Raw genomic sequence first — 111,584 nt, 5'->3', positions numbered from 1 at the left:
GCAGGCCGTCGAGCAGCACGTCGAGCAGCACCGCCCGGTCGGCGGGAGAGCCGAGGCGGACGGCGTGCTCGATACCGCAGACGAGGTGCTCGAGGTGGTCGATCGTGAGGTCGGGGCGGACGGCGCCCGCGGCGCGCGCCGCCGCGAGCACGGCCGCGAAGGACTCGAAGATCTCGCGCTTGGCCGCGCGGACGGACTCGGCCTCGTCCTCCGGCGAGAGCAGCACCGCCTGGAGTCCGCCGTCGGACAGCTGGAGGTCGAGCGCCTCGCGGAGATAGACGGCGAGGGCCGCGCCGGGGTCGGGCAGCGCGGCGGCGCGACGCGAGACGGCGAGCATCGCGTCGAGGGTGTCGGCGGAGAGGGCCTCGACGAGCGCGTGCACGGTCGGGAAGTGCCGGTAGACGGTGGCGACGCCGACCCCGGCCTCGCGGGCGACCTCGTTCAGCCGCAGCGTTCCGCGGTCGTGGGTCCGCGCGACCTCGAGGATGCGCGCGCGGCTCCGCGCCGCATCGGATCGGAGGACTGCCATGCGCCCCATCCTACGCAAGCGGATCACCCATCCGTTTCGTGCTAGCGTCCGATGCGGATAGATCATCCGCTTTCGAGAGACGAGGACCGCATGACGAGCGAGCAGCCGACCTGGGACACCGCACGACTCCCCGACCGGACCGGGCGCACCGTCGTCGTGACCGGCGCGACCGCGGGCATCGGCTACTTCGCCGCCGAGCAGCTGGCCGGCGCAGGCGCGGACGTCGTCCTGGCGTCGCGCTCGGAGGGCAAGCTCCGGCGAGCGGCGGACACCCTCCGCGGCGCGGTCCCCGGCGCTCGGGTGCGGACCGTCGTGCTCGAGCTCGGCTCCTCCGCCTCCGTCGACCGGGCCGCCGCGGAGCTCGCCGCGCTGCCGCGCCTGGACGGCGTCCTGCTCAACGGCGGCGCGATGAGCATGGACCCGCGCGCGGTCACCGAGGACGGGCTGCCGCTCCTGCTCGGCACGCACGTCGCCGCCAACGCGCGACTGGTCGCGCGGCTGCTGCCCGCGCTGGCGGGCACCGCGGCCGAGCACGGCGGCCGGAGCCGGATCGTGCACACCTCGACGGGGTTCGTGCAGCAGTTCCCGATGCGCGTCGACGACCTGCGCCGGGTCCCCCGAGTGGGCATCAGCGCCTACACGAAGGCCAAGACGGCGACCGAGGTCTGGGCCTTCGAGCTCGACCGCCGGCTGCGGGCCGCGGGCGTCCCGGTCGCCTCGATCGTCACGCGGCCGGGGGTGGGCGTCGACGCGAAGACCCCGGAGCGGCAGGGGATCCGCGACGCCACGACGCCCTACCAGCGCAATCCGTACACGCCGTGGGCGCAGGGCAAGGACACCGCCGCGTGGTCCGCCGTCCGGGCGCTCACCGATCCGCAGCTGCAGGGCGGCGAGTACGTCTCCCCGCGGGGCCGCCTGCGGGGCGCGCCCGTGCTCGTCGCGCCGCCGGCGCGGACCGCCGCTCCCCCGGCGGACGCGGCGGACCGGCTCTGGCGCCAGGTCGAGCAGCTCGCGGGGGTCGGCGTCGATCTCTGAAGCGTGACCCGCGGTCAGCCCTCGAGCCAGTCGAGGGCCGCCGCGAGCAGCCGCACGTGCCCGGCCGAGGAGTACGACGCGGCATCGTGGCCGAGCGCGTCGTAGACGGTGCGGCCGCCGCCCTCGCGCTCGAGCGCCCAGGCGATCGGGTGCCGCTCGCCGTCGTGCTCGTGCGTCGCGAGGATCCGGGCGGCGGGCGCGACCTCGAGCCAGGAGTAGCGCTCGTCCTGCACGTCGAAGTCGCCGAGACCCGCGGTGATCGGATGCGCGCCGGCCGCGATCGCGATGCGGGCCGGCCCGTAGTCCGGGTGCATGGTCGTGCCGCGGATCCAGCGGCCGCCGAGGAGCGCCGCCCACTCCGGCGAGTCCCCGAAGCTCGTGGAGCTGACGTGGATCCCGAGCACCGGGACCGCCGACCGGTCGAGCAGGGCGAGCGCCGCCGCGCCCTCGGGGAGCGGGCTCGCGCCGCCGTCGCGCGGCTGGCCGACGTCGACGACGAGCAGGTCCGGGAGCGGCGTTCGCCCGGCCGCGAGGTCGGCGAGCGCCTGGTCGACGTCGCCGCGGACCTCGACCTCGTGCCCGCGCGCCGAGAGCAGCGCAGCAAGGGCCGCCGCGGTCTCCGCGAAGGGGTGCCAGGGATCGGAGTAGCGGCCGTCGCCGCGGAGGAGCAGGGCGGTCAGGGGAGCTCCCTCTCCGAGGTCAGCCGTCGAGGTGTGCGATGACGTGACAGAGCACTTGGACATGAGCAGGAGCTCCGGGGCTCACCTTCTCGGCGATCGCGTCGAAGCGCCAACCGGACGAGGCGAGCTCGTCTATCTCACCGCACAGCCAATCAGGCACCCAGCCGATCGGAACTCCTCGACGCGAGACGACCCGGTACGCCTCGGGATTGACCGCGTTGCCGCCGTCGGGATCGAGCATCAGGCGCTCGCCGGTCGTCAGCGCATCGACCGAGACCGGGTGCTCGGGCTGGTGACGGACGCCCGAGACGAAGAAGCGACTGACGAAGGTGCGCGCGCCGCGTGACGGCTTCTCAACGATGTGGAACGTGTCGGTCACCCGCGATGCTCCGGTCCGCACCAGGATCTCGACGGGAAGGTCGGGCGACTCCAGCTCGAGGGCGAGCCAGCCGAGGTAGTCGTCGTAAGAGGTGCGAGCGGGAGACATGATCCGGTTGGCGAAGAACGGCGGCATCGACGACGAGGAGTAGTCGTCCTCGAGTCGAGGGAACTCGTCGAGAGGAAAGAAGTCGGGATCCGACCTCGCCTGGTCGGCGTAACGGAAGCGGAAGCCGTCTGTCGAGACGGAGAGGACACCGACCTTCGAGAACCGTCGAGTGGACGGATTGCGCCAGATGAGCAGGAGCTCGCGTCCGGCGCGCTCGACCGCGACCCCGCGGTGCTCAGTGAGCAAGGTCATCGAGCAACCTCCTTCGATTCGTCACGAGCAACTCTTCTGTGAAGCTAGCGCACGTGACCGACATGAGCGCGGGAGGCACAGCTGCGATCACCGCGCTGACATGATCCGCACGTACCGAGGCAAGTCGTTCGACCCAGAACTCCCTCGCCGAGGGAGATGCCGAAGCGAGCCCCTGTCGCGCCAGATCCGTGAGACGAGGGCGTCCTGCGAAGTGAGGGCTGCGTCCGCGCCGAAGCCAAGTCTCGAACACCGCGCGCTCGGCGAGGCAGGAGAGCCGCTTCACCTCCGATTCCTGGAACCCGAGCGAATTGCCGTGGTCGTAGGACGGGGAGAGACGCCGGTGCGGCCTGCCGCTGATGACGTGGTGACGGTCCTGCCCGGCGATCCAGGCGTCGAAGAGCAGGTAGCCCGCCCACACGTCGAACCCGGAGAGCGCGGCCGGTCCGGTGAAGCCGGGCGGAGCGGCCACCCCGTCGAGTGCTCTCCGCACTGCCTCGACGGTGTACCGCTCGTTCTCGCGGGTCCCGGACGAGACGTAGTGCCGGTCGGATTCTCTGAGAAGGCTGTTGCCGTGCTCGAGCCGCTGACTGAGATCGGTCTCCACGACCGAGCGGGACATGATGCCCCTGCGTCCGGCTACCCGCGCAGGGCGCACCTCCGCGCAGGGGATCGACAGCTCTCTTCCGAGGTGGAAGGACACCCACTCGGCCCAATCCTCGCCGCGCGTGACACCGCCACTGTCCCGCGCGAACTTGAACAGCCAGAGCTCTCCGTCGGAGACCAGCCAGAACTTCTCCTTCGTCCCCAGCGGTTCATCGTCGGATCGCCCGTCCACGGACCGCTCGATGTCGATCGACTCCCACTCAACAGCCACCCCGCGAAGGTAGCGCTGCCGGACGGCTCCGACTGAGCTGGCGCGAGAGAAGCACTCGCGGGCGAGGCGCCCCGGCGTCAGAACGAAGGGACGCGGGCGATCCAGCCCGTCTTTTCCTCGAGGGCGCGGGTCACCGCCAGCAGCTGGGCCTCGCGGCCGTGGCGCCCCACGACCTGGACGCCGACGGGGAGGCCGTCGGGGGTGAAGCCGGCGGAGGTGACGACGACGGGGTGGGCGGTCAGCGTCAGGCGGTTGGCGAGCATCTGCCAGGTGAAGTAGCGGTCGAAGTCGTGGCCGTCCACGGACGGCACCCACTCGAGCTCCGCGGGTGGCGCGACGACGGGGGTCGCCGGCAGGATCAGCACGTCGTGCGTCTCGAGGACGCGGGCGGTGTCGCGGAAGAGGCGGGTGCGGCGCTCGTAGGCGTCGGCGAGCTGCGTCGCCGACATCGCTCGGCCCTGCTCGACGTTGCGGACGTAGTCGGGGCGGAAGCCGGTGGCGCCCGCGTCGACGGCGTGCCGGCCGCCGAGGAAGAACTCGAAGGTCTCGATGGTCTCCCAGGCCTCGTCGGCGCCCGCGAAGTCGGGCTCGTCGGCCTCGACGACGGCACCGAGTCCGGACAGCTGCGCGGCGAACGCGGCGTGCACGGCGCGCACGTCGGGGTCGATCGGCAGCCCGCCGGCGTCGGCGCTCCAGGCGATCCGCAGGCCGTCGACCGCGACCGGGCGCGCCGCGTGCACGGGCAGCGACGACAGCGGCCAGACGCTCTTCTCGACCGAGAGCGCGTCGAGGAAGAGGGCGGCGTCGGCGGAGTCGCGGGCCATCGGGCCGGTGACGCCGTGCGGGGTCCAGGCGTTGCCGGTCCGTCCGCTCGCCACGCGGCCGGGGCTCGGCCGCACGCCGACGACGTTGCAGAACGCGGCCGGGTAGCGCAGGCTGCCGCCGCTGTCGGAGCCGTCGGCGATCGGCAGCATCCGCGCGGCGAGGGCGGCGGCCGCGCCTCCGCTCGACCCGCCGGCGTGCCGCGAGAGGTCCCACGGGTTCACGGTGGTGCCGAAGACCGGGTTGAAGGTGAGCACCCCCTGGCCCATCTCGGGGGTGTTGGTCTTGCCGATGATCAGGGCGCCGGACTCGCGGAGCAGCGTGGCGAGCACGCTGTCGTGCGCGGCGGGCGCGGCGTCGGCGAAGGCGGCGGAGCCGTTCGTCGTCGGGAAGCCGGCGACGTCCATCAGGTCCTTCACCGCGGTCGGCAGGCCGTGCAGCGGAGGCAGCGCCTCGCCGGCCGCGAGCGCCTCGGCGGTGCGCCGGTCGGCGGCCTCGGCGGCGGCGAGCGAGACCGAGTCGGGCTGCTGCGAGACGACGGCGCGGATCGCGGGGTTCCGCTCCTCGATCCGCTCCAGGTGCGCGCGCATCACCTCGACGGCCGAGACCTCGCGGGAGGCGACGGCCGCGGCGAGCGCGACGGCCGAGCTGTCGGCGAGGTGCGGAGCCAGCCCTGCGCTCGTCAGCCCCGCCATCAGCGGCCGCCCTCGTGCCCGTGCTGCTGCTCGGCGTGCTCGTGCCCCGCGTGGGCGTCGGACGCGCTGTCCGTGTGGCACGCGTGCGCATCACCGGAGCCCCCCGGCGCGCAGTGCGCCGACTCCGACGCCGGCACGTCGAGCGACGGATTCCGGTCGAAGAAGCCGTCCGGCTCGAGCCGCAGGCTGATCCGGTCGACGGGCATGATCGGCCACTGCTCCGGCCGCGGGAAGTGGTGCACGCCGAGGACCGGCCAGAGCACGAGGCGCTCGTTCTCGAGCGAGCGGTCGGCCTGCTGCCAGACGTGCACGCCGTCGTCGCCGAGCTCGCCCTGGTTGGGGTACTCGCCGGCGATGAACCGCTGCTCCGGGTCGAAGGCGCTCGCCCAGAGGTGCTGCCCGACGAAGGGAGCCTTCCGCTCGACGACGCTGCCCGGGCGGGCGTAGAGCTGCGCGGTGTTCTGCAGCGCGAGGCGGTAGGCGGTCGCCTCGCCGTAGCGGTTCTGCGCCGACTCGCTCTCGATCCGCCAGTGCAGCGCGCGCGACGGGTCGGCGCGGCGGGCGGCCACCGCCTCCGAGGCGAGCGGCGTCTCGACGGCGAGGCAGGCGTTGCCGTAGGGGTTGGTCGTCTCGTCGGGGTCGGCCTCGGCGTGCACCTCGACCAGGCGGTTGAGCGGGCCGTCGATCGCGGTGTCGAGGCGGACGGCGAAGTAGTGCTGGTGGATCGGCGCCTGCACGTTCGGCGCGACCATCCGCCCCGAGCGCGGCGACTCGCCGTCGGCGATGCCGCTCACCGACATCAATCCGGTCAGCTTCACCTCGAGCTCGACTGAGCCGTCCTGGTACAGCGACCAGTAGAAGCCGTAGTCGTAGTTCGCGACGGTCGCGAAGCTGGAGATCACCAGGCGGCGGCTGCGGCGCACCTCGGCGCTGCCGGTGCGGGTGTTGACGTGCTTCCAGAGGATCGAGTCGTCCTCCTCGTGCAGGCAGATGCCGTTGACGATGGTCTGCGGCTCGCCGTGGCCGTCGAGGTAGTCGACGTCGAAGTAGCGGATCTCGCCGAGGCAGTCGCAGCCCAGCTCGAGGCTCGCGGTGAGCGGGCCGGCGCCGTACTCGCCCCAGTCGAAGAAGTTCTTGCGGTAGGCGGTCGGGTCGCTGTCGAGGTACGGCACATACATCTCGTTGACGGCGGCGCGCGCCAGCACCGGTCGCTCGACGTCGCCGTCGCGGTAGGTCAGCTCGTGCAGCACGAGGCCCTCGCGGTGACTGAAGCCGACCCGGAACGACCAGTTCTGCCACTCGACCCGGTGCCCCTCGATCGCGAAGCCCGGGCCGTCGGCCTGGACGATGTCAAGCTTCGACACCTCGCGGTCGGGGCCCCAGGTACCGGCGGTGTAGACGCCGGTCTCGCTCGCCATCGGGATCACGCCGTGGTCCTCGATCCGGATCACCTCGAGCGTGTCGAGGTCGAGGATCGGCACCAGGCCGGCGACCGGGCGGGCGTAGCCGTTGTCCTCGGGGAACTCGCGGTACCAGACCGTGCCCCAGCTGAGCCGGCGGTCGGCGAGGTCGTCGGGGACGAAGCCGGTGATCGACTCCGGGTCGACCCAGACCAGCGAGGTGTCGGTGATGCCGCGGAGGGCGAGCGCCTCCGTGAGCAGGGGCGAGTTGCGGGCCGCCTGGGCGATCAGGCGCGCCTCGTCGCTGGAGACGCCGGGGCGGCGGTGGTCGACGTCGGTCCAGACCTCGACGATCGCGGGGCTGTCGGGGCCGGCGGTCCAGCCGCGCACCTCCCAGGCGGCGCGGGCGTCCGGGTCGAGCACGACCAGGCGGACCGGGCGCGCTCCGCCGGGCGCGATGCCGCGGGCCTTCTCCTCGTCGAGGCTGATGCCCCAGAAGCGCGGGCGGGCGCCGATGCGGTCGCTCGCGCGGACGGCGGCGACGAAGGACGCGATCTCGGCGGCGGCGAGCGGGTCGAGCACGTGCGAGTGAGTGGTGAGGGTGCTGGTGGAGCTCATGGCGGTCCTTCGGTTGGAAGCGTCAGGGGTGCAGAAGAAGGGGGGCGTTCAGCGGGAGGAGAAGAGGAGCGGAGTGACGGGGCCGGTCCGTCGAGGCGGGCGCGGTTCCCGGCCGCGACGGTCGACAGCGGTCAGCCCGCCCCCGCGACGATCGCGCGGCCGTCGGCCCGCGGATCGCTGGCGGCATCCAGCCACCCGTCGCGGTGCAACCGCACGAGCTGCACGTGCCCGGCCTCGTCGATCGGTCCGGCGGCTTCAGCGACCGGCAGCCCCAGATCACGCGCCGCTGCGACGGCCTCGGGGACCCCCGGCTCCGCCACGAGCGTCAGCTCCTCGTGCCCGAGATCCCGCGCCCCGACGACGAAGCGCGGCCGCTCGAGCACGGCTTCCGGATCCGTGGCGGGATCGAGCAGCTCGCGGACGAGCTGCGCGAGGATCCACGGCTGGGCGCTGCCGCCCTGGCAGCCGAGGCCGAGCACGAGGTCCCCGCTCTCGGCGATGACCGGCAGCAGGGTGTGCGGCGGGCGCAGGCCCGGGCCGACCCGGCCGGGGTGGGCGGGGTCGGTGCTGAAGGCGGAGCCGCGGTTGTGCAGGACGATGCCGGTGCCGGGGTCGAGGATCCCCGAGCCGAAGAGCTGGTAGACGCTCTGGATCAGGGTGACGACGGTGCCGTCGGTGTCGGCCGCGGTGACCGCGACCGTGTCGCCGAGCGCGCGGCCGGCCCGCGGCAGGGAGCCGCGGGAGAGGGAGCGGGGGTCGAGCATGGCGGCGACGTCGATCGCTCCACCGCGCGGGTCACCGAGCGCGGACTGCCGCACGAGCGCCGCGTCGCGGACCGCCTCGACGAACTGCGCCGTGTCGCCGGAGAGCGCCTCGGGCAGGACGCCGAGCAGCACCACGCCCTGGCTCGGCGGCGGAGCCACCCACCAGCGCACGCCGCCCTCGCGGGAGGCGGCCGGCTCGACCAGCTCGGCCTCGTGCGCCGCGAAGTCGGCGGGGGTGTGCGCGCCGCCGAGGGCGGCCAGGCGCGCGGCGAGGGAGTCGGCGATCCGGCCGCGGTAGAACGCTCCGGGGTCATCGACGAGCTCGGTCAGCGAGGCGGCGAGCGCGGGCTGCACCAGCAGGTCGCCCTCGCCGAGGAGCCCGCCGTCGCCGTCGCCGAAGACGCCGCGCATGCCCTCGTCGGCGAGCAGCTCGTCGCGGCGCAGGGCGATCGCGCGGCCGAGCCCCGCGGAGATCGGGAAGCCCTCGGCGGCGAGCGTCGCGGCCCGGCGGAGCGGGGTGTCGAGGCCGAGGCGACCGCCGAGACCGGCGATCGCCTGCCAGCCGGCGACGGCTCCGGGGATGGTGACGGTCTGCGGGCCCTGCCGCGGCATCCGCTCCGCGCGGGCGAGCGCCGCGACGTCGATGCCGGCGGGCGCCGCTCCGGCGGAGACCACCGCGACGACGTCCTCGCCGGGGCGGCGGACCAGCGCGATCAGGTCGCCGCCGAGCCCGCACTGGTGCGGGTAGACAACCGTGAGCGCGGTCGCGGCGGCGAGGGCGGCGTCGATCGCGTCGCCGCCGTCGGCGATCGCGCGGGCGGCGGCGTCGAGCGCGGCGGGGTGCGGCGCCGCGACGGCGACGCGGGCGGGAGGAGGGGAGGAGGTCATGCGGTCACCGTCCGGTCCGGGCTGAGGAATGCGAGGTCGGGGCGGGCGACGCCGTCGACGAGGTCGGCGAGCGCCTCGCCGATCGCGGGGCCGAACTTGAAGCCGTGGCCGGAGCAGGCCGCGGCGACCAGCACCTCGGGCCGGCCGGGCAGCGCGCCGACGACGAAGCGCTTGTCGGGGGTCATCGTGTAGAGGCAGGCGACGGCCTCGCCGCCGGCCGTGTCGATCCCGGGCACGAAGCGCTGCAGCAGGCTCTCGAGGTGCGCGACCTCGGCCTCGGTCGGCGGGGTGACGGGCACGGCCGGATCCCACACGGGCCCCGCGTCGACGCCGATCTTGGCGCCGGAACCGGCCGCCTCGGGCAGGCCGAAGACGAGCCCGTCCGGCAGATCGACGGAGAAGCAGCCGAGCGCCGGCGGCTGCGCGACGCTCTGCCCGGCCGGGACGGTGAGGGTGAGGATCCGCTGCACCTCGAAGAAGCCGGCGGTCTCGGGCAGCAGCCGCTCGACCCAGGCGCCACCGGAGACGACGAGCCGGCGCGCGCGCAGCTCTCCGGCGGAGGTGCGGACGGTGACGACGCCGGCGCTGTCGTCGACGCTCCAGTCGAGCACCTCCTCGTCGAAGCGCAGCTCCGCGCCTGCGGCGGTCGCGGCGGACTGCGCGAAGGCGAGCGCACGGGCGGCCTCGACGACGCCGGCGTCCGGATCGTGGACGACCCCGTAGTCGGCGGGCGGACTGAAGGACGTGTCGGGCCGCTGGACCGGCCGACTGCGCCCGCCCTGCAGCGCCGCCTCGCCGCGGTGCGCGTAGAGGCCGCTGGTGGGGTGAACGAACGGCGTGCCGGCGGCGGCGGACCAGCGGTCCCAGCCGCGGAAGGCGCGGTCGACCAGGTCGTTCCAGACCGGGCTCGGGTACGCGCGGCGGATCATCCGAGTGGCGCCGTGCGAGGAGCCGCGCACGTGGCCGGGGCCGAACTGCTCGATCCCGACGACGTCGCGCCCGCGCACGGCGAGCTCGTAGGCGGTGGCGGAGCCGTGGATGCCGAGGCCGACGACGATCGCGTCGTGAACGGTGTCGTCGGAGACCGTCACGAGGTCACTCCGGCGACCGCCGTCAGCAGCGCCTCGACGTCCGACTCGTCCGTGTACACGTGCGGCGACACCCGGACGACGCTGGCGAGGCCGCGCGCACCGAGGTCCCACTGCGCGTGCGAGGCGGGCACCGCGAGCGAGTCGACGGCCGCCTCGCGCAGCCGTGCCGAGACGGTCTTGCCGGGGACGCCGTCGACGGTGAACGTGACGATCCCGGAGGGCGACGCGGGCGGATCCGCCACGGTGACGCCGTCGATCGCGGACAGCTCGGTGCGCAGCCGGGCGCCGAGCGCCACCAGGTGCGCCTCGGTCGCCGCCGTGCCGCGCTCGTGCGCCTCGCGCAGGGCCTCGCCGAGTCCGAGCCGGAGGGCCACCGACGACTCCCAGGTCTCGAGGGCTCGCGCCGTTCCGTCCATCGTCCACTCCTGCTCGCTCGTCCACAGCGAGCCTCGCACGTCGGGCGCCCAGGCCCCGATGCCGTCGAGCAGGCCGCGGCGGAGGTAGACCAGCCCGGTCCCGCGCGGCCCGCGGAGGAACTTGCGCCCGGTCGTGACGAGGGCGTCGCAGCCGATCGCGCGCACGTCGATGTCGAGCTGCCCGACCGACTGGGTCGCGTCGAGCACCGTGATCGCGCCGTAGCGGCGGGCCAGCGCGCCGATCGCGGCGACCGGCTCGACGAGTCCGGAGGAGGTGGGGACGTGCACGGCGCTGATCACGGTGCGGCCGCTCGCGGTGGCGAGGGCGCTCTCGAGCGCCTCGACGTCGAGGCCGCCGCTGGAGTCGTTGGGAAGGAGGGTCAGCCGGACGCCGTCGTAGCGCTCGAGCGCGAGCAGCCGCAGCGCCTGGCTGACGTAGCTCGAGCGCGGGGCGAGCACGGTGTCGCCGGGGCCGAGGCGGAGGGCGTCGAAGATCGCGCGGAGGCCGCTGGTCGCGCTGTCGAAGAAGGCGATCTCGTCGGCGTCGGCGCCGAGCAGCGCGGCGGCGGTGGCGTAGGCGGCGTCGACCCGCTCGACGACGGCGTTCGCGGCCTCGTAGCCGCCGATCCGCTGCTCGAGTCGGAGGTGCGCGATGACGGTCTCGAGGACGGAGTCGCTCATCAGGCCCGCGCCGGCCGCGTTGAAGTAGTGCCGGCCGGCGGTTCCGGCCGTGCGAGCGCGCTCGGCGGCCACATCGATGGACGTCCGGGCGGGGGCGCCACCGGTGAGGCCGATCGTCATCTGCAGGTCCCTTCTCGCGGTCGCCGTACCGCCGACCCCTTAATGGATCCCATCGTACGCAGGTTGTATCCATTCTGGCTACCGCCGGATACGCTGGCGGCATGAGCCACCCCGCCGTTGAGCACTCCGCCGAGCAGCACTCCCCCGAGCAGCGCTCCCGCGAGCTCGGCCTCGCGATCCCCGACTACCTCGACCCGCCCTACGGCGGCCGCTACGGCGGCAGCACCCTGCGGGCGTTCCACCGCACCGGCGACCTGCTCGAACTCAGCGGCATCACCCCCGAGTCCCGCGACGGCGCCCTGCTGCACCCCGGCGCGGTCGGCGTCGACATCACCCTCGAGCAGGCACGGGAGGCGGCCCGCTACACCGCCGTCAACGCGCTCGGCATGATCCGCGCGGCCCTCGGCTCGCTCGACGAGGTCGTCGCCCTCTCGCGCGGCCTCTGCTTCGTGCTCTGCCCGCCCGGCTTCGAGCGCCTCAACGAGGTCTCGAACGCCGCGAGCGACCTCCTCCTCGACGTCTTCGGCCCCGACGCCGGCCGCATGGGCCGCGCCTCCATCGGCGCCACCGCCCTCTCCCGCAGCGCCTGCTTCGAGCTCTGGCTCAGCCTGGAGTGCCGGCCCCGCTGACGCCCGCCTCCGGCCGAGGCGTCCTCGAACGGTCGAGACGTCCAGGAGCAGCGGGACGCCTCGACCGTTCGAGGACGCCTCGGCGGCGCACTCCAGGTCCATGCTGATCGAGTAGGCCGCGCAGCGGACTGCTCGACCAGCATGGGGCGGCCACCTCCGGTTGCTCGATCAGCATGCGGGGCCCCAGGCCCGCTCGCCGAACCGCCTGCGACCCCGCCCGCCGGGGGCCGCAGGCGGCCGCCCTAAGCTCGAGGCGTCGGTGGTCGGTGCAGCCCAGCAGGAGGACGAGACGTGGACGTTGTTCTCGGAGTCGACGTCGGCACGTCCAGCACGAAGGCGATCCTCGTCGGCCTCGACGGCCGGGTGGTCGCCGAGGCGGCCCGCGCGCACGTCGTCGACCGGCCGCGGCAGGGCTGGGTCGAGATGGACTCGGGCGTCTGGTGGTCCGAGTTCCGCAGCCTCGCCGCCGAGCTCATCGCCGCCGCGCCGCACGGGGTCGTCGTCGCGGTCGGCGTCAGCGGCATGGGCCCGTGCGTGCTCCTCACCGACGCGGCCGGCGACGAGCTCCGCCCCGCGATCCTCTACGGCGTCGACACCCGCAGCGTCGGCATGCTCGACGAGGTGACCGCGCTGCTCGGCGGCGAGGAGGCGATGCGCGCCCGCACCGGCTCCGGGCTCTCGGCGCAGGCCGCGGGCGTCAAGCTCGCCTGGGTCGCCCGCCACGAGCCGGAGCTCTGGCGCCGCGCCGTCCGCTTCACCATGCCCTCCTCGCGGATCGTCGAGCTGCTCACCGGCGAGTACGTGCTCGACCACCACTCCGCCAGCCAGTGCACCCCGCTCTACGACGTCGCCCGCGAGGAGTGGATCGACGAGTGGGCCGCCCTCCTCGCCCCCGGCCTCGCGCTCCCCCGCCTCGGCTGGCCCGGCGAGACCGCCGGCCGCATCACTCCCGAGGCCGCCGCCGCGACCGGGCTGCCGGCCGGCGTGCCGGTGGTCTTCGGCACCATCGACGCCTGGGCCGAGAGCCTCAGCGCCGGGCGCCGCCGACCCGGCCGGGTGTTCCTCCAGTACGGCACGACCATGTTCCTGGTCGCGCCGATGGCCGCCCCGACCCCGCTCGGCGGGATGTGGACGACCGTCGGCGCCGCCCCGGGCGAGCCGACCGCGGCCGGCGGCATGGCCACCTCGGGCGCCGTGACCGACTGGCTGCGCCGGCTGACCGGCGCCACCTGGACCGAGCTGCTCGACGAGGCCGCGCGGTCCGGACCGGGCGCCGGAGGACTGCTCGTGCTGCCCTACTTCGCCGGCGAGCGCTCGCCGTTCGCCGACTCCGACGCCCGCGGCGTGATCGCCGGGCTCGGCGTCGGCTCCACCCGCGGCGACCTCTACCGCGCGGTCCTCGAGGCGACGGCCTTCGCCGTCCGGCACCACCTCGAGGTGCTCCGCGAGCACGGCGTGCGGGTCGAGGCGCTGGTCGGCGCGGGCGGCGGGGTCGCCGCCGAGCTCTGGCCGCAGATCGTCAGCGACGTCTGCGGCCTGGAGCAGGTGATCCCGACGGTCTCGGTCGGCGCGGCGTACGGCTCGGCCGTGCTCGCGGCGGGCCTGGTCACCGAGGTCGACATCGAGGAGTGGAACCCCGCGGCGACGACCCTCGTGCCCGACCCGGCCGTCGCCGCGCTCTACGACGAGCTGTACGCCGACTTCCGCCGGCTCTACCCCGAGACCCGCGCCACCGTGCACCGCCTGGCGCAGCGGAGCCGCGGAACCGACCGCTAAGCCTGAGCGTCCACGCCCTTCGGCGCGCTCCCGTCGTACCCGCAGATCGCCGCGACCTTGCCCGCCGACGCACTCGACGGATCGAACTCGTAGCCGAGCCACTCCCGCGCCATCCGCCGCGCCACCTCCAGCCCGACCACGCGCTGCCCCAGGCAGAGGACCTGCGCGTTGTTCGACAGCACCGACCGCTCCACCGAGTAGGAGTCGTGCGCCGTTACCGCGCGCACCCCCGGCACCTTGTTCGCCGCGATCGCGACGCCCAGGCCCGTGCCGCAGACCAGGATCGCGCGGTCCGCGGACCCGTCGGCGATCATCCGCGCGGCCGTGACCGCGATGTCCGGATAGTCGGTGTGACTCTCGGAGTCGACGCCGACGTCGGTCACCAGCGAGACGCGGTCGTCCTTCATCAGGTCGGACTTCAGCGCCTCCTTGTAGTCGTAGCCCGCGTCGTCCGATCCGACGACGACCCGATAGGTGGTGGTCATGCTGCTCCTCCTTCTATGGTGGCGTGCGCTTCTGTGGTGGCCCCCGCACCGGCGCGCTCCGCGAGGACGTCGCCGACCGCGGTCAGGATCATCCCCATCGACGTCGCGCCCGCGTCCGGTGTGCCCAGGCTCTTCTCGGCCAGGGGGCGTGCGCGGCCGACCTTCGGCCGCAGGTCCGCGGTCGCCGCGGCGCACTCGACGGCGACGCCCGCCGCCTCCCGCCACGCCTCGACGAGCGACGAGCCGCCCGCCACCCGCTCGCGCAGCACGCGCGCGAACGGCACCAGCGCGTCGAGCATCGTCTTGTCGCCCTCGCTCGCGCGCCCGAGATCGACGATCGACTCCGCGAAGGCGTCGACGCCGGCCACGACGTCCGCCGCCCGGTACTCCTCTCGCCCGTCGGTGAGCGATGCGCCGAGCGCCTCGAGCGCCGCGCCCCAGAGCACCCCGGAGGTGCCGCCGGCCTGCTCCGCCCAGGACTGCCCCGCGCGGGACAGCAGCCAGGCGCCGCCCGCGCGCTCCTCGATCCGGTCGAGGCGCCGGGTCGCCGCGCCGATGCCCTTGAGCATCCCGCGGCCGTGGTCGCCGTCGCCCGCGACCGCGTCGATCCGCCCGAGGGTCTCCTCCTCGCGCTGCAGCAGCTCGTGCATCCGGGCGAGGGCCGCGCGCACGATCTCGCCGAGCGCCACGGCCGCATCGGTGGCGGAAGGAGCGGACTCCTCCTCGCCCGCCGCCGCGTCCTCGCCCGAGGGCGCCAGCAGCGCCGCCACCGGCGCCGCGACCCGGCGGTAGGCCGGCGTGTAGGCGTCGGCCCGCCAGTAGCGCTCGAGCTCGTCGTCGAGCCACTGCAGCGTCAGCGAGACGCCGCCCATGTCGAGGCTGGTGACCAGCTCGCCGACCTCGGGCTCGACGGTCCGCAGACCTGCCTCCTCCAGCCGGCGCGCGACGTGGCGCCAGAGCAGGAAGAGCTCCTCGTACTTCGTGGTGCCGAGCCCGTTGAGGATCGGGGCGACGCGCGTCGTGCCGCCCTCCGCCCCGGCACCCTCGGGGAGGTCCGCCAGCAGCCGGTCGACGAACAGGTCGGCCAGCTCCGCCGCGCGCAGCAGCTCGATGTCCTGGATGCCGGGCTCGCCGTGGATCCCGAGCCCGAGACCCAGGTGCCCCTCGGGCACGCTGAACAGCGGCTCGGCGGCACCGGGCATCGTGCAGCCCGAGAACGCGACGCCGAGCGTGCGGGTCGCCGCGTTGCTCGCGTTCCCGACCCGCTCGACCTCGTCGAGGGACAGCCCCTCGGCCGCGGCCGCTCCCATCGCCTTGAACACCGGGAAGTCGCCCGCGATCCCGCGGCGCTTCCCGATCTCCTCCGCCGAGGCGATGTCGTCCGTGACGACGACGATCCGGGTGTCGATCCCCTCCTTGCGCAGCCGCTCGGCCGCGATGCCGAAGTTCATCGTGTCGCCGGCGTAGTTGCCGAAGCTGAACACCACTCCGCGACCCTGATCGGCCGCCTTCGCCACCGAGTACGCCTGCGCCGCCGAGGGCGAGGTGAAGATGTTGCCCACCACGGCCCCGGTCGCGAGGCCCGGCCCGACCGTGCCGCTGAACGCCGGGTAGTGCCCGGAGCCGCCGCCGATGACGACCGCCACCTGCGGCTCGGCGCCCGCGGTGCGGTGCGCGACCACTCCGCCGGGCACGCCGCGCAGGCGGTCCGCGTAGAGGGAGAGGAAGCCGGCGAGCTGGTCCTCGGCGAACTCGTCGGGGTCGTCGTAGATCGTCGTCATGCCGTCAGCTCCGGGCGTCGGCCGCGACGACCGCCTCGGTCAGCGACGGGACGATCGAGACCTTGACCGAGCCGCCCTGGCTGTCGGCGACGAGGTCGAGCGCCTCCTGGAACTGCTCGAGCGGGAACTGGTGCGTGCAGATCTCGTCCATCGGCAGGATCCCGCTCTCGAGCAGCTTGATCGCGGCGGGCCAGCAGTTCGGGCCGAGGTGGGCGCCGAGGACGTTGAGCTCCTTGTCGTCGCTGATGATCGACCAGTCGACCGACGCGTTCGAGCCGAAGACGGAGTACTCGACGTAGGTGCCGAGCTTGCGCAGGATGTTGAGGCCCTGCGAGACCGCGGACGGATGCCCGGTGGCCTCGATGTAGACGTCGGCGCCGTAGCCGCCGGTGAGCTCCTTGACGACGGCGACCGCGTCCTGCTTCGTGATGTTGATGACCAGGTCGGCGCCGGCCTTGGTGGCGAGCGCGAGCTTCTCGTCGCTCATGTCGAGCGCGATGACCATCTTCGGGTTCTTCTGGCGGGTGCCCGCGATCGCGCCGAGGCCGATCGGGCCGGCGCCCGCGATGACGACGACGTCGTCGAACTGGATGCTGCCGCGCTCGACCGCGTGCATGGCGCAGGACAGCGGCTCGCTGAACGCGGCGACCTGCGGGGCGAGGTCGCGGCTGACGGGGTGGGTGAGCGCGCGGGTCGGGACCAGCACGTACTCGGCCATCGCGCCGTCGAAGCCCTTGAAGCCGAACATGTCGTGCGGTCCGCACATCCAGTACGCGCCCATCAGGCAGTAGCGGCACTCCCAGCACGGCACGATCTGCTCGCAGGCGATGCGGTCGCCCAGCGCGACGCCGCGCTTGGCGAGCGCCGCGTCGTCGCCGGCCACGACGGTGCCGACGAACTCGTGGCCCGCGATCCGGTCGCGCTCGGCCCAGGCGGGGCGGTTCTCGTCGCCCCAGAACTTGGCGGCGCCGTGGTAGCACTTCAGGTCGCTCGCGCAGACACCGACCGCGTCGACGCGCAGCAGCAGCTCGCCGGCGGCGGGGACCGGCACGGGCACGGTCTCGAGGCGGTAGTCCTCCGGGCCGTGCACGACGACGGCGCGCATGGACTCGGGCACGTCGGAGCCGCCGGACTGCCGCGACTGCGGGGCCGTCTGCGGGGAAGGAGTGGTGATGGTCATGGGGAGCCTCCGAGGGGTTCGCGGGGCCGCTTCGTCGCGGCCTTCCCGAACCTACCCCGTCCGGAACACTTGTCAAGAACAGAATTTCTGTTCTCCGCGGGGCGTGGCCGATCCGCCGCCAATTCCGTCGCAGCCCTTGCGGAAATTCTGTGTTGAACATAATTTCTTCTCCGGAGGCGGTTCGCCCACCTCCCGCAGCGACGGAGCCGCCCCCGGGGGACGCCGTCGCCACGACCACCACCGGCACTCCCCGACCAGCGAACGGACACCGCGATGACGCGTGCACTCCCTCCCACCACGAGCAGGCCCCCGATCGGCGCCTCCCGGAAGCGCCTGATCCTCGCCGCGGTCGTCGTGGTCGTCCTCGCCGCGATGGCGTTCAGCACCAAGGTCGTCGGCGCCGACTCCGACCTGGGCGCCGGACCCGCCGAGTTCTCGGCCGAGTCCTGGGCCGCCGAGAACTTCCCCGTGATACAGGAGGGCATCGCCGACCGCGCGGTCGACGCCGCCACCCTCGCCACCGCGATCGCCGCCGACAGCGCGGGCGCCGCGACCGAGTACGGCCTCCCCGGCGGCACCGGCCCCGAGTTCTCCACCACCTTCACCGGCACGGTCGGCGCCGGCCAGAACGGCATCTACCCCGTGACCGTCGAGGGTGTCCCCGGCGACGTCCTGATCCGCGTGCAGACCGGCCCCGCGATCAACGGCACCGACCTCCGCGACGCCACCGGCACCGTCGAGTTCGGCCAGTTCACCAACCAGATCGACTACCAGGACGCGGCGAGCGCCCTCAACGAGCAGCTGAAGACGACCGTGCTCGGCGCGGTCGACACCACCGCGCTCGAGGGGAAGACGATCCAGGTCACCGGCGCGTTCCAGCTGATCAACCCGGCCGGCTGGCTCGTCACGCCGTCCGAGCTGGTGGTCCAGTGAGCACCGCCGCGCCCCCGGTCGCCGGCATCGGCGAGGTCGTCCTCGAGGCCGTCGACGTGGTCAAGACCTACGGCGCCACCCGCGCGCTCAAGGGCGTCGGCTTCTCGGTGCACCGCGGGCAGGTCACCACGCTCTTCGGCGAGAACGGCGCCGGCAAGTCGACGCTGATGAAGATCCTGTCCGGCGTCGAGCAGCCCACCTCGGGCGAGATCGTGCTGAACGGCACCGCGGTCGCCTTCGAGGACACCGTCGACGCCCGCGAGCACGGCGTCTCGATCATCCACCAGGAGCTGAGCCTCGCCCCGAACCTCTCGGTGCGCGACAACATCTTCCTCGGCCGCGAGATCACCGGCCCCTCCGGCGTCGACTACGCCGAGGAGGCGCGCCAGGCCCGAGCGGTGCTGGAGGAGCTCGGCGAGGACATCGATCCGCTGACCCTCGTCGCCGACCTGCGGCTCGGTCAGCAGCAGCTGATCGAGATCGCCCGCGCCCTCTCCGTCGACGCGCGGATCCTGATCATGGACGAGCCGACCAGCGCCCTCAGCGCCGCCGAGGTCGAGGTGCTCTTCACCGTCATCCACGACCTCACCGCCCGCGGCGTCTCCATCGTCTACATCTCGCACCACCTGGAGGAGGCGCTGGAGATCACCGACCACGCCGTCGTCCTCCGCGACGGCTCGGTCACCGCGACCGCCGTCGCCGCCGACATCGACCTCGCCTGGGTCGTCCGCGCGATGGTCGGCGAGGGCTTCGACCTCGGCTCGCCGCCCACCGGCTACCCGTTCGGCGACGTCGCCCTCTCGGTGCGCGGCGTGAGCGTCGCGGATCCGTCGATCCCCGGCCGCGACGTGGTCGACCGCATCGACCTCGACGTCCGCGAGGGCGAGATCGTCTGCCTCTACGGGCTGATGGGCGCCGGCCGCACCGAGCTGCTCGAGGCGATCGCCGGCCGCACCGCCGTCACCGCCGGCACGATCTCGAAGAGCGGCCGCGACCTGGCCGGGATGTCGATCGCCGAGCGGATCGGCGCAGGCCTCGGCCTCGTCCCCGAGGACCGCCAGCGCGACGGCCTGGTGCAGACCATGACCGTCGGCCGGAACCTCTCGCTCGCGAGCATCGGCTCCTTCGTGAAGGGGCTGTTCCTCTCCCCCCGCCGCGAGGTCGACCTCGTCACCGACTCGATCCGCACGGTGCACGTGAAGACGGCGGGCGGCGAGGCGATGATCGGCTCGCTCTCCGGCGGCAACCAGCAGAAGGTCGTCATCGGCAAGATGCTGGCCACGCAGCCGGACGTGATCCTGCTCGACGAGCCCAGCCGCGGCATCGACATCGGCGCCAAGGCCGAGGTCTTCCGGCTGCTCTCCGAGCGCGCCCGCGACGGCCTGGCCGTCGTCTACACGACCTCCGAGGTCGGCGAGTGCCTCAGCATCGCCCACCGCATCATCGTGCTGAGCCGAGGCCGGATCGCGGCCGAGTTCGGCTCGGACGTCTCCAAAGAAGACATCATGGCCGCCTCCGGTGAGGCCGTGATCTCGTGACCACTACGGAACGGAAGCCCTCAATGACCTCCACCGCGACCGGGCAGCGACGCCCCGCGCTCTTCAAGGACGGTTTCGACCTCGGCCGCCTGCTGCTGCAGGGGCGCGCGTTCTTCGCGCTGATCGCGATCATCGTCGTGTTCTCGATCCTCTCGCCCAACTACTTCACCGTCGGCAACATCCTCACGATGTCCTCGCACGTGGCGGTCTACGCGATCCTCGCGATCGGCATGCTGCTGGTCATCCTCAACGGCGGCATCGACCTCTCGGTCGGCTCGACGCTGGGCTTCTCGGGAGTGATCGCCGGCTTCCTGATGCAGGGCGTGCCGATCGGCGGGAGCACCCTCTACCCCGCGCTCTGGGTCGTGGTCGTGCTCTCCTGCGGGGCCGGCGCGCTGATCGGCCTGATCAACGGGATCCTGGTCGCCCGGTTCAAGGTCGCCCCGTTCGTCGCGACCCTCGGCATGCTCTACGTCGTCCGCGGCGTCGGGCTGCTGATGACCGACGGCCTCACCTACAACGACCTCGCGGGGCAGCCCGAGCTCGGCAACACCGGTTTCGACTGGCTCGGCTTCAACCGCCTGCTCGGCCTGCCGATCGGCGTCGTGATCATGATCGTCGTCGCGATCGTGGTCAGCCTCCTGCTCAACCGCACGGTCTTCGGCCGCTGGCTCTACGCCTCGGGCGGCAACGAGCGCGCCTCGGAGCTCTCCGGCGTGCCGGTGAAGCGGGTCAAGGTCCGCGTCTACGTGCTCTCGGGGCTGTTCGCCTCGATCGCCGGCCTCATCCTCTCCTCCGAGCTCACCAGCGCCAGCCCCACCGCCGGCAGCTCCTACGAGCTCACCGCGATCGCCGCCGTCGTCATCGGCGGCGCGGCGCTCACCGGCGGAGTCGGCACCGTCCGCGGCACGCTGCTCGGCGCGTTCGTCATCGGCTTCCTCTCCGACGGCCTCGTCATCATCGGCGTCTCGTCGTACTGGCAGACCGTCTTCACCGGCGCGGTGATCGTCTTCGCGGTCCTGCTGAACGCGGTGCAGTACCGCGGGAAGCCGCGCAAGGGCGGCGGCTCCGGCCCGCGGCCCGCTGTTGACACGGGCGCTCCGGCGCCCGTCCCCCAGACATCGGGCGCCCCGGCCGCCTAGGCCGGCCTCCCGAGAGAAGACCTCGGTCGGCCACCGCCGATCGGACCACAGTGAAAGGAACAGACCAATGAACCGCAAGCTGGCAACGGTGCTCGCCGCGGGCGCGGGGCTCACCCTCGTCCTGTCCGGATGCTCCTCCGACGCGGGGACCGCGGGAGAGGCCGCCGACACCCCCGGCGCCTCCGAGGGCGGCCTCATCTCGATCATCGTCAACGACCCGGCCAACCCCTACTGGCAGACCGAGGGCGACGTCGCGTCGGCCGAGGCCGAGGCGCTCGGCTACACGGCCAACGTGGGCGCCTCGAAGGGCGACACGAACACCGAGAGCACCCTGATCGACACCGCGATCACCAACAAGTCGGTCGCGATCATCCTCGACCCGGCCAACGCCTCCGGCTCGGTCGGCGCGGTCAAGAAGGCCGACGCGGCGGGCATCCCGGTGATCCTGGTGAACGCCGAGATCAACGAGACCGGCCTCGCGAAGGCCCAGCTCGTCTCCAACAACGCCCAGGGCGCGGCCCTCGGCGCGCAGCAGTGGGTCGCCGACGTCGGCGACACCGCGAATTACGCGGAGCTGTTCGGATCCCCCTCGGACAACAACGCGCAGACCCGCTCCAACGGCTACGCGACCGTGATCTCGCAGTACCCCGGCCTTGTCGAGGTCGCGAACCAGGTCGGCAACTGGAACCGGACCGAGGGCCACGACAAGATGCAGTCGATCCTGCAGGCCAACCCGGACGTCACCGGTGTCATCTCCGGCAACGACGAGATGGCGCTCGGCGCGATCGCGGCGCTCAAGGAGGCCGGCAAGCTCGAGCAGGTCAAGGTCGGCGGCTTCGACGGCTCGCCCGACGCGGTCGACGCCATCAAGGCCGGCGAGCTGCAGTACACCGTGCTCCAGCCCGTCGCGACCTTCGCCAAGGAGGCCGTCCAGCAGGCCGACTCCTACCTCCGCACCGGCGAGACCGGCGCCTCGGAGGAGAAGCAGGCCTTCGACTGCATCCTCATCACGAAGGACAACGTCGACAAGATGACCGCCCCCTTCACCCTCTCCGAGTAGCCCGCCCCGCCCCTCTCCCCTCTCCGCGAGATGCCACTTGTGAGCGCCTTCCACGGCGTGTCGCGCTCACAAGTGGCATCTCGCGGAGGGGGAGGGGACCTGCACGACGCCGAGGAAGAGGGCACAATGACGCACGTGACTCCGCCGCCCAGCGCCCCCCGGCGCGCCGAGACCGTCAGGTTCCCCCTCGACGTCGTCTACCAGGCGGCGCGGATGTACTACCTCGAGGACGCGACGCAGGTCGAGATCGCCGCGCGACTCGACGTCTCGCGTCCCACGGTCAGCCGCCTCATCGCCGAGGCCCGGCGCCTGGGCCTCGTGCAGATCAGCGTGATCGACCCCTTCGTCGACGAGAACACCGGCCTCGCCGACGCCCTCCGCGAGGCACTGGGCCTGAACGCCGTGCACCTCGCCCCGGTGACGCACGCCTCCACCCTCGGCCGCGACCTGGCTGTCCCGGTCGCCGCCGCCCTCGCGGACATGCAGCTCGGCGTCGGCGACGCCCTGCTGATGTCCCTCGGCCGCACCGTGCACGACCTGGTGAGCTCGCGCCTGCTGCCCCCGCTGCCCGGCGTGACGATCGTCCCCGCCGTCGGCGGCCAGGCCGAGCCGCAGTCCTGGTTCCAGACCAACGAGATCACCCGGATGGCCGCCGCGGCCACCGGCGCCCGCTCCAGCTTCCTCTTCGCGCAGGCCCTGCCCAGCCCCGCGATGCGCTCCGGCCTCGAGGCCGACCCCGAGTTCCTCCAGGTGATGGACCTGTGGAGCAGCGCCAAGGGCGCCCTGCTCGGCATCGGCGCCCCGACCGCCACCCGCCACGAGCTCTCCGCCGGCCTGCCCAGCGACCGGCACCTCTTCGACGAGGCCGCCGGCGACGTCTGCCTCAACTTCTTCCGCGCCGACGGCTCGGCCGTCGAGTTCCCCGGCAGCGAGCGCATGGTCCGCGTCTCCCGCGCGGACCTCGCCGCCCTCCCCCACGCCGTCGGGGTCGCCGTCGGCGTCGACAAGGCCCCGAGCATCCTCGGCGCGGTGCGCGGCTCGCTGATCAACGCCCTCGTGACGGACGCGGTGACGGCCCGCGCGGTCCTCGCGGCGGTCTGACGCGGGGCGGCACCGGGGCGTCCGCCGCGCTGACGACGGCGGGTCTCGAGACGCCGCTCCGCGGCTCCTCGACCAGCATGCTCGCCGCGGGCGAGTGGACGCAGGACGGGCTCCGGCGGAACCGCAGAGCCCCGTCCGGGTCCACTCGTGCGGACCCGCACCTTCGACTGGACGCGGAAAGGGCTCTGCTCAGGGCGCAAGGCCCGTAGCGGGTCCGTTCGCGGAATCATGCTGATCGAGTAGCGCGCACAGCGCGCGTATCGAGCGGAGGGGGCGCCTCCGGCGCCAGCGCAGGGCGGGGAAGAGGCCATGCGGTGGTGGGTCTCGATACGCCCCTGCGGGGCTACTCGACCAGCATGATCGCCACCGCCCGCACACGTGCGGCAGCACCGCGTCCATGCTGATCGAGTAGCGCGCGCAGCGCGCGTATCGAGATCCACCACCGCATGGAGACGTCGGTCTCGATATGCCGCTCCGCGGCTACTCGACCAGCATGACGGCGCGCCCGCTCGACCACCGCGACCGGACGATCAGAGCGCCTCGCTCCGCGCGCTCCCCGGCGCCGCCGCCGCGAGGACGGCCGGCTCGGCCGGTTGCGCCGGCTCGATCGACAGCACCATGTCGCGGCCGAGGGTGGGGGCGAGCAGCGGCACCCCGCGCTCCGCCGGGTGCCCTGCTGGGGAACCCCTGACGTCGCGCGCCCGTCCTAGCGTGGTGGACATGGAGCACCCCCGGCCCGCCGCCCCGGAACAGCGCGACAAGGACCAGCACGCGTCCCCCCGGCGCACCCTGTTCCTCGCGTCGCTCGGCTTCTTCCTGATCACCCTCGACATCCTCATCGTCAACGTCGCCCTCACCCGCATCAGCGACGACCTCGGCGGCGGCACCACCGGGCAGCAGTGGATCATCGACGGCTACACGCTCCTGTTCGCCTCGCTGCTGCTCTTCGCCGGCAACCTCGCCGACCGCATCGGCGCGAAGCGCGCCCTCGGCACCGGGATCGCCCTGTTCCTGCTGTCGTCGATCGCCTGCGCCCTCGCCCCCACCGTCGGAGCGCTGATCGCCGCCCGGTTCGTGCAGGGCGCCGCGGCCGCCGCGATGCTGCCCTCCTCGATGGCGCTGATCCGCGAGGCGTTCCCCGACGCCCGCGAGCGCGGCCGCGCCCTCGGGATCTGGGCCGTCGGCGGCGCGGTCGCCGGCGCCGTCGGCCCGCTCCTCGGCGGCCTGCTGACCACGATCGACTGGCGGCTCGTCTTCCTCATCAACATCCCGGTCTGCGCGGTCATGCTCGTCCTGCTCCGCTGGGTGGCCCCCTCGCCCACCACCTCGCCACCGTTCGACCGGGCCGGCCAGGCCCTCTCCCTCGCCGGTCTCGGGGCACTGATGTACGGGCTGATCGAGGGCGGCGCGATCGGCTTCGACGACCCGCTCGTCCTCGGCTGCCTCGCCCTCGCCGTCGCCGCGCTGTCCGGCTTCCTGCTCGTGCAGCAGCGCGTGCGCCACCCGATGATGCCGCCCGACCTGTTCCGCGGCCGGAACATGCGCCTCGCCCTCCTCGTCGGCTTCGCCTTCATGGTCGGCAACTTCGGCTCCGTGTTCGTCGTCAGCCTCTACCTCCAGCAGCACCTCGGCCTCACCCCGCTGCTCGCCGGTCTCGCCTTCCTGCCCTCCGCCGCCTTCGCCGTCGTCGGCAACATCGTCAGCGGCCGTCTCGCCAACCGCTTCGGACCGCGCCTGCCGATCGTCGGCGGGCTCGCCGTGATGGCGGCCGGGCTCCTCGGACTCCTCGCCGCCGCACCGCTCGGCTCGCCGCTCCTCGTCAGCGGGTTGCTCGTGCTCACCGGCGCCGGCGGCTCCGTCGCCATGCCGCCGGCGACCGCCGTCGTCCTCGCCAGCGTCCCGCCGCACCGCGCGAGCACCGCCAGCGCCGTCTTCAACACCTTCCGCCAGGTCGGCGGCGCCGTCGCCATCGCCGTCTTCGGCGCCCTCCTCGCCGGGAGCGACTTCGTCGACGGCATGCGGACCAGCATGCTGATCGCCGCCGCCGTCCTGCTCGTCGCGGCGACGGCGGCGGCCTTCCTCAGAACGGGCGAACGGAGCGCCTAGCCCGCCCGCCCGCCTCCGGTCACCGTCCTCAGCAGGGCGGGTCTGCAGACCCCTGTCCTGACGCCGGTCGATCTCGATACGCCCGCTCCGCGGGCTACTCGATCAGCATGAAGGGGCCCGCCGCATGGGCTCCGCATCCCATGCCGCTCGAGGCCACCCGCAGGAAGGAGCGCGCCGCGCGTCAGTGCGCCGCGTCGTACGCGGCCTGCACGTCCGAGGGCACCCGGCCGGAGCGCGGGACCTCGTAGCCGTGCCGCCGCGCCCAGTGCCGGATCGCGGCGAGCATCTCGGGGCTCTTCCGCCCGGCGCTCGCGGCGATCGGCGTCACGCGGGAGCGGGCCGGCGCCTCGGAGAGCGGCCGGGCGGCGTCCACGAACGGCGCGAGCGCGCGGTGCAGGTGCCCGATGTTCGCCGCCGACAGGTCGATCTCGTACGCGTCGTCCCCGACCGAGAAGGACACCGTCCCGCCGCGACCGGCGGCGATGGGCGCACCGGTGAGATCGTCCACGAGCACAACCTGGGAGACCACGGGATCCGACGACCTTTCCTCGAGCGACAGCGCGCCGCCGATCGGAGGCACGCGCACGTCCATCGAACCAGATGCGGCGGGGCAGGGCGGTGCGGTCCTCTCCGGATCAGGTCGAGCTGCCGCCGATCCGGGTCCACGTCGCGGTGCGGCCGGCCCCGTCGGACCGGACGACGCCCGCAATGCGGAGTTGGTCGAGGGCGAGGCGGATGGTCTGATCGCTGACGCCGGGTAGGGCGGTGCGGACGTCGGCGATGCGGAACGTCGGGGCGGCGTGATTCGTGACGTAGTCGCGGACGCGGTCCTGCTTGTTCCCGGAGGAGCGGTTCGCGGCAGTGACCGCGGCGAACCGCTCGTAGGAGTCGTTCAGGACGGCGACGAAGTAGCGCAGCCACGGCCAGGGGTCGTGCCGACCGGAGTGCCAATCGTGTGTGGAGGCGAGAAGTCCGGCGTAGTAGGCATCGGCGGTTCGGGCGATGCGGTCCTCGAACGAGACGTACCGGGTGACGTCGTAGCCGACGTCCTGCAGGAGGGCGTTCGTGACGGCCCTGCTGATCCGGCCGTTGCCGTCGAGGAAGGGGTGGATGGTGAGCACGTCGAGGACGAACAAGCCGATCAGCAGGACCGGGTGGTGCCGACCAGCAGCGATCGCTCCGCTATAGCGGGCGATGAGCTCATCGAGGTAGTACGGCGCCTCGGACGGTGCGACGGGCGTGAAGCGTGTCGTGGTGCTCCCGTCCGGGTGGCGATCGACGACGAGGTTCGCGGTGGCCTTGAACCCACCGCCTGGCACGTCCGTGTAGCGGAACAGCAGGCGGTGCAGGTGCAGCAGCAGGCCGATGTTCAGTGGGCGCCACGACTCCTGGTACAGGTAGTCGAGCGCTTCGCGGTATCCGGCTAGCTCCTGCTCGCTGCGGTCCCGCAGACCGTGGACGTCTCCGGAGAGGATGGCGGCGGCTCGAGCCTTGTCCGCCACGACGACGCCTTCGATCGCGGACGAGGCTTCGATGCTGGCTACCCGGGCTCGCTCGGCCAGCGACGTGAGCAATGCGGGAAGCTTGTCGCGGAACAGCGCCTCACTCCCCCGACCCGTGTCGACGACCCGTAGCGATGCGACGATGTCGAAGGGCACCGATCCGATGAAGACGTCGAGGTCCTCGAACGATCTCATCATGCTCCAAAAATCCGCTAAACCTACTAATACGTGCCACAGATTAGGTCCTTTAGCCGTTTCCTGTGCGATTCGCGCCGCGCGCTGGCGCACAGCCCAGCGCGAGAGTCGGGCCGTCCTGCGCCCGCTGACGGACACGGCCGCTTCCGGCATACGCCGATTCCGCGGCGACGCCGACACCGCAGCGACGACCGTGCGCTGAGCCTCGGCAGGTGACGGAGGCGAGCGCGTTCACTCGCCACTGGTGTGGACGGTCGCCTCGTCGTCGCAGGTCGCCGTCATCGCCGCGACCACCGCGGGGTCGTCCTGCGCGAGGGAGTCGCCGCTGCTCGTGACGGCGCCGTTGGTCGCGGTGCGCCCGTCGGGGGAGAGCTCCACCGCCGTCGAGGTGATCGAGTAGCGGCCGTCCGCGTCCCGCGCGGCGAGGACGCCCGAGATCGAGTGGTACCCGTCGGCATCCGCCGTGCCGCAGGTGACGCCCGTGCCGGCGTCGCCGAACCCGGCGAGGGCGAACCGGTACGGCTCACCGTCGACGCCGAGCGGCGTCACGAAGGCGCAGTCCGTGAAGGCGAAGAGCGCGGCGGTCCTGCCGTCGCTGAGCACGGTCGCCGCGAGCGTCGGGCTCACTCCGACCGTCCAGCCGCGGTGCATCGCCGGGCCCGCCAGCGTGTCCTGCTGCAGGAAGGTCGCGCCCGAGGCGGTGCGGATCCCGTAGGAGAATCCGCCGGCCTCGTCGTAGAACTCCTGGTCCGCACGTCCGTCGCCGTCGACGTCGCCGATCTCCGCCGTCGCGACGCCCGCCGGCACGGGGATGTCGTTCGGGGTGCAGCCGGCAGAGGACACCGGCGGCGCGGACGACGGTGCCGACGACGGCGCCGACGCGGTGGGACTCGCCGGGGCGGACGTCTCCGGCGCGGCGGACGGCGAGGGCGCCGTCGAGGCCTGCGTCTCCTGAGCCGTCCCCGTCGAGCAGCCCGTCAGGCCGGCGAGTCCGCCGATCACCGCGACGGAGAGCACGAGCAGACGGGGCCTGAACCGACCGATCTTCCTGCTTGCCGAGTGGACCACGATGACCTCCTCGATCACGATAGAACAGCCGCGCCGCAGGCGCCTCCCCCGCGGTTCCCCCGGGCTCCCGGCGCCGGCTCACCGTCCCGGCAGGGCGTCGAGCGCCTGGGACCGCGCGGCGAGGAGCTCGGCGTAGGTGCCGTCCCGCTCCGCCCAGCGCAGCCGCTGGGCGGCCCGGACGACGATCTCGTCCGGGGCCGGCTCCCGCGTGAGGAGCTCGACGACCTCGTCGAGGTAGTCGTCGAGGGGCAGGGCCGCCGGGTTGACCCGCTCCTGGCCCGCCGTCGCGACGGCCGGCGGGACGAGCTCGGTCACGCGGACGCCCGTGCCGGCGAGCTGCGCCCGCAGCGCCTCCGTGTACGCGTGGACGCCCGCCTTCGACGCGCCGTAGGAGGGCATCAACGGGAAGGGGAGGAAGGCGATGCCCGAGGAGACGGTGACGATGTCGCCGCCGCCCCGGCCGAGGATGTGCGGCGTGAACGCGTCGACGGCGCGGATCGTGCCGAGCAGGTTCACGGCGATGGTCGTCTCCGCGGCGGCGAAGTGGGCGGGGTCGCGGAGGTCCTCCTGCAGCAGCACCCCCGACATGGTGATCACCACGTCGAGGTCGGGGTGCGCCTGCAGGACCTCGTCCCTGGCCCGGGTCACGGAGTCGGCGTCGGTGACGTCGATCCGGACGGTCTCGAGGTCGTGCACCCGGCCGGTGTCGCGTCCGCCGACCATGACGGTGCTGCCGGCGGCGGCGAAGCGGCGGGCGAGGGCGAGGCCGATGCCCGAGGTGCCGCCGATGACGAGGACGGTGCGGTCGGTGATGTCCATGGGTCTCCTCCTGGTGGGAACGGGGTCGACTCGATGGTGAGCGCCGCCGTCGGAGGCAGCCAGGTCCCCGCGGATCCGGGGAGTGACAGGGCCCCTGTCCCGGCGCGGACGGATGGGTATCGTCGGCCGCATGGATCCCGACGCACCGGCGAACGCCCTCGGCGAGTACCTGCAGGCCCGGCGCGCCCTCGTCGCTCCGGAGCGGGTCGGCCTGCCCTCGGGGACGCGTCGGCGGGTGCCGGGCCTGCGCCGGGAGGAGGTCGCCCTCCTCGCCGGCATCAGCGCCGACTACTACGTGCGGCTCGAGCGAGGCCGCGACGACAACCCCTCCGCGCAGGTGCTCGAGGCCCTCGCCCGCGTCCTGCAGCTGGACGACGTCGAGACCGCCTGGCTGCGCGACCTCGCCACCCCGACGCCGCGCGTGCGGCGCGCGCGGCCGGCCGAGCGAGTCCCCGACCGGCTGCACCACCTCCTCGCCGCTCTCGACGTCCCCGCGTTCGTCGAGGGCCGGTACTTCGACGTCCTCGCCTCGAACAGGGCGGCTGTGTCTCTGTCGCCGCGACTCGGGCCCGGCCACAACCGCCTGCGGTCGCTGCTGCTCGACCCGGAGGAGCGCCGGTTCCACCGCGACTGGGAGGAGGCGGTCGAGTCGTTCGTCGGCGTGGCCCGGCAGACCCTCGGCCATGACGCGAGCGACCCCCGCGCGGTCGAGCTCGTCGGCGAGCTCTCCCTGGCCAGCGCCCGCTTCCGCACCCTCTGGGCCCGGCACGACGTCCGCGTCCTCACCGGCGGCACCGCGACGATCGACCACCCCCGGGTCGGACCCCTCGACCTGCACCGCGAGAAGCTGCCGGTCGACGGGCTCGTCCTGGTGATCTACTACCCCGACGAGCACGGCGACAGCGCGGAGAGGCTCCGGCTGCTCTCGGCGTGGGACGGGACCGCGCCGGAGTCGGCGGTCGAGGAGCGGGGGTGACGAGCCGGCCGACGGTCAGGAGGGCGGCGTCGGCAGGAGGCCCGCCTGCTGCTGGAAGGTGAGGTCGTCCTCGAGGTGCCAGTCCTCGACGATCCGTCCGCTCGCGCCGACGTGCTGGATGTCGATCGCGCCGAACTCGATCGGCTGGCCCTCGCCTTGGACTCCGCCGGAGACGCCGGTGAAGTGGCCCGTGAAGGTCAGGCGTGCGGTGAAGGTGTCACCCGTGACGTAGAGGTCGTCGAGCGAGCACGCGAGGTCGGGCACCGCTGCGCGGAACTGCTCCGAGGCGGCGAGCGGGCCGTCGGGTCCCTGGGGTCGCCCCTCGGGGAGAGTGCGGTCGAGGAAGGAGTCGTCGACGGCGAGCTCCAGCCAGGTCGCGTCGCCCGTGTTCCAGAAGGCGTAGAGCTGCTGTGCGCGGAGGACGACGGGCCGGCTCGCCTCCACGCTCGAGCCTCCCAGATGCACGGTGCCGGGTTGCGCGAGCCCGTCGTCGTGGCTGACCGCCGCCGCCGGATCCGCCGGACCGCCCGTCGCCGTGCAGCCGGCGGTGGCGAGGACGACGGCCAGGCCCACGGCGAACAGGGGTGCGCGGCGGTTCACGCGAGCCGCCCGCCGCCGTCGACGTGCAGCGTCGTCCCGGTGACGAAGGTGTTGTCCATCGCGAAGCGCACCGCCGAGACGATGTCGTCGACCGAGCCGATCCTGCGAGCGGGGTTGGCCGCCGCCGTGTCGGCGAACATCGCCGACTTCGCGTCGTCACCCAGGGCGTCCCAGGCGCCGGAGTCGATGATCCCCGGCGAGATCGCGACGGCGCGGACCGGGGCGAGCTCGACCGCGAGCGCTTCGACGAGGAAGGACACGGCGCCGTTGGTCGTCGCCATCACCGCGAGCCCCGCCGACGGCTTCCAGGCCGCGACACCGGAGAAGAAGAGGAAGCCGCCACCCGGTCGGATCGAGGAGGCGAGGTGCTTGGCGAGCAGGATCGGCCCGATGACCTTCGCGTCGAACGCCGTCGCGACGGCGTCCCGCTCCAGCCCGCGAATCGGGCCGTTGGCGTGCGCCGCCGCGAAGGACACCACGAAGTCGAGCGGTCCGAGATCGGCGGCTGCCGCGATGCTCGCCTCGTCCGCGAGGTCGATCCGGATCGAGCGGAGCCGATCGCCGTCCTCCCTCGCACCGGCGCCGAGGGTCTCCGGACGGCGGGCGCCGACGATCACCTCGTCGCCGTGGTCGAGCAGCGCGCGCACGAGAGCGCGGGCGATGCCCGACCCCCCACCGACGACGAGCACGCGGTTCTTCTTCTCATTCATGACGGACTCCCTACCGGGAGCCGGTGTGGCTCCCTCCCTCGAGACAACCGGAGAGCGGAGGCGCGCAGTCCATAACCGCCACTCGAAACACAGGGGGCAGGCATAGGATCCGTCTATGCCCAGTCTCCGAGCCCTCGAGGTGCTCGTGGTGCTGGCGCGGGCCGGCTCCATCGGTGCGACGGCCCGAGCACTCCACCTCTCGCAGCCCGCGGTGTCGCACCAGGTGGCGTCCCTCGAGCGCGAGGTCGGCGTGCCCCTCGTGGACCGGAGCGCCGCCGGCGCGACACTCACCCGGTACGGACGCGCGTTCGTCGAGCACGCACGGGTCGCCGTCGACGCCGCCGAGCGCGCGGTATCGGCCGCTCGCTCGGCCGACGCGGCGCAGCCGATCCGGCTCGCCGTCGCCGAGAGCTTCACGCTGCCCTTCCTCGTCCCCGTGGTCACTCGCTGGAACGCCGACGGTCGCACGCCACTGCAGCTGGTCGAGACGACCAGCGCCTCCGCGTCGATCGAGGACCTGCGCACCGGCCTGCTCGATCTCGTCGTCGTCCCCGGGCCGGCGACGCTCGACGGCCTGCACGTCGAACGGCTGGGAATCGAGGAGATCGTCGTCGTCGGACGCACCGCCGGGGACACGCACGGACGCCGGCTCCCGATCGCCGAGCTCGGCGACGAGGCCGGCCTGATCGGGGTGGACGCGTCGAACGGCTACAGCGCGTGGCTGACCGAGCGGCTCGCCGGTGCCGGCGTCGTCGTGTCGCATCGGCTGCGGACCCGGTCCGTGCAGCAGGCCGCCGCCCTCGCCTCCGCGGGCTTCGGCGTCGCCGCCGTGCCGCGCAGCGCCCTCGCGCCCGGCACCCAAGCCGTCGGACTGCACCCTCCGCTCGAGCGCACCGTCCTCGCGATCACCCGGACCTCCCCCGACGCGTCCGTCGGCGCCCTCGTCGCCGCCCTGCGCGGCAGAGTCGCCTCCGCCACCCTCGCGCGGAGCTGACTCCCCCTCGGGGGCGTCCTCCCACTGCTGGGCGGCTGACGCGACGGGGCGGATCGACGGAGTGCGACGCGGCCTCGCGCGTGTCCCGAGAGCCGCCCCTTCAGCGGGCATCTCATCGGGCGGGTCTTACGGGACAGCGGCACCCGCGCGGCGCGCAGTGCTGTCAGTTCTCGAGGTCCTCTGCACAAGCCCGCAAGGTCCTCTGCACGACGCTTCGGGCGGCCCGTCGTCAAGGGCGGCACACGGCGGCGCGTGACGGCGTTCTCATGCCGCTGCACTCTGGAGGGCGAGAGATCTGATGTCAGCTGGCGAACGTGCGCCCGTAGACCGCCACGTCCAGTCGTTCGTCTCCTAGCGGCAACGCAGAGGCGAGGACGCCTTCACAAGTGAACCCGAGCCGCTCAGCAACGCGCGAGCTGCGCGCGTTCTCCACCGCCGTCCGAATCTCAACTCGACGGATCCCTCGGCGTGGGACCTCTGTCAGCAATGCAACGCAGGCACGAGTCACGGCGCCGCGTCCCTCGGCCGCCGCGTCGATCCAGTACCCGAGTTCCGCTGTCTGCGTGTAGGCGCTCGTCGAGGGCCGCAGACCTCCCGCCTTCGCCGCTCGCGAGAGCGGGCCGACAGTGACCTCGAACGCGATCGGCCACCGAATGATGATCGGGACGGCCGGCGCGGACGATCGACCTCCTGATTCACCTTGGAGTCGGGGCAGCCTGGACGTACCGTGGAAGCGCCGCGCCCCGGTCCCTGGCGTCGGAACACCACTGTTCCGCGACCATTGGGGACTCCGACGTGAAGACTGTTCTCTGGACCGGAGGATCCGTCGTCCTCGACGACGACACGGCCGAAGCTGTTCTCGAGTACTCCTCCGCGCTCGCTCGTCTTCGACTGGTGGGCACTGTGATGATCGCGGATCCGGCGCCGGAGAAGAGCGTCGGGCTGGTCATGCTCCCGGTGGGAATGGACACCCCTCTGACGGTTCGGGACGACCCGACGATCTGAGAGCGCGTCGCCGCATCCCCTGCGGTCTGGCTGACCGAGCGTCGCGAGAGTGTCAACCGACCAGGCGTAATCCGACACCGATCGGATAATCGAGATGTGTCTCGAAGTACCCCGGCATCGTTGGTCAAAGGTCAGCACGTCCGCCTCGTCCGCTATCTGAACACGCCAGACGGCTGGACCTATGAAGTCGTGCATGGTCAGCTCGAGCAGCGCACGACGTCGGGCTGGCACGTCTGGGTGGTCGACGAGTTGCGCGAACTCCCCGAGACGGAGTGGTCCCTCTACCGCCCCTGACGGCGTCTCCGCGAAGTGCCGGCTGAGGACCTCGCGGTGGGGCGACCGCCTGACACGCGCCACTGCGCTCCGCCATCGGTCCGACGTCCGTCAACCCTCCTGCGGCGCTCGCCCGACGCGCGGTGTCATGACGCATGAGCAGAACCGCCCTCGATCCCGACGCCCTCGCCCAGGTCCTTCGCGATGAGCGCGCCGACTACCGGGCGCTGCTGACGGAGTGGGTGTCGATCCCGTCGGTCGCGGGCATGCCCGAGCACGCGGGCGATCTGCGGCGGTCGGCCCAGTGGCTGGTGCGCGCGTGCCGAGAGGTGGGCTTCCCGGAGGCGGAGATCCTGCCGACCGGGGAGTCGTTCGCGGTGCGGGCGCGGTGGGCTGCCGCGGATCCCGAGGCGCCGACCGTCCTCGTCTACAGCCATCACGACGTGCGGGCGGCGAAGGCCGAGCAGTGGAGCGTCACCTCCCCGTTCCAGCCGGTCCTGCGCGACGGCCGCCTCTACGGCCGCGGCGCGTCGGATGCGAAGGGGCAGGCGCTCGCGCACGTGCGGTCGGTGGCGGCACTGCTGGCCGCGACGGGCCTCGAGGCGCCCGCGGTGACCCTGGTGCTGCTCTTCGAGGGCGAGGAGGAGCTCGGCTCACCGGGCCTGAGCGCCCTTCTGACCGAGCACTACACGGACGTGCGGCCCGATGTGGTCGTCTTCTCCGACACTCTGCAGTGGCGGGCCGGGGAGCCGGCGATGTGCACGAGTGTCCGCGGCATGCTGCCGGTGCACGTCGAGGTGCGGGGAACGCTGCACGACGTGCACAGCGGCGCCGTCTCCGGCGCGGCACCGAACGCCGCACTCGCCCTGGCCGACGTCCTCGCGCGGCTCCACGACGCCGAGGGGCGCATCGCCCTGCCCGGGTTCTCCGACACGATCCCGGAGATCACCGAGCAGCGGCGGGCCGAGCTCGCCGCCCTGACCTACTCCGAGGCGGACTGGCTGCGCCGGTCGCACACCCGGGTCGTCGGCGGCGAGCCGGGCTACTCCGTCCTCGAACGGCTCTGGGAGCGGCCCGCTCTCGAGGTCGTCGGCCTGCTCGCCGGCGACCCGACCGGCATGCCGCGGGCCGTCATCCCGTCCGGCGCGACCGCGGACATCAGCATCCGCACGGTGCCGGGGCAGTCGGTGCACGAGGCGGGCGAGCAGCTGCGCGCCTTCGTCCGCGACGCCCTCGCTTCGGGACTGGACGTCGAGGTGAGCGTCTCGGACAGCACCGCCCAGGAGGGGTACCGCACGCCGTGGACCTGGTGCAGCGACGCCCTCGAGCGGGCCATGCGCCGCGGCTACGGCGTGACGGAGGTGAAGCGGATGGGGAACGCGGGCGGCGGCCCCGCAGAGCTGCTCGCCCGCCGATTCGAGGCACCCGTCCTCTTCTTCGGCACCGGCCTGCCCGAGGACAACTGGCACGACAGCGACGAGAGCGCCGACCTCGACGAGCTCCTGCTCGCCGTCGGCGTCCTCGCCCACCTCTGGGTCGAGCTCGCCGACCGACCCGCCGCCGAGGAGACACCGTGACCACCCGCGCCCGGACCTTCGGCGTCGAGGAGGAGTACCTCCTCGTCGACTCCACGACGTTCCTTCCCGCACCGATCGCTCCCGCACTGCTGCGCGCCGCGCGCGTCTCGTGGAGCGGAACGCTCACGGCGGAGCTGAAGGCCGAGCAGATCGAGGCGGTCGGCCGGCCGCAGCGCTCGCACGCCGATCTCCTCGCCGGCGTGCTCGAGGGACGCTGCGCCGCCGACGACGCGGCACGGTCCGCCGGAGGCCGCGCCGTCGCGCTGGCGACCAGTCCGGCCGCCTTCACCCCGCACCTCTCCGAGGACGAGCGCTACGGCCGCATCGCGGAGCACTTCGGCCTCACCGCCCGGCAGCAGTTCACCTGCGGGCTCCACGTGCACGTCGGCATCGACTCCCCCGAGGAGGGCATCGCCGTCCTCAATCGCATCCGCGGCTGGCTGCCGGCGCTCCTGGCGCTCAGCGCGAACTCCCCGCTCGACCGCGGAGCCGACACCGGCTACCAGAGCTGGCGCTACCAGTCCTGGGGACGCTGGCCCACCGCCGGACCCGCGGACCTCTGGCAGGACGTGGCGCACTACCGGCGCGTCGTCACCGCGCTCACCTCCTCCGGCGCCCTCCTGGACGAGGGGATGCTCTACTTCGACGCGCGGCTCTCCCGCACCCACCCGACCGTCGAGGTGCGGATCTCCGACGTCCCGCTCCACGCGCAGGACGCGGCGCTCGTCGCCGTCCTCGTTCGAGCGCTCGTCGAGACCGCCGCCCGCGACGCCCGCGCAGGAGTTCCGCCGCTGCCGATCCCCACCCCGGTCCTCGCCGCGTCGTCCTGGCTCGCGAGCCGTTTCGGCATGACCGGAGACCTGATCGACCCGGTCAGCGGCTGCCCCGTCCCCGCACGCATGATGCTGGCCCGCCTGCTCCATCACGTCCGGGACGCCCTCGAGGAGGCCGGCGACAGCGATACGGCGTCCTCGGCCGTCGAGCGGATCCTCCACCGAGGTACCGGGGCCCAGCGGCAGCGGGAGATCTGGCGCAGCAGCGGCGACCCAGGCGCCGTGATCGCCGACGCCGCGCGACTCACCCGTGGCGACAGCATCGTGGCGTCGGCCAGAAGCAGGTCGTGAAGCAGTGATCGCCCCGTCGTGGTCTGCCCGAGACGAGCGCACTTCGCAACCCTCTTGAGGACCTCGTGACGGTCGAGGAAATCTGGTGGCATGAGGAAGCTGCACTACTCAAGCGGAAATCTGCTCGTCGGGGATCTCACCTGCAAGGCGGTCCTGCGCTACGCCAGAGCCCTCGCCGACGTCGGGAAATCGGACGTCATCTCCGTCCCGGTCCTCACCGAGGGTGGTGGCCGCGCCTACGCGCATCTGCTGATCGGTCCGGCGAGCCAGCTGTGGTCCGTGCCGATCGACAGCAGCGAGGTCGAGGAACCCGACGACGCGGAGGCGATCGCGCACATCGAGCAGGAGACGCGCCGCATGCAGCCCGCGCGGCCCTCCTGGAACGACGAGATGACCGACATCCCGCCCCTCGACTTCCTGGACTACGCCGACACCGCGGACCTGGAAGCGGCTCAGCAGGACCCCCTCGGCTGAGCTGCCGAGTGAGTGACGGCCCGAGGGCGCTCAAGAGCGGAGTGAGACTCGTCGATCGGCGTTGAGCTCCGGTCATGGCATTCCCCTGATTGTCGCATGTCAGGGTCGGTCCTACTCGACGGCGGGGCGGTCCAGGTTCTGGTCATCGAAATCGTTGGTGATGATCGTCAGCGCCGTGAACGGTGTGATCAGGATGAGCGCGGTGTTCGCGCGGCCCTCGCCGTAATTGACTGTCAGCCATTGCGGTGCGGGAGCCGCGAGCGCAGCGTCCACCTCAGCCTGGAACTCCTCCACAGTGCGGTTGCTCACCGTGAAGACGGTGCCGTCGTAGAGGATGTCGACGCGCTTCACAGGAGCGCCTCCCCGCCAGCGCTACGGACGGACTCGTCCGGCTCCGGGACGATGTAGAGACCGCCTGCGGAGTTCGCGAGAGTGGTCAGCTCGCCGATCCAGGTGGGATTGATGCGGGGCATGCGTCCGCCGAAGTACTTGTAGCGCAGCGCGTGGGAAGGATGGAGCCAGATCGCGCTGCGGCCATCGCCCATGCTGTGATCATCGCGCCAGCTCAGCAGGAACGACTCGTTGCGCCGCAGCTTCGCGGTGATCACGATCTGCAGATGAGCGAGAATGCGATCCTCGAAGTCGATCTCGACCGTTCCGTCGTAGTGCAGCTTCCCCATCGGCGTCTCCAGCCCAGTCATCAGGCTGGCAGGCGCGCCACCCCACCGCATTCTCTCTCCCCGTCCAGTCACCATTTCGGGGGAAAGAAACTGACTCGAACTGCTGATATGCGCCCGCGCGCTATCAGAGGTGATGTCGCGCAGACCATCGGCGAGCAACAGTAGATCATCGAGCGCTCCCGTCACCCGGCCAGAGTCGAACGTCCGAAAGGACCGTGGAGGAGACAGGCGGAGCGGCTAGGGCCTCATCGGGGTGATGAAGCAGCGCGGGCTGACGATGAGGAGCGACCGGTCTCGCTCCGCGCCAGCACCATCGGGGACGCTATCGGCGGCGACCCCAAGTGCTGCGTCGCAACGCGACACCTCTGGAGCCAGAACCCATCAGTCGCACCCGACGCTCCGAAGATCGACCGCATGTCCTGATGCCGACAGGGCGGTGTTCGACCCGATCGCACGCCGCCCTGCATGCAGAGATCGGCATCGCCCTGGTCATGCCCTCCCTCAGGCATGGCGCCGGCCCGCACCGGCAGCTAGGAGAACTCGCCGACGTCCCGATGACCGTCCGTGAGGGATCCCCATACGGACGCAGGCCGCGCAACGAGCAGAGATACTCTTCCCGCATGTCGTCCCCGTCCATGCCCCACGAAAGCGTCGATGCTGCCGAGGATCGATTGCTGGAGGCGATGCGCGCAAGTGACGTCGATGCGCTTGGTCGACTGCTCGCACCCGAGCTGATCTTCACGACACCCGAAGGCTCGACCATCAGCCGGGACGAAGATCTCGGAGCACATTCGTCGGGCACGACGAAGTTCGAGTCGATTGCTGAAATCAGTCGCAGCACGCTGGCCGTTGCCGGCGGCGCCCAGACCAGGTCCGTCGTGGACGTCGTTGTGATCGACCACGGCACACGGATTGAGGCTCGGCTCCACTACGTCCGCGAATGGCAACGAATCGCCGGGCGCTGGATGGTCGTCTCCGGAAGCGCAACACTCGCACCGGCACCGAACGCCTGATCGTTCCGCTGAAGGATTCCCTTACGGAACGCCGGCACCACGGTCCGACCGTGGCGCCTTCTCAGACGATCGACTGCTCCCATGATGACTGCGTGGAAGTGGTGTACCTTCATCGCCTGACCGATTCTCATCGGAGTGGTCGACCCGTCTCACCGGCGGCGTCGATCCGGGGCTGAAAACCTCCGGCGTCCTCGAAGCCCGGAGGTCCTCCCCTGTCAGTGTCCCCACGAAGCGCCACCGTCGACGTCGACGCGTCCCCCTTCGTCGTCGTGGTCAGCGCAGAAGCGCACCCGAGCGACGCCGGGTCGGAACGGTTCGGCCCGGTCACCTCGCCGGAAGCACTAGCGCGTCCGAGGACGGGGTACGGCGGAGCGATCCGGCTGGCGCAGGGCCGCGTGCTCGGCCCGCCCCCCTCCCCCGGCACCGAGCTCCTCCTGGGGCTGCTCTTCTGGCGCAGCCGCCGCGACGCCGAGGAGTTCGCCGCGGAGCTGAGCCGCACGCGATCGACGTGGGTCGTGGACGAGGGGATCTACCGGTTCACCCTCTCGGTGACGGCGAGCCCGGACGACCCGACCCCCGTCGATCCTGTGCGCAGTGAGTCGACGCCGGCCCACGAGATCATCCGACTGGCGCCCGTCAGGGGCAAGCAGGCGTGGATGGCCGAGTACAACGAGAGCGAGACGCGGGACCACATCAGGAACCTCGACGGCTTCGTCTCGACGAGCTTCCTCCGCGATCTCCGGAGCGATCGGATCATCGAGTACGTGCAGTGGCGCTCGGCCGACGATCTGACAGCGGCGTTCGGGGACGAGCGATTCACCGAGCACATGAGCGTGAACAGCCACTACTCCGACGGCGAGGCCTTCCTCTTCGGAGAACGGTCGACCGATGCGGCACCCGCCGACGGACCGTCCGACGGCTCGTCCATCCCCTCCGAAACCGACGGCCCTGCCGTCGCTCGGAGCGACGAGGCCCGACCGTGACTCGACTCGAGACCGTGCACGAGATCGTCGGGCCCTGGTCGCTCGCCACCACCCAGCGGTTCTGGGAGGGCTTCACTCCCAACCGGCTCGCGTCGCAGCCGCAGGCCACGGGCATCCGCACCGCCCTCCTCTGCGATGCCGACTGGCAGCGGGTGGACGTCGTAGTCACCCAGGACGGCTCGTCCGCCCGCATCGAGGTCGAGGGCCCGGGCGATCTGGACGCCGCGACCGAGCAGGTCCGTCGGCTGCTGTCCATCGACATCGATGGGCGAGGCTGGCCCGACGTTGCGGCGCGCGACCAGGTCATCGCGGACGCGCAGGCTCGGCTCCCCGGGTTCCGGCCGTGCGGCTTCTTCTCGCCCTACGAAGCGGCCGTCTGGACGGTCCTGTCGCGCCGGCTGCAGATCCGGCAGGCGGCGGCGGTCAGGACACGTCTCGCGCAGCAGCTCGGCGACGACGGAGCCTTCCCGTCTCCGGCCGTCCTGCGTGCGGCGTCCCTCGACCTGCCCGACCGCAAGGCGGAGTACCTGCACGCGATCGCCGAGGCCGCCCTCGACGGACAGCTCTCCGGCTCCCACCTGCGCTCACTCCAGCCGGCCGAGGCGTTCGTCCAGGTGCAGAGCATCCTGGGGATGGGGCCGTTCTCGGCCGAGCTCGTCGTGATCCGCGGCGCGAACTTCCCCGACGTGCTTCCGCGCAACGAGGGCAAGCTGAGCGACGAAGTCGCGAAGCGCTACGGCGACGACCGCTCGATCGACGAGATCTCCGAGACGTGGAAGCCGTTCCGCTCCTGGGCAGCGGTGCACCTGCGCGCACTGCGGGCACTCGCGGAATAGACGAGCGACTCCCGTCACTCATACCACGACGCCGTAGACGGCAGCACATGCCGATTCAGCGTCCCGCTGATCGATCCACTTACGGGACGCGCTCAACACCGGCGGAAAGCTGAGTGCTGCCCGTGTCGGACCATCGCTCTGGATTCGGATCAAGAGATGGAGGGGCCGATCTCGTCAGATGCATTCCCGTTTCCGGTCGCGCTCTCGCGATTGGGCGACGGTGAGAGTCGCGAGTCTCAGAACACTCGCGCGATCAGGTGGCTGCTGGCTCAGGACGCTGATCCGATCGTTCTCGTGACACCGCGTCGCGACTTCACCGGAGAAACTTTGAGCGCCCTCGTCGCTCGCGCTGACGTGTCGCACCTCACCTGGCGCGACTTCTCGCCTTCGTCACTCCGGGACCGGAGAGTCGTGTACGCATCGCGATCGCGCCCACGCTCACTCCCGCGACCCGGTAGACGATCCCCCTACGGGACGTCGTCCCGCTCAGTACCGACAGGCTTGGCCCGTCGAAAGCGGATGTCATGCTCAGCACATGACGGAGCCTGCTGACATGGTGCGCGAGGACTGGGGCCAGGATGGGACCGCGATGGTCCCGCAGAGCGCGGTCATCAGGAGATGGCTCGGCGACGCGCCCTACCTCTTCGCGGTCGAGCGCGCTGAAGCCCTCCAAAAGGGTCGGAGAACGGGGCACCAGGAGGTGGTCAGCTTCACTGCGCCTGAGGAGCCCCATCCCGTCGTCGTCTCGATCGACAGCATCCGAGGGTCCCTCGGAGAGGACTCTGTGCTCGCGCATCCGATCACGGTGGTGCATCGGCGTCCTCCTGTCGGAGTCCTCTGACCGTCCTCCACGGACCGAAGACTGAGGTGCGCTGCCGCATTCGTCCGGGCGGCCCGAGCTAGGCTCCTCGCCGTGCTCATCGATCTGGAACCCGGCGATTCGCGGTGGGCTGCCGCTCTCCCTGTCCTCCGCGAGCTGCGCCCGCACCTCACCGAAGAGCTGCTCGAGCAGGTGCAGCGGGAGGGTGCTCCGCAGGGCCTGCGCTTCTCCGCTCTGTTCGAGGACGGCGACTGCGTGGCGGTCGCCGGCTGGCGGGTCGTGGTGAACACCAGCGCGATCAGGAAGCTCTTCGTCGACGACCTCTCAACCGCTGCGGGGGGACGCTCGCGCGGCCACGGTGCTGCCCTCCTCGCGGCTCTGACCGAGCGCGGCCGCGAGCTGGGCTGCACGAGCATCGAGCTCGACTCCGGTGTGCAGCGGCACGCGGCCCACCGCTTCTACCTCCGCGAGCGGATGGACATCACCGCGCACCACTTCTCGCGGCGTCTCGACTAGCCCGGCGCATCAGGTCGGTCGGTCTCCGTTCGGCGGGCAGCCCCTCAGCCTGCTCCCTCGACGGTCAGGGCCGGAAGACCGCCCGCACGCACCCGTCGGTCTTCTCCTTGAACATGGCGTAGCCGGCGGGGCCGTCCTTGAGCGGCATCACGTGCGTGGCGAGGTGCTCGGTGACGATCTCGTCCCGCGCCATCCTCTCGAGGAGCATCGGGATGTACCGGTGCCCGTGCTGCTGAGCGGATCGGAGCGTGAGGCCCTTGTTCATCACCGCTCCCAGGGGGAACTTGTCGACGAAACCGCCGAAGACGCCCAGCACGAAGAGGCTTCCGCCCTTGCGCGCAGCGAAGATCGCCTCGCGGACGGCGGTGGGCCTGTCCGTCTGCAGCCGCAGCTGCTGCTTCAGCTGGTCGTAGGCGAAGTCGGGTCCGTCGCGGTGCGCCTCCATGCCGACCGCCTCGATGCACACGTCGGGGCCGCGTCCGCCCGTCAGCTCGCGGAGCTCGGCCGTCACCTCGCTGGTCTCGTAGTTCATGGTCTCCGCGCCGATGACCTGCTCGACCTGGGCCAGCCGCTCCTGGAAGCGGTCGATCACGATGACGCGCTCGGCGCCGAGCAGCAGCGACGCGCGCGCCGCCATCTGCCCGACACCGCCGGCGCCCCAGACCGCGACGGTGTCTCCGGGCCGGACCCCGCCGAGGTCCGCTCCCATCCATCCGGTCGGAGCGGCGTCGGAGGCGAAGAGCGCCCGCTCGTCGCTGATCCCCTCGGGAACGGCGAAGGCGCCCTGGTCGGCGTACGGCACGCGGATGTACTCGGCGTGGCTGCCGGCCCACCCGCCCAGCGCGTGGGAGTAGCCGTAGCAGCCGCCGGGCGCCTGGCCCCAGAGCATCTCGGGGATCCCCGCGTTGGGGTTGCCGTTGTCGCACAGGGAGTAGAGCTCGTTGCGGCAGTACCAGCACCTCCCGCAGCTGATGAACGAGCAGACCACGACGCGGTCGCCGACCCGGTGCTTCTTCACGGCCGATCCGACCTCGACGATCTCGCCGATGAACTCGTGCCCGAGCACGTCGCCCGCTCGCATGGTCGGGACGTACCCGCCGAGGAGGTGGAGATCCGAGCCGCAGCTCGTGCTCAGGGTCACTTTGACGATCGCGTCCTGAGCATTGAGGATCCCGGGATCCTCGACGGTCTCGACCGAGAGCTCGTTCACTCCGGTCCAGCACAGAGCCTTCACAGCACACCTCCGCCTTTCGCCTCGTCCTCTGCCTTGTCGACCGCGCCACCGAGCAGCGTGCGCGGTCGTTCTCCGTGCGGTCTCGGGGTCGCCCGCAGGACCTCGCCCGTCTCGAAGATCTGCTTGGCGTCGCGCAGAGCCTCACGCAGCGCCTTCTCCAGATCGTCGTCCGCCCCGGCATCGGCGCCCTCGCGGACCCGGGCGTGCACCTCGAAGCCCTTGTCGCCGGGGGCCGGATCGATCCGGATCTCGAGCGACTCCGCCAGACGCGCCAGCGGCTCGGGATACCCGCCGCTCTCGAAGTCCCGGGCCTCGCCCAGGACGGTGACCGCCTTCCACCCTTCCGGGTGCGCCCCGTCCCCGTCGGACTCCCGTTCCTTCTTCACGAGGGAGCGGGCGACGAGGCCCACCGCGACCCCTGCGATGCCGACTCCGACAGCCGCAGCCGCTCTTCCAGCCATGATCACGCCGCCTTTCCCGGCTTGAGGACGATTTTGGTCCACCCGTCGTCGCGGTTGTCGAAGTGCTCGTAGGCGTCCGGTGCCTGCTCGAGCGGCAGCTCGTGACTGACGAGGAACGACGGCGTCGCCTTTCCAGCGGCGATCAGGTCGCGGAGCCGGCGGTTGTACTTCTTGACGGGCGCCTGCCCGGTCCCCATGGTCTGGCCCTTGAACCAGTGCAAGCCGATGTCGAAGGCGATCCGCCCCTCCTTCGCGAGCTCGTCGGAACCACCGGGGTCCTGCGGCACGAAGACGCCGACGGTGCCGATCCGCCCGGTGAAGCGCACCGACTGGACCAGGCGCTTCAGCGTGAGGTTCGGCTGCTCGTCGCCGCCGGGGTCGTGCGCCTGATAGCCGACGCACTCGCAGCCGTTGTCGGCGCCGAGCCCCATCGTGTGCTCGAGCACGGCCTCCACGGGATCGACCTTCGAGTCGTCGATGGCGATCGCGCCGAGGGACTCCGCCAGTCGGAGTCGATCCGGATGCCGATCCACGACCATGACCTTGCTCGCACCCTTGACGGTGGCGGACAGCGCGGCCATCAGGCCGACGGGGCCGGCACCGTAGATCACGGTCTGGTCCCCGGCTTCACCCCCGCCATCTCCGTCGCGTGATAGCCGGTCGGGAAGATGTCGGCGAGCATCACGTAGTCGGCGGCCTTCTCCTCCGCGTCCTCTCCCAGGCGGAGGCAGTTGAAGTCGCCCCAGGGCACCCGCAGCAGCTCGGCCTGGCCGCCGGCCCACGGTCCCATGTCGGCGAATCCGTAGGCCGCACCGGCCCACTCGGGGACGGGCTGAGCGGTGAGGCAGTAGTTGGTCAGCCCGCGCTCGCAGTTCTTGCAGTGCCCGCACGCCACGTTGAACGGCAGGACGACGTGATCCCCCACCGCGACCTTGTCGACGCCGTCGCCGACCTCGATCACCTCGCCCATGTTCTCGTGACCGAACCACCGCCCGGTCTCGAAGCTGGTGCGCCCCTCGTACATGTGCAGGTCGGACCCGCAGATGTTCGTGGTCGTGATGCGCACCAGCACGTCGGTGGAGCGCTCGATCCACGCATCCGGGACGTCTCTCACCGCGACTGTGCGCGGCCCCTCGTAGACGACTGCTCTCATGCTCGTTCCTCCCGTGCGCGACGTGCTCTCGAACGTTCCGCGGCCCGGTCGACCGCGCGACACGCCCATGTCACGCCCTGCGGAGAGGGAGCGCCATCGGCAGACCTGCCGATGCGGTCTGCCGTCGAGGGGGTCCCCGTGAAGGGGCTCCTGGTGGTACCCCAGTAGCAACGGTCTTCGGACAATCCCTTCGCTTCCCCTGCCCCCGGTCCTGAGGTGGTCGAGTCCCGTGTCACGCACTGCTGCGCTCCAGCTCGCCGAGACGGCCGCGCGCCCCGGCCCGGTCCGCGAGCGGGCGCAGGCGATGCTGGACGAGCTGCACCAGCACATCCCCTTCGACGGCGCGTGGCTGGCACTGGCCGAGCCGAACGGCACGGGGTACCGCTCGGTCGCGAGCACCGACCTCGACGAGTCCTGCGTCCGCTACCTCAGCGGCCCGCAGATGGCGCACGACATCGAGAGGACCGGCGCCGATCGCGAACGGCCTCCCCTCAGCCTGTCGGACGTGCCCTACTCGCCGAGGGACCTGCAGACCTGGGCGGAGTGCCTGCTCCCCGCGGGATTCCACGAGACCCTGTCCGTCGCCCTGTTCGAGGACGGGGGCCGGCACGTGGGCTTCATGACGGTGCTGTTCCGGAGCGCGGAACCGCCGTCGCCGGCGGTCCGCCGACGCCTCGCTCGACTCGTGCCGACGCTCACCTCGGGCATCGACCCCGTCCGCTCGCTCGCCGCGTCGGCCTCGGTCGTCGGCGGAGCCGGAGCAGGCGTGGTCCTCCTCGCTGACCACGGCGTCGCCTCGCTTCCGGGTCTCTCCGCGGACGAGCTGCTCACCGCCGATTCGGCTCTGATCGACGCCGCGAGGGACGCCCTCGCCGAGGGGCGGAACTACGCCTCGTTCCTCTGGCCCCGCGGACGCCGGAAGTCGCCGGACGGCTATGTGCGGGTGACGGTGCTGGCCTGCGAGAGAGAACTGGCCGCAGTGACCCGCGGAGTCGTCGTGCTCTCCCCCGCGACACGCCTGCGGGGCCTGACACCTCGGGAGCTCGAGGTGCTGGGCCACGTGATCGAGGGGTGCTCCAATCTCGAGATCGCCCGGGCGCTGAGAGTCGCTCCCCGCACGGTCGCCGCTCACCTCGAGCACATCCTGGTCAAGCTGGACGCCACGTCGCGCACGCTCGCGGCCGTCCGCGCCGAGCGCGCCGGCCTCTACGTCCCCCTCTCGCGAGCCCGGGCCGGCTGAGTCCGGACCGGGTGAGTCCGGACCGGGTGAGCTCCGCGCGGGGCATCACCGCGCTGCGCGACCGGACGACGAACCTCCGTTCGGAAAGGAACCGTCATGTCCCACCTGTCCGTCAAGGCCGGTGTCGCCGCACTCGTCGGCGCAGTCGTCGCGGCGCTCGCCGCGCTCCTCGGTGTCCCCGATCTGTCGCCCCTGCTCGGCTGGGCGATCGCCGCGGCGGTGTTCCTCGTCTGGGCCTGGTCGACGGCGTGGCCGGCCGGCCCCGAGCGCAACCGCGACCTCGCCCGCCACGAGGACCGGTCCCGGAAGCTGGTCGACTCGCTCATCATCGCCGCCACCTTCCTCAGCCTCGTCCTCGTGGTCGTCGCGCTCCTCCGCAGCCAGCAGAAGGACCCCGTCGGATCCGCGGCCGCGATCCTCGCGGTCGTCGGGGTCGTCGCGGCCTGGGCGCTCATCAACACCGTCTACGCCTTCAAATACGCGCGCATGTACTACCTCGACGACCGCCACCGCTTCGACTTCGACCAGGACGAGGACCCGTCCTACAGCGACTTCGCCTACACAGCCTTCTCGATCGGCATGGCGTACAGCGCGAGCAACATCACCCAGTCCTCCACCCCCTCACGGCGCATCGCCCTGGCCCACGCTCTGCTGTCCTACTTCTTCGGCACCTTCGTCGTCGCCGTCGCCATCAACCTGATCACCGGCCTCAGCCAGGGAGGGTGAGGAGCGCGGCAGTGCTTTTCGGGGGGACGACCCGCGGTGCGGGGGGGGGGGGGGCACGTCCTCGACCCGGTGATCGGAAGGCCCGGGTGGTACCACGACCGCGTCAGCCGGTCTCCGCGGGTCCGCCCCGACCGGGCGCCGCGTCGGCCGCGAGGGGGCGGCCCGCCCGCTCCTCGAGCAGCGCGGCGGCGAGGAGCTCGCCGTCCACGTCGCCGAAGGAGGCGAGGGCCTCCCGGTGCAGGCGGGTGACGAGCGCGATCGTCTCGTGCGGCGTCCCCGCCTCCTCCGCGAGGCGCAGCACCGTCTCCAGCTCCTCGACCACGCGGCCGAGCGGGAAGTCGGGCATGCGGTCGCCGGCGAGGAGCGCCGGCCCGTGCCGCTCGAGGAAGGCGCTCGCGCCGGGACTCTCCAGCAGCGCGCCACGCAGAGCGGACGGCTCCCAGCCCAGCGCTCGGCCCAGCAGGAGCACCTCGGTGACGGCGATCACCTGGCCGAACCAGAGGGTGTTGGCGACCAGTTTCGCGACGTGCGCGAGCGCGGGTTCCGACTGCGCGACGGGCGTCGCAGCGTCGTGCCCCAGCGCTACGAGCACGTCCGTCACCTCGTGCACCGCGGCGGTGTCCCCGCCGAGATAGAAGCCGAGCGTCCCCGCCGCGGCGTCCGCCGGCCCGCCCCGCAGCGGAGCCGCGACCGCGCCGATCCCCCGCCGCTCAGCCTCCGCCACCAGCGTCGCGACGCTCCGCGGGTCGTTGCTGGTGAAGTCGAGCCAGACGCCGCCCGGAGCCAGCCCGCCGAGCGCGCCGCCCGCGCCGAGCAGGGCCTCCCGGCACTCGATCGGCCCCGGCAGCACGGTGATCAGCGTGTCCGAGCGGGCGGCCAGCGCGGCACCGTCCGGCGCCGTCGGCAGCCGATCGGCCCGCGCCCGCTGCAGCGCCTCCTCGTCGACGTCCGACACCGTCACGTCGAAGCCGTGTTCCCGCAGGCGCCGCGCGACGGGCGCTCCCATCCGGCCGTACCCGAGGATGCCGATGCGTCTGCTCATGGCCCCAGCATGGCCGGACCCTCCTCCGCGGCGGTGGAACGACGGCAGCCCGGGCGGTCAATCCCCTTCTGGCGGCCGGAGGGCACTGCCTAGCGTCGAAGAGCGGGCGTCGGACGAGGCTCGCACCGACTGCTCCTGGAAAGGTACGACCCGCATGTTCTTCCACCGTCAAGAACTCCAGTTCAAGTCCACTCCCTCCAAGCCCGACGCCGTCTTCGCCCGCCGGTTCCAGGAGGTGCTCGGCGGCCAGTACGGCGAGATCACCGTCGCCATGCAGTACGGCTTCCAGGCCTGGAACGCCCATGAGCCGGGCAAGTACCGCGACCTGCTCTTCGGCATCGGCGCGGAGGAGTTCGGCCACGTCGAGATGATCGCGGTCATGATCGCCCAGCTGCTCGAGAAGGCCCCCGTCGAGCAGTCCGAGGACGCCATCCGCAAGGACCCGGTCCTCGGCGCGGTCATCGGCGGCACCGACGTCCAGGCTGCGATCGTCGCCGGCGCGGGCGTGCGCCCGGTCGACAGCAACGGCAACCCGTGGCAGGGCTCGTACATCACGGCGAGCGGCAACCTCCTCGCCGACTTCACCGCGAACGCGAACGCCGAGATGCAGGGCCGCCTGCAGGTGGCGCGGCTGTACCACATGACCGACGACCACGGCGTGCGGGACCTGCTCTCGTTCCTCCTGGCGCGCGACACCATGCACCAGAACCAGTGGATCGCCGCGGCCGCCGAGCTGCGCGCCGAGGGCGTGGAGGACCTGCCGGTGCCCTCGAACTTCCCGCTGTCGAAGGAGGAGCGCTCGGTGTCGTACGAGTACATCAACTTCTCGGACGGCGCCGCCGCCGCCGAGGGCAGCTGGGCCTCCGGACCCACGCCCGACGGCAAGGGCGAGTTCAGCTACCGCACGGCGAGCCCCGACGACGGCGTGCCGATGCCCCCGCCCACCCAGCCGGACGAGCGCTTCTACGGCACCACGCCGAAGCCGAACATCGTCGAGAAGGCCGTCGGAGCCGTCAAGGACGCCGTGACCGGCAAGTAGCTCCCCGCCTCGCCGACCTCCGGGCGCGGTACCGACCCGCGGTGCCGCGCCCGCCAGGGCGCCAGGGTGCTCCCGGCTCGGAGGAGGCTCGACCCCCGGGCGGGAGCCGTCTCTTTGGGCCGCTGCTCAGGCGGGCGGAGTCCGGTCGAGCTCGGCCTCGGCCAGGACGACCAGGCCCCGGTCGCTGTGCGAGGTCTCCAGCATCGCGAGGACCCAGGCCTTGTCGACGGCGGGCGGCCTGCTATCACGCGGTCTGGGACGGGTCGGCAGTGACCCGCCCGGACGCGTGCCGCCGCGTCCGAGCATCGCCTCCGCCGCGGAGGCCGTGATGTCCCCCTGCTGATCGAGTAGCCCGCGCAGCGGGCGTATCGAGATCCACCACCGTCAGCACATCAGTCTGCAGACCCGCCCCGCTGATGACGGCGGGTCTCGATACGCCGCCGCAAGCGGCTACTCGACCAGCATGATGCGGCGCCACCGCGTCCTCTCCCTCACCACCCGGATGCGAAGCAGCTGCGCCTGACGGTCTCGGGAGGGGTCGCGACAGTCAGCTGGAACTGATGACCGCGGCTCAGCGAGCCTGCACCATGGCATCGTGCGCCCGTCGTGATCTCACGTAGCGGGCGCACAGTCGTGTTCCCAGGATCAGACTCACCACCCCGCCGACGAACGTCGCTGCGACCAGGGCCGTCCAGGTCGTCATGCTGGAGCTCGGAGTGAGAGTGAACCAGTAGAAGAGCCCGGTGCCACCGCCGACGACTGCAGCAGCGGCCAGCGGTGCGAGGACAGCGACCTTCTTCTCCGCGAGAGTCCACGACGAGCAGAGCAGCAGTGCTACGACTCCGATCAGCCACCCCGCGCCGGGGATCAGCAGCCAGCCGAACGCGTACAACAACGAGCTCGCAACAGCGAACCACGGGCGATCGAAGACGAGTCCACTGCTGCTGGACGACCCGCCGGCCGCCGAAGCGATGCGCGCAGGGGTCCCGAGCTCGGCGATGCGCTCTCGCGCAGCGTCGTCATCGAGGCCTTCGAGCTCCTCCGCGATCCCCCCGTAGATCTCCTCGCGGAGGTCGGCGCGCACACCCGAGAGCGCGACCTTCAACTCTTCGAGGTAGCGATCGGCCACGCGCGAGGTGGATGCAGTCATGGGGTTCCCCTTCCGATCGTCTGGTTCACCTGACTGACGAACGACGGCCACTCCGCTCTGAAACGGCCGAGTTCGATCTTTCCCACGTCAGTCAGTGAGTAGTACTTCCGCGCGGGGCCTTGATCGCTCGGCACGACGACCGCGGCGATGGACCCCCGGTCCCGCAACCGCCCCAGAAGCGGATACAGCGTCCCGATGCTCCCGATGACCCCCACCTCCTGCAGCCGTGTCGACAGCTCCCACCCGTACATCGGCACGGTGTCCAGGAGCCCGAGGATGCAGAACTCAGCAACGCCCTTCCGAAGCTGCGCCCCGACACCTTCTATCATGCGTCACAGGCTACTCGCTCCGTCGGCCCGAGTCGCCGGATGCCGCGTCGACCGCCTCACTGGAAAGCACCGTCCGCCGACTCCCCCGCCGGCGACGGGCCAGGCGATCGCGGCGATGGCCCCTCAGCCCTCAGTCCGCAGCGGAACCCGGAGGAGTGGTCACGAGCAGGTAGCGCGCCGGGCTCTCGGCGTCCGCCGGCACCGACCAGCGGTGCGGGCGCGTCGTCTCGATCGTGATCGACTCGCCGGCCGACACTGCGTGAGACGCTCCGTCGGCGTAGGTCAGCACGGCGGTGCCCTCGGTGACGAAGACGAACTCCTCGCCCCGGTGCACGAAGTCGACGTCGTCGGACTGCCCCGGCTGCGCGGTGAAGAGGTACGCCTCCGTCCGCCGGCCCGGGCCGCCCGCCACCAGCCGAGCACGCGGGGCGTGCGGCGCGTCGCTCGCGCGCAGGTGCGCCTCCGGTGTCGTGTCGTCGGAGGAGGCGATCACCGGCACCAGCTCGGCCGGCGGCACGTCGAACGCCGCGGCCAGCGCGTAGAGGGTGGAGAGACTCGGCAGCAGGCGGCCGTTCTCGAGCTTCGAGAGGAACGGCTGCGAGACCCCGGCCTCGGCCGCGAGCGCGCGCATCGAGAGTCCGCGCGCGGTGCGCAGGGCGCGGACGAGCAGGCCGATCTCGGAGGCGAGGGCCGGTGCCTCCACGGCGTCGTCGCTCATCGGTCCTCCGGGTGGCGCGGTGGTGCGGTCTTGCCGAGCGTGATAACTCCTGGTTATCATCAGCTCGTTGATAACGCCAGGTTATCAGCCCTCCGATCGGGAGCATCCGATCGCCATCGAAGGGCCGCACCGTGACCAAGCAGATCTTCCTCGGCGCGTTCGAGGAGTTCACGCCGAACTTCATCAGCAACGCCTGGCACCACCCGCGCGGCGACACCCGCGACTTCGCCACTCTCGAGTACTGGCAGGACCTCGCCCGGAAGCTCGAGGACGCCGGCTTCGACTTCCTCTTCCTCGCCGAGGCGCTGGGCTACCCGATGAGCGGCGACGACGTTCCGGAGGTGGTGATCCGCGAGGCCGTGCAGGTCCCCGTGCACGATCCGCTCGTCCTCGTCAGCGGTCTCGCGGCGACCGTCGACCGCCTCGGCTTCGTGGTCACCGCCTCCACCACGGCGCAGCGGCCCTACCTCAACGCCCGCACCTTCACGACGCTCGATCATCTGACGAAGGGCCGCATCGCCTGGAACATCGTCACCTCCGACAACCAGGTCGCGCTCACCAAGCTCCTGGGGCACGACGGAGTCACGCCCCACGACGAGCGCTACCGCCGCGCCACCGAGTTCGTCGAGCTGTGCCTGAAGCTCTGGGAGGGCGCCTGGGAGGACGACGCGGTCGTCTACGACAAGGCCACCCGGACCTACGCCGACCCCGCCAAGGTGCACCGCATCACCCACGAGGGCGAGTACTTCCGCTACGACGGCTACTTCCCGGCGATCCCGTCCGTGCAGCGCACCCCGCTGCTGCTGCAGGCGGGCACCTCCTCCGCCGGTCGCGCCTTCGCCGGCCGGTACGGCGAGTGCGTCTTCATCCAGGACCGCGACCTCGGCAAGGTCGCCGCCACGGTCGCCGACCTGCGGGCGAGGGCCGAGGCCAACGGCCGCGACCCGCGGCACATCACGGTCATCCCCTCCGTCTCGATCATCGTCGGAGACACGGAGGAGGAGGCGTCGCGGCTGCGCGCCGAGCTCGACGCGACCCCCTCGCGCGAGGCGGCCGCCGCGCTCTTCATGGGGTGGAGCGGAGTGGACCTGATGTCGTTCCCGCTCGACGCGACCCTCGCCGAGGTGACGACCGAGGTCGGGCAGACCATGCTGGCGATGTTCCAGCAGCCCGAGTACAGCCCGACCGTCGCCGAGATCCTCGACGTGATCACGTCCTCGATCGGAGGGATGCGCGTCACCGGCACCGCGGAGTCCGTCGCCGACCAGCTGCAGGAGATCGTCGATCGGACCGACGTCGACGGCTTCCTGATCGAGTACACCTACGGCTCGTGGGAGACCTACCGCGACTTCGCCGAGCAGGTGATGCCGCTGCTGCGCGAGCGCGGCATGCTGCCCGAGACGCCCCGCTCCGGATCGATGCGCGAGCGGATCCTCGGACGCGGCGTGCCGACGCTGCCCGCCGGGCACCCCGGCTCCGCCTTCCGGGCGGGCGCGGCGCGCTGACCCGCCGTTCATGCCGATCGAGCAGCCCGCGGTGCGGGCGTAGGCGGCTACTCGACCAGCATGGGGCGCAGCGCGATCGCGCGCATCGGACGAGGGCCGTCCATGCTGATCGAGTAGCCCGCGCAGCGGGCGTATCGAGATCCACCACCGTCAGAACCTGAGCCTGCAGACCCGCCCCGCTGGTGACGGCGGGTCTCGATACGCCGCCGCAGGCGGCTACTCGACCAGCATGCTCGCGGCGCTGCTGCGAACTCGACCGCACCGCAGCCATGCCGATCGAGTAGCGCTACGGAGCAGGTGGTGCTGTGGCAGCTGTTCAGTGCTCCGGTTCGTAGGGTCGAGCGCATGGAACCGTCTCGACAGCTCCCCGCCATCGGCGCTCCGGCCGCCCGTGCGCTCGCGGAAGCGGGCGTGCAGGACGTGGACGACCTGCGGCGGGTGGGCCTCGACCACCTCGCGACCCTCCACGGAGTGGGGCCCAGGGCCCTCCGACTCCTCCGGCAGACCCTCGACGCCGCCGACGACGACGTCCGGTGAGGGGTGCTCCCCCGCCCCGCCCACTCCCGCGGTCAGCCGCCGGTGAGCTGCGACACGCGGCCGCGGGAGACGCCGAGGATCGCCGCGGAGTCCGTCACGGAGAATCCCGCTTCCCGCAGCCGACGTGCCGCGACACGCGCACGAGCGGCGGCGGCGATGGACGCCTGCGCCGCCTGCTCGGTCGCTCGTCGCGCCTCGACGATCTCGGCGCCGAGAGGGCCGATCTCCGGGACGACCGTCACGCCCCACTCGCCGTGGTCGACGCTCGGATCGACGGTGTCGAGGTAGTCGCGCACCTGCCGGACGGCCTTGTCGAGCGTGGCGACCTGGGTCGCGGCCTCGCCGTCGATCCACAGCTCCCAGCCGTGCTCCCAGTGATGCGCGGTGACCGTGATGCTCATCGCTCGTCCTCCTTCGCCGCCTCGATGGCGTTCAACGCCTTGCGCACGAGCCCCGGCGAGACGTCCCGGGTCTCGATAATTTACCCCGTCTAAATCGGCAATGTCTAGCCCGGGTAGACACGAATGAAGATGCGGATCACTCGCGGTCGAGCCACTCCGTGATCGCGCCGACGACGCTGTCGAGATCGGACTCGAGCAGGAAGTGGCCGCCGTCGACGAGCTCGACGCGGGCGTGAGGGGCGTCGCGCACGAAGGCCTGGGCGCCGGCCGCGGCGAAGATCTCGTCGTTCCGTCCCCAGACGGCGAGGACCGGGACCCGCGACGTGCGGAGCCAGGCCTGCACGGCGGGGTACAGCTCGCGGTTGGTGGCGTAGTCGCGGAAGAGGGCCAGCTGCACGTCGTCCTGCCCGGGGCGGGCGAGGAGCGCGAGATCGTGCTCCCAGGCGTCCGGGTCGACGGTGCTGGGGTCCGGGACCCCGTGGGTGTACTGCCACTCGACGGCCTCGCGGCCGAGGGCAGGACGGAGGGCGTCGCGCGTCGCGTCGGTCCGCTCGGCGGCGTCGGCCCAGATCGGGTCCCAGAAGCCGGGGACGAAGCCCTCCTCGTAGGCGTTGCCGTTCTGCGAGATCACGCCGGCGACCGCGGCGGGGTCGGCGAGGGCGAGGCGCCAGCCGACGGGTGCGCCGTAGTCCTGGACGTAGATCGTGTACCGGGACACCCCGATGGTCTCGAGGAAGCGGCGGGTCACCTCGGTGAGGGACGCGAAGGTGTAGTCGAAGTCGTCGACGGAGGGCGCGGACGAGCGTCCGAACCCGATGTGGTCCGGCGCGATGACGCGGTAGCGCCCCGCGACGGCCGGAATCAGGTGGCGGAACATGTGCGAGCTGCTCGGGTAGCCGTGCAGCAGCAGGAGGACCGGGGCGTCGACGGGTCCGGCCTCCCGCCAGAACACGTCGAGCCCTCCGACGGAGACGGTGCGGTGGTGGACAGTGACCATGACTAACCCTTTCAAGTGGTTTTACTGGTTAGCAGGACGCTAGCATGGGCCGGACGAGCCGCACGGCGCGGGAGAGCGGGGAGCGATGGACCGGGACGAGGAGCTGCTCCTGGCGGTGCTGAACAGCGCGCCGGTGGTCGACGGCCAGCCGACGGACGACCTGGGTGATGCCTCCGGGCGGGAGCTCGCGCGACGATGGGGCGGGGCCGGCACCGGGCCCGAGCTCGAGCGGCTGCGGCGTGCCCGCGATGCGCTCCAGGCGGTCGTGCGCTCGGGCGCGCACGCCGCCGTGGCGGAGCTTTCGGGCCTGGTCGCGGACGCCGTGAGCACTCCGCGCGTCACCGGCGAGGGCGTCGTGTGGGAGCTGAGCGCGCCCGAGGCGGACCGCCTCGCGGTGGAGGCGGTCCTCGCGTGGTCGACCGTGAGCGCCCGGTTCCCGGGGCGGCTCCGCGCCTGCGCGAACGACGAGTGCAACCTCTTCCTCCTCGACCGCAGCCGGCCCGGCACCGCGAGGTGGTGCTCGATGGCGACGTGCGGCAACCGGATGAAGGCCCGCGCGCACGCGAACCGGTCGAGGGACTGACGGCGCCCGTCCGCGGAGGATCTCCGATCCGCATGTCGCCGACCGGAGAGTGGTGCCACCACCTCGTCTCGCGTTCCTCGGATCCTGCGCCCGGGCCCCGCTTCGCTCTACCCTTCGACGATGACACCTCCGACTCCGCCGGCCCGCCCTCGCAACACCGTCGGACTGGTCGCCTTCGTTCTCGCGATCGTGCAGACCCTGACGCAGATCCTGCTCGCGGGGCTCACCACCGCGGTGCCGGTGCTCGCCTTCGAGAAAGGGATCGACGCGACGAGCATCGCGGCCCTGTTCGTCGGCATCGGCCTCGGCCAGCTGCTCCTCGCCGCCGCCACCACCGTGCTCGCCGTCGTCGGCGTGCTGCGGACGGGCCTCCCCCGCGCTCTCGCCTGGGTCGCTCTGGGCGTCGGTGCGCACGGCGTCCTCGTCGGTCTGGCGACCCTGGTCCTCCCCCCGCTGGTCGGCCTCGTCCTGCAGTGATCTCGGCGCGGTCGACGCGCGGCGAGGATCCAGGAGCAGGAGCGGGCCGCCCGCCGGCCGTCCGGCCGTCCGCTTCCGGACATGGCCGCAAGAGGGCATTGCCCCCGCGGCCGGCACCTGCCACGGTCGCAGAGCGACCGACGACGGTCCACCGCCTCGAACGACCGGAGTGCACTGATGAGCGAATCCCTCTCGACCGACGACAGCACGAGCGAGATGACGCCCGAGGTGCTGGCCGCGTTCAGCGACGCCTGGAGCCGTCACGACCTCGAGGAGCTGATGAGCCACGTCACCGACGACTGCGTCTACGGCGCGTCCGTCGGTCCCGAGCCCGGCCGCACCTGGTCCGGCAAGGAGCAGGTCCGCGAGGGCTTCGCGCTCATGCTCGCCTTCGACACCGGGCAGGAGCGGCACGAGGAGGGCGAGCCCCTCATCTCCGGGACCCGCGGTGCCGCGACCTGGTCCTTCACCGGAACCGCTCCGGACGGCACGCCCTTGGTCACGCGCGGCTGCGACATCTACGAGTTCCGCGGCGGCAAGATCGCCCGCAAGGACGCGTTCCGGAAGGTCTACCAGGCCGAGTGACGACTGCGGGACGGAGCCGGGAGCCGGCTGAGGAACCGGGTGAGCGGGCGCCCGGCGCTCGGCTGCGCGCCGCCTCGATCCGGGCGCTCCTCGGCTCGTTCCTCGCGGTGCTGCCGTTCTCGATCGGCAGGCTGATCGACGCGGCGGGCGGGACGGGTGCGACACCGCTGGCCGCCGACCTGGGCTTCTCGCTGATCGCCGTCGGCGGGCTCGTCGTCGTCGCCGCCCTCGCGAGCATCCCGGTCGCCGTGCTCAGCTACCTCCTCGAGCGCGTGGTCGAGCGGGTGTGGCTCAGCCGGGGCGGCCGACTCGCCGCCGGTGCCGTCGCCGCCGCGCTGGTCGGCGGTGGGGCGGGGCTGGCGCTCGGCGGACTGATCGCCCCGATGTGGCGGCCGGTGGGGCGGGCGCTGGTGTTCACCGGACCCTGGGCCGCGGCGGCAGCGCTGCTGTTCCTGATCGCGTCGACCGTGCGACGCCCACGGCGCGGGACCCGCAGCAGCTGACAGGTTCTGCTGCTCCCCCTGGTCTTGACTCTGACGCAGCGTCAACCCGTACCGTCGCTCTCATCGCCGCCGGACATCTCCGGAGGGGCGGGGACGGAGGACGCGGTGGCGCAGGAGTGGTCGGCACAGGAGTGGTCGGTGCACGAGTGGTCGGTGCACGAGGTGGCGCGGCTGGCCGGGACGACCAGCCGGACGCTGCGGCACTACGGAGCCGTGGGGCTGCTGCCGCCGAGCCGGCTGGGCGCGAACGGGTACCGCTACTACGACGCCGCCGCGCTCGTGACGCTGCAGCGGATCCTGCTGCTGCGCGACCTCGGTCTCGGGCTGGCCGAGATCGGGCGGATCCTCCGCCGCGACACCGAGCCGGTGACCGCTCTCGAGCGGCACCTCGACGTGCTGCGGGAGGAGCGCGAGCGGCTCGACCGCCGCATCCGGGCGGTCACCGGGACGATCACGACGCTGAGGGAAGGGAACGGGCCGATGGCCGAGGAGATGTTCGACGGGTTCGACCACGCGGAGCACCGCGAGGAGGTGGAGCGCCGCTGGGGCGCGCCGGCCTACGCCGACGGCGACCGCTGGTGGCGCTCGATGGGCACCGAGGAGCGGGAGGCGTGGCGCCGCAGGCAGGCGGACCTCGCCGGCGCCTGGACCGCCGCGGCGGCGAGCGGGACGGACCCGGAGAGCGAGGACGCGCTCGCGCTCGCCGAGCGGCACCGCGCCTGGCTGGCCGAGGTGCCGGGCACGCCCCGCGACGCGACCGGCGGGCCGAGTGACGAGTACCTGCTCGGGCTCGGCGAGATGTACGTCGCCGACGAGCGCTTCGCCGCGCACTACGGCGGAGTCGCCGGCGCCCGGTTCGTGCGCGACGCGCTGCGGGCGCTGGTCGAGCGGAGGAGCTGACCCGACGGCGCGTCCGGCGCCGCACCTCCGGCTCGCGGAATCCCCTCCGGCTCGCCGTTCGGCGCGCATCCCACGGGCCCAGGCCCGTTCCGCCTCCACGACGGGTCCTCGATGCGCGCCACGGCCTTGGCAGGACGACGGCCTCCGAGTTGGATGGGGGGATGCTGACCCTCCTCCCGCCGGCCTCGGAGCCCTGGACGATCACGGGCCTGGGCCGCACCGACGACGGTCCGCTCGACGAGGTGCTGATCGCTGTCGACCGGGGAACGCCGGAGCACCGCTTCACGATCCGCACGATGCGGCGCACCGGCACCCGGCTGGGACCTCAGGGCTCCGTCCACGGGACGGTGACGGACTCGATCGCGACCGCGAGCCTGGCCGTCGGCTGCCTGCTCCTGGACGTGCTGCCCACCGACCTGCCGACCCACGAGGCGCGCGCCGCGATGAGGGAGACGGAGGAACGAGCCCAGGCTCTCGCCCGCGATCGTGCCCGCTGGGACGTCACCGCGCTCCTCCTCGACGGCATCGACTACGCACTGTTCACCCGCAGCATCCCCGAGGGGAGCGTCGCCCACGCCGACCTCGGCTGGGCCACCGTCGCGATGTGGAGCCGCGGACCTCTCCACGAGGGCCCCTTCCGGCTGGCGGACGTCGAGCCGAGTGACGACCTCGGCGTCCACTGACCGATCCTCCGCGCAGGAGGACGGGCGACTCGCGATGGGGGATGATCGCCAGGAGCCGCCGCAGAGCTGAACGCACGACGAGAGCACTGGTGTCCCGCCACTCCGAAGTCCCTTTCACGACTGGCCGCCCACAGGAACCGCAGAGCTGTAACCTCCTGGCAGCCCGGGACGTTGAGTCTCGGGAAGTGAACCCGAGACCCGTCCGGAACGGACGTGGCGCTCGGGTTTCGCGCGTTCAGGGCGCGATGTCGACCACCGCGCTGATCATCGGCTGGGCGCGCCGCCGCCAGTCACCGCCGGCCGCTGCCACCACCTCGGGCACGTGGTTCGCCCTCCGGCACGTTCAGAAGAATCTCGCGGCCCCGATGAACGCCGGCGCCCCTCCGCCAGTACACCTCTGCGAGTCGCCGATCGCCGGCGACCGAGAGTCTCAAGGAGTACCCGATGAACAGGACGTTCAAGGTCGGCATCACCGCTGTCGCCGTCGCGAGTGTGATGGCCGTGGCCCCCGTGCTGGCCGGTGCGAGCAGTGTCGCTCCCGCGGTCGCGACCAGCGATTCCAGCAGCGCGCTCGTCAGCGCCGCCCGCTCGGTGGCGGCCAAGCTGCGCGTCGTCGGTCTCGCCGACGGCGGCACTTCGCTCGTGCAGTTCAACCCCACCAAGCCCGGAACGGTCACCGGCGAGGTCGCCGTCACCGGTCTCACCGGCGGCGACACCTCGCTCGTCGGCATCGACTACCGCGTCCAAGACGGCAACCTCTACGGCGTCGGCAACACCGCGGCGAGCGCCGGCGTCTACTCCATCGACGCGAAAACGGGCGTGGCCACCCCGGTCACCCGCCTCACCGTGGCGCTCAGCGGCACCACCTTCGGCGTCGACTTCAACCCCGCCGCCAACGCCCTCCGCGTGGTCAGCGACACCGGCCAGAACCTGCGCCAGCCGTTCGCCACCCCGGGTGCCGCGACGGTCGCCGACGGCTCGCTGAGCTACGCCGCACCGGCCGTGGCCACCGGCGTCAACGGGGCCGCGTACACGAACAACGACCTCGACCCGAACACGGCGACCACCCTCTTCGTCCTCGACACGGCGCTCGATCAGATCGCCATCCAGTCCCCCGCCAACGCCGGCACGCTGGCACCGACCGGCAAGCTCGGCGTCGACGCGGCCGGCATCACCGGCTTCGACATCTACTCCGTCCTCCGCAACGGCAGCTCCATCGCCTCGATCGGCCTCGCCGCCGTCAACGGGTCGCTCTACGAGGTCGGCGTGCTCAACGGCACGGCCACCCGCCTCGGCACCATCGGCGCGGACGTCACCGACATCGCGATCCCGCTCGTCCAGCGCTGACCCGGACCTACCGCGCACCACGCACGACCGCCGGCCGATGCTCCCCCGAGGGGCATCGGCCGGCGCTCTCGTCGAAGTCCCGCGGCACGGCAGGACGGGTGCCGGTCCGTCCTCTCTCGAGACCGCCGGACGCTAGCGTCGTGGAGCGGCCGAGCAGACCGCGTCCGGGCGAGGCGAGGAGCGAGCGCATGCTCATCAGACATCGGGACCGCGAGCCCGTGATCCACCCCACCGCGTCCGTCGCGTCGTCCGCCGTGGTGAGCGGGGCCGTCCGCATCGGAGCGGGGGCCCGCATCCTGCACGGGGCGGTCGTCACGGCGGAGGACGGCGAGGTCGCCATCGGCGAGGACACCGTCGTGATGGAGCACGCGCTGATCCGCGGCCGAGCGGGTCACCCGGTGAGCATCGGCGCGGCGGTCATGATCGGCCCGCACGCCCACGTGAACGGCAGCATCGTCGAGGACGAGTCGTTCATCGCCACCGGCGCGTCCCTCTTCCCCGGCAGCCGCATCGGCACCGGTGCCGAGGTCCGGATCAACGCTGTCGTGCAGGTGAACACCGTCCTCGAGCCCGGTTCCGTGGTCCCGATCGGCTGGGTGGCTGTCGGGACGCCGGCGTCGATCCTCCCGCCGGAGCGCCACGAGGAGATCTGGGCGATCCAGCGGCGGCTCGACTTCCCCGGGACCGTCTACGGCGTCGGACCCGGAGTGTCGATGCGCGAGCTGATGCGGCGGCAGTCCGAGTTCTACGGCGCCCACCTGGACGATCGAGTGATCGAGCAGTGACCTGATCGCTCCCCGCTCAGGGCGGCGCGGCGCTACTGTTCGGGCATGATCTCCCCCGAGCACTTCCTGGCGTTCGCTCTCGCGTCGGTGGCCCTGATCGTGATCCCCGGGCCGAGCGTCCTCTTCACCATCAGCCGGTCGATCGCCTACGGCCGCCGGGCCGGGATGCTGAGCCTCCTCGGGAACGCCCTCGGGATCATGCCCGCGATCCTCGCCGTCGCCTTCGGGGTGGGCGCCGTCGTCGCCGCCTCGGTCGTCGCGTTCACCGTGCTCAAGCTCGCGGGAGCCGTCTACCTCGTGTGGCTCGGCGTGCAGGCGATCCGCCACCGCCACGCGCACTCCGGCACGACGGCCGGCGCTCCGGCGTCGTCCTGGACGCTGCTGCGCCAGGGCTTCGTCGTCGGCCTCACGAACCCGAAGACGGTCGCCTTCTTCGTCGCCGTCCTCCCCCAGTTCGTGGATCCGGCGGCCGGCCCCGTCTGGGCGCAGCTGCTGATCCTCGGCTTCACCTTCCAGGGCCTGGCGCTGCTCTGCGACAGCGTGTGGGCGCCCTCGCTGCGGGGACCGCGCGCACCTGGTTCGCCTCGTCGCCGAAGCGGATGTCGACCCTCACCGGCACCGGCGGCGTCATGATGATCGGCCTCGGCGGCACCCTCGCGCTCACCGGCTCCAAGAGCTGACCGGGCCACGAGCTGACCGGCTCGGAGGGCGCCCGGGCGCAGCCGGTCAGCTCCGGCTGAGGCGGGGAGCCCTCGGCATTCGCTGGCGACGCGCCTCGTAGGCCCCCTGATACGGTCGCCCCGGTGCGCACCGCACCACGCGGGGGCGGCGGAGGGGGAGCGCGATGGCGCACACGAGGACCGGCACGGACGCGGGGCCGGCCGCGCTGACGGCCGCCGTGCTCTGGCTCGGCACCGGGGCGATCGCGGCGGCGGTGCAGTGGAACGGGCTCACGATCGGCGGCCAGGAGGCGGTCCTGCCGCTCACGATCCCCGGCTACGTCTGGGCTCGGCCGCTGCCCTGGTCGCTGCTCGTCGGGGTGATCGGCGCGGTCGTCGTCGCCGTCGTGCACCTGCTGGTGAGCCGGCTCGCCGGCGGATCGGGGCGGGCCGCCTTCGTCACCGTCTGGTTCGCCGCCGTGGTCGCGGGAGGAGTCGCGGGCCTCGCGCAGGACGCGGCGGCCGTCGCGGGGGCGCTCCCGCCGATGCGGCTCCGGATGCTGTTCTCGGGGCTGGGCGCGCAGGCCGCGGTCGGCGCCTACTGGGGACTCGTGCAGGGCTGGCTGCCCGCCCTGATGGTCGTGCTGCTGAGCCGTCGCGCGGGCCGGGACTCCGCGAGGCCGACGCGCCTCCGGCCCGTCCTGCTGGCGGGTGTCTCCGTGCTCGCGGTGACCGCCCTCGTCGTGGCGGGCGTCGTCGGGCAGCGCGAGGCCGACCGCAGCGCCGTCGCCGCGGACGCGATCGCGAACGGCTACGACGAGGACTCCGGGGCACTCCCCGATCCGTACGCGGAGGGCACGCCTCCGCCGACCAGCGCCCCCGCCGAGGGCCCGCTCGCCGCGGACGCCTGCACACCGGACGTCGCCACGCCCCTGTTCAGCGGCACGGACGCGGCCACCGGGCACCGGATGCTCACGATCGAGCTGCTCAACTTCTCCGAGGCGCCGTGCGTGATCGAGGGCTACCCCGACCTGGCCTTCGCCGACCAGAACGGCAACGCCCTCGACGTCGACCTCGTCCGCGGAGGCTCGTTCATGACCGAGGACGCCGGCCCCGTGCGCGTCGAGATCCCGGCCGGCGGCACCGCGGTCACGCGCCTCGGCTGGGACGCCGGAGCCACCCCGGGCGCCCTCGTCGCGACCACCCTCTACTGCGCGCAGATCCCCGGTGGCGTGCGCGGCTCCTGGCCGGTGCAGACCGACATCGTGGCGGGCGCGGAGGTGGCGGTGACCGCCTGGGCGCTGCGGCCGGCGGACGAGAGCGCCACGCCCTGATCAGCCGTGACTCGTCGGCTGCGAGCGGCGGCACCGCTCCATGCTGGTCCAGTAGCCCGCAGGGGCGTACCCATGCTGGTCGAGTAGCCCCGCAGGGGCGTATCGAGACCCGCCGTCACCAGCAAGACCAGGTCTGCAGACTCGTCTTCCGACGACGGTGGATCTCGATACGCCCGCTCCGCGGGCTACTCGATCAGCATGGCTTTCCTCCTGCGCAGAGGTGATCTTTCCTAGAGACCCCGCCGTCATCAGCAGAGCACGTCGCCTCAGTCGTGCAGCGTCGCCCGCGGGTACTCGCCGAAGCGGCGCGCGTAGGACGCGGAGAAGCGGCCCAGGTGCGCGAAGCCCCACCGGTGCGCGACCTCCGCGACGGAGAGGGCTCCCGCCTGGCCGGCCCGGAGCTCCTCCCGGACGCGGTCGAGGCGGATGCGGCGCAGGTAGTCGAGCGGGCTGAGCTCCAGCTCGCGGCGGAAGAGGGCCTGCAGGCCGCGCAGGCTCAGACCCGCGGCCGCGGCGACGTCCTCGACGGGGACGGGCTCGTGGGCGTGGGCGTGCAGGTACTCGATGGCGGCGCGGAGCCTGGCGGTCGACGGGAGCGAGAGCTCGGCGGGGACGGCGAGAGCGACGTGGGGGAAGGTGTCCAGCAGCGCGATCGCGGCGGTGCGGTTCGCCTCGCGGCGCAGCAGCTCCGGGCTGTCGGTGCTGTAGACGACGCGGGCGACGGTCGCGACGGTCGCTCCCCACTTCCGCAGGGCCTCGCCGGTGGGGCGAGCGCGGGTGTCGAAGAGGAGCGGGCCGGTGGCGCCCTCGTGCTCGGCGGCGACGCGCTCGAGGAAGGCGCCGTCGAAGTGCATCAGGTTCTGGCGGTAGTCGGTGAAGTCGAACTCCGCGGGCCGGTTGTTCACCAGCACGGCCGGCTGCCCGTGCGCCAGGACGACCGCGTCGCGGCCGAGGTCGGTCGCGCCGGAGCCGGCGGTGAGCCAGGAGACGATGTACTCGCCCTCGGTCAGGATCGAGCCGTGGACCGAGCCGGCGAAGAGGCTCCCGCGCAGGGTCAGCTCGTCGTCGCCGACGGAGGAGTAGCGGTAGGAGAAGCTCGGCACCGTCGGCTCGACGGTGAATCCGGCGCCGTTGTACTCGCCCTGCAGCAGCGTGCGCGCCTGGTCGAAGTCGGTGCCGCTCACCTCGGAGCGCCGCACGCGCGCGTGGTCCTCGTTCATCGGGGTCAGTTTTCCACTCCGGTCGGCGCCGCTCGCCGCCAGTGCGTTTCGTGGACAGTCGGGCCGTCAGCGCTGCAGCGTGCGGCTCGGATACTCGCCGAAACGGGCGGCGTAGGCGCCGGAGAAGCGGCCGAGGTGGGTGAAGCCCCAGTCGCGGGCGATGTCGGCGACGGTGCTGCGGGCGGGGTCGGCGAGCAGCAGGTCGGTGCGCGCGCGGTCGAGGCGCACGTCGCGGAGGTACTGCAGCGGCGTCGTGCCGAGGACCCGCTGGAAGGCGACCTGCAGACCGCGCACGCTGAGGCGCGCTGCGGCCGCGATCTCGAGCGGACCGAGCGCGAGGTGCGCGTTCTCCTGGACGAACTCCGCGGCAGTGCGCACGCTCGCGTTCCGCGGGGCGAGCAGCACCTCGGGCAGCACCGCGGCCTCCGGCGGGTACAGCTCGAGGAACGCCGCGGCCCCCCGGCGGGAGAGCCGGTCCCAGAGCAGCGGTGTCACGCGCCCGGAGCGGACCGCCGTCGAGATCTCCGTGATCGCGGCGTGCCAGCGGTCCGCGGCCGCTGTGTCGACCGGGCGGAGGTGGTCGAAGCGGAGCGGTCCGCGCAGGCCCCGCTCGCGGGCGATCCGGTCGACGTGGTCGCGGCCCAGGTGCACGAGCTTCTGGTCGTAGTCGGTGAAGGTGAACTCGAACGAGCGATAGGCGGGGAACAGCAGGGGGACGCCGCGCCGCTGCGGGATCGCGTCGCGCTGGAGGTCGATCGTCGAGCTGCCTGCGACGAGCCACTGCACGATGTAGTCTTCGCCGACGGGGATGTCGCCGGAGTTGGTGCCGCGCATCTGCGAGGTCCGCAGGGTCATCGCGGCGTCGCCGAGAGCGGCGTAGCGGAACGAGAACGGGGCGTCCGACGGGGTCACCGTCCAGTCGGTCCCCGCGTAGAAGCCGCCGAGGACGACGGGCGCCTGCTCGACGTCATCGCCGACGGCCTCGATGCGGATGCCGCCCTGGTCGGCGGGCGCGGGCACGGGAGCGGCCACTGGTGTCGGCTCGGACTCGCGACGCTGCGCCATCCGGCCTCCCCTGCACTCTCCCGCCGGCGAGCCGAACCCGGCCCGCGGGCCTGCCGGACGGCTGCGCCCGGCGGGCGGCCGACCCGAGCAGGGAAGTGAGCGACGATTTTACCGCGTCCGCCCGGGAGGAGGGCCTCCGGGCCGGGAGGAGGGGGGCGAGGCCGGGCCCGACCCCACCCCCGTGGAATCGGGCGACGCGTCCGGTTCGTGGCGGGCGTCGAGACCGGAGGGCTGATTCCACCCCTCGAGCGGCGCGTGCGCGCGTGCGCTCGAGAGTCGAAGGAGACGGGGGCCGGGTCTCGCGATCGCCCCCAGCCTCCCGCACGGCCGCGATCGTGTCCAGGGGACCGGCTCTCCGGCGTCGCGGCCGATCCGCCCGGCGCCTAGGCTCGCGGAATGGCGAGGCGGAGGGTGTCGGAGCGCGCGCAGGCGTTCCTCCTCTCCCGGCCGTGGACGCTGGCCGTGCTCAGCGCGGCGTTCGTGGCGATGATCGTCGTCCTCGGCTCGGACGTCGACTGGGATCCGACCGCGGTCGTCGGCGGCGGCCGCCGGCACGCCCCGCTCTGGCTGGTGGCGGGCGTCGGGCTGCCGTTCTTCGGCACCGGAGTCGTGGTCGGCGTCGTGAAGCAGATCGGTCTCGCGCGGCGGCGGCGCGCGGCACCCCGCACGCCGAGCCCCGACGCCGAGCAGCTGCGCCGGGACGGACCCGGCTGGCTGAGCCGCCGCGAAGACGAGGCGCGCGAGCGAGCGGAGGCCGCCCCCGCGCTCAGCCGGCGCGAAGGGCGAGCGGCCCGGCGCAGGGAGCCATGGAGAGCAGGCAGCAGCCGGCGCTGATCGGCAGGGCGGGGAAGAGGCCGACGTTCATGCGGTGGTGGGTCTCGATACGCCCCTTCGGGGCTACTCGACCAGCATGTGTGCGAGCGTCTCTTCCCAGTAAACGCGCCCTCCGTCAGAACGGCGCGGGTGCATCGTCGAAGTGCGGCCCCGGCAGTGGGTCCGGCGGCCGCCCTGGCAGTGGCGGCGGCCGGTTGCTGACGCGCCGTCCGGTCGGCGTCGTCCACACGATCTCGCCGCCGTCGCCCTTCGCGTACGTCCACCGGTCGCCGTGCCGGAGGTGGTGGTGACTGGTGCAGAGCGACACGAGGTTCTCGAGCGACGTCTCCCCTCCGTTGCGCCACTCGACCGTGTGATCGGCCTCACTGGTGCTGGCGGGACGGGTGCAGCCCGCGAACCGGCAGGTCTGATCCCTCAGCTGCAGGTGCAGGCGCATCTGCGACGGCGGGACGCGCCACGTCCGCCCGACGGAGACGACGGCGCCGGTGTCCGGATCGGTGAGCACTCGCGTGAACGAGGCGGCGGTCCGGATCAGCTCGCGAGCGATGACCGCGGGGACGGGCCCGTAGCCGTCGAGCTCCCCGGGAGCGTCGTCGAGACCGACGGCGGTGGACGCGGCGAGCGTCAGCCGCACCTCGGCGCGGACACCGGGGACGAAGGTCGGGTCGGGGCGGTCCTCGGCGTCGGGAGTGGTGCCGAGGATGTCGCCGTCGCAGAGCAGGTCGACCGCCGCGTCGGCGCTCAGCTGCTGCAGAGTGCGCGGGTCGCCGTCGTCCCGGAGGGCGCGGGCGATGCGCCGCAGCCGGTCGTACGCACCCGTCACTGACGGTGCGGGAGCGTGGAGGCTGAGCGTCGCCATCCCGTCCACATCCGGGGTGACCCAGACCGCGCGATCCTCCCGGGCACGCGCGTACCGCTCGGCGAGCGGCTGCTCGTGCAGCTCCTCCCTCCAGCGGCGCAGGGCCCGGCGCAGCTGCGTGAGCGTCATCGTCGGCGCCGCCTCGGCGGCGTACTCGTCGAGTGCGGCGCGGGAGGCTTCGGGAAGGCTGCTGGCGGTGGCGCAGATCGCCTCTCCTTCCTCCCAGTGCAGACGCGCCTGCGCGAGCAGCGCCCGCGTGAGCGGCAGGTGCTCCATCAGCAGCTGCGCTGTCTCGAGGCGCCGGGAGATCACCTGCTCGGGCAGGCCCTCCGCGACCGCGAACTCGGCACGGATCGAGCGCTCGACGAGATCGCGGGTCTCGCTGCGGGTCGCCCCCCGGGCGTACGCGTCCGAGTCGGCGAGGGCCTCGAGGTGGCCGGCGTACAGCTCTTCCGCCTCGGCCAGGCGCAGCGGCGCGGCGGCACGCGCGAACGCGGCCGCGCGGTCGCCTCGCCCGCGCACGCCGGCGGGTACCGCGCCGTCCGATCCGTTGTCCGTCATACGAGTATTGAATCAGGGACCACCGACACCGGGGTCGGCGAGCTACTCCGGCGGGACGATCGGGGCCTGAAGTCGGCGTGTGGAGGAGCCCTGTGCTCGCGGTCGGGTCTCGAGACGCCCTTCGGGCTGCTCGGCCAGCGTGTTCCGACGCCGCTCCCCCTCGCCCGAGAGAGGCTCGCCCGATGGACGGGGCCGACCAGCGCGACGGCGCGGAGCCGAGCCTCACCGTGACGACCGACGCCGACCGCCCGCTCCCGGCGGAGCGGATCGGCCGGCTGACGCGCTGACGCGTCCTGTGGTTGGGTTACCGCACCGACGAGACCTGGAGGACGACGTGCCCGACCACGACGAGACCTGCGCAGCCGAACTTCGGAGCCGATCAGCGAAGGCCGCGGCATGAACGGCGTCGGCCCGATCGACGTGGCCTTCACCGCGCCGATCGGCGTCACCGTGAGGGGCGACCTCTGGTCGTGCGTGGAGGTGCCCGACTCCGTCGCGCTGTTCGGCACCGGCAAATCCGTGAAGGTCGTCGCGACCGTCGACGGCGAGCCGCTCACCGCGGGCCTGATGCCCACGGGCGCCGGCGGCCACATGCTCTCCATCAGCGCCAAGCTCCGCACGAAGCTCCGCAAGGACCTCGGCGACGAGGTCGCCGTCCACCTGACGGAGCGCCTGACCTGACGGCCGGACCGCCGGAGAACGGCGGATCTCCTTGGAAGAGTCGCCCGCAGAACATGCTGGTCGAGTAGCCCCGAAGGGGCATATCGAGACCACACCCGCAGAGACATCTGTCGCTCTCGCGACTCTCGCCTACGCGTCACGGGCGAGAGTCGAGGACAATCATTCTGCGATCGACGTCTTCAACGTGATCAACGAAGCGATGGCGCCCGAGCAGAGGTGGTGGCGGAAGTGAGTGGCTACAGCGAGCAATCGCAACGCCTCGCGCGAGAGCTCGCGGAGAAGGCCGCGAGGAACCTGCGGCGGTCGGGGCGCTCCGTCGTGCAGGATGCGGTGACGGGTCGGTACATCGTCGGTCCGCGTGCGGGCGGCAACGCGGCCGTCCCTCGGGGCGAGGAGTCCGGTGGGCCGAGTGAGGAGCTCCGCTCGAGAGCCACGCGCCGAGCGAGCTGACGCCCTCTCCTTGCTGGTCGAGTAGCCCCGCAGGGTCGTATCGAGCGGCGAAGCCGCTTCGCGTCTCGGTGACGGGGGAAGGACGCGGTTGCGCCGCAACATGGTGGTCGAGTAGCCCCGCAGGGGGCGCATCGAGACCCGTCGTCATCAGCAGGGCGCGTCTGCGGACTCGACTTCTGACGCTGGTGGATCTCGATACGCCCGCGACGCGGGCTACTCGATCAGCATGGAACGACGACCGCACTCCATGCTGTCCGCAGCGCCCCGCCCCATGCTGGTCGAGTAGCCCCGCAGGGGCGTATCGAGACCACACCTCCGGCAGAACGGGGGATCTCCTTGGAAGAGACGCCCGCAGACATGCTGGTCGAGTAGCCCCGCAGGGGCGTATCGAGACCCACCACCGCATGAACGTCGGACTCTTCCCCGCTCCGCTCGATACGCCCGCGCGGCGGGCTACTCGATCAGCAGGAGACGGCGAGGCGGGCTACTCGACCGGAACTCACGGCAGGACGCCGTCCGGGCTGCGCCACTCCGGGTGGCGGGCCTCGACGGCGTCGGTGGTCACGTACTGGGTGTCCGTCGTCAGGGCGAACGGGCTCTGGACGTCGAGCTGCACGTAGTCGAGGCGGCCCCAGACGGAGACGTGCCAGTCGCCCGGGGAGTCGCCGTCCCAGGTCGCGGTGCCCTCGGCGCCCGGCCGGGTGAACCACAACTCGGCGCCCTCGCCGGTCTCCGCGGCGTCCCGCGTCAGCTCGTCCGCGACCCAGCCGTCGTCGAGCAGCTCGCGCTCGATCGCCTCCTGCACCTCCCCGCTCGCTCCGGGTCCCGCCCCCTGCGGCACCAGGCGGAGGAACAGCTCGACCCAGCGCTCGTCCTCGCGGCTCACCGAGGGCTTGCCGCCGCGCACCGACACCCGGAGGTCCGCACCGATCAGCACCGGATGCAACGACTCCGCGGCATCCACCGCGCTGTCGCCGAGCTCCTCCGCCGCGAGGATCTGCTCGTCGACGCCCGCCGTCGGCCCCGTCGCGCAGCCGGTCAGCAACCCGAGCAGCACGACGCCCACGACCGCCGCACGCCTCCTGCCCATCCGCCCACCGTATCGACAGGTGCAGTCGGGCCCCGCGAGGGCTAAGGTTCGCGAGACGCGACCCGACGCGGATGGACGGATCCTGGCCGACCACGATCGTCGGTGCGCCCGCATGCGGAGACCCCATGGACGCTCGACGACGCCTGCTGGTGGTGGCCGGGGCGATCGCGCTGGTGCTGGTCGCGGGGGCCTTCGTGCTCGACGCGACCGCCGGCCGCCCCGGCGACGGCAGCCCGATCGGCGCGGGCGCGACCGGATCCGCGGGCAGCTCCTCCCCCGGCGCTACCGCCTCCCCGAACAGCACCTCCCCCGCCACCCCGGGCGCGACCCCCGACGGCACCACCGTCACCCCACCCGACCCCACGGACCCCGCCGCCGTCGCCGACCCCTCCGCCCCGCTCGAGGTCTCCGGCCCCGCCCCCGTCGACACCGGCCTGCCCGACTCCACCCCGCGCGCCGCCCTCGTCTCCCTGCCGCTGCCCGCCGCCGCGAGCGCCACCCGCGCGCTGGTCGCCGGCTACCCCTCCGCCGTCGTCGCCCCGCTGCCCGACTCGATCGTCGCCTCGAGCTCGGTCGAGCCCGCCGGCGACGCCCTGCGCTCAGGCCTCACCGCGACCGTCGCCCTCGACGCCGAGCAGATCACCGAGAGCTACCGCCGCTCGCTCGCCGCGCTGGGCTTCACCTCCGCCGCCGTCGACGCCCCCGCCGGCGGCGCCGCGATGGTCTTCACCGCCGGCGAGGACACCGTGAGCCTCTCCGTCACCCCCACCGGCACCCCGCGGATGAGCTACTCGCTGATCGCCGTCCTGCACCCGAGCGGCGGCTAGACGTGTACATCTCCCTGTCCGACCGGCCCGAGGGCGCCGCGGAGCAGCCGGCGCGCGGCACCGGCCCGTCGCGCATCGCCCCCGCCGTCATCGCACTCGGCATCGTCAGCCTCTTCACCGACATCTCCTCGGAGTCGACCGCCGCGATCCTCCCCTTCTACATCACCGCCGCGCTGGGCATGTCGACGCTCGCGTACGGCTTCCTCGACGGGCTGTATCAGGGCGTCAGCGCCTTCGTCCGGATCGGCGCCGGCTGGACCGCCGACCGCACCGACCGCCCCAAGCTCGTCGCCCTCGCCGGCTACGGCCTGTCGATGCTCGCGCGCCTGGGCCTGCTGGCCGGCAGCGGCCCGGCCGCGCTCACGGCCGTCGTCACCGTCGACCGTCTCGGCAAGGGGATCCGCACCGCACCCCGCGACGCGATGATCTCCGCCTCGTCCGACCCGGCGTCGCTCGCCCGCTCGTTCGGCGTGCACCGGATGCTCGACACCGTCGGCGCGACTATCGGGCCGCTCCTGGCGTTCGTCGTGCTGCTGCTCGTGCCAGACGGCTACTCGACGGTCTTCGTGCTGTCGGCGGCGTTCGCGACGCTCGGCGTGGTCGTGCTGCTGCTGTTCGTGCCGGACGTGCGGACCCGCGTCGCCGGCGGCACGGCGCGAACGAAGCTGCCGTGGCGCCGCCTCTGGGACCGGCGCCCCCGCCGCCTCCTGCTCGCCGCCGGCCTGCTCGGGCTGCTCACGGTCGGCGACGGCTTCGTCTACCTGGTGCTGCAGAGCCGCAGCGGCTTCGCGGCGCAGTGGTTCCCGCTGCTGTACGTCGGGACGAACGCCGCCTACCTCGCCCTCGCGATCCCGTTCGGCCGCCTCGCCGACCGCTGGGGCCGCGCGCGGATGTTCGCCGCCGGCCACGTGCTGCTGCTCGCCGTCTACGTGCTCGCGGCGTCGCCCGCCTCCGGGCTCGCGGTGACCATCGCCTGCCTGCTGCTGCTCGGCGCCTTCTACGCCGCGACCGACGGCGTGCTCGCGGCCGTCGCCGGGGCGAGCGTGCCCGCCGAGATCCGGGCGAGCGGGATCGCGGCGGCCCAGACGGTCGTCGCGGTCGCGCGGCTGTTCGCGTCGGTCGGATTCGGTGCGCTGTGGCTGTGGCTCGGCCGGGAAGGCGCAATGATGGCGATCGCCGTGGGTCTTGCGGCGGCGCTCCCCCTGGCGGTGCTGCTGCTGCGCGAGCGCTTCGCGGAGAAGAAGGCATGACGGCCGGTCAGGCGGGCCGCCTCTCGGACCGCGCGCGGTGGATCATCGCCGTGGTGGCCGCCGTCGCCCTGCTCGGCGGCGCGGCTGTGTATGGGGCGGGCGCCTGGGCGCGGTACCAGGCGCGCGCCTCCGCCGACTCGGCCGTGGCCGTCTCGACCGGCGCCCCCGCGGACGGCGACCGGATCGTCTTCCGCAACACCGCGAGCGGCCAGGGCTACGGGCTGGTCGCCTCCGTCCCGCTGGCCGACCCGGGCGCCGCGCGCACCCTCACCGACCGCGCCTGCGACCGCGTCGCCGCGACCGAGTCGATGGAGCTCTGCCTGCGCACCGACCGCGGCGTGCTGACCACCTTCGAGGCCGTGCTGACCGGTGCCGACGGCAAGACCCTGCAGACGTGGCCGCTGCCGGGCATCCCCAGCCGCGCTCGCATCGGCGACGGGATGCTGAGCACCACCGCGTTCGTCACCGGCCACTCGTATGCGCCGACCACCTTCTCCACGCAGACGGTCATCCGCTCACTCGACCCGGCCGTGCCGGACCCGGGCGACCTGGAGTCCTTCGCGCTGAGCGTGGCCGGGGCGCCGCTGACGGCCGCGGACCGGAATCTGTGGGGCGTCACCTTCGCCGACGACGGGGACACCTTCTACGCGACCGCGGCGTCGGGGTCGCGGACGTGGCTGGTGCGCGGGAGCATTTCGGCGCGGACGATGACGGCGATCCACGACACGGCGGAGTGCCCATCGCTCTCGCCGGACGAGACGCGGGTGGCGTACAAGAAGGACGTCGGCGACGGAGTGCCGGACTGGCGGATCGCGGTGCTGGATCTGGCGTCGGGGGTCGAGACGGTGCTGCCGGAGGAGCGGAGCGTGGACGATCAAGTGGTGTGGCTGGATGACGGGACGCTGCTGTATGGGCTCCCCCGCGAGGGCGCGGCCGGCGACACCGACGTCTGGTCGCTCTCGGCCGACGGCGAGGGCGACCCCGCGCTGTATCTCGAGCACGCGTGGTCGCCGTCGGTTGTCCGCCCCTGACATCGCACTCCCACCGGCGAGCCGCCCCGTTCCGCCGACGAGTCCGCCCGGCGGCGGCTCGACTCGCATAGGCCGACCCGAACGGACTGACAAAAGCACGGTTCTCGGGTATCGACACGACAGCTACCGAACGACCGCCAGGGGTACTCGCTTCTCCAGGCAGCCTCATCCGGTCACGCGAACCCAAAACGCCAGGAACGATTCAACTCCCAACCGACGCCGGACGCCACGCATCACGCGAGCGATCTGACCCCGCCCCACGGCGATAGGCAAAGAAAAACCCCCGGTGCTGGTCAGCTGGACTGAGGAGCGTTGAACCCGGGGGACTTCTGGCATGTAGCCTACACCGCGTGACCATGGCAGGACAACCAGCAGCTGGCCCTCACTCAGACCTGCAACGCGGCATCTCGGGACCTCGGTTCCAGACGTTCCTCGCAGCAGCCAGCGGTGATGCGGAACTGGCGCGAGAACTGTACGTGTGGAACCGCGATGTTTCGGTTGCGATCCTCGGTGACATCGCGATCCTCGAGGTTGCCCTGCGCAACGCTATGCACGACGCCGCTACTAGGGCTTGGGGTCCGCACTGGTACGCGGACCCGTCGGTTCTGCTCGACGAGCGCAGCAGCGGCCAGCTCGCTAGCGCCTGGCAATTCCTGCACGAGTCGGTCAAGAAACGCGCTCAGGACGTAGACGTTCCCGGCCGCGTCGTCGCTCAGTGCATGTTCGGATTCTGGACAAACCTCCTTGACGCGGGAGGACACATCGGCAGGCCTCCACGACGGGTTTCTGCTGATTACGACAAGCTCTGGGACCAAGCGTTCCGTTCCGCATTTCCAGGTGGAAGGATCGAGGCCCGAACACAACGCAATGCCTTGATCCAGGCAATCCCTCCAGGCCCTTCCCAGCAGAAGGAGGTCATTAGAATGCGACAGGAAGTCGCATTCAATCGCAACTGGATCCACGGCGTCTGCAAGACCGTGAACGAGTTGCGGAATCGGGTTGCGCATCACGAGCCGATTCTCAACGGCTTCCCACTGAAAGGCCAACAAAATCGAATGACGACGGAGGCCGGCCACGAGCAAATACGCATGCTCGCCCGCATGCTAGACGCTCCACTCGCGACATGGCTTGACGGCAACTCACCGGTTCCCGCACTACTCGCGCGACGTCCCCAGTAAACGCTGCGCCTCCAGATCCCCGAACCCGCCTCGGTCGCCATCACCGACGGTGCCGCCTTGGCCGAATGATTGACGGCGGACTCTGCGCCCAGCCAGTTGGTGCATTTGCGGCGCCCGTCACCAGCAGCGAAACCGCACAGGTACCCGGGTGCCAAGAGTAAACTACGGCACTTGATTCAAACGGCCCGAAGTATCAAGCGCGTGCTTGGCGTTGCGCCTGCGCGACCTGCGCCGAGGAAATGCCACTAGGGAGCCGGTTGGGAATAGTGAGATCTTTCGAGAAAAACATGATCTCAGAACCCATAGGCCGCTCCTGGTTTGCCGAATACGCTAATCCATATCGGATCTGAATGGCGTGAGGGTATAAACGAGTGATTTCGGGGCGCGCATCGTAGGACACAATCCACGGATGCGCAAGAGAGTCGACTGCATCGGCAATCATCGCATGGTCAGCGGCATCGTAGAAATTATCGTAGAGACCCTCCCCTTTTTCAAAGTACGGAGGATCCAGGTAGAGGAATGCCGCATCTTCGGCTGGATCGCTCCACCGCTGAACGTATTGCACCGCATCCTCGTTAGAAACTATGATACTACTCCGATGACGGCCAATTTTTCGGATGCGCTGGATTAGCGACTCTTTATTATATCGAGCATCAATTTTCCATTGACCCGTCTGGTCCAACCCGCCAATAACGCCGCCACTAATTATGCCAGATCGGTTAGTGCGATTGAGGAAAAAGGTGGCGAACCCCAACTCAAGCCCCTCGGCCGCTGCTGAGGCTGCAATTGCGCGTTGCTCATACCAAGTGGACATGGTCACAGGAGTGCTGTCGATGAGTGCGCAAAGCTCCTCTGTTTGCGATACAGCGCTTTTCCAAAACGCGTGCACGCCTGGATTTAGATCGTTGATGAAAGCGCGATCGGCGTAGCCCTCGTAGAGCAAGGAGAGAGCGACGGAAGCGCCACCAGCGTAGGGCTCCACATAGTCGTTGCCCGCTAAATTGTTTTCAATCATGAGCAACTTGACGTAGTTCGCAATTTTCCCCTTGCCGCCCGGGTAACGCAACGGCGAGGGAAAACGAGAAAGTTGATTCACTTCCAGACGGCTTCCAGGAAGGGCTGCATTTCGTCCCAGGAGGTGCGTAGCTCGCTCGGCTTGGGGAAAGAGTACGAGTTGTGGACGTACTGATTAAAAGTAACCATACTCGCCGCAAGACCATGCTTGTTGTTCGCAATTTGCTGAATTACAAGATGCAGCTGCTTAGGAATCGCGGAATTGGACAGCAAGTGATTATTCACATCTTTAAGTCGCTTTGCAAGATTTGGATTATTTTCGTCTGAAATCAACTTATGCCTTACAATGTAGTCATCGACTGATAACTCGACAAAGACGCGAAAGAGAACTGATGCCGCATTGGGATGCTTATCGGCGTTGATAGTCACCAGCTCTTGGTAGACATCGTTGGTCCGCGGAGCACTCGGGTTGATCTTGGCTTCGCTTGCGGCGACGGCAACTCGCTGAGGTTTCGGTTTAGGCTTCGACTTAGCACTCTTGGTCGTAGTCGGCGTTTTTAAGGTCGGAGCGGCGTCACCCTTTGGCAGGTCAGTCAACTTGACTGGTGCCGTCAGCTCAGTCGCCGGGTCCGGAAGCTCGTCTTCGGCAAAAGTAGCAATATAGGCTTGGCGCTTTTTGTCGTCGTAGATGTCCGGAACGGTGACAGTTTGGCTACGAAGGTCGTTCGCAATTTTACGGAGAGCCTTAGCAATCTGCTCGGTGGGATACTTGAGATCAATTGCTTGTCGACCACAGTCAGGCCAAGTGCATCCCTGACTTTCGGCGAATTGACGAGCCGCTGGACGTTTGTGGCGATTTTAGACTTCGATTCAGGCGGTCCATCAATCTCCGCAAGAAAATCAATGACTTGTCCAGAATAGGATCGGACCGCATCGCCACCATGCCGGGCACGGAAGCGATCTTTCTCGTCCGAGTCCCACTCCACGAGTCCAATGCCATCCTGAGCACCGCCATGGCGACCCATAACAAAGTCATTTGCAATCGGTTCTTCATCGGGCTCGTAGAGCACGCAGTGAACCAAATCGATAGGATCCTTCTGAAACCTTTCGGACAGAGAAATCAACTTCTTGAACTCGGAAGGCATCAAAGCGGCTTGGACAATCGTGGGGGTCTCTAGAGCCTTCAGCGCGAGAGTTCGCCGATTCCCTTCAAGCACCGTATAACGCGGTTTTTTATCTGGTGTGCGCACGACGGTGAATAGCTGAGCGGGGTCAAGTCCGTCTGACACGATGCTCTCGGCAAGTTTCACAAGACGCTTCCCTTGGTGCGTCGCGAGAGCATGAATCGTGGCTTGCTGTGTTTCTTGCTCTTGTCCTAAGCGGGCGTTTTTTCGGTCTAGGAGCAGTTCGCTGACGGGTATGTCGGTCCGTTGTGCCACTGTGCGCCCCCAAAAATGTGAAACCTGTCCTGTCAAATGTAGCGCTAGCGACACTGCGGATGCCGCCCCCGAGACCGGTAGTCGGACGCCGCGTGGCGTCGAGGCGCGCAGGGGGTCGACGTTGCGAGCGCTTACTTGACACGGTGCGGCGGAGACCTCGGGCATCAGTCGATCGCTCGGCGACTGCGTTCACCGCGTTGACGTTGCCGGCTGATGCTGGAAGTGTCGGAGAATTCCCTCGGTGCGGTGCGGTGCGGTGCGGTGAGGTGAGCACATCGTGGGCGGGTCGGGCCTAGTCGACGTCGGCGCGCAAGCGCGCCATGACGTGCTCTACATTGATGCCCTTCTTGTTCAGGCTCGCCGCGAATGTCTCCCACGGCTCCGAGCTGTCGCAGCTGTTGCCGGCGTCGGCGCGAGCAGAAATCGCTCTGCCCGACCGTCTGGCCTCGGGCGCATCGGTCGCAGCGTCTTTGCGAAGCTGCGCCTGTCCGCGCGCGTCGCTGGCGAGGCCGCGCAGCTCGTTCGAGGTCTTGCCATCCTCGCCACCGCGACTGGCGGCCGTGTCATACGCAAGCGCTTGGGCTTCAACTTGCGCGACGACATTGATCGCCGTCTCGCCAGAGCGGGAGCGTCCTGCGCGCGGTAAGCGAGCCTGTCGGCTTCCATGACGAGCTGTGAGGCCTCGGTGCGCTCCTCGACGCTCTTTCGATCGCTCTTCGGCCACAAGAGCGCCGAGGTCACACGCCGTAGCGGCCCTGAACCTTACGGCCAATCGTGTCAGCCGTGGCCACAGCACGGTCGTCAAACCCGTGTCACATCTGGGCTATCTCCGCAACGCGGGCGATGTCCGAGACGGTTACGTTCTCCCACCACTGGCAGCGATCGACCACGGCGACCTCCGCGACGGCTACGCTGCGCGTCAAATCTGGTGGACATCGCGCGTACCGCGACGGCATCCTTGCGCTCAGCGCCTCAGAGCATCTGCTCGCGCAAGCGGAAGAACTTCTCCGCGATCTATATGGCCGCAGTCAGCGCGGTCTGGAGGGCGGCGTTGGTCGATTCCTCTACACCGCCGTCTGCGTCGTTATCGCTCATGGTCGATCCCCTCGTTCGGTGGTGATGGTCTCAGCGGCCGCGGTCATCGTCCCGGCAACGCTGCGGGGCTGACGCGTCACCCGCCCAGTTCATGGTGCGCTTCTCCAGCGGCTTCTGCACCGGCGTACCGTCGGCCCAGCCGCGCTCCGCGGACATCCGCGTCTGGACCCTGCTGCTTCTCCACGGTGAGCGTCGGCTGGGTCGGCATCGCCCCGCCGGCGTCGGGCAAGGAGGGCCTCTGCTGTGACACAACCTGCAGACGCTGCCGCATCATCATGCGCACGTCTTGAGTACGGCAGGTATCACCCCGCGGCACGGTGGATGTCGTGCACCGCGCGAGAGCTTCTCGAGCTCGCGCAACCCGAGCGCCAACGCGACGGTCGGCTTGCCGGACTGCGCGACGTTCTCAGTACCGTCGCGTTGCGCGACAGAGGGCCACGACATCGACCGCGCCTTCGTCACGTACGCGCGAAGTTGAGCGGATCGCGCCAACGATCTCGACGCTCCCGCGAGCGGTCCCTGGGTCGGCTCGACCCGCCGCGACCAGGCCGCGAACGCGCCGACTGTCTCCCTGGCGACGCGCGCCCATATTCCGCGATCCTCGAAGGAGACGCTGCTGAACCTTTCCCGCAATGCTCCGAGATCCCAGGCGCACTGCGACCACAGCTCCGGCGACGGTTCGCGCATCTCGGGGCCCGGATTTGCCGGCTTGTATCGCTACGGTCTCTTCGACGTCACCCACCACTCCTTCGCCCTTCCCGCGTTAGCTAGGTAGGACATCAGCCCGGACATCTGCGCGCGGAGCGCGGTGTTCATCCTCGCCGCCCCGCCAGCCGATCAATCGTCGCCTCAAGCTTGGGCACCAGGCGCCGGCACTCCGGCGTACGCATCCTCCGCCTGGTCGAGCTTGACGCGCTCTTCCTCGGACTCGTCCCGCATCTCGTCGGGTCCGTGGGCAGCGGCTCAGCAGGACCGAGATGCTGCAGCGTCACCCAAACAGGCACCTTCCTAGCCCAGCGAATGGTGTGCGAGGCTCATCCCAGACGAGAGCGGGCCCAACGGAAATTTTCTCGCAGCCGAGGTCCTACTGCACTAAGGTGACACGAAAGTAGCCGATCTTGGGGGCCAGATGCGTGAACGTCCATACTCCGACTCCGTTGACCACCCCCCGTACTACGGCGGTGCCGACGCACCTATCGAGTGCATCGACGTGGTTGAAAGCATGAACTTCTGCAGGGGTAACGCCATTAAGTATCTCTGGCGTGCTGGCGGCAAGCAGAATGAAATTGAAGACCTCTATAAGGCCAAATGGTACGTCGAACGGGAGATCGCGCGGTTGGAGCGGGCGGCCGAAGCCGAATCAGCGGGCGGCCCGGAAGTGAATTCGCAGGAAGAGTCTTGACGCTTACGGTGCTCGCCATCAACGTCAACTCCCCCTCTGCTGAGCGCGCGGAACGTCAGCGGCTTGCGCTGATCTCCGCTGGTGCCGACGTGTTGGTTCTGACGGAGGTCAAGAAATCGGCAGGCGGTGAGGCGTTGGTCAACGGTCTGCGCGCGGACGGCTTCCGCGTCCACGGTTGGGAGCTTTCGTTCAACGGGTTCACAACTCTGGTCGCAACAAAAGTGCCCGCCACATATGTGCGCACGGGTGCGGGCCGCATCCAAAGTGTTGCGCTCGAGGCGACGCCACGAATGTCAATCCTTGCCGCGTATGGCATCTCCTCCGATCCGTTCGGCCGCAACTCACAGGACAAAATTGCGGAGAAGCGGAAGTGGTTGCGCCAGTTCGCTGATCAGGTGCGGCGGGAAGCGAGCGCTACGGCCAACTTGCTGGTCATCGGGGATCTGAATTTCGTCGACGACAGAAGCCTCCCGCAGTACAGAACTATGTATGACTTCGAGAGGCAAGCATACTCTGACATGCTCTCCACGCCCCTCACAGATCTGCTTGCCGACTCTGACCAAGTCTCCTGGGCTTCATACAAAGGCGAAGGCTTTCGATACGACCATGCCTTCTCCACCCACACTCTTCGTGCCCACGTGGTCAAGACGGAACTGGAACATCAATGGCGGACTGGAGATGAGCGCGTCACAGATCACTCAGCTGTACGCGTGGAGACAGACCTAGAATTTACCCCGGACCACGGCGAACAAATCGTGGGCGTCGAACCCCCAACGCTCTTCTAACAGCATGTTCATCGGATTCATGGGAGTTCCCGGATGCGGAAAATCTGCGACGGCTCACGCTTTAGCGATGATGCTTGGCGGCTCGGCGTTCCTCGAGCCGGAAGAGCCCGAATGGAGTCCACTCGTCACCGATCGACAGGCGAACGGCCAATTCGGGCCGTACCTTGCATTACAGTGGTTTAGGAACACTCGTGTGCCCGGTTACCTCGAAGCTGCGAAGATCCACGCCTCCGGCGGTGACGCAGTCGTCGACAGCATGTACGACAAGCTCATCGCGCGCTATATGGCAGACGAGAGCATGCGCTGGCTGATCTCACCCGAAAACCCCTACTTCGACGCAGCTCAAAGCGCCGCGGAAGTGGACTACGCGTCGTTGCCTGACCCCACCCATCTAGTGTTCGTACAGGTTGACGAGCCCACCTGGAATACCATGCTGACTAAGCGAGGTCGAGAGTTCGATGCAGGGGTGGACATTGGCGAGAATCTCGCGATGCAGGAACTGATGTCTGACGTAGCACGCGCTTACACAGCCGAGAAGGGCGTGGAGTTCATCGTCCACCGACAGCAGGTCGGATCGCCTGAGGAGACTGCGGAGGACGTGCGGCTCCTCCTTGAGAGTATTCAACGCTATGCGATCTAACGCGCTTAGGCTCGAGGTCGCCTTTCAACGCCAGGGCGATCCCATTCTGTTCAGCGACGTCCCAACGCCGGCGCAGTTCGGTGCACTTCTTTGCCATGCGGCATTTGGCCGCGCCACGAACGCGTCAGACTGGCGCAGCATGAGCGGGTCGCGTCCAGACGTGCTTGCGGACGCTTGGTTCACAGAGTCTGCGGACCTCTGGAAACTACTCGCCTCGGCCATCGAGGCGTGGGCGACATCCGCTGAGCGGGATGCGGGGGTCGCCCTAGGGTACTGGCTAACGTCGATGAGACTGCGTGGCGTCTCCACCCAGCAGGTTGCGCTGCTAACTCGGTTTCTTGCCGAACCTCTCTTTCGCAAGCGGCCGCAGAAGACGAAGAGTGTCCGACGCTACCCAACGGGGGGCATTTCAGAAAAGCAGGCAATCCTCCTTCCGGCGGTCCTCCGGTTGTTGAGCGAGCGGGCCGGCCTGAACTCAAGCTTTCTTGTCGCCCGCAGATTAGGGCACACAGGGGGGACGAGCGACAAGCTTCGCATTCTTCCCGGCTTCCGCCCGATGTCCGCGGCGGCGGTGAGCGGCTGGAGCGGCGAGCCCCCGGCGGTGAGGTACTTCACTGCCGGACCCGACTTCTGCCCTCGCGACGAGGTGCTGTATTTCCTCCGAGGTGAGACCGGTACCGTCCGGCAGGTCGGACTCATCGTCGCTAGCATCATCGCCAAGCAGTACGCCCTGCAAACCGATCTGACGCTCCTCGACGTCCTATACGGCCCTGGCGCGTTCTTCTACACACGGGGTGAAGCGGATGCATTCGTCGCACTCGCATCCAAAGTGTGTGCCGGGCTACCACTGTTTATTGATTTCAGAGTCCGCTCAACATCGCGGGTAACTTGGCGGAGCATTGGTAATGCTACCGAGATCAGTGAAGTCCTCGACCTCCTCGACGCTCCCGCCGACCTATCAATTCCCGAAGGAAGTGAACTCGCGCTCTCGGCGTCTTTCGCTTCACATCTCGCTCAATGCCCTTCGCTGACCGAGAAAGACATCCATTCCACGGTCGTGGACGCATGGCGTGATGGGACTCTGAAAGAAAACCTACTGTCCCTATGGCAAGATCATGGTGTCGAAGCGCCCTTTCTCGCAAGAGTAAGGGACACGGGGGCCGAAGCGATCCTTCAAGGGTTGCCGTTCACGGACATTACTGCGTCTTCTACCGGAACCCTGACATCGAAGGACACAGTCGAGCTCGCTGACATGGTGAACAATCGGCTGAACGTCTACACACCAGGATCTGGTGGACTCCCCCTCGCACCTGGAGCCGGGGGTATCATGCTTGGGGCCGCGCTCGGCACACTTGTGGAACGCGGTCAGCCGCTAGTGCGAGTGTATGCGCCACACAAAGCCGACGCTGAACTCCTGCAAGACTTGGTCGACAATTTTGAGATATCGGAGCCCAAGAGATGAGCGTTCGATACGGACGTCGATATCGCGATCCTGTGCACGGCTATGTCTACGTGCCGCAGGAGCTTGTCGAGCTCGTGGACTCGCCATTCATCGCACGACTGCGACGCATTCACCAAAACGGCTGCGGTCACGTGGTCTACCCCTCGCTAACTGGAAACCGGTTCGAGCACGCTCTCGGCGTTATGCATCTCGGTATGAAAGCCTGGGATAGCGCCTGGCACAACGCCGGATTTACAACACAATCCGCGTTAGCAGGGGACGTTTATAAAGACTTGGTGGCAGATGGCAGAGATCCATACTTCTCGCATCTCCAAAAGCGCGACCGCCTCGAAGATCGCGAGCGAGTGTGGGTCGACGCCTTCGGCAAGATCATGCGGATAGCACTGGGGGCCGCGGCGCTACTTCACGACGTCGGTCATGGACCGTACTCACACACCCTCGAACCGGAGTTTTCGCGGTTCCGTGAGCGCATCTTTCAAGAGGAAACGCTAGTGGAACTCGCGCGCATCGAAGAAGAGTCACCAAGGCTTCAGTTCCACGAAGTGTGTGGGCAGCTCCTTGCGGAGCGTGCGCTCGCCTCTTTGAAGGATGAATTTTGCACCTGGATCACGATGCAGATTCTGACAGGCGACCGTGCGACCACCCCTCAGTGGGCTCGCGCTATCCACCACATTATCTCTGCTCCAATTGATACGGATCGACTGGACTACCTGTTACGCGATTCCTCCCGCGCAGGAACAGAGTTCGGAGCAATCGATGTCGAGCGGATCCTCGAGTCGATAACAATCGAGGCGCGCAGCGACCCGAAGCCCGAATGGTTCATCGGCTACGGTTCGCGTGCTATCTCGGCCATTGAAACCCTCCTCACCAACCGCGAGCGCGCCTACCGGTGGGTTTACTTCCACGCGAATGCACTCGCCTCGGACACTGCGCTGCGACGTCTCGTCCACGAAGCGTTCACCCGCGAGGAAGACGACCTCTCACAGTTCGACTTTCTATCGAAGTGGGGAGATGAGCACGCTTACGACGGTTCAGCCTGGGTCGATGACGCGATGATCATCAGCTACCTGAACTCCGTGCTCCAGCGGACGCCAAGCAGTGACACCAAGGTCGAGCGGCTGCGTGCCCTTCATCGTCTCGCCTTTGACGGGGACCGTGGGGTGCTGTTCGCGTGGCGCAGCTACGAAGAGTTACTTGCCGGGCTCCGGGCGATGAAGCTTGATTGGTGCGAGAATCTCGTCGAACAAGCGAAGCGCGCTGAGGAAACGGTCGCCGACCGCAGTGGCGCAGCCCGCACTTGGCGAGCCAATGAGGAGAACTTCGCGGCCGCTCTGAACGCGGTAGCGAAGCTACGACTCGAGGGTGACGAGAATCTGGAGCACACCGTCGAGTCGCTTCTGAATGGGCGGCACGGGCAAGTAGCCTCAGTCAGAGGAACATGGATCGTTACTCAGCGCCTTCGTTTCTCGATGCGGACCGCGAAAATTCAACTATGGCACGACTCCGTGCCCATCAGCTTCGAGCGGCTATCGCCCATTGCGAAGGGACTCGAACAGGCCGACGACATGCGCCTGAAACTTTGGGCGTGCTTCGTGCCATTTGAGCGAACAAGCTACGACCGCGGAGACCGCGCGCATAGCGGGTCTGAGGTCGCGCGCATATTCCTATCCGAGTTCATCGGCCCCACAAAGTCAGCTTCACAGAAGCAAACCAAGGAGTGATTTATGGAGAAGCTCGCACCTCTCGAACAGCTCATCAAGATACGACAGGAACGACTGAACGCGCTGATTTCAGCTCTTGACCGCTGTCAGGCAGACCGCGTTTCATTTGTGCGCCTATACCGAGCTGTAAACGACCTGACGGACAGCTACAGAACGCGTGGCTGGGACCTTTTTGAAGCCGACCTGGACCTTCTTGCAGATCTCGACTGTCTCGCGCTGTACGACGGCGACGTCATCGTGAAACCTGCTCCCGCGCTCACCGGGGGTTAGCTTATCCTGATAGATCTGAGGCACCGGCTGCTTCTGCTGCTACCGAACCGCCACAGCACAAAGCGCTGAGACCACCTTGTCAACACCCGGTCCGGTACCCGTCTCATCCGTCGCCGCCTGACTGCGCCGATGGCAGCCGGAAGCGAGAAGCAATGACCGGGATAGCGGGCCGCGCTTCTACAACCCGGCGGCCACCGCGACCTTCGGCTGCACGGGCTTCGTCTTGATCGGAGGCGAAGCCGCAGGCGTCACGATGAGCCGGCTGTCGACTCGAACGGTGCGCCTCCAAGTAGCACCGCCCGTGAACAACGGTGCGGACGCAGCACTCGCAATCGCCACGCCCTGCAACTCCTCACCCTGCGCCTAGCTCGCGACGGGGACAACTTCACCACCGGCGCGCGGCCGCCTGCGGCAAGCGCAGCAGCCGGGCAGTGTGGCGGAGATTGCGGAGGCTCGGGTTGCGGTTTGGGGCGCTCATCGCGGGTCCGCCTCGAACGCTGCGGGGATACCGAGGAGGTCACACATGCGCGCTTCCCGCTCCGGAGTTAGGGCTGCGGTGTGTGTTGTGTCGGCGTTCCCGACGAGGATTACGGCGCTTCCGTAAACGTGGCTGGGGTCGCGAAGGGGGTTGGCGACGAGTTTGGCGGGGCGGTTGATGATGCTCACGTTGATCATGCCCTCGTCGTCTTCCCGCAGGTCGATCGCGTGCTCGGAGCGGATCACGTCGAACCAGTGGCAGCCGATCGTGGGGCAAAAGCGGTCAGGGCTTGCTGTTTTCGCTGCCCGGCCAGCGCTCAAAACTTGCCGGCCGAATATTCTTCAGCGCTTGCTGACGGCGCGGTCCAGGTCGGCTTCGGATGGCAGTGCGGCCTGGTCCTCGAAGGCGGAGGTTGTAGCTGGCGATTGCGATGGGGGATGCGTGCTACTCGCCAGCGCGTACCGCACGACGCGATCGATTTTGTCGGTGCAGAGCAGCAGGCCGACGGTGGGCGCATGCGCCGCACGGCGGAGATGGTTCTCCACGACTCCGACGTAGAACCCGAGCTGGCCGACGTACTCCGGCCTGAACTTCCCCACCTTCAGCTCCACGACGACGTAGCGCAATTGCTCGATGTGGAAGAAGAGGAGGTCGACGGAGAATTCGTCGGCGTCGACGTCGAACTCCACTTGCCGGCCGACGAAGCTGACGCCGCGTCCGAGTTCTCCCAGAGTTTCGATGATTCGATCGACGAGGGCCTGCTTGATCTCGTCACACGTGGCCGGGCTCGACGGTGAGGAAGTCGAAGATGCATGGGTCCTTCGTTATCTGTTGGACGATATCTGAGGTTGTCGGCTCGAGAATGTGATCGAAGTTCGTGGAGGCTGCGCCGAAGCGCTGGTGCGCGTGCGTCTTGATGTGGTGCTCGAGAGTGCTTCTCGTCCAGCCGTTGGTGACCGCGTGTTCGGCGGACCACTCTCGATCCTCTCGGTCGGTGAGATTGTCGAGCAGCACGGTGATGTGGCCCCACGGCAATTGGGCAACAGCGTGTTGCCCGATCTCCTCTAACGACGGCCAGGCTCGCGCGAAGAGCGCGTCTACTTCAGATTGCGCAGCAAGAACCCGGTGACGCCGACGAACTCGGCGCGGAGGTCAGCCGAGAGGCGCTGGATGTCCTTGTCGCCCCACGCCGCGCGTTCCGTCTGCTCCACGAGGACCCACCCGATCCACCGATTGAGGTGGATCAGCTCCGTGTTGGCCGACGCTGCACCCGAAACCGGGCCGTGCGCACCTGCTCCTCAAAGCCGATGAGCAATCCGGCGTAGTCATCGGGAAGAGCCGGCTCGGTCATGTACTGAGCCCATGATCCGCAGAGGACGCCACTGCGCGAGGGGCAGCAGGCGCACAGTGCGGCCCGCCGGGTGAGCAGGAAATCAGGGTGCTCGGCGTTCACCACTGTCTTGGCGAATCGATGCAGCTTCCAGTGCCGCGTGCAGAAGATGCCGGTCGCGATCTTCACCCGCACCCACACGCGCGCCCTCGTCAGCCAGCTCAACAACGAGATGATCGGCGCTTAACAGGCCTTCAGCGGCACGCACGGTAGCTGGCTCGAGTCGTGTGGCGGATCACGACCGCGGCCTCGGCCTCTGCCCTTCCGTGGTGGCTGCGCCTCAGCGGGCTCTCCGTCCTAGGCGCGTTGCCCTTTATCGCGACGCAGATACTCGCCGGACAAACAGTCGGCACCATCATCGTCCGGGTCGAGACCCCCTGTCGCGCTCAAGCGGACGGCGCCTCCTATGCTCAAGCGGGTGCACGAGCGATGACTTCATCGGCGGCACCTGAGGAGTAGACAATGCCCGACGGTGAGATTCGTTACGAGACCAAGACGGTCACCACCATCCGAGGTCTTGAAGGCCGTTCGATCACCAAGTGGGAGAAGGCGGGCTGGGAGCTCCTCTCCCAGCAGGAGCAGACGATGCTGCGGACGAGCCTCAGCTTCCGACGCGTGAAGCCGAAGCCGCCGTGGCTCCTCATCGGAGGAGTCGGAGGCGTCCTCGTGATCCTCGCGGCCGTCATCACCGTCATGAGCCTGATCACGGGGGACGACGAGGAGCTTGCAGCTCCTTCCACGTCGCCTACGTCGGCCGCGCCCGCACAGACCCCGACTTCAGTTCCGACGCAGGCGCCAGCGGCAGTACCGTCCGAGGCGCCCGCCGACGTCTCCACCTACAGCGGCGTGCCCTACGAGATCGTGTCGACGGACCGCGGTCAGAGCAGTGCCGGTCTCACCCAGTACTGGGTATTCACGGAAGGAGTCGAAGCGTCCACCACAGCCGGCCGCGATCAGATCAAAGAGATCGTCGACGACGTCGCGCGTGCCGACGGATCCAGCTCGCTCTTCGTCGAGGTCGTCAGCGACAGGGACATCGCACTCGCGGAGTCGCCTTCGACGTACGAGACCTTCATCGCGGAGCGCGGCCTGGACTACGCGCAGAAGACGATCCCGGAGATTGACAAGACCGGATGGCTCGCCTCCTACGCCGGAGGCTTCAACTACGACACGGGTGAGGCGAGCGACTCCGCGTTCGAGATCACCTGGCTGATCGCGTCGGACAACCCTGACGTCGAGACATGGCAGGCAACAGCGACGCGGTGACCAAGTCACCTCAGAACACTTGCGCGTCGAAGCCTGCTGGCGCGGTGCGAAGTGGTGTCATGCGTTGAGGGCTCGTGGCTAGAACCTAAGCGAATAGACGAGGGGGTTCCCCTTGGTTCGCCCAGCTCAGTCCGGGTCCGCTGGCAGTGCACTCAAGCGGAGCGCATGGCCGATCCGGCGAAGCCTTCCCCGCGGAGGGATGACACCGTTCCGCACAGGAGCGGGGCGTAACGTGCCCGTAGGTCTTCAGGCTGCCGCCCGCTGCACCCCCTCGGTCCGCCGCCAGCGGTCGCGTGGATCGCTCACCGATAGTGACCGCCTCGCGCGCTGCACAGCGCGCGACGCGGCCGCCTGCCGCTGCTCCCCGCCGGGATCACCACGACGCCCCGATCAGCTCACCCAACCTCGGCATCCCGTAGCGAGACCACCGTCCTTCGCCAGCCAAGCCACCCAGTAGCGCGCCTTTGCTCGCCGGCCGGGTACCGCCCCAGCACATCAAAGTAAGGACCCCACACCATGAGCATGGAAGGCGTCGCCTGGAGCTCCCTCTACCGGATCTCCTCCGCCCAGGGCGGCAAGCACGGCATCTCGCGCGAGTCCGTGCGCCGCATCATGACCTTCGCGGTCCCCTACCGCGCCCGCCTCCTCCTCTTCATCGGCCTGTCCGTCGTCGGCGCGTTCCTCGCAGTCGCGACGCCGGTGCTCGCCGGACGGGTGGTCGACACCATCGTCGCCCGTGGGGCGGTCGGCACGATCGTCCAGCTCGCCGTGGTCATCGCCCTCGTGGCCGTGGCCGACGCCGGCGTCTCGCTCGTCACGCGCTGGTACTCGGCGCGGATCGGCGAGGGCGTCATCCTCGACCTGCGCACCGCCGTCTTCAACCATGTGCAGAAGATGCCGATCGCGTTCTTCACCCGCACCCGCACGGGCGCGCTCGTCAGCCGGCTCAACAACGACGTTATTGGCGCGCAGCAGGCCTTCAGCGGCACGCTCTCCGGCGTGGTCACGAACGTCGTGGCGCTGGTCCTCACCCTGATCGTCATGCTCAGCACGTCCTGGCTGGTCACCGTCCTCGCGGTGATCATGCTGCCGATCTTCCTCATCCCCGCGCGCCGGATGGGCAGCCGCCTCGCCGCGCTCCGCCGCGAGGCCGCCGACCACAACTCCGCGATGAGCACGCAGATGACCGAGCGCTTCTCGGCGCCCGGTGCCACCCTGGTCAAGCTGTTCGGCCGGCCCGACGAGGAGGCCGAGGAGTTCCGCGTCCGCGCGGCCCGCGTCCGCGACATCGGGGTCCGGACGGCGATGCTGCAGCTGGTCTTCGTCACCGCGCTGACCCTCGTCTCCGCGCTCGCCCTCGCGCTCGTCTACGGGCTCGGCGGCGTCCTCGCGCTCGGCGGGCAGCTCGACACCGGCGCGGTCGTCACCCTGGCCCTCCTCCTCACCCGCCTCTACGCGCCGCTGACCAGCCTCGCGAACGCGCGCGTTGAGATCATGAGCGCGGTCGTCAGCTTCGAGCGCGTCTTCGAGGTGCTCGACCTCCAGCCGCTCATCCAGGAGAAGCCCGACGCGGGCACGGTCCCCGAGGGCCCGGTGTCCGTCGAGTTCGACGACGTCCGCTTCGCCTACCCGTCCGCGGACAAGGTGTCCCTCGCCTCCCTCGAGGAGGTCGCCGTCCTCGACACCCGCGGCGGCGAGGAGGTGCTGCACGGCCTCTCCTTCCGGATCGAGCCGGGGCAGACCGTCGCGCTCGTCGGCACGTCGGGGGCCGGCAAGTCGACGATCGCGCAGCTGCTCTCGCGCCTCTACGACGTCGACAGCGGCGCGGTGCGCCTGGCCGGCACCGACGTCCGCGACGTCACCTTCGCCTCGATGCGGCACACCCTGGGCATGGTGACGCAGGACGGCCACCTCTTCCACGAGACGATCCTGTCCAACCTGCGCCTCGCCCGGCCGGAGTCGACCGACGACGAGGTGTGGGACGCCCTCCGCCGCGCGCGGCTCGAGCCGCTCATCCGCTCCCTGCCCGACCAGCTGGACACCCTCGTCGGCGAGCGCGGCTACCGCCTCTCCGGCGGCGAGCGCCAGCGGCTGACCATCGCGCGACTCCTGCTCGCCCAGCCGCGCGTCGTCATCCTCGACGAGGCGACCGCGGCGCTCGACTCCACCTCGGAGGCCGCGGTGCAGGCGGCGCTCAGCGAGGCGCTCGAGGGCCGGACCGCGATGGTGATCGCCCACCGCCTCTCCACCATCCGCAGCGCCGACCTGATCCTCGTGATCGAGGACGGCATGATCGTCGAGCGCGGCACGCACGAGGAGCTGCTCGCCGCGGCCGGCCGCTACGAGGAGCTGCACCGCACGCAGTTCGCGGTGCAGAAGGACGTGGCGGCGGAGGAGGAGGCGCTCAGCGAGGCGTGAGCGCGGTCAGCGCCCACCTCCGGGGGACCCGGAGCTCTCCTGCAGGGGCTCGGTCGGAGGTGCGACGCGGACGTCGCACCTCCGTGAACGTCACTTCACCTGCGGGTTGTCGATGGCCCAGTACCAGTTGTTGTCGCCGTTGGCGAGCTTGTAGGCGACGCGCATGCCGCTCGCCCCGGCCGGGACGGCGATGGAGCGTGACTCGATCTTCGCGATCGTGTCGCCGGAGTAGGTGAACAGGTTCGTCCACGCACCCCCGTCGAAGGACACCTGCACGGAGGCCGTTTCACTGCCCTCCTTGCGGTAGTGCGACCCGAACGTGAGGGTGACACTGCTCTTGCCCGTGACGGTGTAGTTCTGCGAGATCAGGGAGCTGGTGAACAGGCCGCTGCGAGTCTTGTCCGACCATTCGTCGGAGTCGGCGACGGCGAAGACGCCGCGCTCGCGGACGTTGCTCTCGCGCTGCTGCCCCGGGTCCGTCCTCGTCCAGAAGGCGTCGGTGGCGAGCGACCAGCCCCGCCACTCGGTCACGCCTCCGCTGCCCATGCTGCTGTTGTCGACGCTCCATCCCGTGGGCATGCTCTTGGTCCAGCCGAGGACGGCGGCGGGGACAGCGGTCTCATCGACCCGCGCCTGCAGTGCGCCGACTCTCGTGTCGAACGGATCGGTGGAGACGGTCGCGAGAGGCTGACCGTCCAGCACGGCGGGGATCGCGACGCCGAACGCGGCGAGGACGTCGGCGGCGATGTCGACGTTCTTCGGCTGGATCGCCGGCGTCGTGGCGGTGACCCCGTATCCGCTCTTCACGATGAACGAGGCGCGCTCGGGCTCGGTGCTGCCGCCGTGACCGCCGGTGGGGGTGTGACCGTGGTCGGAGGTGACGATGTACGTCCACTTCTCGGAGGCGTAGCCGGGGCGAGCCTTGACAGCAGTGGTGAGCCGGCCGATGTAGCCGTCGATCTCCTCGAGCTCGGCGGTGTAGTCGGCGCAGCTGGATCCGCAGTCGTGGCCCGCGTGATCGACGTCGTCGAACTGCAGGAAGGTGGCGTTCGGACCGGTGCTCTTCAGGTAGGCGGCCGCGGCGGCGGCGGTGTCGGCGTCGCCGGTGGAGGCGTAGCGGCTGTCGACGGCGGAGGTGATCAGGGCGGGACCTTCGGAGTCGTCGACGATCGGTCCCCAGGTCGATGCGGCGTAGGTCTTGTGGGCGGAGTCGTTCTGCTCGAGTCGAGTGAGGAAGTCGGGGTAGCTGGTGATGCTGCTGCCGCTCCAGGTGTTGCCGAGCACCCGGTGCTTGTCGGGCCAGACGCCGGTGAGGTTCGTCGCCCAGCCCGGCCCGGAGAACGTGGGGGCCATCGGGTCGGCGTAGAGGGTGGTCCTGCTGGAGTAGCCGGAGGAGATCATGGCGTCCAGGTTCGGCGTGTTCGCGGGGGCGATCTTGTCGAACAGCAAGCCGTCGATGCCGATCACGACGACGTGGCGGGAGGTGTCGACGGCGGCCTGCGCGGCGGGCGCGAGGACGGCACCGCCGGCCAGGGCGGTGGCGAGGACGAGTGGAACGACGAGCGGTGTCTTCTTGCGCACGATGGGACCTTCTTCTCTCGAGGGCGGGGCGGATGCCCGCGCACCAGTAGAGCCGAGTTAGGTACACAACAGCAAGGGTCGAACGCGATGAAGGCGTTAACGGCGGATTAAATATCTACACAAGTCGGCTCACGACAGGGGTTCGGCACCCGGTGTCGAGACAAGAGAGCCGCCTACTTGGGCTGGATGAGGTGCGATCCATCGGCCTGCCGTCCGGAGGCGTCGACCGTGAAACGGACGATGTCGCTGCGGTAGCGGTCGTCGGAGTACTCGAACGGCGTGCCGTCGGCGTCGATCGAGGTGCGACGCAGCCGCAGGATCGGAGAGGCGGGTTCGACCTCGAGCATCCGTGCATCGGTCTCATCGGCGGCGACCGCATCGATCTCGTGCGTGACGCCGCTGAAGCGGTGGCCGCGGGAGGCGAGGTACTCGGTGATGGAGACGGTGTCGAGGTCGACATCGAACAGCAGCCGGCCGACGTGCTCGATGAAGCTCGTGCGCTCGAGCATGGTCGGCACGCCGTCCAGAAGGCGCAGGCGGGTGAGTTCCACGATCAACGAACCCGGTTCGACACCGAGCGCCTGCGCGGTGTCGGGAGCGGCGCGGCGCAGGCCGAGCGCCTCGGTGTGCGCCCCTGGAGTGCGGCCGAAGCTCTCCGCCCACCGGGTGAAGGGCACGTAGACGTCCGCCGCCTGTCGCGCTTTGCGCGAGAGCACTCGACTGGGACGTCCGCGGGTGGTCTCGATGAGCCCCTCCGCACGGAGCGTGGCGAGGGCGTTGCGGACCGGGCCGCGAGAGGACTCCCACTGCGCCGCGAGTTCGCCCTCCGGGGGGACCTCGTCGCCGGGCGCGAGGACGCCCGTGACGATCTGCTGCCGCAGCGCGTCGGCGATCCGGTTGTACATCATCCCTGCCACCTGTGCATATTACCGAGCCCCCACCTCGGATCCGAGCGAGTCGCGGCAGCCTGCAGGCGCTGAGTTATGTATACAGCATGTTAAGAAGAGATTAAATGGCACGACATATCTACCTACGTAGCCGCGAGCGGTGGCACTGTGATCGGCATGAGCACACCCCACGATCTCTCCCGCCACTACGACGTCGTCGTCGTCGGCGCCGGCATTGTCGGACTCGCCCACGCCTACGAGGGGCTGCGCCAGGGAGCGCGCGTGCTCGTCCTCGACCAGGCGGCCGGCGTCACGGGCGCCTCGGTGCGCAACTTCGGCCACGCCTGCCTCACGCCGCAGAGCGGTATCGCCGCCGAGTTCGCTCGCGAGGCACGGGAACGCTGGCTGAGCCTCGCGGCGGAGATCGGCTTCTTCGCGGGAGAGACCGGCACGACGATCGTCGCCCGCCGTGAGGAGGAGCTCGCCGTCCTCCGCGAATTCGCCGAGACGGCAGGCCCCGCACAGGTGCGGATCCTCGACACGAACGCGGTCGTCAGCACGGTTCCCGTCGCCGCCGAGAGCGTCGTCGGTGGCGCGTGGCTGCCGAACGATCTGCAGGTCGACCCGAGGGAGGCCGCGCCCGCGATCGCCGAGTGGCTGGCCACGCAGGGCGTCGACTTCGCCTGGCGGACCCGCGCCGCGGGCATCGCCTCCGGCCGCGTGGAGACGACTCGCGGCGTCGTCACCGGTGACCTCGTGATCGTCGCGACCAACCATGATCTCGACCGGCTCTACCCGGAGATCGCCGAGCGGATCGGCATCGTCCGCTGCCGGCTGCACATGCTGAAGGCGATGCCGCGGCTGCGGATGCCCCTGACGACGCCGCTGCTCACCGGGTGGTCGCTGCTGCGCTACTCCGGGTTCGCCGCGCAGCCCTCCGCGCCGGCCCTGAGGAAGCGCCTCGCACGAGAGCTTCCGGACGGCATCCGCTTCGACCTGAACCAGATGTACACCTCCCCGCCCGACGGGAGCCTCATCGTCGGGGACACCCACGAGCGCTCGGTGGACGCCGCGCCCTTCCAATCCGAAGCGGGCTTCGACCTGCTCGTCACCGAGACGAAAGCCCTGTTCGGCCTGGCCGAGCTGCCTGTTCTCGAGCGGTGGCAGGGCGTCTACGCCTCCGCGCCGACCCAGGAGTTCGTCCTCGAAGAACCCGTCCCCGGCGTGCACGTCGTCACCGTCGCCACCGGCATCGGCATGACCACCGCGCTGGGCATCGCCCCGCACACCTTCGCCCGCTCGACCACCGCAGCCGCGGTCGGCACCCTCGTCTAGGAGACCCGCACATGACCAGCACCCTCACCGCCCCCGGGCGCCTCAGCGCCGACCCCGACTCCGCGCCGATCACCCTGGCCGTGCTCGACATGGCCGGCACCACCATCACCGACGACGGCCTCGTGGAACGCGCCTTCCTCGCCGCGAACGACGCCGAGCAGCTCGCCACCGACGACTCCGCCCTCGCGCAGATGCTGCAGTACGTCCGCGACACCATGGGCTACTCGAAGATCGTCGTCTTCCGCCACCTCACCGACGGCGACGAGGAGCGAGCGCAGCGCGCCAACGCCGCCTTCGAGACGGCCTACCAGCAGATCGTCGCCGACGGCGCCGCCGCCGAGATCCCCGGCGCGCGCGCCACGATGGAGGCGCTGCGCAGAGCCGGCGTGAAGATCGCGATGACCACGGGCTTCGCCGTCGACACGCAGACCGCACTCCTGGACGCGCTGGGCTGGACGGACATCGCTGACGTCACCCTCACCCCCGCCGAGGCCGGCCGGGGGCGTCCGTTCCCGGACATGGCCCTCGCCGCGCTGATCGCGACGCAGACGGAGTCGGTGGCGAACATGATCGTCGTCGGCGACACCGCCAACGACATCCTCACCGGCGTCCGCTCCGGGGCCGCCGCGGCGATCGGTGTGCTCACCGGCGCCCACGACGAGCAGCAGCTGCGCGCCGCCGGCGCCACCCACGTGCTCTCCTCGATCGCCGAGCTGCCCCTGCTGCTCGGCATCCCCCTCGACTGATCCGCACCGCTACCGAACCGAGAGGGACCATCTCGTGATCACCAGCACCACCGCATCCGACCCCGGCATCGAGTTCCGCGACGTCACCGTGCGCGGCACCGGCGGCGTCGTCATCCTCGAGGACCTCACCCTCTCTGTCGCGCGTGGCGAGGTCGTCGCTCTTCTCGGCCCCTCCGGCGCGGGGAAGACCACCGCTCTGCGCGCCGTCGCGGGCTTCGCCGAGCCGTCCGCAGGCAGCATCCTGCTCTCCGGCGTCGACGTCACGCACACCGACCCGCGCTCGCGCGGGATCGGGATGGTCGTGCAGAACTACGCCCTCTTCCCCCACATGAGCGTCGCCGAGAACGTCGCCTTCGGCCTGAGGACCCGCAGAGTGCCACGCCGCGAGATCCGCACGCGGGTCGCCGAGGCGCTCGAGATGGTGGGCATGGCCGACAAGGCGAACCGCCAGCCGCGCACCCTCTCCGGCGGGCAGCAGCAGCGCATCGCCATCGCCCGAGCCCTCGCCCCCCGGCCCGAGGTGCTGCTGTTCGACGAACCGCTCTCCGCGCTCGACGCGCAGCTGCGTCAGGGCATGCTCGCCGAGCTCGGCCGGCTGCACCGCGAGCTGCCCGACGTGACCATGCTCTACGTCACGCACGGGCAGAACGAAGCACTCACCCTCGCCGACCGGATCGCCGTCATGGCGAACTCCCGACTGGTCGAGTTCGGCACCGCCGCCAAGCTGTACCGCGACCCGGAATTCGAGTTCACCGCCCGCTTCCTCGGCTCCTCCAACGTGCTCCCCGTCACGATCACCGCCCCGGAATCCGCCGCCCTCGCCGGCCACGATCGCGAGTTGCGCATCGCGCGAACCGTCCAGGCCGCCGGCCTCTCGGCGAAGCTGTCCATCCGCCCGCACCGAGTCCGTCTGCTCGCAGCCGACGAGAGCGCCGACAACGAACTCGACATGACCGTCGACGACATCCAGTGGCGCGGCTCCACTCACCTCGTCGCCGGCACGGTCGCGGGAGGATCCTTCTGCGTCGAGGCTCTCGAGCTCACCGACCTGCCCCGCCCCGGCAGCACGGTGCGCATCGGTTTCGCCGCATCGGACGCGATCATGCTTCGCGCGGAGACCCGCGACGCCGAGGGGACGGTCGTCGACCTGCCGGTCGCACCGTCAGCGCACGACGCGGGCGCGGCAGCGAGTCGCGGTGACGCGATGCAGCGGGTGGCGGTCGCCTCATGACCACCCTCGGCACCCCCACCCCCATCGCACCACCGCCGACGCCTCCCGCGCGCAAGCGCCGCCGCCCGGGCCTTCTCATCGCGCTGATCCCGCTGACGCTGATGCTGGTCTTCACCGTCCACCCGGTGCTGCTCCTCCTGAGCGAGTCCGTCCAGGACGAGGACGGCACCCTGACCCTCGCCACCTGGGATCGCCTGTTCACGAACCCGGTGTTCCTCGACACCGTCGGGAACACCGTCCGCATCGCGACGATCGTCGCCGTGCTCTGCGTCGTGCTCGGCACCTTCCTCGCGATCGTGATGGTGTTCATCCCGTTCCGCGGAACCGACCTCGTCACCAACGCTCTCAACGTCTACCTCTCCTTCCCCTCCTTCCTGATCACCCTCGCGCTCGTCTTCATCTGGGGGAACGTCGGCATCGTCAACGGCGCCCTCGACTCCGTCGCACTGCCGCCGGTGAGCCTGCTCAGCACCCAGTGGGGCGTCATCCTCGCAGAAGTCATCTACTTCACCCCCTTCGCTCTGCGCCCCGCCCTCGCCGCACTCCAGGTGATGGACACCGGCCAGGTCGAGGTCGCCGAGGCCCTCGGCGCCACGCCGTGGCGGATCGTGCGGCAGGTGATCATCCCCGAGATCCTGCCCTCCGTCCTCGCCGGCGGCTCGCTCGTGCTGCTGCGGGCCCTGAACGAGTTCGGCATCGTGCTCTTCACCGGCGCCAAGGGCGTCTCCACCCTGCCCACCCTCGTCTACGGCCAGGCCATCGGCCGCGGCAACTACGACGTCGCCGCCGTCGCCGCCGTGGTGAACATCGTGCTCTCCCTCGGCCTGTACGTGCTCTACCGCCAGGTCACCAGCCGCGCTCTCGGAGGCTCCCGTGCTCGTTAGGAACCGCACCCCCCGCCTCGTCATCCAGGCCATCGCCATCACCGTCCTGCTCGCGCTCTTCGCGCTCCCGTTCCTCGTCATCGTCCTCGGCGCCTTCGCGACCAGCTGGTCCGGCGTCCTCCCCAGCGGCGGCACCCTCGGCAACTTCACGACCGTGTTCACCGAGTCCGCGACCGCCCACACCGTCACCGCCTCCCTCATCACCGCCGTCGTCGCCACCGTGCTCGCCCTGGCGATCGCGACGACAGCGGCGCTGTCCACCCGACGCAGCCCGGCGCTCAAGCGGATCGTCGACACCGTGTTCCTGCTTCCGGTCGCGATCCCGTCCGTCGCCGTCGGGTTGGCTCTGCTGATGGCGTTCTCCTCCGGGCCGCTGCCCCTGAACGGCACCGTCTGGATCGTCGTCGTGGCGCACACCGTGCTGGTCGTCGCCCTCGCCTACCAGCCCATCTCCGCCGCCGTCACGCGACTCGATCCTGCCTTCGAAGAGGCCGCGTCCGCTCTCGGCGCCGGACGAGCTCGCATCATCGCCACCATCGTGCTCCCCCTGCTGCGACCGGCGATGGCCGGCGCGGCAGCGATGTGCATCGCGATGTCGATGGGTGAGCTCACCGCGATGATGATGGTCGCCCCGCCGACCTGGCGCACCATGCCGCTCCAGATCTTCTCCTTCACCAGCCGCGGCATCCGCCTCTACGAAGGTGCCGCCCTGGCCGTGCTCCTCCTCGCGATCACCCTCACCGCGCTGCTCGTCCTGCAACGCGTCGCCGGCCGACGCACCGGCATCGCCTCCGGTCGCTGAAGCGCCCACCCCTGCTCCGCACCGCTCCTCTCACCCACGAAGGACCTGCCACCATGACCAGCTCTCGCGCCCGCCTCGCACTCACCTTCGCCGCCGGCGTCACCGCCCTCGCCCTCACCGGCTGCGCCGGCACCGCGACCGCCGACAGCGGCGCCTCGGCCGGCAGCGCCGACACCGTCACCGTCTACACCGCCGACGGCCTCAACGACGGCGACGGCTCGTACTACGCCCAGGTGTTCGCCGCGTTCACCGCCGAGACCGGGATCGACGTCCAGGTCGTCGAGGGCGGCTCCGGAGAGGTCCTGCAGCGCGTCGACCAGGAATCCGGCAACACCCAGGCCGACCTCCTCGTCACCCTGCCGCCGTTCATCCAGCTCGCCGACGCAGACGGCCTGCTCACCCCCTATGCGCCCGCCGGATCCGAGAGCGTCCCCGCGGACGACAAGGCCGCCGACGGCGCCTACACGACCCTCGTCAACAACTACATCGGCTTCATCCGCAACACCGCCGAAGTCACCGACGCCCCGACCAGCTGGGACGACCTCCTCGATCCCGCCTACCAGGGCAAGCTGCAGTACTCCACACCCGGGATCGCCGGCGACGGCACCGCGTTCCTCATGCTCGCCCGCGAGGTCCTCGGCGCCGACGCCGCCTACGACTTCATCGGCGAACTGCAGACCAACAACGTCGGCCCCTCCGACTCCACCGGCCAGCTCGCCGCGAAGGTCGACAAGGGCGAACTGCTCATCGCCAACGGCGACGTGCAGATGAACTACGCCCAGTCCTCCACGATGCCCAACCTCGGCATCTTCTTCCTCGACGGCGAAGACGGCACCCCCACCACCCTCTCCGTCCCGTACACCGTCGGCCTCGTGAAGGATGCTCCGCACGAAGACGCGGCGAAGCAGCTCCTCGACCACCTCTACACCGAGGACGCCCAGGCGCTCGTCACGACCGCCGGCGGAGGCTTCCCTGCGCGCACCGACGTCACCCCCACCGGAGACGTGGCGGACGAGCTCGCCGGCATCATGAACGGCGTCACTGTCGTCCACCCCGACTGGAAGGACATCGCGGGCAACCTCGACGACTACATCGACGAGTGGAACACCGTCACCGGAACGCTCTGACGTCGATCAGAACGGCGGAGCCGGGCGCCTGACGGGGCGCCCGGCTCCGCCGTGTGCGCTCACCCGCCTGAGATCGTCACGACGAACAGCCCCAGCAGGATCTCGGCCTCGTGATGCTGGTCGAGTAGCCGCGCAGCGGCGTATCGAGACCCACCGTCGTCCGTGGGGTGGTCTGCACACTCGACCTCTGATGCTGGTGGATCTCGATACGCCCGCTTCGCGGGCTACTCGATCAGCATGAACTTCTCGTACGCACAAGTTGATCCTTGCTAAGAGGCCTGCACCAGCGGCTGCCGGCTCGCCTTCGACTCCTACCTCGGCGTCACCGCGCGGGACCGTGAACATCGACCTCGCCGTCGGGTACGACCCCACCGCGCCTGCGGAACGCGTCGCCCCGTCGAACCGGCTCACGCAGCTCCGCTTCCTCAGCCACGACTATCTGCTGTACCCTCTCGCCGATCAGGTCAGCGACAAGGTCTGCGCCACGCTCCAGCTGTACGGAGAACGACAACGCCCGTCCTCCCGAGAGAAGGACCTCGTCGACCTCGCCCTGATCGCGTCCTCCCAGCCTCTCGACGCCGCGCAACTGCGAGTCGCGCTGGCCACCGAATTCCGGCGCCGCGGTCTCGAACCGATCGACGCGTTCACCGTCCCCTCGCACTGGGGCGCTGCCTACCGTCGCTTGGCCGGGGCGACCGCGCTGTCGACGATCGCACCCACCGTCGTCGAGGCCGTCGCGGTCATGAGTCGTCTCCTCGACCCGATCCTGGGCGGAACCGTGACCTCCGGGACCTGGGATCCCGCCCGGCGGATCTGGGACTGATGTCGCGTCGAGGCCGATCGACCGTCCGGTGACGAGGCCTCCCACCGCGGCTCAGAACAGCCGGACCGCGTCCTCCGGTTCGTCCAGCCCGCGCACCAGCGTCGGGATGCGCTTCTTGAAGGCGAAGAACCCGCGCGAGGCCGAGGGCCACGCGGTGCCGTCCCAGCGGCGGCGCACCGTGACGAGCGCGATCCCCTCCTGAGCGAGGGCCGAGCGGAGCGTGTCCAGCCGCTCCTGCACGGGGCCGACCGGCGCGTACGGGACCACGACGGTGTCGAGCCGCTCGGACGCCGCCCAGTCGACGACCGTCGCGGGCAGCGCATCGGCCAGCACCCGCGCCGGCCGGCCGCCCTTGTCCGGCGTGTGCTCCGCGGCGTCGGCGATCGCCGCGGCCGTGAAGTCCTGCACCGCCTCGGAGACCGCGAACGGCGAGCGCTCCCCCGGGTCGGCGAACACCGCGGTCGCGATGAGCCGCTCCGCCAGCCCGGGCTGCTCGGCGAGGAGGCTCGCCGCGTCGAGGTCCTCCTCGTGCAGCAGGAGGCCGGGGCGGGTGCCGAGGGTGCCGGCGACGTCGTCCGGCTCGATCGGCGTGCGGGGCGGGAAGTGCTCCTCGCTGAGCGCGGGCGCCGAGGCGGCGAGCCCCTGCGGCGAGAAGCGGCCCTCGGTGTACTTGGCGATGTTGGATGCGGTCGCGAGGTACGTCTTGCCCGGGGTCTGCAGGCCGACGACCCAGCGCCAGGACAGGGTGTTGGAGGCGGCGTCGCCGTCGAGGAGGTGCCGGTAGAAGAAGTCGGCGCCGAGCTGCCAGGGCAGGCCGAGGGTGAAGATCCAGATGCTCGCGAACCACATGCGCGTGTGATTGTGCAGGTACCCGGTCTCGACGAGCTCCTGCACCCAGGCGTCCATCGCGTCGATGCCGCTCCGGCCCTCGATCGCGTCGCGGTAGCCGGTCGGGAGGTGCCCCTCGACCTCGCTCACCTCGCGGCGGTAGCGGCGCCGGACCTCCGGGTTCTGCTCGAGCCAGCCCTTCCAGTAGGTGCGCCAGAACACCTCCTGGACGAACTTCTCCGCGGCGGTGAGCTTGTGGCGGGCGAGGACGGCGGCGACGACCTCCCGCTCGGTGACGAGCCGGTGGCGGAGGTACGGGGAGAGCCCGGAGACGTTGCTCCGGGACGGTCCGTGGTCGTGATTGCGCTCGCGCGTGTAGGCGGAGCCGGCGCGCGCGACGAAGTCGTCGAGCGCCTCGAGACCGGCGGCTCGGGTCGGGATGAACATCCCGCCATCATCCGTCGCGCTCCGGGGCGGGGGCTGACAGCGGCAGGGCGATCGAGTCGCCGCTCCATCGGTCGCGCGCCGAACCTTGCTGCTCTGCGCGACTAAGCCCGATATGTATCTCTCTAGTGCAACAGTCGCCACGTGACGACTGTAGGAGCACTGAGCGAGCCTGGTGATGTGTCCGTCAGGCTCGTGAAGCACGCTGACCCCCACCCAGACAGCCTCGGTCGGCGCAAGCCGCATGCAGTTCACCCGTTTCACCAAGCAAGGTCGCCTCGAGCGGTCCATCCACTGCGTGTAGCGAAACGCGGGGGCGCCCAGCGGCGTTGACTCCATCCGCCCCGAATGGCTCAGCACCGACCCAACGCGCAACGCTGCCGGGCGGGTCGCGTCCACGACCCCGGAGTGGTCGTCAAGGGGCGCACCGCGGCGATCCTCCACGAGTTCGGGGACCTCCAGCCCGACCCGCACAAGTTCGCGACGCCCAACCACAGACAGCCGAAGCGCCTCGACATCCATCACCCGCGTTGCCGCTGACTTCTTAGAAGGTGACCGTGCGTGCTGGGATCCGGCGACAACCGCACTTTAGCCGATCTTCTCAGCGACCACGAGGACCTGACCCTGGTCGCGGGCGTTCTGGCCGTTATACGACACGCCGCTACCGGCATCAAGCGACGTTTACAATTGAGGAGCAGGTGAATCAGTAAGAAGGAAAACGCATATGCGCCTTCCCCCTTACCAATCCGCCGTCGTTTCGACCGAGCAAGTTCAATATAACCTACGACCGTTACTCACTCCGTGAGATTCGAGAGTAAATGCTTTAGTTATAGACCAGCTCGCCTTCCCCGCCACAGGAAGTGCATGTGACGCGGTCTCCCGGCCTTACTGGACTCGGCAAGTGACCGGAGCCATCGCACCCCGGACACGTCTTGACCGTCATTGAATGACCTCGACTTGTGTCCGAACGATTGTCCCAGGCGGGTCTCGTCGAGCTTGCGTTCTTCGCCAGGAACCTTCTAATCAGCTCTTCATCGCTCATGGCCAGCGCCCTGGTCCGACCTAGTGACCCGGGCCGGTGTACTGGCCGCGATTCGTGCCGTTGTTGTTCGGCCCGGATCCCTTGCCGTAGTGGTCGTGATTCTCACTCTTGTGGAACTCACCCTTCGGCTCGCTGCGATCCCCGTCTCCGAGCAGCGTCTCGCCATCACGCTTTCCCTGCCCGAATGCCACGGTGATCGGGTTGCCGTCCGAGTCTGCGCCACCCATTGCCTCGCCCCAGTTGCTCATTGCTGCTCCCGTCGTTGGTACTGCAGCGGCCGATCGGCCTGTTTCTCAGCGCAACGGCTGAGACGTAGTACGACCGTAGACCACGCGGGAGGACGTGTCAAGTGTCAAGTTGGAACCTCAAGTCCCGTGTTGGCTTTCGAACGTGCGCGCGGCGCTCACGAACACGGCGCATACTTACTGTATGGAGTACCGGATATGAGCGTGTCGTGGACCGGAAGCTCGGCCCGGCCTACGAGGCTGGCGCAGGCGGAAATCGAACATAGGCTGCTGGAAACGGCTAAGCGACTTGTGGAGCAACACGGCCTGACTGTGAGTCTGGAGCATCTACGCATGGATGAGCTCATGGAGCTTGCGGGGGTTCCAAAAACCTCGTTCTACAGGGTCTGGGCGAGTAAGGAAGAATTTTTCACTCGCTTGCTGGAAGAACTTGTTTTACCGGACGAATTTTCTGGCGCCGCATACGACCCGGAGACGCTTGTCATAGGCAAGCGAGTAGTCGAAGAAAATCTAACTCGTCTCGCCGAAGCACCGGGGCGTAGAGCGGTTCTCGTTGAAGCCGTTCGATTAGCGGCAGAGCGGAATTACTGGTCGACAGTCAACTCACCGAAGTGGGCCACCTACAACGCTGTCGTTGCCACTCTCCCCGGCCTTGCCGAAGAGGAGAAGCGATCGAGAATTCTCGCCGCTCTTCGGGAAACTGAGCGGATCTTCATCAACCGCATGGCGGAATTCTACGACGAGCTATTGCCTGTCTTGAAGATGCGCTTTAAGCCTGGTTTTGATTCACATCGTCTGGCTGCGGCCGGAGCTGCAGTTGTCGAAGGCCTAGCGCAACGACATCTTGTGAACGACGACGTGGTGGATTCTTCACTCAAGGGCCCTGGGCTAGATGGAAAATCAGTCGATTGGCATTTGTCGGCACATTCGTTTCTAGGTATTCTCGACTCAATGGTTGAGCCTGATGACGAAGAGCCAGAACTCGCGCACTAAGTGTCTCATAAGAGGTATCTGCGACGGGACTGAATTTACGCTATTGACTTGGCCAGCGCGCATGCCGCATTTGCACAGCATCTGTCCGTAATCCTTCGCATCACTCGTCACCGCTTCGCGGGTGATGGTCGATGCCTTAGGTTCTCCGGGACACTTTCCACTGCAGACCGCCACCGGAGCCCTACGCCGTATCTCAGTGCCATTAGACGCCGACAAGTCGCTTGTCTATGGACTCATCCGTCGGATCGAAGTGCGTCGTCGGCTCCACCTCCGCCTCGACGTCGACGTCGACGTCCACTGCCTCAGTGGCGGGCTCGTCGGCGCCGAACGAGTCGATCGTCGTAGCCGCTAATCGAAAAGTCATCGGGGTGAGGTCATGTCCGTGATCGACGGCGAGTAGGACGCCGCGCGCCTGTGGTGGGGTACATCGATCCGTGCCACCTAGGCTCAACGCGACTCGGGTCCTGCACGCTGTACATGGACTGGGTTTACTCACGGGCGGCGAGGATGTCGCCGGCCGCATGATTGTTCATGGTCATCGGCCTGCCTTAGAGACCGTGACCGAGCGGCCGTCGACCGCCGCGGCGAGCAAGAGCGCTGCCAGCAGCAAGCGGCGGAGCGGCTCTGCGTGCTCAGGATGCCCTGATCACCCACGTCATGCCCCTACGTCGCTCGAACCTTGAGCTAGCGAGTCATCGAGGAACGGAGGAACCCGCCATGAGTAGCACCCCACAGACGGACCCGCTGATCGGCGGACCGGTCAGCGACGACGAGCAGCGCGCCTACTCCGCCTGGGCCGAGCGGATCGAAGCCGGTCGGTACGAGCCCGCCGCCGACGGCGAAGTCTTCGAGGGAGCGGCAGCGGCCGAGAACGCGACCGAGCTGCTGGAGTCCCTCATCGGCGCCGACGCTCTCAGCGAGGCGATCGGACGGGGACGGCCCGGACTCGAAGGACGGGCCGGCGGCGGGCCCTCCGTCAAGCGCCAGGTGCGGCTGCCTCAAAATCTCGACGCACGGCTCGCCGCCCGTGCCGCGCTGGAGGACGTCGAGCTCAGCGTCATCATGCGCCGCGCACTCGACGACTACCTCCTCCCGACGGCCTGACGCCGTCAGCTCGCCGCGCCCCCTACCCCTTCGCCTGGAAGTACACGTCCACGAAGTAGTTCGTGGAGTTGTACGACGACGCGGGCATGACCCCGCCGGATCCGTAGCGGTACACCCCGTTCCCCCCGGAGGCCGAGGTCAGCGCCCCGTTGGTGACCGGCGACGCGAGCCCGCCTCCCGTCGCCGCGTAGTAGCCCGCGGGCGCGAGGTACGACACCGTGTAGCGCGCGCCCGGCACGAGCTCGACCGGTGTCGCGAAGGCGGCGCTCTGCCAGCCGGTCGCGGTCTCGCCGGTGAAGGTCACCTGCGCGATCCGCGTGCCGGAGGCGTCCCACAGCGAGCCGACGTGGGTGCCGGTGTTGCGGGAGCCCTTGTAGAAGGCGAGGCCGGTGGCGCTGCCCGCCGTCGACGCAGTGAAGGCCACCCCGACCTCGACCGAGGAGGAGTCCTCGGCGGAGGCCGTCGCGGGCGTCGCGTCGGCGAACAGGCGGGTGCCCGTCGGTGCGACCGGCGTCGGCGTCGGCGTCGGGGTCGGCGTGGGCGTCGCCGACGGCGTGAAGGAGACGTCGACCAGGTAGTTCGTGGTCGAGCGCTGCCCCGCGAAGCCGCCGGTGTACGTGTAGGCGCCGGAGTCGCTCGCGGTGACGAGCGGGCCGCGCGTCGATCCCGAACCGAAGCCGTTGATCGTGGCGGAGTAGTTGCCCGTGGTCGTCGTGTAGGCGGCGATGTAGTCGGTGCCGCCGGTCACGGCCACCGGGGTGGCGAACGTCACCTGCTGCCAGCCGGCCGTGCTCTCGGCGGTGAAGGTCGCCCGGCCGATCTCGGCGCCGGTGTCGGCGTTCGAGAGCGTGCCGACGTGGGTGCCGGTGTTGCCGGGGCCCTTGTAGAAGCGGAGCGACGTGACGGTGCCGTTCACGAGCGGTGCGAAGCGCACGCCCAGGGTGACGGGCGTGCCCTCGGCGACCTGTGCGATCCCGGGGGTCGTCGAGTCGTCGAAGAGCCGGCACGGGCAGGCTCCCACGACGGCGTCGGGCGCCCGGGTGGTGAAGGTCCAGCTGCCGCCGGCCGTGACGGTGCCGCCGCCGGTCGCGGTGCCCGCGAGGGTGGCGGTGTAGCCGGTCGAGGCGGCGAGCGGGGCGGTGGGCGTGAACACGGCGGTGCGGGTGGTGGCGCTGTAGGAGGTGCTGCCCGCGACGCTCGCGCCGGCGGCGGTCTTCAGGGTCATCACGACCGTGCTCGCCGTCACCGCCTTCGAGAAGACGGCCGACACGCTCGTCGACGGTGCGACGCTCGAGGAGCCGGCCAGCGGGGTCTGCGACCCGACGCTCAGCGGCGTGGCGTCGACCGTGCTGTAGACGGCGTCGACGTAGTAGTTGTTCGCGCGGTAGCTGTCGGTCGGGAAGCCGCCGGTCGTGCTGTAGACCCCGGCGGGCGTCGCTCCGAAGCCGCCGGCGACCTTCAGCGGGGCGGCGTCGTAGCCGGCGCTCGACCAGAACCAGTCCGCGGCCGTGTAGTGGCCGGTCGCGGTCGTGTACGAGACGACGTAGGTGGTGCCGGCGGTGACGGCGACGGGCGCGCCGAACGTGGCGGTCTGCCAGCCGCTCGCCGTCTCGTTCGCGAAGGCGACGGTGGCCAGCTGCCGGCCGTCGACGCTCCAGAGCGTGCCGGTGTGCGCGCCGGTGTTGGCCGCGCTCTTGAAGAAGCGCACGCCCTGGAGGAAGCCGTCCGCGGTGGGTGTGAAGCGCAGGCCGAGCGTGACCGGATCGACGTCGCCGGAGTCCGCGGTCTTCGGCACCTCGGCGCCGAACACGGTGCCGGTGCCGGTGATGGTGACGGCGCGGCTCGTAACGGCGCCGACGTTCGCGCTGTCGTCGACGGCGCGCACGCGGATCGTGCCGGTGCCGGTCCCGTGCTGGACGTAGCTGTAGGTCCACGAGGTGGTGCCGGAGGCGGGGTGCCAGGTGGCGCCGTCGGTCGAGACCTCGACGCCGGCGACCTTGCCCGCGGCGTCGGAGGCGGTGCCGGAGACCGTCACCGCGGCGCCGTTGGCCTTGCTCGTGGCGCCCGACGGGTTCGTGACCGAGACGGTCGGACCCGCGGTGTCGGTGCTCTTGGTCGCGGCGACCAGGCCGCTCATCAGCGTGGTCGGCTGCACGCCCATGTCGGCGAAGAGGTTCACCTGCGCCTGCTGCATCCGGACGTCCGCGGCTGCGCCGTTGCCGTCGTGCTCCTGATCGAGGCCCCAGGTCCACTGGACGGAGCCGGCGGAGAACACCAGCGCGCCGCTCGCGGCCTTGTAGAGAGTGAGGTTGTGCCGGGTGGTGCCGGCCGCGACGGTGGTGCCGAAGTCCTGCAGGTACTCGGGGACGGCGCCGGTCGTCGTCGAGAGGCGGATCAGGCCGGGCGGCCGGGCGCCGTTGTCGACGTCCTCGTTGGACTCGTAGCCGATGGTGTGCGGGGCCAGCGCGGCGCTGCTCCCGGTGGCGAGGCCGGTGAGCGAGGTGTTGCGCCAGAGCCGCAGCTTCCCCTCCGCGGCGCTGACGGTCACCGGCAGGTCGGAGTAGTTCACCATGTAGAGCGTGCCGGCGAGGGAGTTCTCGGGGCGGCCGCCGCCGTTCGCCACCGAGGCGAAGCGCGGGTCGCGCCAGGTGCCGGTGGACTCGGTCGACGGGTCGGTCTTGGCGTTCGCCCAGGTCTCCTTGTAGGTGACGACGGTGCGGTAGTCCTGGCCGCCGGTGGTCGGCGAGGGCTCGTAGCGGGTGCGCCAGTAGTTCTCGTTGCCGGAGAGGAACTGGAGGTTCACGCCGGCGTCGCGCGCGGCGGTGACGTTCGCGCGCTGGGCGCCGGACCAGTACTCGTCGTGGCCGACCGAGAGGAAGGAGCGGTGCTGCTTGAGCGCCGAGCCGAAGCGGTCGGCGTCGACGCCGCTGAAGTAGCTGACGTCGTAGCCGTTGCGCTCGAGGAAGCGCACCAGCGGGAACTCGTTGGCGAAGTAGAAGTCGCGGCCCTGGTTGTCGCCGCGGGTGGTGACGGGGCGGTTGTAGCTGAGCTTGTAGGCGCGGCCGTTCGCGCCGCCGCTGTAGAAGTTCGAGCCGCCGTAGGTGTTGTAGGCCTGCCAGGTGGGGTCGGAGGTCTGGAAGAGCACGGCCGAGGTGCTGGCGGTGTCGCGCACGACGAAGGTGATCTGGCTTCGGCCGCCGGTGTCGGCGCGGGTGAGCAGGGCGACGTAGACGCCGGAGACGGCGGTGCTCGGGACGTCCCAGCCGGCCGAGACGGCCCAGGTGCCGCAGTCGTAGAGCTCGGTGGTGACGTCGGAGAGGCACTCGGGCTGAGTCTGCGGGAGGGCCGCGGTCGGGGTCACCGAGGTGATCAGGCGGGCGCCCCTCCCGGAGTACCAGCCGGTGCGGTAGACGTCGATGGAGTAGGCCGCGGCGTCGGTGTCGATCTTGAAGTCGATCCGCTGGCCGACGTTCACGCTGATGTCGGTGGAGTAGCCCTGGATCGACGGGTCGCCGGCTCCGGTGATGTCCCAGACGGAGGGGTCGGTGCCCGGCTTCGCGTTCTCGCAGACGATCGCGTTCTGCCCGGGCGCGCAGGCGGTGTCGGCGCTCGCGGTGGGGACGACGAGGCCGACGACGACGAGGGCTGCGGCGGCGGCGATCGCGAGGAACGAGGCGCGGAGGCGGCTGCGGCGGGTGGGCGGCGTTCGCAGAAGGGTGCGCGGAGCGGGGGCGGGGTCCATCGGGGACGCCTTTCGGGGGGTCGTTCCCGCGCCGGGTACGCGGGAGCCGGCGACGGGGCGGCGCCCGAGGACGCGCCGAGCCCGGGCCTGCGAGGGTCCTTCTGCCGCCCCGCCAGGATCGGGGAGGAAGGGGACGCCGGGCGGGTGGACCGGGATGCCGAGCGACTCGAAGCTACCGGAAGCGGAGGGTGCGGGGGCGGGCAATCCGCTCCGGCGTGACCGCGGCAGGGACGCCCGCCCGCGTCTTCGCCGATCCGACGCCGGATCGTTACCGAGAGAGCGCTCTCTCACGACGTACTCTGGGTAGACGCAGCTGGGGGGCTACTCCCCCTCGTCGCTTCATCACTCAACGAGGAGGAACCATGCGGTCATCCCTGCACCGTCGTCTCACCCTTCCGGTCGCCGTTCTCGCGGCCGCCGGAATCGCGCTCGCGGGCTGCTCCAGCAGCAGCGACCCCAACGACCCGAACGCCGGGGGCGGCGCGAGCGGCGCTGCCGCGGCGGGCGACGGCTCCGTCACCGTCTACGGCACGATCAACGGCGACGAGGCCACCCTGCTCGAGCAGTCCTGGGCGGACTGGGAGGAGGAGTCGGGCATCGACATCAAGTACACCGGCGACAAGGGCTTCGAGCAGCAGATCGGCATCAAGGTGCAGGGCGGCGACGTCCCCGACCTCGCGATCTTCCCGCAGCCGGGACTGCTCGCCGACACGGTCGCGTCGGGCAAGGTCGTCGCGCTGCCCGAGGGCGCGCTGGCCAACGTGAAGCAGAACTGGTCGGAGGACTGGCAGAAGTACGGCCAGGTCGACGGCACCCAGTACGGCGCGCCGCTGATGGCGAGCGTGAAGGGCTACGTCTGGTACTCGCCGGCGAAGTTCGCCGAGTGGGGCGTCTCGGTCCCGACGACCTGGGACGAGATGGAGGCGCTGGGGAAGACCATCGCCGAGAAGTCCGGCGGACCGTCCTGGTGCGCGGGCTTCGCCTCCGACGCCGCCTCGGGCTGGCCGGGAACGGACTGGATCGAGGACGCCGTGCTCCGCGAGTCGGGTCCGGACGTCTACGACTCGTGGGTCGCGGGCGACACCCCGTTCACCGACCCTTCGATCAAGACCGCGTTCGACAAGGTCGGCTCGATCCTGCTCGACCCGACGCTCGTGAACGCGGGCTACGGCGACGTGTCGTCGATCAACTCCACGGCCTTCGGTGACGTCGCGCAGAACATCGCGAACGGGTCCTGCGCGCTGACCCACCAGGCGTCCTTCTTCGAGGGCTTCCTCACCGGAGCGGACGCGACCGTGGCGGAGGACGGCGACGTGTGGGCGTTCCTCACCCCGCCGATCTCCGCGGACGACGACCAGGCCGTGACGGGTGGTGGCGAGTTCGTCGCCGCGTTCTCGAACGACGAGGACACCGCGAAGGTGCAGGAGTACCTGGCCAGCGCCGACTGGGCGAACAGCCGTGTCTCGCTCGGCGGAGTCATCTCGGCCAACACCGGCCTCGACCCGGCGAACGCGAGCAGCGACCTGCTGCGCAGCTCGATCTCGATCCTCCAGGACCCGGGCACCACGTTCCGCTTCGACGCCTCCGACCTGATGCCCAAGGCCGTCGGCTCCGACAGCTTCTTCAAGGGCATCGTCGACTGGATCGACGGCTCGAGCACCGACCAGGTCCTCGACACCATCCAGGCGGGTTACACCTCGTAGCGGCCGCACGCTGATCGGGCGGACCGCTCCGCGGGCCTACCTTTCATGCTGATCGAGTAGCCCGCTCCGCGGGCGTATCGAGATCCACCGTCGCCGGACACGTGGGTCTCGATACGCCGCGTCCCGCGGCTACTCGACCAGCATGGAACGGCGCTGATCGAGCAGCCCGCGGAGAACATGCTGATCGAGTAGCCCGCGCAGCGGCCCTCCGCTTGCAGCCCGCGCAGCGAAGCCTCAGCAGGTGAACGCCGGGTACGGGGCTCTCGTCGTGGTCGTCGCGGGGGTGCCGCCGACCGTGGCGGTGCTGGTCACCGTCGCCGTTCCGGTCGGCATGCTCGTCGCGCGGACGGTGAAGGCGGCGCTGGCACTCGAGCCGGGCGCGACCTTCGGGAACGACTTCGTGCCGTGGCTGGTCGCGACCTGCAGGTCGGCCGGAACCGTCGCGTCGTTGCGGGCGCTGACGGTCAGCACGACCTTGCCGGCGACGCAGCGGCTCGACGCGGTGACGGTCGTCGGCAGCGCCGGCGCGAGCGACACCGTGGTGGGTGTGCCGACGGCGACGGGCGCGATGGTGACCTTGTCGATGTTCGGGGCGTACGCCGTGGCGTTGCCCAGGACGATCGGCGCGGTGCCCGTGGTCAGCGTCAGGGGAACGGTGCGCTCCCAGAAGCTGTTCCACGAGATCGTGTAGCGGAAGTAGGCGCTGCCGACGGTGCCGGCGACCCCCTTCTCCGTCACGTCGATCCGGCGGTCGACGACCTGCGGGTTGTAGTCGTGGCGGCCGCTGAGCTCGGCGTTGGAGTAGGTCACCGAGAGGTCGTAGGCGCCGGCGGTGTCGAAGCCCGCGGCCCGCGCGATCTCGAGGGTGTTCGCCGCGCCGTTGCCGACGAAGCCCACGTACTGCCCACCCGACACGTTGGAGCCGGTGCTCGCGGCGAGCGAGGCGTTCGCCGCCGCACCCGTCTTCGTCGCGTTCTCGGCCTCGATCGTCGTCGCGGCGGAGTCGGAGTCGGCGGCGCGGGTCGTCGTCACGGTGCTGAGCAGCACGCCGGCAGCGGAGCGCAGCTCGATCTCGTTGATGCCCTCGACGAGGTTCAGTCGGGTGGTCGAGGACCACAGCCCGGCCGATCCGGCGCTGACGGTGCTGACCGTGCGGCCGTTGACGGACACGTCGATGCTCGACGCTCCGCTCGTGCGGTAGTCGAGCGCGACGTCGTAGTAGCCGGTCTTCCAGGCGTTGGCGTAGACGTCGGCGCGCTGCTGGCCGGCGATGCTCGCGAAGCCGCGCGCACCCGCCGTGTCGTAGACGACCTTCGCGCCTCCCGCGTAGCGCAGGGTCGAGGCCGGGTAGACGGTCCTCTCTCCGTCGGTGACGTCGGTGAGGAGGAATTTGTCGAGCGTGATGTCGGCGTTCGGGAGGACGGTCGTGCCGTTCTCGCTGGCGCGCAGCGAGAGGGTGTGCTGGCCGGCGGTCAGCTCGACGGTCACTTCGGCGCTGCCGCGGTACTGCCACTTCTGCGTGGTCGTCAGGGCGAGGTCGGCGGTGTACTGCACGAGCTGGTTCTTCGCGCCGTCGACGAAGAGGGCGTGCCGGCCGGGGACGCCGGGCGTCGCTCCGATCACCTGGAAGCGGTAGCTGCCGGTGCGCGGGACGGTGACGGTCCAGTCGGCCTTCGAGGAGGCGTTGTTGAACGCTCCGACGTCGCGCCCGCCGGAGGCGAGGAACTTCCAGCCGCCGCCGTCGGTCGGGTTCTGCGTGAAGGCCTGGGCGCCGGTGAGCGCCGTGTTCTCGGCCTCGATGCTCGACTGCCAGCTCGCGGTGGTGCTGACAACGCGGTCCTGGGCGGGAGTGATGACCACCTGGTAGGCGGCGTAGCGGTCGTAGCTCGGGATCGCCAGGTCGAGCGAGCCGGCGGCGAGGGCCGCTCCGTCGACGGCGGCGATCACGCGCGGCGTGCCGTGCACGCCCTGGGCGCCGGAGAGAGTCGCCTCGCGGACCTCGACATCCACGGTCGAGCCGAAGACGGCCGGGTCGAGCCCGTCGAGGTCGAGGGCGACGTTCTGCGCGCCCGAGCCGCCGTAGAGGACGGTCGCGCGCTTGTTCACCGCGTCGACCGCGCCGATGCCCTGCAGGGTGTCGGCGGTGTTCAGCTTCGGGGGCGTGACCGCGACGGTCTTCGAGCCGTCGAGGTCGCCGTACCACTTGAACATCCACCAGCCGGCGTTCGCCGCATTCGGGCGGGCGCTGTTGTCGGAGAGGTTGCCGGCGTAGTTCCAGTAGGCGACCTGCGCGTCGACCTTCTCGTCCTCGAACATCGCGAGCCACTGGATCAGCTGACCGGGCGTGCCCATGTCGCGCAGCATCCCGTACTCGGTGATGTTGATCGGGATGTCGGCGATCCCGCGGGCGTCCTCGAGGGCGCGGTAGTCCTGCAGGTGCGAGCGGAAGGTGGCGAGGTTGTCGATGCCGAGCTCGTGCCAGATCATCACCTGCGGGAGGGTGCCGGTGGACTTCGCGTAGTCGAGGAAGTCCGCGGTGCGATCGGCGTGATAGGAGGCGTCGCCGGGGCCGCCGACGCGCGCGGTGCCCAGGCCGTGGCGGGCGTAGACCTTCTGGATGACGTCGTACGAGGCCTTCCAGTCGGCGAGGAAGGTGTCCTTCAGCGCGCCCCAGTCGTTGTACCAGTTGCCGCCGTCCGGCTCGTTGAACGGGATGTGCACGTAGTCCTGCGGGCGATCCGACTTCGTCGCGACCGCCTCGGTGACGAACTCGACGATCTCGAGGTAGTCCCACACTCCGTTCGGCGTGCTCGTGTACGTGCCGGTCGCCTGGTCATAGGTGCGGGTGTCGCCCGGGCGCTGACCGCCGTTGTAGGCCCAGTCGGGGTAGTAGTCCTGCGTGTAGATGTACATGTCCTCGCCGTGCTCGGCGAAGAAGCCGTCCTCGACCTTGAGGGCGTCACCGCTCGGGTGCTGGGTGCCGAACGGCGCCTTCTGCGACGTGTTGGTGATGTGCGCTCCGTCGATGAGCGCCTGCGTGGGCGCTCCTTCGTCGCCGAAGCCGTAGAGGGTGCCGGTCGCACCGCCGCGGAAATCGCCGGTGGGCCGTGAGAAGTCCACGGCGAGGGTCTCGGAGCTGCCCGCCGCGCTCGCGGGGGCGGCGACCGCGACGAGGCCGAATCCGCTGAGGGCGACGCCGATCGCGGCGACGCAGGCCAGTGCTCTGGAGGCTTTCATCATCGAATGCTCTTCCTATGGGAGGGGACGGCGAGGCGCCGCTGCCAGCACGATAGCGATTTCAGACTCGGCGGGCCAGGAAATCGTGAAATCGGTATCGCGTCCTCGTCCCCCTCGGCAATAACGCTTTCATCTCGGCCTTGCGCTTTCGTGAAATCGGTATCAGTATCTGTCCAGTCCCGAATCCGGGGCAGCGCCCTTCCCCCTCCACGACGACGAGGAGCCCCTGTGCCGAACGACCTGACCTGGGGAGACCCCGAGGCCCTCCAGCTGACGTTCGCCTGCGACGCCGACGCTCCGTTCCGGCTGGTGGCGCTGACGGCCCGCGGTGTCGCGCTCCGGGCGACGCACGCCGCTCCGTTCTTCGAGATCACCACCGTCGCCGCCGGTCACGCCCCGGCGAGCAGCCGGCTGACCCACTCGCAGCTCGGCGCCGCGCTGCGCTACATCTCGCACCGCGAGAGCGTCGTCGACGGCGTCGACGTGCTGGAGGTCACGGCCGAGGCGCCGGGACTGGTCGCGACCGCCGTGCTCCGGAGTGTGCCCGGCGTCGCCGCCGTCACCTCCGAGGTCGTCGTCCGCGCGGTCGAGCGGCAGGTGCTGCGCTCGGTCGCCTCATGGAGCTGCGACCCGGGTGCCACCGCGAGCGACGCAGCGGATACGGGCAAGGAGTCCTTCGCCCGCTGGTCGCTGCTGCGCGGCCGGAACGACTGGCTCGGCGAGGGCCGCTGGAGCAGCACGCCGCTGCGCGAGGCCGGCCTGGTCGCC

Annotated in this window: 113 protein-coding genes and 1 pseudogene (2 of these 114 only partly in view); 63 read left to right on the top strand and 51 right to left on the bottom strand. The window is 70.3% G+C overall.

Annotation, left to right across the window (positions count from 1 at the left end; all coding sequences use genetic code 11):
- Positions 1–529: the 5' portion of a TetR/AcrR family transcriptional regulator gene (locus HQQ86_RS15625; protein WP_173289165.1), read on the bottom strand. The gene continues 44 nt to the left of window position 1, outside the view; 529 of the gene's 573 nt are visible here — the first part of the coding sequence; the start codon lies at positions 527–529; its stop codon lies beyond the left edge, outside the window.
- Positions 530–619: 90 nt separating this feature from the next.
- On the opposite strand from HQQ86_RS15625, the gene HQQ86_RS15620 reads away from it, so the two are divergent.
- Positions 620–1,564, top strand: a complete 945-nt coding sequence (locus tag HQQ86_RS15620) for an SDR family NAD(P)-dependent oxidoreductase (protein WP_173289164.1) — start codon at positions 620–622, stop codon at positions 1,562–1,564.
- 14 nt (positions 1,565–1,578) lie between these two features.
- Here HQQ86_RS15620 and HQQ86_RS15615 read toward each other — a convergent pair whose 3' ends face one another.
- The 8 genes from HQQ86_RS15615 to HQQ86_RS20985 form a co-directional block, all read right to left on the bottom strand.
- On the bottom strand, positions 1,579–2,307 hold the full coding sequence (locus HQQ86_RS15615) for a ThuA domain-containing protein (RefSeq protein ID WP_254072138.1): 729 nt from the start codon (positions 2,305–2,307) through the stop codon (positions 1,579–1,581).
- Complete coding sequence (locus tag HQQ86_RS15610) at positions 2,264–2,983, bottom strand: hypothetical protein (RefSeq protein ID WP_173289163.1); 720 nt, start codon at positions 2,981–2,983, stop codon at positions 2,264–2,266. The genes HQQ86_RS15615 and HQQ86_RS15610 overlap by 44 nt, the downstream gene beginning before the upstream one ends.
- Entirely contained in the window at positions 2,967–3,857 is an 891-nt protein-coding gene (locus HQQ86_RS15605) for a hypothetical protein (RefSeq protein WP_173289162.1), read from the bottom strand. Before HQQ86_RS15605 ends, HQQ86_RS15610 begins: the two co-directional genes overlap by 17 nt.
- Before the next feature lie 77 nt (positions 3,858–3,934).
- On the bottom strand, positions 3,935–5,374 hold the full coding sequence (locus tag HQQ86_RS15600; RefSeq protein ID WP_173289161.1) for an amidase: 1,440 nt from the start codon (positions 5,372–5,374) through the stop codon (positions 3,935–3,937).
- Entirely contained in the window at positions 5,374–7,392 is a 2,019-nt protein-coding gene (locus HQQ86_RS15595) for a primary-amine oxidase (protein WP_173289160.1), read from the bottom strand. The genes HQQ86_RS15600 and HQQ86_RS15595 overlap by 1 nt, the downstream gene beginning before the upstream one ends.
- A 131-nt stretch (positions 7,393–7,523) precedes the next feature.
- The gene (locus tag HQQ86_RS15590) at positions 7,524–9,044 is read right to left on the bottom strand and encodes a gamma-glutamyltransferase (protein ID WP_173289159.1); all 1,521 of its coding nucleotides are present in this window, start codon (positions 9,042–9,044) and stop codon (positions 7,524–7,526) included.
- Complete coding sequence (locus tag HQQ86_RS20990; protein WP_216845562.1) at positions 9,041–10,135, bottom strand: FAD-dependent oxidoreductase; 1,095 nt, start codon at positions 10,133–10,135, stop codon at positions 9,041–9,043. The genes HQQ86_RS15590 and HQQ86_RS20990 overlap by 4 nt, the downstream gene beginning before the upstream one ends.
- The gene (locus HQQ86_RS20985; protein WP_216845561.1) at positions 10,132–11,352 is read right to left on the bottom strand and encodes an aminotransferase class V-fold PLP-dependent enzyme; all 1,221 of its coding nucleotides are present in this window, start codon (positions 11,350–11,352) and stop codon (positions 10,132–10,134) included. The genes HQQ86_RS20990 and HQQ86_RS20985 overlap by 4 nt, the downstream gene beginning before the upstream one ends.
- A gap of 101 nt (positions 11,353–11,453) precedes the next feature.
- On the opposite strand from HQQ86_RS20985, the gene HQQ86_RS15580 reads away from it, so the two are divergent.
- Positions 11,454–11,981: a RidA family protein gene (locus tag HQQ86_RS15580; protein ID WP_173289158.1), complete on the top strand. Its 528-nt coding sequence runs from the start codon at positions 11,454–11,456 to the stop codon at positions 11,979–11,981.
- 291 nt (positions 11,982–12,272) lie between these two features.
- On the top strand, positions 12,273–13,757 hold the full coding sequence (locus tag HQQ86_RS21830) for an FGGY family carbohydrate kinase (RefSeq protein ID WP_173289157.1): 1,485 nt from the start codon (positions 12,273–12,275) through the stop codon (positions 13,755–13,757).
- Here the strand turns inward: HQQ86_RS21830 and HQQ86_RS15570 are convergent.
- The 3 genes from HQQ86_RS15570 to HQQ86_RS15560 are packed head-to-tail and all read right to left on the bottom strand — an operon-like array spanning position 13,754 to position 17,203.
- The gene (locus HQQ86_RS15570; protein WP_173289156.1) at positions 13,754–14,242 is read right to left on the bottom strand and encodes a ribose-5-phosphate isomerase; all 489 of its coding nucleotides are present in this window, start codon (positions 14,240–14,242) and stop codon (positions 13,754–13,756) included. The two genes, HQQ86_RS21830 and HQQ86_RS15570, sit on opposite strands and share 4 nt — an antisense overlap.
- Positions 14,239–16,023 (bottom strand): dihydroxyacetone kinase family protein, encoded by a 1,785-nt coding sequence (locus HQQ86_RS15565; RefSeq protein ID WP_173289155.1) that lies wholly within the window; start codon positions 16,021–16,023, stop codon positions 14,239–14,241. Before HQQ86_RS15565 ends, HQQ86_RS15570 begins: the two co-directional genes overlap by 4 nt.
- Positions 16,024–16,027: 4 nt before the next feature.
- Complete coding sequence (locus HQQ86_RS15560) at positions 16,028–17,203, bottom strand: zinc-binding dehydrogenase (protein WP_173289154.1); 1,176 nt, start codon at positions 17,201–17,203, stop codon at positions 16,028–16,030.
- Positions 17,204–17,476: 273 nt separating this feature from the next.
- Between HQQ86_RS15560 and HQQ86_RS15555 the strand changes: the two genes are divergently transcribed.
- From HQQ86_RS15555 to HQQ86_RS15535, 5 genes are all read left to right on the top strand, one after another.
- The gene (locus tag HQQ86_RS15555; RefSeq protein ID WP_173289153.1) at positions 17,477–18,136 is read left to right on the top strand and encodes a DUF2291 family protein; all 660 of its coding nucleotides are present in this window, start codon (positions 17,477–17,479) and stop codon (positions 18,134–18,136) included.
- On the top strand, positions 18,133–19,674 hold the full coding sequence (locus HQQ86_RS15550; RefSeq protein ID WP_173289152.1) for a sugar ABC transporter ATP-binding protein: 1,542 nt from the start codon (positions 18,133–18,135) through the stop codon (positions 19,672–19,674). Before HQQ86_RS15555 ends, HQQ86_RS15550 begins: the two co-directional genes overlap by 4 nt.
- A gap of 23 nt (positions 19,675–19,697) precedes the next feature.
- The gene (locus tag HQQ86_RS15545) at positions 19,698–20,816 is read left to right on the top strand and encodes an ABC transporter permease (RefSeq protein WP_173289151.1); all 1,119 of its coding nucleotides are present in this window, start codon (positions 19,698–19,700) and stop codon (positions 20,814–20,816) included.
- Positions 20,817–20,883: 67 nt separating this feature from the next.
- Positions 20,884–21,876: a D-ribose ABC transporter substrate-binding protein gene (locus tag HQQ86_RS15540; RefSeq protein ID WP_173289150.1), complete on the top strand. Its 993-nt coding sequence runs from the start codon at positions 20,884–20,886 to the stop codon at positions 21,874–21,876.
- A gap of 135 nt (positions 21,877–22,011) precedes the next feature.
- Positions 22,012–22,977: a sugar-binding domain-containing protein gene (locus HQQ86_RS15535; RefSeq protein ID WP_216845560.1), complete on the top strand. Its 966-nt coding sequence runs from the start codon at positions 22,012–22,014 to the stop codon at positions 22,975–22,977.
- 530 nt (positions 22,978–23,507) lie between these two features.
- Here HQQ86_RS15535 and HQQ86_RS21825 read toward each other — a convergent pair.
- The gene (locus HQQ86_RS21825; RefSeq protein WP_301952333.1) at positions 23,508–23,630 is read right to left on the bottom strand and encodes a hypothetical protein; all 123 of its coding nucleotides are present in this window, start codon (positions 23,628–23,630) and stop codon (positions 23,508–23,510) included.
- A gap of 67 nt (positions 23,631–23,697) precedes the next feature.
- Here HQQ86_RS21825 and HQQ86_RS15530 point away from each other — a divergent pair, with 67 nt between their 5' ends.
- Positions 23,698–25,083 (top strand): MFS transporter, encoded by a 1,386-nt coding sequence (locus HQQ86_RS15530; RefSeq protein WP_173289149.1) that lies wholly within the window; start codon positions 23,698–23,700, stop codon positions 25,081–25,083.
- A 181-nt stretch (positions 25,084–25,264) separates the two neighbouring features.
- On the opposite strand, the gene HQQ86_RS15525 is transcribed toward HQQ86_RS15530, so the two are convergent.
- From HQQ86_RS15525 to HQQ86_RS15515, 3 genes are all read right to left on the bottom strand, one after another.
- A complete protein-coding gene (locus tag HQQ86_RS15525) occupies positions 25,265–25,591 on the bottom strand; it encodes an Lsr2 family protein (RefSeq protein ID WP_173289148.1) in 327 nt (108 codons plus the stop codon).
- A 127-nt stretch (positions 25,592–25,718) separates the two neighbouring features.
- Positions 25,719–26,960, bottom strand: coding sequence for a Fic family protein (locus HQQ86_RS15520; protein WP_367948682.1), 1,242 nt, complete (start codon positions 26,958–26,960; stop codon positions 25,719–25,721).
- 51 nt (positions 26,961–27,011) lie between these two features.
- The gene (locus HQQ86_RS15515) at positions 27,012–27,587 is read right to left on the bottom strand and encodes a hypothetical protein (RefSeq protein ID WP_173289147.1); all 576 of its coding nucleotides are present in this window, start codon (positions 27,585–27,587) and stop codon (positions 27,012–27,014) included.
- A 16-nt stretch (positions 27,588–27,603) separates the two neighbouring features.
- Here HQQ86_RS15515 and HQQ86_RS21820 point away from each other — a divergent pair, with 16 nt between their 5' ends.
- Positions 27,604–27,735, top strand: coding sequence for a hypothetical protein (locus HQQ86_RS21820; RefSeq protein WP_301952332.1), 132 nt, complete (start codon positions 27,604–27,606; stop codon positions 27,733–27,735).
- Positions 27,736–27,926: 191 nt separating this feature from the next.
- Here the strand turns inward: HQQ86_RS21820 and HQQ86_RS15510 are convergent, their stop codons facing one another.
- Positions 27,927–28,667: an SDR family oxidoreductase gene (locus HQQ86_RS15510; protein ID WP_173289146.1), complete on the bottom strand. Its 741-nt coding sequence runs from the start codon at positions 28,665–28,667 to the stop codon at positions 27,927–27,929.
- Between the two features lie 130 nt (positions 28,668–28,797).
- Between HQQ86_RS15510 and HQQ86_RS15505 the strand changes: the two genes are divergently transcribed.
- Positions 28,798–29,643 (top strand): helix-turn-helix domain-containing protein, encoded by an 846-nt coding sequence (locus HQQ86_RS15505; protein WP_173289145.1) that lies wholly within the window; start codon positions 28,798–28,800, stop codon positions 29,641–29,643.
- Between the two features lie 15 nt (positions 29,644–29,658).
- On the opposite strand, the gene HQQ86_RS21390 is transcribed toward HQQ86_RS15505, so the two are convergent.
- Positions 29,659–30,243 carry an ester cyclase gene (locus HQQ86_RS21390; protein ID WP_173289144.1) on the bottom strand — a complete coding sequence of 195 codons (585 nt, stop codon included), beginning with the start codon at positions 30,241–30,243 and terminating at the stop codon, positions 29,659–29,661.
- Complete coding sequence (locus tag HQQ86_RS15495) at positions 30,240–30,953, bottom strand: SDR family oxidoreductase (protein ID WP_173289143.1); 714 nt, start codon at positions 30,951–30,953, stop codon at positions 30,240–30,242. The genes HQQ86_RS21390 and HQQ86_RS15495 overlap by 4 nt, the downstream gene beginning before the upstream one ends.
- 115 nt (positions 30,954–31,068) lie before the next feature.
- Here HQQ86_RS15495 and HQQ86_RS15490 point away from each other — a divergent pair, with 115 nt between their 5' ends.
- Positions 31,069–31,947, top strand: coding sequence for a LysR family transcriptional regulator (locus tag HQQ86_RS15490; protein WP_173289142.1), 879 nt, complete (start codon positions 31,069–31,071; stop codon positions 31,945–31,947).
- Between the two features lie 301 nt (positions 31,948–32,248).
- Here HQQ86_RS15490 and HQQ86_RS22135 read toward each other — a convergent pair whose 3' ends face one another.
- On the bottom strand, positions 32,249–32,536 hold the full coding sequence (locus HQQ86_RS22135; RefSeq protein ID WP_367948702.1) for a GNAT family N-acetyltransferase: 288 nt from the start codon (positions 32,534–32,536) through the stop codon (positions 32,249–32,251).
- 206 nt (positions 32,537–32,742) lie between these two features.
- Here HQQ86_RS22135 and HQQ86_RS15480 point away from each other — a divergent pair, with 206 nt between their 5' ends.
- The 5 genes from HQQ86_RS15480 to HQQ86_RS15460 all read left to right on the top strand — a co-directional run bounded on the left by HQQ86_RS15480 (position 32,743) and on the right by HQQ86_RS15460 (position 36,400).
- Complete coding sequence (locus HQQ86_RS15480; protein WP_173289141.1) at positions 32,743–32,952, top strand: hypothetical protein; 210 nt, start codon at positions 32,743–32,745, stop codon at positions 32,950–32,952.
- A 120-nt stretch (positions 32,953–33,072) separates the two neighbouring features.
- The gene (locus HQQ86_RS15475; RefSeq protein ID WP_173289140.1) at positions 33,073–33,246 is read left to right on the top strand and encodes a hypothetical protein; all 174 of its coding nucleotides are present in this window, start codon (positions 33,073–33,075) and stop codon (positions 33,244–33,246) included.
- 134 nt (positions 33,247–33,380) lie between these two features.
- Positions 33,381–34,802, top strand: coding sequence for a M20/M25/M40 family metallo-hydrolase (locus tag HQQ86_RS15470; RefSeq protein ID WP_173289139.1), 1,422 nt, complete (start codon positions 33,381–33,383; stop codon positions 34,800–34,802).
- Complete coding sequence (locus tag HQQ86_RS15465) at positions 34,799–35,926, top strand: glutamate--cysteine ligase (protein ID WP_173289138.1); 1,128 nt, start codon at positions 34,799–34,801, stop codon at positions 35,924–35,926. Before HQQ86_RS15470 ends, HQQ86_RS15465 begins: the two co-directional genes overlap by 4 nt.
- Positions 35,927–36,016: 90 nt before the next feature.
- Entirely contained in the window at positions 36,017–36,400 is a 384-nt protein-coding gene (locus HQQ86_RS15460) for a hypothetical protein (protein ID WP_173289137.1), read from the top strand.
- A gap of 111 nt (positions 36,401–36,511) precedes the next feature.
- On the opposite strand, the gene HQQ86_RS15455 is transcribed toward HQQ86_RS15460, so the two are convergent.
- Positions 36,512–36,751, bottom strand: coding sequence for a hypothetical protein (locus HQQ86_RS15455; RefSeq protein ID WP_173289136.1), 240 nt, complete (start codon positions 36,749–36,751; stop codon positions 36,512–36,514).
- Positions 36,748–37,266 (bottom strand): hypothetical protein, encoded by a 519-nt coding sequence (locus HQQ86_RS22130; RefSeq protein WP_367948681.1) that lies wholly within the window; start codon positions 37,264–37,266, stop codon positions 36,748–36,750. The genes HQQ86_RS15455 and HQQ86_RS22130 overlap by 4 nt, the downstream gene beginning before the upstream one ends.
- 434 nt (positions 37,267–37,700) lie before the next feature.
- On the opposite strand from HQQ86_RS22130, the gene HQQ86_RS15445 reads away from it, so the two are divergent.
- From HQQ86_RS15445 to HQQ86_RS15425, 5 genes are all read left to right on the top strand, one after another.
- Positions 37,701–38,093 (top strand): nuclear transport factor 2 family protein, encoded by a 393-nt coding sequence (locus HQQ86_RS15445; protein ID WP_173289135.1) that lies wholly within the window; start codon positions 37,701–37,703, stop codon positions 38,091–38,093.
- Positions 38,094–38,311: 218 nt separating this feature from the next.
- On the top strand, positions 38,312–39,076 hold the full coding sequence (locus HQQ86_RS15440; protein ID WP_173289134.1) for a hypothetical protein: 765 nt from the start codon (positions 38,312–38,314) through the stop codon (positions 39,074–39,076).
- Positions 39,073–39,912 (top strand): DNA-3-methyladenine glycosylase, encoded by an 840-nt coding sequence (locus HQQ86_RS15435; RefSeq protein ID WP_173289133.1) that lies wholly within the window; start codon positions 39,073–39,075, stop codon positions 39,910–39,912. Before HQQ86_RS15440 ends, HQQ86_RS15435 begins: the two co-directional genes overlap by 4 nt.
- Before the next feature lie 553 nt (positions 39,913–40,465).
- Positions 40,466–40,753, top strand: coding sequence for a hypothetical protein (locus tag HQQ86_RS15430; RefSeq protein ID WP_173289132.1), 288 nt, complete (start codon positions 40,466–40,468; stop codon positions 40,751–40,753).
- 72 nt (positions 40,754–40,825) lie between these two features.
- Positions 40,826–41,248: a GNAT family N-acetyltransferase gene (locus tag HQQ86_RS15425; RefSeq protein ID WP_173289131.1), complete on the top strand. Its 423-nt coding sequence runs from the start codon at positions 40,826–40,828 to the stop codon at positions 41,246–41,248.
- 64 nt (positions 41,249–41,312) lie between these two features.
- On the opposite strand, the gene HQQ86_RS15420 is transcribed toward HQQ86_RS15425, so the two are convergent.
- The 4 genes from HQQ86_RS15420 to HQQ86_RS21380 are packed head-to-tail and all read right to left on the bottom strand — an operon-like array spanning position 41,313 to position 44,096.
- On the bottom strand, positions 41,313–42,482 hold the full coding sequence (locus tag HQQ86_RS15420) for a zinc-dependent alcohol dehydrogenase (RefSeq protein WP_173289130.1): 1,170 nt from the start codon (positions 42,480–42,482) through the stop codon (positions 41,313–41,315).
- A complete protein-coding gene (locus HQQ86_RS15415; RefSeq protein ID WP_173289129.1) occupies positions 42,479–42,943 on the bottom strand; it encodes a hypothetical protein in 465 nt (154 codons plus the stop codon). Before HQQ86_RS15415 ends, HQQ86_RS15420 begins: the two co-directional genes overlap by 4 nt.
- 2 nt (positions 42,944–42,945) lie before the next feature.
- Positions 42,946–43,554 carry a zinc-binding dehydrogenase gene (locus HQQ86_RS21385; RefSeq protein WP_367948680.1) on the bottom strand — a complete coding sequence of 203 codons (609 nt, stop codon included), beginning with the start codon at positions 43,552–43,554 and terminating at the stop codon, positions 42,946–42,948.
- Positions 43,551–44,096 (bottom strand): alcohol dehydrogenase catalytic domain-containing protein, encoded by a 546-nt coding sequence (locus HQQ86_RS21380; protein ID WP_254072136.1) that lies wholly within the window; start codon positions 44,094–44,096, stop codon positions 43,551–43,553. Before HQQ86_RS21380 ends, HQQ86_RS21385 begins: the two co-directional genes overlap by 4 nt.
- A 229-nt stretch (positions 44,097–44,325) precedes the next feature.
- Between HQQ86_RS21380 and HQQ86_RS22125 the strand changes: the two genes are divergently transcribed.
- Both HQQ86_RS22125 and HQQ86_RS15400 read left to right on the top strand, forming a co-directional pair.
- Positions 44,326–45,336, top strand: a complete 1,011-nt coding sequence (locus tag HQQ86_RS22125; RefSeq protein ID WP_173289128.1) for a LuxR C-terminal-related transcriptional regulator — start codon at positions 44,326–44,328, stop codon at positions 45,334–45,336.
- Between the two features lie 96 nt (positions 45,337–45,432).
- Positions 45,433–46,062 (top strand): DUF1345 domain-containing protein, encoded by a 630-nt coding sequence (locus HQQ86_RS15400; RefSeq protein WP_173289127.1) that lies wholly within the window; start codon positions 45,433–45,435, stop codon positions 46,060–46,062.
- A gap of 103 nt (positions 46,063–46,165) precedes the next feature.
- Here the strand turns inward: HQQ86_RS15400 and HQQ86_RS15395 are convergent, their stop codons facing one another.
- Positions 46,166–47,104, bottom strand: a complete 939-nt coding sequence (locus tag HQQ86_RS15395; protein WP_173289126.1) for an NAD(P)-dependent oxidoreductase — start codon at positions 47,102–47,104, stop codon at positions 46,166–46,168.
- Positions 47,105–47,258: 154 nt separating this feature from the next.
- Between HQQ86_RS15395 and HQQ86_RS15390 the strand changes: the two genes are divergently transcribed.
- Positions 47,259–48,143 carry a manganese catalase family protein gene (locus HQQ86_RS15390; RefSeq protein WP_173289125.1) on the top strand — a complete coding sequence of 295 codons (885 nt, stop codon included), beginning with the start codon at positions 47,259–47,261 and terminating at the stop codon, positions 48,141–48,143.
- Between the two features lie 571 nt (positions 48,144–48,714).
- Here HQQ86_RS15390 and HQQ86_RS15385 read toward each other — a convergent pair.
- The 3 genes from HQQ86_RS15385 to HQQ86_RS15375 form a co-directional block, all read right to left on the bottom strand.
- The gene (locus HQQ86_RS15385; protein WP_173289124.1) at positions 48,715–49,293 is read right to left on the bottom strand and encodes a hypothetical protein; all 579 of its coding nucleotides are present in this window, start codon (positions 49,291–49,293) and stop codon (positions 48,715–48,717) included.
- Positions 49,290–49,622, bottom strand: coding sequence for a PadR family transcriptional regulator (locus HQQ86_RS15380; RefSeq protein ID WP_173289123.1), 333 nt, complete (start codon positions 49,620–49,622; stop codon positions 49,290–49,292). The genes HQQ86_RS15385 and HQQ86_RS15380 overlap by 4 nt, the downstream gene beginning before the upstream one ends.
- A 130-nt stretch (positions 49,623–49,752) precedes the next feature.
- Positions 49,753–50,340: a helix-turn-helix domain-containing protein gene (locus tag HQQ86_RS15375; RefSeq protein WP_173289122.1), complete on the bottom strand. Its 588-nt coding sequence runs from the start codon at positions 50,338–50,340 to the stop codon at positions 49,753–49,755.
- Positions 50,341–50,471: 131 nt separating this feature from the next.
- Here HQQ86_RS15375 and HQQ86_RS15370 point away from each other — a divergent pair, with 131 nt between their 5' ends.
- Together HQQ86_RS15370 and HQQ86_RS15365 are read left to right on the top strand one after the other, a co-directional pair.
- The gene (locus HQQ86_RS15370; RefSeq protein ID WP_173289121.1) at positions 50,472–51,845 is read left to right on the top strand and encodes an NtaA/DmoA family FMN-dependent monooxygenase; all 1,374 of its coding nucleotides are present in this window, start codon (positions 50,472–50,474) and stop codon (positions 51,843–51,845) included.
- 345 nt (positions 51,846–52,190) lie between these two features.
- Positions 52,191–52,382 (top strand): helix-hairpin-helix domain-containing protein, encoded by a 192-nt coding sequence (locus HQQ86_RS15365; protein ID WP_173289120.1) that lies wholly within the window; start codon positions 52,191–52,193, stop codon positions 52,380–52,382.
- Between the two features lie 32 nt (positions 52,383–52,414).
- Here the strand turns inward: HQQ86_RS15365 and HQQ86_RS15360 are convergent, their stop codons facing one another.
- Together HQQ86_RS15360 and HQQ86_RS15355 are read right to left on the bottom strand one after the other, a co-directional pair.
- Positions 52,415–52,783: an antitoxin HicB gene (locus HQQ86_RS15360; RefSeq protein ID WP_173289119.1), complete on the bottom strand. Its 369-nt coding sequence runs from the start codon at positions 52,781–52,783 to the stop codon at positions 52,415–52,417.
- A gap of 136 nt (positions 52,784–52,919) precedes the next feature.
- Complete coding sequence (locus HQQ86_RS15355) at positions 52,920–53,780, bottom strand: alpha/beta fold hydrolase (RefSeq protein WP_173289118.1); 861 nt, start codon at positions 53,778–53,780, stop codon at positions 52,920–52,922.
- Between the two features lie 85 nt (positions 53,781–53,865).
- On the opposite strand from HQQ86_RS15355, the gene HQQ86_RS15350 reads away from it, so the two are divergent.
- From HQQ86_RS15350 to HQQ86_RS15305, 10 genes and pseudogenes are all read left to right on the top strand, one after another.
- On the top strand, positions 53,866–54,363 hold the full coding sequence (locus tag HQQ86_RS15350; protein ID WP_173289117.1) for a CGNR zinc finger domain-containing protein: 498 nt from the start codon (positions 53,866–53,868) through the stop codon (positions 54,361–54,363).
- A gap of 120 nt (positions 54,364–54,483) precedes the next feature.
- Positions 54,484–54,840, top strand: a complete 357-nt coding sequence (locus HQQ86_RS15345) for a hypothetical protein (protein ID WP_173289116.1) — start codon at positions 54,484–54,486, stop codon at positions 54,838–54,840.
- 177 nt (positions 54,841–55,017) lie between these two features.
- Entirely contained in the window at positions 55,018–55,425 is a 408-nt protein-coding gene (locus tag HQQ86_RS15340) for a nuclear transport factor 2 family protein (RefSeq protein WP_173289115.1), read from the top strand.
- On the top strand, positions 55,422–55,928 hold the full coding sequence (locus HQQ86_RS15335) for a hypothetical protein (protein WP_173289114.1): 507 nt from the start codon (positions 55,422–55,424) through the stop codon (positions 55,926–55,928). The genes HQQ86_RS15340 and HQQ86_RS15335 overlap by 4 nt, the downstream gene beginning before the upstream one ends.
- A 105-nt stretch (positions 55,929–56,033) precedes the next feature.
- Positions 56,034–56,828, top strand: coding sequence for a TipAS antibiotic-recognition domain-containing protein (locus HQQ86_RS15330; RefSeq protein WP_367948679.1), 795 nt, complete (start codon positions 56,034–56,036; stop codon positions 56,826–56,828).
- A gap of 161 nt (positions 56,829–56,989) precedes the next feature.
- Positions 56,990–57,511: a hypothetical protein gene (locus HQQ86_RS15325; RefSeq protein ID WP_173289113.1), complete on the top strand. Its 522-nt coding sequence runs from the start codon at positions 56,990–56,992 to the stop codon at positions 57,509–57,511.
- Between the two features lie 444 nt (positions 57,512–57,955).
- Entirely contained in the window at positions 57,956–58,858 is a 903-nt protein-coding gene (locus HQQ86_RS15320; RefSeq protein ID WP_216845558.1) for a DUF4394 domain-containing protein, read from the top strand.
- Between the two features lie 188 nt (positions 58,859–59,046).
- Positions 59,047–59,643, top strand: coding sequence for a gamma carbonic anhydrase family protein (locus HQQ86_RS15315; RefSeq protein ID WP_173289112.1), 597 nt, complete (start codon positions 59,047–59,049; stop codon positions 59,641–59,643).
- A 45-nt stretch (positions 59,644–59,688) separates the two neighbouring features.
- Positions 59,689–60,323: pseudogene (locus HQQ86_RS15310) on the top strand (LysE family translocator).
- Between the two features lie 164 nt (positions 60,324–60,487).
- Positions 60,488–61,636: a DUF4232 domain-containing protein gene (locus HQQ86_RS15305; protein ID WP_173289111.1), complete on the top strand. Its 1,149-nt coding sequence runs from the start codon at positions 60,488–60,490 to the stop codon at positions 61,634–61,636.
- 266 nt (positions 61,637–61,902) lie between these two features.
- Here HQQ86_RS15305 and HQQ86_RS15300 read toward each other — a convergent pair whose 3' ends face one another.
- On the bottom strand, positions 61,903–62,856 hold the full coding sequence (locus HQQ86_RS15300) for an AraC family transcriptional regulator (RefSeq protein ID WP_173289110.1): 954 nt from the start codon (positions 62,854–62,856) through the stop codon (positions 61,903–61,905).
- A 66-nt stretch (positions 62,857–62,922) separates the two neighbouring features.
- On the bottom strand, positions 62,923–63,921 hold the full coding sequence (locus HQQ86_RS15295) for a helix-turn-helix domain-containing protein (RefSeq protein ID WP_173289109.1): 999 nt from the start codon (positions 63,919–63,921) through the stop codon (positions 62,923–62,925).
- 396 nt (positions 63,922–64,317) lie between these two features.
- Here HQQ86_RS15295 and HQQ86_RS15290 point away from each other — a divergent pair, with 396 nt between their 5' ends.
- Positions 64,318–64,755: a hypothetical protein gene (locus HQQ86_RS15290; RefSeq protein ID WP_173289108.1), complete on the top strand. Its 438-nt coding sequence runs from the start codon at positions 64,318–64,320 to the stop codon at positions 64,753–64,755.
- Positions 64,756–64,870: 115 nt separating this feature from the next.
- Here HQQ86_RS15290 and HQQ86_RS15285 read toward each other — a convergent pair whose 3' ends face one another.
- Positions 64,871–66,175, bottom strand: coding sequence for an HNH endonuclease signature motif containing protein (locus tag HQQ86_RS15285; RefSeq protein WP_173289107.1), 1,305 nt, complete (start codon positions 66,173–66,175; stop codon positions 64,871–64,873).
- Positions 66,176–66,571: 396 nt separating this feature from the next.
- Here HQQ86_RS15285 and HQQ86_RS15280 point away from each other — a divergent pair, with 396 nt between their 5' ends.
- Positions 66,572–66,856 (top strand): DUF1905 domain-containing protein, encoded by a 285-nt coding sequence (locus tag HQQ86_RS15280; protein ID WP_173289106.1) that lies wholly within the window; start codon positions 66,572–66,574, stop codon positions 66,854–66,856.
- 949 nt (positions 66,857–67,805) lie between these two features.
- Here HQQ86_RS15280 and HQQ86_RS15275 read toward each other — a convergent pair.
- Complete coding sequence (locus HQQ86_RS15275; RefSeq protein ID WP_173289105.1) at positions 67,806–68,396, bottom strand: hypothetical protein; 591 nt, start codon at positions 68,394–68,396, stop codon at positions 67,806–67,808.
- Positions 68,397–68,521: 125 nt separating this feature from the next.
- On the opposite strand from HQQ86_RS15275, the gene HQQ86_RS15270 reads away from it, so the two are divergent.
- From HQQ86_RS15270 to HQQ86_RS15255, 4 genes are all read left to right on the top strand, one after another.
- Entirely contained in the window at positions 68,522–69,223 is a 702-nt protein-coding gene (locus HQQ86_RS15270; protein ID WP_173289104.1) for a hypothetical protein, read from the top strand.
- A gap of 8 nt (positions 69,224–69,231) precedes the next feature.
- A complete protein-coding gene (locus HQQ86_RS15265; protein WP_367948701.1) occupies positions 69,232–70,473 on the top strand; it encodes an MFS transporter in 1,242 nt (413 codons plus the stop codon).
- Complete coding sequence (locus HQQ86_RS15260; protein WP_173289102.1) at positions 70,470–71,504, top strand: hypothetical protein; 1,035 nt, start codon at positions 70,470–70,472, stop codon at positions 71,502–71,504. The genes HQQ86_RS15265 and HQQ86_RS15260 overlap by 4 nt, the downstream gene beginning before the upstream one ends.
- Positions 71,505–71,854: 350 nt before the next feature.
- Positions 71,855–72,682, top strand: a complete 828-nt coding sequence (locus HQQ86_RS15255; RefSeq protein ID WP_216845557.1) for a hypothetical protein — start codon at positions 71,855–71,857, stop codon at positions 72,680–72,682.
- 193 nt (positions 72,683–72,875) lie between these two features.
- Here HQQ86_RS15255 and HQQ86_RS15250 read toward each other — a convergent pair whose 3' ends face one another.
- From HQQ86_RS15250 to HQQ86_RS15235, 4 genes are all read right to left on the bottom strand, one after another.
- Positions 72,876–73,778: a DNA adenine methylase gene (locus HQQ86_RS15250; protein WP_216845556.1), complete on the bottom strand. Its 903-nt coding sequence runs from the start codon at positions 73,776–73,778 to the stop codon at positions 72,876–72,878.
- Positions 73,775–74,125, bottom strand: a complete 351-nt coding sequence (locus HQQ86_RS15245; RefSeq protein ID WP_173289101.1) for a hypothetical protein — start codon at positions 74,123–74,125, stop codon at positions 73,775–73,777. The genes HQQ86_RS15250 and HQQ86_RS15245 overlap by 4 nt, the downstream gene beginning before the upstream one ends.
- Before the next feature lie 182 nt (positions 74,126–74,307).
- Positions 74,308–75,135 carry a hypothetical protein gene (locus HQQ86_RS15240; RefSeq protein ID WP_173289100.1) on the bottom strand — a complete coding sequence of 276 codons (828 nt, stop codon included), beginning with the start codon at positions 75,133–75,135 and terminating at the stop codon, positions 74,308–74,310.
- Positions 75,136–75,427: 292 nt separating this feature from the next.
- The gene (locus HQQ86_RS15235) at positions 75,428–75,859 is read right to left on the bottom strand and encodes a hypothetical protein (RefSeq protein WP_173289099.1); all 432 of its coding nucleotides are present in this window, start codon (positions 75,857–75,859) and stop codon (positions 75,428–75,430) included.
- Positions 75,860–75,978: 119 nt separating this feature from the next.
- On the opposite strand from HQQ86_RS15235, the gene HQQ86_RS15230 reads away from it, so the two are divergent.
- The 7 genes from HQQ86_RS15230 (at position 75,979) to HQQ86_RS15200 (ending at position 82,510) form a co-directional block, all read left to right on the top strand.
- A complete protein-coding gene (locus tag HQQ86_RS15230) occupies positions 75,979–76,302 on the top strand; it encodes a hypothetical protein (protein ID WP_173289098.1) in 324 nt (107 codons plus the stop codon).
- A gap of 1,057 nt (positions 76,303–77,359) precedes the next feature.
- Positions 77,360–77,632: a DUF3310 domain-containing protein gene (locus HQQ86_RS15225; RefSeq protein WP_173289097.1), complete on the top strand. Its 273-nt coding sequence runs from the start codon at positions 77,360–77,362 to the stop codon at positions 77,630–77,632.
- Positions 77,633–77,640: 8 nt separating this feature from the next.
- Positions 77,641–78,417 carry an endonuclease/exonuclease/phosphatase family protein gene (locus HQQ86_RS15220; RefSeq protein WP_173289096.1) on the top strand — a complete coding sequence of 259 codons (777 nt, stop codon included), beginning with the start codon at positions 77,641–77,643 and terminating at the stop codon, positions 78,415–78,417.
- A 4-nt stretch (positions 78,418–78,421) separates the two neighbouring features.
- A complete protein-coding gene (locus HQQ86_RS15215) occupies positions 78,422–79,057 on the top strand; it encodes a hypothetical protein (RefSeq protein WP_173289095.1) in 636 nt (211 codons plus the stop codon).
- Positions 79,058–79,196: 139 nt separating this feature from the next.
- On the top strand, positions 79,197–80,519 hold the full coding sequence (locus HQQ86_RS15210; RefSeq protein ID WP_173289094.1) for a hypothetical protein: 1,323 nt from the start codon (positions 79,197–79,199) through the stop codon (positions 80,517–80,519).
- Complete coding sequence (locus HQQ86_RS15205; RefSeq protein WP_173289093.1) at positions 80,516–82,240, top strand: HD domain-containing protein; 1,725 nt, start codon at positions 80,516–80,518, stop codon at positions 82,238–82,240. The genes HQQ86_RS15210 and HQQ86_RS15205 overlap by 4 nt, the downstream gene beginning before the upstream one ends.
- 3 nt (positions 82,241–82,243) lie before the next feature.
- Positions 82,244–82,510 (top strand): hypothetical protein, encoded by a 267-nt coding sequence (locus HQQ86_RS15200; RefSeq protein WP_173289092.1) that lies wholly within the window; start codon positions 82,244–82,246, stop codon positions 82,508–82,510.
- A 474-nt stretch (positions 82,511–82,984) separates the two neighbouring features.
- Here HQQ86_RS15200 and HQQ86_RS15195 read toward each other — a convergent pair whose 3' ends face one another.
- From HQQ86_RS15195 to HQQ86_RS15185, 5 genes are all read right to left on the bottom strand, one after another.
- On the bottom strand, positions 82,985–83,233 hold the full coding sequence (locus HQQ86_RS15195; protein WP_173289091.1) for a hypothetical protein: 249 nt from the start codon (positions 83,231–83,233) through the stop codon (positions 82,985–82,987).
- 96 nt (positions 83,234–83,329) lie between these two features.
- A complete protein-coding gene (locus tag HQQ86_RS20975; protein WP_367948700.1) occupies positions 83,330–83,755 on the bottom strand; it encodes a PDDEXK nuclease domain-containing protein in 426 nt (141 codons plus the stop codon).
- Positions 83,756–83,759: 4 nt separating this feature from the next.
- Positions 83,760–84,023: a DUF1016 N-terminal domain-containing protein gene (locus tag HQQ86_RS20970; RefSeq protein ID WP_254072135.1), complete on the bottom strand. Its 264-nt coding sequence runs from the start codon at positions 84,021–84,023 to the stop codon at positions 83,760–83,762.
- A gap of 62 nt (positions 84,024–84,085) precedes the next feature.
- The gene (locus HQQ86_RS20965; RefSeq protein ID WP_367948678.1) at positions 84,086–84,199 is read right to left on the bottom strand and encodes a hypothetical protein; all 114 of its coding nucleotides are present in this window, start codon (positions 84,197–84,199) and stop codon (positions 84,086–84,088) included.
- Between the two features lie 32 nt (positions 84,200–84,231).
- Positions 84,232–84,507: a hypothetical protein gene (locus HQQ86_RS15185; RefSeq protein WP_173289090.1), complete on the bottom strand. Its 276-nt coding sequence runs from the start codon at positions 84,505–84,507 to the stop codon at positions 84,232–84,234.
- Positions 84,508–85,044: 537 nt separating this feature from the next.
- Between HQQ86_RS15185 and HQQ86_RS15180 the strand changes: the two genes are divergently transcribed.
- Positions 85,045–85,644 (top strand): hypothetical protein, encoded by a 600-nt coding sequence (locus HQQ86_RS15180; protein ID WP_173289089.1) that lies wholly within the window; start codon positions 85,045–85,047, stop codon positions 85,642–85,644.
- A gap of 516 nt (positions 85,645–86,160) precedes the next feature.
- Positions 86,161–88,062, top strand: a complete 1,902-nt coding sequence (locus tag HQQ86_RS15175) for an ABC transporter ATP-binding protein (RefSeq protein WP_173289088.1) — start codon at positions 86,161–86,163, stop codon at positions 88,060–88,062.
- A 90-nt stretch (positions 88,063–88,152) separates the two neighbouring features.
- On the opposite strand, the gene HQQ86_RS15170 is transcribed toward HQQ86_RS15175, so the two are convergent.
- The gene (locus tag HQQ86_RS15170) at positions 88,153–89,643 is read right to left on the bottom strand and encodes an alkaline phosphatase family protein (protein WP_216845555.1); all 1,491 of its coding nucleotides are present in this window, start codon (positions 89,641–89,643) and stop codon (positions 88,153–88,155) included.
- Between the two features lie 173 nt (positions 89,644–89,816).
- Positions 89,817–90,551 (bottom strand): GntR family transcriptional regulator, encoded by a 735-nt coding sequence (locus HQQ86_RS15165; RefSeq protein ID WP_254072172.1) that lies wholly within the window; start codon positions 90,549–90,551, stop codon positions 89,817–89,819.
- A 156-nt stretch (positions 90,552–90,707) separates the two neighbouring features.
- Here HQQ86_RS15165 and HQQ86_RS15160 point away from each other — a divergent pair, with 156 nt between their 5' ends.
- The 7 genes from HQQ86_RS15160 to HQQ86_RS15130 all read left to right on the top strand — a co-directional run bounded on the left by HQQ86_RS15160 (position 90,708) and on the right by HQQ86_RS15130 (position 97,478).
- Positions 90,708–91,865 (top strand): TIGR03364 family FAD-dependent oxidoreductase, encoded by a 1,158-nt coding sequence (locus tag HQQ86_RS15160; RefSeq protein WP_173289087.1) that lies wholly within the window; start codon positions 90,708–90,710, stop codon positions 91,863–91,865.
- Between the two features lie 11 nt (positions 91,866–91,876).
- Positions 91,877–92,611 (top strand): phosphonatase-like hydrolase, encoded by a 735-nt coding sequence (locus HQQ86_RS15155; RefSeq protein ID WP_173289086.1) that lies wholly within the window; start codon positions 91,877–91,879, stop codon positions 92,609–92,611.
- A gap of 34 nt (positions 92,612–92,645) precedes the next feature.
- Complete coding sequence (locus tag HQQ86_RS22120) at positions 92,646–93,842, top strand: ABC transporter ATP-binding protein (protein ID WP_216845554.1); 1,197 nt, start codon at positions 92,646–92,648, stop codon at positions 93,840–93,842.
- The gene (locus tag HQQ86_RS15145) at positions 93,839–94,726 is read left to right on the top strand and encodes a 2-aminoethylphosphonate ABC transporter permease subunit (protein ID WP_173289085.1); all 888 of its coding nucleotides are present in this window, start codon (positions 93,839–93,841) and stop codon (positions 94,724–94,726) included. The genes HQQ86_RS22120 and HQQ86_RS15145 overlap by 4 nt, the downstream gene beginning before the upstream one ends.
- A complete protein-coding gene (locus HQQ86_RS15140) occupies positions 94,716–95,528 on the top strand; it encodes an ABC transporter permease subunit (RefSeq protein WP_173289084.1) in 813 nt (270 codons plus the stop codon). The genes HQQ86_RS15145 and HQQ86_RS15140 overlap by 11 nt, the downstream gene beginning before the upstream one ends.
- A 53-nt stretch (positions 95,529–95,581) precedes the next feature.
- Positions 95,582–96,655, top strand: a complete 1,074-nt coding sequence (locus HQQ86_RS15135) for a 2-aminoethylphosphonate ABC transporter substrate-binding protein (RefSeq protein WP_173289083.1) — start codon at positions 95,582–95,584, stop codon at positions 96,653–96,655.
- Positions 96,656–96,992: 337 nt separating this feature from the next.
- Positions 96,993–97,478, top strand: coding sequence for a nucleotidyl transferase AbiEii/AbiGii toxin family protein (locus HQQ86_RS15130; protein ID WP_173289082.1), 486 nt, complete (start codon positions 96,993–96,995; stop codon positions 97,476–97,478).
- A 51-nt stretch (positions 97,479–97,529) separates the two neighbouring features.
- On the opposite strand, the gene HQQ86_RS15125 is transcribed toward HQQ86_RS15130, so the two are convergent.
- Both HQQ86_RS15125 and HQQ86_RS15120 read right to left on the bottom strand, forming a co-directional pair.
- Positions 97,530–98,753, bottom strand: a complete 1,224-nt coding sequence (locus HQQ86_RS15125; RefSeq protein WP_173289081.1) for an FAD-binding domain-containing protein — start codon at positions 98,751–98,753, stop codon at positions 97,530–97,532.
- A 1,059-nt stretch (positions 98,754–99,812) separates the two neighbouring features.
- Positions 99,813–100,040, bottom strand: a complete 228-nt coding sequence (locus HQQ86_RS15120) for a hypothetical protein (protein ID WP_173289080.1) — start codon at positions 100,038–100,040, stop codon at positions 99,813–99,815.
- A 330-nt stretch (positions 100,041–100,370) separates the two neighbouring features.
- Here HQQ86_RS15120 and HQQ86_RS15115 point away from each other — a divergent pair, with 330 nt between their 5' ends.
- Positions 100,371–101,030, top strand: a complete 660-nt coding sequence (locus HQQ86_RS15115) for a hypothetical protein (protein ID WP_367948677.1) — start codon at positions 100,371–100,373, stop codon at positions 101,028–101,030.
- 717 nt (positions 101,031–101,747) lie between these two features.
- Positions 101,748–102,134 (top strand): ribbon-helix-helix protein, CopG family, encoded by a 387-nt coding sequence (locus tag HQQ86_RS15110; protein WP_173289078.1) that lies wholly within the window; start codon positions 101,748–101,750, stop codon positions 102,132–102,134.
- Positions 102,135–102,156: 22 nt separating this feature from the next.
- On the opposite strand, the gene HQQ86_RS15105 is transcribed toward HQQ86_RS15110, so the two are convergent.
- Complete coding sequence (locus HQQ86_RS15105; RefSeq protein WP_173289077.1) at positions 102,157–105,876, bottom strand: DUF4082 domain-containing protein; 3,720 nt, start codon at positions 105,874–105,876, stop codon at positions 102,157–102,159.
- Between the two features lie 362 nt (positions 105,877–106,238).
- On the opposite strand from HQQ86_RS15105, the gene HQQ86_RS15100 reads away from it, so the two are divergent.
- Positions 106,239–107,579, top strand: a complete 1,341-nt coding sequence (locus HQQ86_RS15100) for an ABC transporter substrate-binding protein (protein ID WP_173289076.1) — start codon at positions 106,239–106,241, stop codon at positions 107,577–107,579.
- Positions 107,580–107,813: 234 nt separating this feature from the next.
- Here the strand turns inward: HQQ86_RS15100 and HQQ86_RS15095 are convergent, their stop codons facing one another.
- Entirely contained in the window at positions 107,814–110,816 is a 3,003-nt protein-coding gene (locus HQQ86_RS15095) for a hypothetical protein (RefSeq protein WP_216845553.1), read from the bottom strand.
- Positions 110,817–111,044: 228 nt separating this feature from the next.
- Between HQQ86_RS15095 and HQQ86_RS15090 the strand changes: the two genes are divergently transcribed.
- Positions 111,045–111,584 carry the start of a glycoside hydrolase family 36 protein gene (locus tag HQQ86_RS15090; RefSeq protein ID WP_367948676.1) on the top strand. Its footprint extends 1,572 nt past the window's final position, so only the first 540 of its 2,112 coding nucleotides appear in the window; its start codon is at positions 111,045–111,047; its stop codon lies off the right edge, out of view.

The organism is Rathayibacter sp. VKM Ac-2857, assembly GCF_013205025.1.
GTDB lineage: Bacteria > Actinomycetota > Actinomycetes > Actinomycetales > Microbacteriaceae > Rathayibacter.
Note: the sequence above shows the minus strand (reverse complement) of the source record. Positions and strands in the feature narration are given on the sequence as shown.

Coding starts and splice junctions, on each gene's coding strand:
- HQQ86_RS15620 (WP_173289164.1), top strand. CDS start 620: ATGACGAGCGAGCAGCCGACCTGGGACACCGCACGACTCCCCGACCGG.
- HQQ86_RS15615 (WP_254072138.1), bottom strand. CDS start 2,307: ATGTCCAAGTGCTCTGTCACGTCATCGCACACCTCGACGGCTGACCTC.
- HQQ86_RS15610 (WP_173289163.1), bottom strand. CDS start 2,983: ATGACCTTGCTCACTGAGCACCGCGGGGTCGCGGTCGAGCGCGCCGGA.
- HQQ86_RS15600 (WP_173289161.1), bottom strand. CDS start 5,374: ATGGCGGGGCTGACGAGCGCAGGGCTGGCTCCGCACCTCGCCGACAGC.
- HQQ86_RS15595 (WP_173289160.1), bottom strand. CDS start 7,392: ATGAGCTCCACCAGCACCCTCACCACTCACTCGCACGTGCTCGACCCG.
- HQQ86_RS15590 (WP_173289159.1), bottom strand. CDS start 9,044: ATGACCTCCTCCCCTCCTCCCGCCCGCGTCGCCGTCGCGGCGCCGCAC.
- HQQ86_RS20985 (WP_216845561.1), bottom strand. CDS start 11,352: ATGACGATCGGCCTCACCGGTGGCGCCCCCGCCCGGACGTCCATCGAT.
- HQQ86_RS15580 (WP_173289158.1), top strand. CDS start 11,454: ATGAGCCACCCCGCCGTTGAGCACTCCGCCGAGCAGCACTCCCCCGAG.
- HQQ86_RS15570 (WP_173289156.1), bottom strand. CDS start 14,242: ATGACCACCACCTATCGGGTCGTCGTCGGATCGGACGACGCGGGCTAC.
- HQQ86_RS15565 (WP_173289155.1), bottom strand. CDS start 16,023: ATGACGACGATCTACGACGACCCCGACGAGTTCGCCGAGGACCAGCTC.
- HQQ86_RS15560 (WP_173289154.1), bottom strand. CDS start 17,203: ATGACCATCACCACTCCTTCCCCGCAGACGGCCCCGCAGTCGCGGCAG.
- HQQ86_RS15555 (WP_173289153.1), top strand. CDS start 17,477: ATGACGCGTGCACTCCCTCCCACCACGAGCAGGCCCCCGATCGGCGCC.
- HQQ86_RS15545 (WP_173289151.1), top strand. CDS start 19,698: ATGACCTCCACCGCGACCGGGCAGCGACGCCCCGCGCTCTTCAAGGAC.
- HQQ86_RS15540 (WP_173289150.1), top strand. CDS start 20,884: ATGAACCGCAAGCTGGCAACGGTGCTCGCCGCGGGCGCGGGGCTCACC.
- HQQ86_RS15530 (WP_173289149.1), top strand. CDS start 23,698: ATGGAGCACCCCCGGCCCGCCGCCCCGGAACAGCGCGACAAGGACCAG.
- HQQ86_RS15510 (WP_173289146.1), bottom strand. CDS start 28,667: ATGGACATCACCGACCGCACCGTCCTCGTCATCGGCGGCACCTCGGGC.
- HQQ86_RS15505 (WP_173289145.1), top strand. CDS start 28,798: ATGGATCCCGACGCACCGGCGAACGCCCTCGGCGAGTACCTGCAGGCC.
- HQQ86_RS15495 (WP_173289143.1), bottom strand. CDS start 30,953: ATGAATGAGAAGAAGAACCGCGTGCTCGTCGTCGGTGGGGGGTCGGGC.
- HQQ86_RS15490 (WP_173289142.1), top strand. CDS start 31,069: ATGCCCAGTCTCCGAGCCCTCGAGGTGCTCGTGGTGCTGGCGCGGGCC.
- HQQ86_RS15470 (WP_173289139.1), top strand. CDS start 33,381: ATGAGCAGAACCGCCCTCGATCCCGACGCCCTCGCCCAGGTCCTTCGC.
- HQQ86_RS15460 (WP_173289137.1), top strand. CDS start 36,017: ATGAGGAAGCTGCACTACTCAAGCGGAAATCTGCTCGTCGGGGATCTC.
- HQQ86_RS15445 (WP_173289135.1), top strand. CDS start 37,701: ATGTCGTCCCCGTCCATGCCCCACGAAAGCGTCGATGCTGCCGAGGAT.
- HQQ86_RS15430 (WP_173289132.1), top strand. CDS start 40,466: ATGGTGCGCGAGGACTGGGGCCAGGATGGGACCGCGATGGTCCCGCAG.
- HQQ86_RS15415 (WP_173289129.1), bottom strand. CDS start 42,943: ATGGCTGGAAGAGCGGCTGCGGCTGTCGGAGTCGGCATCGCAGGGGTC.
- HQQ86_RS21380 (WP_254072136.1), bottom strand. CDS start 44,096: ATGAGAGCAGTCGTCTACGAGGGGCCGCGCACAGTCGCGGTGAGAGAC.
- HQQ86_RS15400 (WP_173289127.1), top strand. CDS start 45,433: ATGTCCCACCTGTCCGTCAAGGCCGGTGTCGCCGCACTCGTCGGCGCA.
- HQQ86_RS15395 (WP_173289126.1), bottom strand. CDS start 47,104: ATGAGCAGACGCATCGGCATCCTCGGGTACGGCCGGATGGGAGCGCCC.
- HQQ86_RS15390 (WP_173289125.1), top strand. CDS start 47,259: ATGTTCTTCCACCGTCAAGAACTCCAGTTCAAGTCCACTCCCTCCAAG.
- HQQ86_RS15385 (WP_173289124.1), bottom strand. CDS start 49,293: ATGACTGCATCCACCTCGCGCGTGGCCGATCGCTACCTCGAAGAGTTG.
- HQQ86_RS15380 (WP_173289123.1), bottom strand. CDS start 49,622: ATGATAGAAGGTGTCGGGGCGCAGCTTCGGAAGGGCGTTGCTGAGTTC.
- HQQ86_RS15375 (WP_173289122.1), bottom strand. CDS start 50,340: ATGAGCGACGACGCCGTGGAGGCACCGGCCCTCGCCTCCGAGATCGGC.
- HQQ86_RS15365 (WP_173289120.1), top strand. CDS start 52,191: ATGGAACCGTCTCGACAGCTCCCCGCCATCGGCGCTCCGGCCGCCCGT.
- HQQ86_RS15360 (WP_173289119.1), bottom strand. CDS start 52,783: ATGAGCATCACGGTCACCGCGCATCACTGGGAGCACGGCTGGGAGCTG.
- HQQ86_RS15355 (WP_173289118.1), bottom strand. CDS start 53,780: ATGGTCACTGTCCACCACCGCACCGTCTCCGTCGGAGGGCTCGACGTG.
- HQQ86_RS15350 (WP_173289117.1), top strand. CDS start 53,866: ATGGACCGGGACGAGGAGCTGCTCCTGGCGGTGCTGAACAGCGCGCCG.
- HQQ86_RS15345 (WP_173289116.1), top strand. CDS start 54,484: ATGACACCTCCGACTCCGCCGGCCCGCCCTCGCAACACCGTCGGACTG.
- HQQ86_RS15340 (WP_173289115.1), top strand. CDS start 55,018: ATGAGCGAATCCCTCTCGACCGACGACAGCACGAGCGAGATGACGCCC.
- HQQ86_RS15325 (WP_173289113.1), top strand. CDS start 56,990: ATGCTGACCCTCCTCCCGCCGGCCTCGGAGCCCTGGACGATCACGGGC.
- HQQ86_RS15320 (WP_216845558.1), top strand. CDS start 57,956: ATGAACAGGACGTTCAAGGTCGGCATCACCGCTGTCGCCGTCGCGAGT.
- HQQ86_RS15315 (WP_173289112.1), top strand. CDS start 59,047: ATGCTCATCAGACATCGGGACCGCGAGCCCGTGATCCACCCCACCGCG.
- HQQ86_RS15305 (WP_173289111.1), top strand. CDS start 60,488: ATGGCGCACACGAGGACCGGCACGGACGCGGGGCCGGCCGCGCTGACG.
- HQQ86_RS15300 (WP_173289110.1), bottom strand. CDS start 62,856: ATGAACGAGGACCACGCGCGCGTGCGGCGCTCCGAGGTGAGCGGCACC.
- HQQ86_RS15295 (WP_173289109.1), bottom strand. CDS start 63,921: ATGGCGCAGCGTCGCGAGTCCGAGCCGACACCAGTGGCCGCTCCCGTG.
- HQQ86_RS15290 (WP_173289108.1), top strand. CDS start 64,318: ATGGCGAGGCGGAGGGTGTCGGAGCGCGCGCAGGCGTTCCTCCTCTCC.
- HQQ86_RS15285 (WP_173289107.1), bottom strand. CDS start 66,175: ATGACGGACAACGGATCGGACGGCGCGGTACCCGCCGGCGTGCGCGGG.
- HQQ86_RS15280 (WP_173289106.1), top strand. CDS start 66,572: ATGAACGGCGTCGGCCCGATCGACGTGGCCTTCACCGCGCCGATCGGC.
- HQQ86_RS15275 (WP_173289105.1), bottom strand. CDS start 68,396: ATGGGCAGGAGGCGTGCGGCGGTCGTGGGCGTCGTGCTGCTCGGGTTG.
- HQQ86_RS15270 (WP_173289104.1), top strand. CDS start 68,522: ATGGACGCTCGACGACGCCTGCTGGTGGTGGCCGGGGCGATCGCGCTG.
- HQQ86_RS15260 (WP_173289102.1), top strand. CDS start 70,470: ATGACGGCCGGTCAGGCGGGCCGCCTCTCGGACCGCGCGCGGTGGATC.
- HQQ86_RS15230 (WP_173289098.1), top strand. CDS start 75,979: ATGTCCGAGACGGTTACGTTCTCCCACCACTGGCAGCGATCGACCACG.
- HQQ86_RS15225 (WP_173289097.1), top strand. CDS start 77,360: ATGCGTGAACGTCCATACTCCGACTCCGTTGACCACCCCCCGTACTAC.
- HQQ86_RS15215 (WP_173289095.1), top strand. CDS start 78,422: ATGTTCATCGGATTCATGGGAGTTCCCGGATGCGGAAAATCTGCGACG.
- HQQ86_RS15210 (WP_173289094.1), top strand. CDS start 79,197: ATGAGCGGGTCGCGTCCAGACGTGCTTGCGGACGCTTGGTTCACAGAG.
- HQQ86_RS15205 (WP_173289093.1), top strand. CDS start 80,516: ATGAGCGTTCGATACGGACGTCGATATCGCGATCCTGTGCACGGCTAT.
- HQQ86_RS15200 (WP_173289092.1), top strand. CDS start 82,244: ATGGAGAAGCTCGCACCTCTCGAACAGCTCATCAAGATACGACAGGAA.
- HQQ86_RS15175 (WP_173289088.1), top strand. CDS start 86,161: ATGAGCATGGAAGGCGTCGCCTGGAGCTCCCTCTACCGGATCTCCTCC.
- HQQ86_RS15165 (WP_254072172.1), bottom strand. CDS start 90,551: ATGATGTACAACCGGATCGCCGACGCGCTGCGGCAGCAGATCGTCACG.
- HQQ86_RS15160 (WP_173289087.1), top strand. CDS start 90,708: ATGAGCACACCCCACGATCTCTCCCGCCACTACGACGTCGTCGTCGTC.
- HQQ86_RS15155 (WP_173289086.1), top strand. CDS start 91,877: ATGACCAGCACCCTCACCGCCCCCGGGCGCCTCAGCGCCGACCCCGAC.
- HQQ86_RS15145 (WP_173289085.1), top strand. CDS start 93,839: ATGACCACCCTCGGCACCCCCACCCCCATCGCACCACCGCCGACGCCT.
- HQQ86_RS15135 (WP_173289083.1), top strand. CDS start 95,582: ATGACCAGCTCTCGCGCCCGCCTCGCACTCACCTTCGCCGCCGGCGTC.
- HQQ86_RS15125 (WP_173289081.1), bottom strand. CDS start 98,753: ATGTTCATCCCGACCCGAGCCGCCGGTCTCGAGGCGCTCGACGACTTC.
- HQQ86_RS15120 (WP_173289080.1), bottom strand. CDS start 100,040: ATGAGCAACTGGGGCGAGGCAATGGGTGGCGCAGACTCGGACGGCAAC.
- HQQ86_RS15115 (WP_367948677.1), top strand. CDS start 100,371: ATGGATGAGCTCATGGAGCTTGCGGGGGTTCCAAAAACCTCGTTCTAC.
- HQQ86_RS15110 (WP_173289078.1), top strand. CDS start 101,748: ATGAGTAGCACCCCACAGACGGACCCGCTGATCGGCGGACCGGTCAGC.
- HQQ86_RS15105 (WP_173289077.1), bottom strand. CDS start 105,876: ATGGACCCCGCCCCCGCTCCGCGCACCCTTCTGCGAACGCCGCCCACC.
- HQQ86_RS15100 (WP_173289076.1), top strand. CDS start 106,239: ATGCGGTCATCCCTGCACCGTCGTCTCACCCTTCCGGTCGCCGTTCTC.
- HQQ86_RS15095 (WP_216845553.1), bottom strand. CDS start 110,816: ATGAAAGCCTCCAGAGCACTGGCCTGCGTCGCCGCGATCGGCGTCGCC.